The organism is Nisaea sp., from assembly GCF_017640745.1.
Lineage (GTDB): Bacteria > Pseudomonadota > Alphaproteobacteria > Thalassobaculales > Thalassobaculaceae > Nisaea.
Genome location: NZ_JAEPQA010000022.1, coordinates 1 through 82,923 on the forward strand (window position 1 = coordinate 1; position 82,923 = coordinate 82,923).

Below are 82,923 nucleotides of genomic sequence, written 5' to 3' on the forward strand. Positions count from 1 at the left end.
CCGGCATCATTTACCCGATCCAGGGTTCCTGGACCTGGGGTGGCGGCTGGCTGAGCGAGATGGGCTTCTCCGACTTCGCCGGTTCCACCATCGTGCACTCCGTCGGTGGCTGGGCGGCGCTTGCCGGTGCCATCATCATCGGCGCGCGCAAGGGCAAGTATGGCAGCGACGGTTCCGTGCACCCGATGCCGGGCTCGAACCTGCCGCTGGCGACCCTCGGCACGTTCATCCTGTGGCTCGGCTGGTTCGGCTTCAATGGCGGCTCGCAGCTCGCCATGGGCTCCGCCGCCGACGTTCGTGACATCGCGACCATCTACGTGAACACGAACATGGCTGCTGCCGCCGGCGTCGTCGCCGCGGTGATCCTGACGCAGATCATCTACAAGAAGCTGGACCTCACCATGGCGCTGAACGGTGCCCTCGGCGGTCTCGTTTCCATCACCGCCGAGCCGCTTGCCCCGAGCATCGGTATCGCGGTGCTGAACGGTGCCGTTGGCGGCATCCTGGTGGTCGTCTGCGTGCCGCTGCTCGACAAGCTGAAGATCGACGACGTCGTCGGTGCGATCCCGGTTCACCTCGTCTGCGGCATCTGGGGCACCATCGCGGTGGTCCTGTCCAACGGCGATGCGAGCTTCGCGACCCAGATCATCGGCATTGTCGCCATCGGCGCCTTTGTCCTGGTCACCAGCGGCATCGTCTGGATGGTTCTCAAGCTCACGATCGGTCTCCGCGCCAGTGAGGAAGAGGAAGCCCTCGGTCTCGACCGTGCGGAATGCGGCCTCGAAGCCTACCCCGAGTTCGGCGGAGGCTCGCAGCGGGTCTGATTTCCCGAGAGTACCTGAACTATGCGGGCCCGGATGGCGACATCCGGGCCCGTTTTCTATTTAAAACAATATTTTATTTGAAATTCATATGAACTAACCCGAAGACTGCATTATGTGAGGCTTTGCATTAAAGTTGCCCCATAACTATCGGGCTTATATTATAGATTCCCGATAGAATGTAGATGGCCTGGGGGAGGAACCCGGCCGAACAGGGCAGCAATCGATGATTAACCCGGCGCTTCAACCGCTTAGCGACTATACCTTCGCGCGCCTGAACAGAATGCTGGAGGGCATCGAGCCCGCCGCCGGCAAGCGGCCGATCATGCTCTCCGTCGGTGAGCCGCAAATCCAGCCGCCCGCTTTCGTGAACGAGATCATCGCGGCCAGCGGCCATCTCTGGAACAAGTATCCGCCACCGAAGGGCGATCTTGCCTTCCGTGAGGCGGTCACAGCCTGGCTTGGCCGGCGCTATGGCCTGCCCACCGGCCTGCTCGATCCGGAGCGCCATGTCACCTCGATCTCGGGCACGCGTGAGGCGCTTTACCAGCTCGGTTTCCTCGCGGTGCCGGAGCGCAAGAACGGGCAGCAGCCGGTCATTCTGATGCCGAACCCGCTCTATCACTCCTATCGCGGCGCGGCGATGCTCGGCCGGGCCGAGCCGGTCTACATGAACGCGACCGAGGAGAACGGCTTTCTGCCGCATCTGGAGAATGTCGCCCCGGAGATCCTGGAGCGGACCGCGCTCTGCTTCCTCTGCACGCCGAGCAATCCGCAGGGCCGGGTGGCGACGCTGGATTACCTGAAGCGGGCGATCGAGCTCGCGCGAAAGTACGATTTCATGCTCGCCGTCGACGAATGCTACGCCGAGATCTATCGCGGCGATCCGCCGCCGGGCGGGCTCGAGGCCGCGGCGGCACTCGGCGACAGCCTGGAGAACATCGTCGTTCTGCATTCGCTCTCGAAGCGCTCCAGCGCGCCGGGGATGCGTTCGGGTTTCCTCGCGGGAGATCCGGAACTGGTGAAGCGCTACGGCGAATACATCATGTTCGGCAGCGCCTCGACGCCGCTGCCGATCCTGCATGCGGCGACGGCGCTCTGGAAGGACGAGGCCCATGTCGAGGCCAACCGCGCGCATTATGCCGAGAACTGGCGCATCGCCAGCCGTGTTCTGGGCAACAAGAAAGGCTATCACGAGGCGGAAGCCGGCTTCTTCGTCTGCATGCCGTCCGACGATGCCGAGGGCCTGACCAAGACCCTCTGGCGCGAAGAGGCGGTGAAGATCGTGCCGGTCGGTCTCATGGCCCGCGAGGATACGGCCGGGGTCAATCCGGGCGATCCCTTCGTCCGCATCGCCCTCGTCTACGACACGGAAACCACGGAGGAAGGTCTGCGTCGCATCGCGCCCTATTTCTGAGGTGGCGTCGCGACCTGCGGGGAAAGAGCATATGAGCGCATCGACCAAGAGTGCCGGAAACGACATGTCGGGCGGAGGCTTCCTGCCCGAGAGCGCGCGTCTCTATCTGAGGCGCCGGGCGGCCGAGTTTTCCGGCCTTGCCCTGCTCGTCCTTGCCGGTCTCGGGGCCGCACTGCTGCTGAGCTATGCGCCGGACGACCCGTCCTTCAATGCCGCCGGTTCCGGGGATGTACAGAACCTGCTCGGCCCGATCGGAGCGATCGTTGCCGACGTCATGTTGCAGACCGTCGGTCTGGTCAGCGCCGTTCCGGTGCTTCTGTTCGCGGTCTGGGGCTGGCGCCTGATGACCCATCGGCCGGTGGAGCGGGTCGCGCTCCGTATCGCGCTGCTGCCCTTCGCCCTGATCGCCGGTTGCCTCGCGCTGGCGGTTTTGCCGGTGCCGGAAGGCTGGCCGCTCAGGGCCGGTCTCGGCGGCGCGGTCGGCACTCTGGTGCTGACCAAGATCTCCGCCCTCGGCTTGCTGGCGGCGCTGGACGCGCTCTGGATCGGTGCTGCCGCCGGCCTCCTTGCCGTCTCCCTCCTGCTCTGGACCTTCGGCGCCTCCTGGCGCGAGTGGCTGGCGCTGGCCCGCGGGGCGGGCCGCGGCGTCGGCACCGCGGCCGCGCTGGGCGCCAAGGGCGGTGCGCTTGGCGGACGGGCGCTCGGCAGCGGCCTCGAAGCCACGGCCAACCTTGCCCGCAAGGGTTTCGATTCCGTCGGCCGCCGGGAGCCTTCTCTCAGCGGGAAACGCGAGGAAGAGAAGCCGCGCCTGAGTTCCACGCCGCGCAAGGCTCCCGAAGTGGAATCTTCCGCCCCGGTCCTGAAGGCGATGCCGGAAGAGGCTGCCGCGCCGCGCAAGGCGGCGCCGGCGAAGAAACCGGCCAAGGCCAGTGTCGCGCAGGCCAGCCTCGATCTGCCCAACGCCGGCGATTACGAACTCCCCGCGATGGATCTCCTCGCCGAGGCGCAGGAAGGCGCCGCCGGCCCCGAGCCGGAAGCGCTGCAGGAGAACGCCCGGATGCTGGAATCCGTGCTCGGTGATTTCGGCGTGAAGGGCGAGATCGGCAAGATCCGCCACGGTCCGGTGGTGACGCTCTACGAACTGGAGCCGGCGCCTGGCACAAAATCCTCCCGTGTGATCGGCCTCTCCGACGACATCGCCCGCTCGATGAGCGCGGTCTCCGTCCGTGTCGCCGTGGTCCCGGGCCGCAACGTGATCGGCATCGAGCTGCCGAACGCGCGGCGCGACACGGTCTATCTGCGCGAGATCCTCGAATCGGACATTTACGAGCGCTCAGGCGCCAAGCTCGGCATCGCGCTCGGCAAGGATATCGGTGGCACCCCGGTGGTGACCGATCTCGCCCGCATGCCCCACCTGCTGATCGCCGGCACCACCGGCTCGGGCAAGTCGGTGGCGGTCAACACCATGATCCTCTCGCTGCTCTACCGGCATTCGCCGGAAAGCTGCCGAATGATCATGATCGACCCGAAAATGCTCGAACTCTCGATCTATGACGGCATTCCGCACCTGCTTTCCCCGGTCGTGACCGACCCGAAGAAGGCGGTGGTGGCGCTGAAATGGACCGTGCGCGAGATGGAAAGCCGCTACCGCGCCATGTCCAAACTCGGCGTGCGCAATATCGACGGCTACAACGCTCGCCTTGCCGAGGCTCGGAAGAAGGGCGAGGTGCTGAAGCGCCGCGTCCAGACCGGTTTCGACAGCGAAACGGGCAAGCCGGTCTTCGAGGAAGAACCGCTCGACCTGACGCCGCTGCCCTATATCGTCGTGGTGATCGACGAGGTCGCCGACCTCATGCTGGTCGCCGGCAAGGACATCGAGGGCGCGGTGCAGCGCCTCGCCCAGATGGCCCGCGCCGCCGGCATCCATGTCATCATGGCGACCCAGCGCCCGTCCGTCGACGTCATCACCGGCACCATCAAGGCCAACTTCCCGACCCGGATCAGCTTCCAGGTCACCTCCAAGATCGACAGCCGCACCATTCTCGGCGAGCAGGGCGCGGAACAGCTGCTCGGCCAGGGCGACATGCTCTACATGGCCGGCGGCGGCCGCATCACCCGCGTGCACGGCCCGTTCGTTTCCGACGAGGAGGTCGAGGACGTGGTCCGCCATCTCCGCGCCCAGGGCGAGCCGGAATACAATGACAGCGTCACCGAGGACGACGGCGAGGGCGGCGACGGCGGTTTCGGCGATCTCTCGGGCCTGACCGGCGGCAACACGGACAGCGGCGACGCGCTCTACGACCAGGCGGTCGCCATCGTCGCCCGCGAGGGCAAGGCCTCGACCAGTTTCATCCAGCGGCACCTGAAGATCGGCTACAACCGCGCCGCGACGCTGATCGAGCGCATGGAAAGCGAAGGTGTGATCAGCCAGGCCAACCATGTCGGCAAGCGCGAGGTCCTGGTGCGGAACCCGCACGAGGACGAGTGAGGGGTTTCTTCGATCGTCGTCCAGTTATGATCGTCATCCCGGCCGCAGAGCCGGGACCTTCGAGGTCGAAGGGCTGAGAGCAAGCTGCCCGAGGTCCCGGATCAGGTCCGGGATGACGGTTCGGGATGGATGGCGACCTATGGGAATGCTTTGCCCCAGAAATGCCGCTTGCAACGGCGCATCCCGCCTGCCATTTGAAACCCCATGAAAAAGCTCCTCGCCCTCGCCGCTCTGGCGCTCTGCCTCCTCCTCCCGCAGCCGTCCGACGCGGCGCCGCTCAGCGCCGAGGACAAGCAGGTACTGGCGCGGATCGAGTCCTATTTCAACGGGTTGACCACGCTGCAGGCCCGCTTTCTGCAGGTCTCGAACCAGGGCGCGACGGCGCAGGGCATTCTCTCGCTGAAGCGGCCCGGCCTGATGCGGTTCGAATATGACGAGCCCTCGCCGGTGCTGCTGGTCTCGGACGGGACCTGGCTGATCTTTCAGGACAACGAGCTGCAGCAGACCACCCACGTGCCGCTCGGCAGCACACCGCTCGCGGTGCTGGTCGAGGACCCGGTGGACCTGACCGAAAACCTTGAAGTGCTCGAAGTGGCCCGGAATCCGGGTGTCATCCGTCTCCTGATGCGGATGCGCGACGATCCGGAAGCCGGTTTCATCCAAATGGTGTTCTCGGACTCTCCGCTGGAACTCCGGCAATGGACCATCACCGATGCCCAGGGCGTCGAGGTGAAGGTCGCCCTGCTGGAAACCCGCAAGGGCATGGAGCTGCAAGACTCGCTCTTCAAGCCCAGGGACTTCGCGACCGGGAAGTTCAACGAGAAATAGGCTAACGCCGTCCGCGGAACGGCAGGGCGATCAGCGGCAGTGTTTCCTCGTCGTGCCGTTTTTCCACCCCGATCTTCATCTCCGGCGTGCGCGCTGTCCGGCTGCGGGAACGGAACACAAGATCCCACCAGCTGAAGATCGTCGCGTAGTTCGAATCCGTGTCCCGGCGGATCGCGTGGTGATGGATCCAGTGGATCGACGGGGTGACGATCACGCGGGAGAGCGCGCTTTCGAGACGCGGTGGCAGCTTCAGGTTCGAATGGTGGAAGATCGCCGAGAAGAGAACCAGCACTTCAAACAGGATCACCGAGGTGAAGGGAATCCCGAGCAGGATGATCACCGCCGCCCGGGCCCCGGCACTCAGCAGCACCTCGCCGAAATGAAAGCGCACGGCGGAGGTGACGTCGAGGAACTCGTCGAGATGATGGACCTCGTGGAAGCGCCAGAGGAACGGGATCTCGTGGTTCAGCCGGTGCCACCAGTAGATCAGCATGTCCAGTAGCAGAATATCGACGAGCAGCCCCGGCCAGCCGGCGAGCCAGTCCGGCCGCCAGCCGAGCGCGTGGGACGAGGCCCAGAGCGAGACGGGCACCACGATCAGCGGTGAGAGGGCGCCGTTCAGCAGCCAGAGTACGGCGTTGCGCAGCACCCGGGTCCAGCCGCCCTGGCGCGGCACCGCCGGCGCCAGGCGTTCGGCGGCGAAGAGCAGGGCGATCCATGCAAGGATCAGCAGACCCTTATGCTGGAGTAGCTGTTGCGTGGAGAGGTCCATCTGAGGGAATATGGCAGCGGTTTCGCAGGCCTGCCAGCGGCACGCTGTCACGGCCCCGAGAGCGAGATGTCAGCCCCTGAGCCGAGGAGCCTTCCATGCTGTCCGTTCCGTCGCTGCCCCTGATCGGTGTCACCGCCTGTCATCAGCAAGGGCAGGATCACTCGGTGCAGCGGGTTTCCGAGAAATACGTCACCTGCGTTCCGGAGGCGGCCGGCGGTCTTCCGCTCATGATTCCGGCGCTGGAAGCGGGGCAGCTCGATCTCGACAGCCTGGTCGCCCATCTCGATGGATTGCTCCTTACCGGCAGCCCCTCCAATGTCGAGCCGCATCACTTCAACGGCCCGGCGAGCGTCGAGGGCACCGAACACGATCCGCGCCGCGACGGCGTCACCCTGCCGCTGATCCGCAAGGCGATCGAGGCCGGCGTTCCGGTGCTCGGCATCTGCCGCGGCATCCAGGAGATGAACGTCGCGCTCGGCGGCACGCTGCATCAGCGCATCTTCGATTTCGACGACAAGTTCGATCACCGCATGCGCCGTGACGTCGATTTCGACATGAAATACCGGCCCGCGCACGAGATCCGCATGACACCGGGCGGCGTGCTCGCCCGCATCGCCGGCAGCGAGACGGCGCTGGTCAACTCGCTCCACGCCCAAGGCATCGACAAGCCGGGCAAGAATGTCGTGGTCGAGGCGGTGGCGCCGGACGGGATCGTCGAGGCGATCAGCGTCTCGGGCAGCAAGGCCTTCGTCCTCGGCGTGCAGTGGCATCCGGAATGGCCGCGGCCGATCGCCGGGATCAACCGGAAGATCTTCGAGGCCTTCGGCGAGGCTTGCCGCGCCCATCTGCGTGCCCGCCTCGGTCTGGCCGACGCCGCCGAATAGCGTTTTTCCTTTTCCTCCGACCGAGAGAGTTTTCGATCCATGCGGATTGCCACCTGGAACATCAATTCCGTGCGCCTGCGCCTGCCGACCGTTCTCAGTTTCCTGCAGGACCATGCACCGGACGTGCTCTGTCTCCAGGAGACAAAGACGGAGGACCAGCATTTCCCGGCCGAGGCGCTGGCGGAGGCCGGCTATGCGCACCAGGCGATCCGCGGCCAGAAGAGCTATAACGGCGTCGCCGTGGTCTCCCGGCTGCCGTTCGAGGAGAGCGACAGCCGCGACTGGTGTGGCAAGAATGACTGCCGCCATCAGGCGGTCCGCCTCGACGGCGGGATGGAACTGCATAATTTCTACGTGCCCGCCGGCGGCGATGAGCCGGATCCGGCGGTGAACGACAAATTCGCCCACAAACTCGCCTTCCTCGACGAAATGGTCGAGTGGTTCGGCTCCGCGCGCAGCGGGAAGGATCCCATGGTGCTGGTTGGCGACCTCAATATCGCGCCGCTCGAGCACGATGTCTGGTCGCACAAGCAGCTCCTGAAGGTCGTCAGCCACACCCCGGTCGAGGTCGAGGCCCTGGCCAAGGTGCAGGGCGGGCTCGGCTGGGTCGATGCGGTACGCCATTTCGTTCCCGAAACGGAAAAACTCTATTCCTGGTGGAGCTACCGCTCGCGCGACTGGGAAGCGGCCGACAAGGGCCGCCGTCTGGACCATGTCTGGGTGACCGAGCCGCTGAAGCCCCGGCTGAAATCGGCTGCGGTCGTGAAAGCCATGCGCGGCGGCGAGAAGCCGTCTGACCACGCGCCGGTGATCGTCGATCTGGGTTGAGGTCCTTCGCTAATCGTCATCCCGGCCGAAGAGCCGGGACCTTGTCGAACGAATAGCGTCAACCGGCCGCCTGAGGTCCCGGATCAAGTCCGGGATGACGCTCCTTTTCTTGGAGAATTAGCCGCAAGTCGGCGCGTCGGGAAGCGCGGCCAGTGCGGTTGTCCCCGGCTCGAAAAGGCTCGCGGCCTCGGCCGGACGCACCGCGTTATCGCCGAACATCGCACCGACCAGCCATTCCACATCCCCTTCGGCGGAGCGCGGCGCGCGTACCCGCTCGGGATGGATCTCCTTCCAGGCTTCCCCGTCCGGGGCCGCAACGCGGAAATCAAACACGAAGCTCGGTGTCACGCCCATGCGGAGGTCGGCGATCCTGAGGCCTTCTTCGTCCTTCAGGGTCCGATAATAGCCCTTGGAGAAGGCCGCGACCGTCGCAGCGGGCAGCAGAGTATCGAGGCACGGACCGCCCGGCTCGAGGCGCGGATGTGCGTGGATTCGTGCGCTGTCCGCGTCGCCGAAGACCGACTGGTAGATGTTGTAATAGACCGGCCCGTCCACCGCGATTGTGCGCCAGAGCAGGGTGTTGAACGGCATCGGGGTCGCCAGAACCCGCTCCGCTGAAAGACCCGCCGCCGCCATCGCCGCTCGCGCTTTGCCGTCGGCGATCTGCTGCGCCACAAGAGACCAGCCGAGATAGAGCGTCGAGAGCGCCAGGGCCCCGGTCGTGACCCGTTTGAGCCGCGTGCTCCATTCCGGCACCGCCAGGGCCCAGAGCGTCGCCGCGAGCAGCGGAAGGGTATAGAGCGGATCGATGATGAAGACGGACCCGACCCCGAAGGGCGTGTCGACCAGCGGCCAGAGCAGGCGCGTGCCGTAGACCGTCATGGCATCGAGCAGGGCATGCGTCGTCAGGCAGAGGAAGACCGTCAGATAGGCTGTCACGCGCTCCTGCCTCAGGCCCCTGAAAAGCCGCATCGCGCCCTCACCGATAAGAGGCGTAAGGGCGGCATGGACCAGCAGGGAATGGCTCCAGCCCCGGTGCAGCACGAAGTCGCTGACCGGATCGCCGTGTTTGTAGAGCACGTCGAGATCGGGAAGCGTGCCGAGAACGGCACCGGCGAGCGCCGCCTTTCGCGGTCCGATCTTCGGTCCGGCGACGGCAACGGCGACGGTGGCGCCGAGGACGGCCTGGGTCAGTGAATCCAAAAGAGTTCCCCCATCGGTTCCGGATCGACCTGCATGACATGCTGCCGGACGGCGGCCGGTTCAAGCGTCAGGTGGCGGCGATCCGGTAGAGATGGATCCGTCCGGGGCTGATCCCGTCGGGAAGCGGGGCATCCTTCCAGCGCGGCAGCTCGACCGGCTGGTCGCTCACCACGACCGCGCCGTCCGCCAGGAGGGCGTCGACCAGAGGCGCGATCTCGGCCGCGAGTGCGATGCTCGTCTGTTTCTCTCCGGTGCCGATGTCGAGATGCGCCAGGAGGACGGTCGGACCAAGCTGGTCACGCGCCTGCACAAGGGTTTCGCGGAAATCGCCGAGAAAGATCCGGTCCTTCGCCGGGATGCAATCCGGATGCGCGGCAACCTGTCTGTCGAACACGTAGAACGGCCGGTCCGGCATGAGGGAGCGCAGGTGATCGAAGGTGCGGCCATTGCCGAGCCCAAGTTCTATTGCGTTTCCGGAACGGTCGCCGATGGCGGAGACGGCCCATTCCAGACTCAGCTTCTGCGCCTGGAGGCGGCGGATGGCGCTGTCGAGACGGCTCACGGTCCGGGTTTACCCGTCCTTGTCGGAAAGCGCGGCACGCAGGCGCATATTGGTCTGCTCCAGGCGCGCGGCCAGTTCGCGCATGATCTCGACCGCGATCTGAGGGAAGTCGGTGACGAGGCGGAAGAAGGCCTCCTTGGCGATCTTCAGCGTCGTCAGCGATTGCTTTGCCTGGACCGTTGCGGTCCGGGGCACGTCGCAGAGAATGGCGATCTCGCCGACGATGTCGCCCTTGCTGAGCTGTGCCACTTCAATCTTGCCGTCGTCGGTATCGATCAGGACGGAGGCCGTACCGTCGATGATGATATAGGCGGCGTCGCCGGAATCGCCCTGATTGAACAGGACCTGACCGTCCGCGTAGTTCAGCCGCTCGGAGGTGAAGGCAAGCAGCTTCAGCTTCGACGGCTCGATCTTGGCGAAGATCGGAATGTTTTTCAGCAGCTCGACTTCTTCGTTCAGGCTCATGGGTGCAATCCTCGGGTTTCGGGCGCTGTCCTATTCCTCATTCAGCAGTCCCCGGAACATCGTGCCTTCCTGGTTCAGACTATCAAACGTGCCGTCTTCGATCACGCGTCCGCCGGACATAACAAGAATCCTGTTGAACGGCTGGGCGAGACGCGCGCGGTGGGCGATGAATATGACTGTTCGGCCTTCCGCTTCGGCGCAGATCCTGGACAGGATCGGGGCCTGCAGGCCGGAATCGAGCACGGCAATTGCTTCGTTCAGGACGATCACATCCGGGCGCCGCAGCAGGATACGCGCGATCGCGACCTTCTGACGCTGCGCCGCCGTCAGCCGGGATCCAGCGATGCCGGCTTCCGCATCGAGGCCGACCTCGATCACGATGGCCCTGAGGCCTTCGGATTCGACGACCTCGGCAACCACCTTGCCGACCTGATTACCGGCATCCGCCTGACCGTAGGCGATCTTGCCGAAAAGAATATTGTCCTGCACCGAGGCGGCAAGGTTGAAGCGGTCGACCGAGAAGAACTCGAGCGCCGCCTGCCTCTCGGCGGGCAGCTCCTCCCGGAACACCTTCCGGGCTTCGAGGATACGGGCCTGCAGCTCCTCCGAGATCATTCCGAGGCGGTGGCGTGCCGGGATCAGCTTGAACGGCAATTCGAGGAAACGGGTCTTGTCCTCGGCTTCCATCCCGTCGAGGCCGACCCGGTCCGCGCGCTGCAGCAGGGTCTGGAACTCCGGCAGGTCGTCGGCGGAGATGAAGGAATACTGCGCGAAGAACTCGTGATCCGGCGGCAGGTCCTTGAACAGCTCGACCATCGTCGCCGCGACGTCGCGGCCGATATGCACGAAATCCCCGGTGAGACCGACCTTGTCGAGCACGGAGCGGACATAGGGGTCGGAGGCGAGGTGGTCGAGTGCGAAATCGTCGCCGACGGGGGTTCCGAACAGGAGGTTTTCCGCCACGCTGGCATTGGTGTTGAATTTTTCGGCGTCGAAAGGCTCGACCAGGCCGGCGAGGCCGAGTTCCTCCAGCCGCGCGCGCAGACGGACCCGCGCGCCGAGAATCCGGTTGGCGATCTCCGCTTCGCTTTCGGCCCGGAGCGAGCCGCGCAATCCGATGGCGTAAACCTCGTCCTCCAGCCCGACCACTTTCAGCAGTTCGGCGATCCGGTCCTTCAGGCCGTTCTCGTCTGCGCCGATGGACTGGTAGTCGATCCAGTTGGCGGAAATCGGATCCAGGGAATTGCCGGAGGCCTCCGCGTCGGCGCGCTGCTCCGGGGAATCCGGAAAGACGCTCGGGTCCGGTTCACCGAAGGGGAGGTGACGCGCTCCCATCAGAATATTGTCGCGGATCGTGCTGGAGAACACGAAAGCGCCGGGCCCGACATATCCGATGCGCCTTCCGGTGACGGATTCCGGCAACGGGGCGATATCCACGCCGTTGATTGTCACGCTGCCCGAGGTCGGCAGCACAAGCCGGGCGATGACTGTCGCCAGCAGATCCTTGCCGCCGCCGCCGGGGCCGGCGATCGCGACATGCTCGCCTTGCGCGATCTCGAAGGAAACGCCCTCGAGCAGGACCTCGCCTTCATCGTCGGTCAGGCCGACATTTCTGAGCGCCACGGGTCCGTTGAAAGAAACCGGCGTTTCCGGCTCGTCCAGCTGCTGTGCCTCGGTCAGGCTTCCGGCGGGATCGAACTGTTCGACCACCTGATCGTACTTGATCCGGGAATCTTCCTTGCGCTGGTAGTAGGTCAGCAGCTCCTTCCAGGGTGCCGAGAGATCCTTGTAGGCCGCGAGGATGGCGACCAGTGCACCGAAGGTGAGGTCGCCCTTGATCACCAGGACGCCGCCGATCGAATAGAAGAAGAACGGTGTCAGCTGGGCGATGAAATTGTTGAGGAACTTGATGAAGAACTTGCGGCGGTAGATCTCGAACCGGATCGTGTAGATCTCGCCCAGCATGGTGGTGAAATTCGCCAGCGCGAAGCGGGAGGAATCGTTCGCGTGGATTTCCTGGACGCCGGAAATGCTCTCCCCGATCCGGTCCGAAAGCTTGCGGACGGTCCTGACCCGTTCCTTGCCGAGCTCGTTCACCCGCTTCTGCAGCCTTGGAATGAGATAGGCCTGCACCGGATAGAGGGCGATCGCGGCGGTTCCGAGGATCGGATCCTGCACGAACATGAAGATGAGGATGGTCAGCAGGGTCCCGCCCTGGAACGCGGGCAGCGAGAACGCATCTCCGATGAAACCGCCGAGCGGCTCCACCTCCGAGGTGATCATCGGGATCACCTCGCCCTGGCTGACACGGCGGAAATGCGGCAGCGGGAAGCGCAGCACACGGGCATAGAGATCGTAGCGCAGCCGCCGCAGCATCCGTTCGCCGAGCTGGCCGCGATAAACGTTGATGTAGTATTTGAACCCGCCATTGATGCAGACGAGCGCGAGGAAAATGCCGCTCAGCAGCATCAGATAGGGGATCTGGTCGATCTGATAGCCGAAGATGTCCTGCGGAAGGTTCTTGCCGGCGATTGCCTGGTTGATGATGGTTTTCGGCAGGTCGAGCGAATAGTAAAGGAACGGAAAGGACAGGCCGGTCAGCACGAGGAGAAAGATCTGTTCTTTCTTGCTGTGCCGGAAAATGAACCGGAAAATCGTGGGTTCCATGCGGAGGGTCAGCCCGTACCGAGTGGCGAGGTTGGCAAAAACCGTTTTCTGACAGAACAGTAACCGAAGGATACCGCAAGGTAAATGTGCCGCGGGCCAAACTGGTTTTGCCGCACCGTGCGCTGTGGCATAGTGCACTCCTAAGGGGATATGGTGGGGGTCGAACCTGCGGGTTCAGCAGGGCTTTCCATTCAATTCAAGGCCGATAACAACGTGGACGGGCGTATGACGTACGCTAGCAACAAGCGCGGCCAGAAGCGTGTCCTGATGTACAGTCACGACACGATGGGGCTCGGCCACTTGCGCCGTTGCCGGGCGATCGCGCATTCGCTCGTCGAGCAGCAGTCGGATCTGACGGTCCTGATCCTGTCCGGCTCGCCGATCATCGGAAGCTTCGATTTCCGCACGCGGGTGGATTTCGTTCGGATCCCTGGCGTGATCAAGCTGCGTAACGGCGACTACACCTCGCTCAACCTGCATCTCGACATCGAGGAGACGCTCAACCTCCGCTCCTCGATCATCAAGCACACGGCGGATGCCTTCGACCCTGACCTGTTCATCGTCGACAAGGAGCCCTGGGGCCTGCGCGGCGAGGTGCGTCCGACGCTGGAGATGCTGAAGGACCGCGGCACGCCGCTCGTGCTCGGCCTGCGCGACGTCATGGACGAGCCGGAAAAGCTGTTGCCCGAATGGGAGCGCAAGAACGCGGTCGAGGCCCTTCGCGACGTCTATGACGAGATCTGGGTCTACGGCCTGCAGTCGGTCTGCGATCCCTATTCCGGCATGCCGATGCCGCAGTCGGTCCATGCCAAGACGCACTATACGGGGTACCTGAAGCGCAAGGTCCCAAGCCACACCCACCCGATCTCGACGACCGATCTCGAGGATCCGTTCATTCTGGTAACGGCCGGTGGCGGCGGCGACGGCGACGGGCTCATGGACTGGGTCCTGAAGGCCTACGAGTCCGACAATCATCTGCCTTACAGGGCCCTGCTGGTGCTCGGCCCGTTCATGCCGGCGGAGCTGCAGAACGATTTCATGGAGCGCGCTGCCGAACTCGACCGCGTCGAGGCGATCACCTTCGACGCGCGGATCGAGAGCATGATGGCCCGCGCCGCCGGGATCGTGGCGATGGGCGGCTACAATACCTTCTGCGAGATCCTTTCCTTCGACAAACGCGGCCTTATCGTGCCCCGGACCGAGCCGAGGCTGGAGCAGTTTATCCGTGCGTCGCGGGCCGAGGAACTGGGCATGACGGCGATGCTGGTCGACGACGGCAGCCGCGAGCCCGAGGTCATGGCGGATGCGCTCCGCCGTCTGCCGAGCCAGCCGCGTCCCTCGGAAATCATGGCGGCGTCCCTGCTGGACGGCCTTGACGAAGTAAACCGTCTCACCCATCGATGGCTCTACGAGCGTCCCGGGTCCAACATCTCGGTGCTCCGCCGCGAGGCGTGAGCACGGCGGTCCCGCCGCGGCGTCCGGACCGAGAGCATGCGAGACGGTATGACAGAGCCAGCTTCCAGCGTTCCGACGGCAATCGTGCTGAAAGGCTATCCGCGTCTGTCGGAAACCTTCATCGCACAGGAAATCCTCGAACTTCAGCGGCGCGGGCTGGATTACACGATCGTTTCCCTGCGCCACCCGACCGACAAGGCCACGCATCCCGTGCACGGGCAGATCGCCTCCGCGGTCAACTACCTGCCGGAATATCTTTACCAGGCGCCGCTCCGGGTTCTCAAAGCCTGGTGGAAGGTCCGGCGGATGCCCGGTTACAAGGCGGTCTTCCGCCTCTGGCTGAAGGATCTCCGGCGCGATCCCACACCCAACCGGGGGCGCCGTTTCGGTCAGGCAATGGTCTTGGCGGCAGAGCTCGATCCGCACTACCGGCACATCTACGCGCATTTCCTCCACACGCCTTCCTCGGTCGCGCGCTACGCCGCGCTGATGACCGGGCGCAGCTGGTCGGCCTCCGCGCACGCTAAGGACATCTGGCTCAGCCCGGAATGGGAGAAACGGGAGAAGCTTCAGGATGCCGCCTGGGCGGTGACCTGCACGCGCTACGGCCACCAGCATCTCGACGCCCTCGTGCCGGGCCGGACCCGGCTGGTCTATCACGGTCTCGATCTTTCGAGTTTTGCGCCGGTCGGCCCGAAGCCGCCCGGCGGAGACGGATCGGCGGCGCCGGTGCAACTGCTCTCCGTTGGCCGCGCGGTGCCGAAAAAGGGCTTCGACCGGCTGCTGGACGCGCTCGCGCGCCTGCCGGAGGGACTGTCCTGGCACTGGACCCATATCGGCGGCGGCAAGGAGCTGAAGGCGCTGAGGGACCAGGCCGCGCGTCTCGGGATCGCCGGACGTGTCACCTGGCGCGGTGCGGCGGCGCAGAGCGCGGTGATCGAGGCCTATCGCGCATCCGATCTCTTCATCCTGCCGAGCCGGGTGGCCGAGGACGGCGACCGGGACGGCCTGCCGAATGTACTCATGGAAGCGCAGAGCCAGCGCCTCTGCTGTCTCGCGACCGCCGTTGCGGCCATTCCCGAACTGATCGAGAGCGGTGTGACCGGCGAGCTTGTTCCGCCGGACGATTGCGCGGCACTGACGGCGGCGCTTGAGGGGCTGATCGGGGACCCCGAACGGAGGGCACGGCTCGCGGCTGCCGGGGAAGAGCGTGTGCGGAGCCGGTTCGACCATCATTCCGCAATCTCCGTTCTCGCCGGGCTGCTCGGCCTCGATGCGGCAAAATCCGAACCCGGGACGGACGCTGCAGCGTGAGAATTGCTTTCTACGCCCCCTTGAAGGCCCCTGACGCGCCGACTCCTTCCGGCGACCGGCGCATGGCGCGCCTGCTGATGGCCGCGCTCCGGGCGGGCGGGCACGAGGTGTTCCTCGCCTCGCGCCTGCGCAGCCGCGACGGCGAGGGCGATCCCGCCCGTCAGGGACGCATCGCATCTTGTGGAGCGCGTTACGCCGAACGCTTCGTCGCTTGTTGTGAAAGCGGAAGGATCGCGGCGCCGGATCTCTGGTTCACCTATCACCTCTATTACAAGGCGCCGGACCATATCGGTCCCCGCGTGGCGGAACGGCTCGGCATTCCCTATGTCGCCGCCGAGGCCTCGAACGCGCCGAAACGGGCCGAGGGCCCCTGGGCGGCGTCCCACCGGCGGGTGGTCGACGCGCTTGGCCGCGCGGATCTCGTCGTCGGATTCAACAGCCGGGACAAGGCCTGTCTCCTGCCGGTCCTGAAGCCCGGGAGCACTTATCTCGACCTGAAGCCCTTCGTCGACGGGCTGCCCTATCCGGAGCGGCGGGCCGCGTCCGTGCTTCGCTCCGAACTCGGGGTCGGGAACGGGATCCCCGTGCTTCTGGCGGTGGGCATGATGCGTCCCGGGGTGAAAATCGCCTCCTACAGGCTCCTTGCCGAGGCTTTGTCCGCGCTTCCCCCGGCGCGTCGCTGGACACTCGCGATCGCGGGAGACGGTCCGGCTCGAGCCGAGGTCGAGCAGGCATTCAAAGCGCATGGCGACCGCGTGCGGTTCCTTGGCGCGGTCGGGCCCGAGCGGCTGATGGAGCTCTATCTCGGCGCAGACATTCTGGCATGGCCGGCGATCAACGAAGCCTACGGAATGGCCCTGCTGGAGGCGCAGGCAGCTGGGCTGCCTGTGGTTGCGGGCGATACCGGCGGCGTTCCGGACATCGTGGCGGACGGTGAGACGGGCCTGCTTTCCCCCGAAGGCGACGTGGCAGGGTTCGCCGCCAATCTCGACCGCCTGCTTGAAGACCCGGGGCTGGTCCGATGCATGGGAGAGGCGGCCCGAACCAAGGCAAACCGGCTCCATAGTCTCGAAGCCGCCGCGGTCCGCCTGGATGCGGCGCTCGGCGACCTTCTGCGGCCCGAAAGGATGCGGCCGTGAGGATCGGGTTCCTGCGCCATGGCCCGACGGCATGGAACGCGGAAAAGCGTCTCCAGGGCCATACCGACATCCCGCTCTCCGAAGCAGGTCGAGTGATGGCCGCGGGATATAGCCTTCCGGAAGCGTTTCGCGGTGTTCCCGCCTTCGTCTCGCCGCTCGAGAGGGCGCGCGAAACGGCTGAACTCGCGGGGATTGAGAACGCGACCGTGGATCCTCTGCTCATAGAGATGAACTGGGGGGACTGGGAAGGTGAACGGCTTCCCGACCTGCGCAAACGTTACGGAAAAGAAATGGAAACGAACGAGGCACGTGGCCTCGACTTCCGCCCCGCCGGTGGAGAGAGCCCGCGCGAGGTTCAGGCCCGGCTGCAAACCGTCTTCGCACGGCTGAACGACCTGAGGCCACGGCCGGAGCGTTGCCTTCTGGTGACCCATAAGGGGGTGATCCGAGCGGCGCTCGCACTGGCTTTCTGCTGGGACATGACCGGAAAACCGCCGGTCCGGCTTGACTGGTCGGCGCTCCATGTGGTCCGTCTCGACGCCGATGGGACGCTTGAGCCCGATGCCATGAATGTGAGCCTGCTTCCATGACGGATCCCCGGTCGAATTCGCTCTTCCTCTATGTCCAGAACCTGCTCGGGATCGGGCATCTGCGCCGCGCGGCGGCGGTCGCCCAGGCTGCCGCGGCGGCGGGTTTCGAAGTGCATTTCGTCTCCGGCGGCATGCCGGTGCCGCATCTCGATATCGGCGCGGCGAAGCTGCATCAGCTGCCGCCGGTCAGGGCGGCGGACACGCTCTTCAAGGTGCTCGAGGACGAGAACGGGCGGCAGATCGACGACGCCTGGAAGGCGGAGCGCCGCGACCGGCTGCTCGCACTGTTCGAGGAGATCCGCCCGTCGATCCTCTTCACCGAGCTGTTTCCCTTCGGCCGCCGGCAGATGCGCTTCGAATTGCTGCCGCTTCTGGACCTTGCGAAGGAGGCGTCCTGGAAACCGAAGATCGTCTCCTCGATGCGGGACATCCTGGTCACCAAGCCCCGGCCCGACAGGAACCGGGAAATCGTCGAGACCGTCGACCGGTACTACGATCTGGTTCTCGTGCATGGCGACGAGGGCGTCATCAGCCTGGCCGACACCTTTCCGATGTATGACGAGCTGACGCCGCCTGTGCGCTATACCGGCTATGTGCTGAACCCGATCGATACCGGCAACGGGAAGGGCGACGGCGAGGGCGAGATCGTGGTTTCCGCTGGCGGCGGTGCCGTCGGCGGCAGCTTTATGGCCGAACTGGCGCGCCTCCGCCCGGACCTGCCGTTCGCCGACCGCACCTGGCGCTTCGTCACCGGCCCGCACATGCCGGAGGAGGCCGCGCGGGAGATCGAAAGCCATGCCGGCCCGGGCGTCATCGTGGAACGGAGCCGCCCGGATCTCGCCGCGCTCATTGCGCGTGCGTATCTTTCGATTTCCCAGGCCGGCTACAACACGCTCGCCGAGATCCTGACCGCCGGGACCGCCTCCGTCGTGATTCCGTTCGAGGGCGGTGTCGAGACCGAGCAGCGTGTCCGTGCCGATCTCCTCGCCCGGCGCGGCCGCCTTGCGGTCGTTCCGGAGGAGGCGTTGTCCCTCGACACGCTATGCACCGCCATGCATACGGCCGTAGCGGCTCGGGACAACAGCATTGCGGGCGTCGACCTCGACGGCGCGGCCGGAACCGCCCGGATGCTGACCGAACTGCTGGAGCAGGCATGAGCGAAAGCGCCGCATCGCCGGACGAGCTCAGGCGGGCGCTCGACGCTTCGGCGCAGGCCGGCCGGCCTTTGGATTTCTGGTGGCGGGATGACGATCTGCAGCGGCCGGATGCGGAGCTTGAGCCGTTGCTCGCTCTCGCCGGGTCGACCGGCTGGGTTCCGGGCCTCGCGGTCGTGCCGGACGGTATGGATACGGAGGGGCTCAAGGCACGGCTGGCGGGGACCGACGCCGAACTGCTCGTCCACGGTTTTGCCCACCGGAACCACGCGGGTGCCGGAGAGAAGAAATGCGAGTTCCCGGGGACCCGGCCGATGGACGGCATGTGCCGGGACGCCGCCGAAGGCTTTCGCCGCCTGAATGCCGCTTTCGGGCGCGCCTGTCTGCCCTGTTTCGTTCCGCCATGGAATCGAATTGCACCTGAGCTGATCGCCGAGCTGACGGCCTGCGGTTTCACGTCCCTCTCGACTTTCGGTCCGCGCCGCGCGGCGGAGCCAGCCCCGGGGTTGAAATGTGTGAACACGCATATTGACGTCATCGACTGGCGTGGTACCCGTCGCTTTGTCGGCATCGGGGCGGCGCGGGCGGCGATCATACGCCATCTCGCGGCGGTCCGGGCTGGCGCGGCGCAGGCGGAGGAGCCGTGCGGACTCCTGACCCATCATCTGATAATGGTGGAGCAGGACTGGCGCGAACTCGGTACTCTTGCGGCGGAACTGGATGCCCATGAAGCGGTTCGCCTCTGTGCGCCAAGCGACTGTTTTTGCTCATGAAGGATGATGGATGAGCCTGCACGCCTATCAGAAAAACTCTCTTATCGCGGACTATCTGCGCGGCGGGATCGGCTTCGCGGTCACCGCCTTTCCGGTTGTGTTCGCTCCGATGATGGGCACCTTTCAGATCATCTTCGCGCTGATCTCCCTGGTTTTCGCCGGGTTCCTGCTGAAGACATGGCTGCGCGCCCAGACCCGGGTCGAAGTCGCCGACGAGGGCATCAGGACGCTTGGACCCTTCGGAAAGTCGATCGCCTGGCCGGACCTGACGGCGATGGAGCTGCGCTATTACTCGACCCAGAAAGACAAGGCGAAGGGCTGGATGCATCTGGTCCTAAAGGGCGGCGACGGCGCGAAAATTACCATCGAATCGACACTTGACGGTTTCGATACGGTGCTTGAGCATGCCGCTGCGGCCGCTGGTCGGAACGGCGTCGCTCTCAACCAGACGACAACGGAAAACCTAGCAGCCGCAGGGGTATCGATGGGGCTTGCCGCGGGGGATCGCTAGGATGCCGGCGGCGACGGGGAGATGAGGGCATGGTCGACCAGCTGACACCGCTTCTGCGGGTCAGGGATCTGCAGGTCGCGTTCGACCTGCCGGGCGGCGAGTTGCTTGCCGTCAACAAGGTTTCCTTCCAGGTTCGCGCCGGCTCGACGGTCGCCCTCGTCGGCGAGTCCGGCTCCGGCAAGAGCGTCGTCAGTCAGGCCATCATGGGTCTGTTGCCCTCCATCGCGGAGATCCGCGGCGGGTCCATCCTGTTCGCCGACGACCGGGCCAAGGGTACGATCACCGATATCGCGAGGCTGAAGCGCAACAGCCGCGAGATGCGCCAGATCCGCGGTGGCCGGATCTCGCTGATCTTCCAGGAGCCGATGACCTCGCTCTCGCCGCTGCACACGGTGGGTAACCAGATCCGCGAGGCGCTGGAGCTGCATCGAAGCGTCTCCGGGCGCGAGGCGAACGAGCTGACCGAGGAAATGCTGCGTATGGTCGGCTTCCCGGATCCGGCGCGCGCCATGCGGACCTATCCTTTCGAGCTTTCCGGCGGTCTCCGTCAGCGCGCGATGATCTCCATGGCGCTGATCTGCCGTCCTTCGCTGCTGATCGCCGACGAGCCGACGACCGCCCTCGACGTCACGATCCAGGCGCAGATCCTGAAGCTGATCAAGGACCTGCAGGCCGAACTCGGCATGGCCGTCCTGATGATCACCCACGATCTCGGGGTCGTCGCCAACATGGCCGACGACGTGGTCGTGATGTACCGCGGCCGGATCATGGAAAGCGGCACCCGTGACGAGCTCTACCGCAATCCGCAGCATCCCTACCTGAAGGCGCTGATGGCGGCAGTGCCGCGCTTCAACATGGAGCCGGGCGAGCGGCTGGTGCCGATCCGCGAGATCAAGAGCGAGACCGGCCATCTGCTGGCGCCGACCTGCGAGGAGAAGAAGGCGCCCCAGCACAAGCCGATCCTCAAGGTCGATAACCTTTCGAAATGTTTTACCATTCGGAAGGGGGCCTGGCTCTCGAGCGAGGAATCGAAGGTCTATGCGCTCGACGATGTCAGCTTTGAAGTGAAGCCCGGCGAGTGTCTCGGCCTCGTCGGCGAGTCCGGCTGCGGCAAGACCACGCTCAGCAAGACCATCATGCGGGCGCTGTCCCCCGATCAGGGCTCCGTCACCTATTGCGATCAGGACGGCGAGATCGACGTGCTCGGGCTTTCCGGCGACGCGCTGACCGGTTTCCGCCAGAAGCTGCAGTTCGTCTTCCAGGATCCGTTCAGCTCTCTCAACCCCCGCATGACCGTGTTCGATATCGTCAGCGAGCCGCTGGTGATCCACGGGATCGGCGACGATGCCTACCGGCGCGAGATGGTGTCCGAACTGATGAAGCTGGTCGGTCTCGACGCGCGGCATCTCAACCGCTATCCGCACAGCTTCTCCGGCGGCCAGCGCCAGCGTATCGGCATCGCCCGCGCGCTTGCCCTGAAGCCGCGCATGCTGATCTGCGACGAGCCGGTTTCGGCGCTCGACGTCTCGATCCAGGCACAGGTGCTGAACCTGCTGAAGGATCTGCAGGAACAGCTGAACCTGACCTATCTCTTCATTTCGCATAACCTTGCGGTGGTGGATTACATCGCCGACCGGATCGCGGTGATGTGCGCCGGACGGCTGGTCGAGCTGGCGCCGCGCGAGGAGCTGTTCCGCAACCCGGTGCATCCCTACACCAAGGCGCTCTTGCGCGCGGTTCCGGATCCGAGCCTCGACAACCCGCTTGATTTCGAAGCCGTAATGGATCAGCGCTGCTCGGTTCCTTCCGAATGGCCGGCGCCCTTCACAGTGAGCGAGCAGACCCATCCGCGCCTGATCGATCTCGGTGGCGGGCATTTCGTGCGCGCCGACGAATCCGCTCTGACCTTGAGGTTGGCATCGTGAAGCTGCGCGCCCTCCTTTCTGCAATCGTGTTTGCGGCCGTCGCGGCGACAGCCTCCGCCGGGGAAGTTCCATATCTTGCCAAGGATGTCGCGAGCGGCGTGCTTCCGCCGGTGACGGAGCGTCTGCCGCAGCCGCCCCTGACCGTCGATTTCGCGGCGCGCGGGCAGACGCTCGGCAAATATGGCGGCACGATGCGGATGCTGATGGCGCGCAGCAAGGACACGCGGCAGATGACGGTCTACGGCTATGCCCGTCTGGTGAGCCACCGTCCCGGAGATTTCGAACTCTTCGCCGACATCCTCGAGAGCTTCGAGGTCGAGGACGAGAGGGTCTTCACCTTCACGCTGCGCCGGAACCATCGCTGGTCCGACGGCCATCCCTTCACGACAGAGGATTTCCGCTACTTCTGGGAAGACGTCGCGAACAACGAGGAGCTTTCGCCGGCCGGTCCGCCCAACCTGATGCTGGTGGATGGCGAGGCGCCGCTCTTCCAGGTGCTCGACGAGCGCACGGTGCGCTACAGCTGGTCGAAACCGAACCCGGATTTCCTGCCGTCGCTCGCCAAGGCGAGTCCGCTCTACCTCTACCGCCCGGCGCATTATCTGAAGCCGTTCCATGCCGCCTACGCGCCGGCGGAGGAGCTGGCGAAGCGGGTCGAGGAGGCGCACCAGCGCAACTGGGCGGCGCTGCACAACAAGATGGACAACCTCTATCGGATGGATAATCCGGACCTGCCGGTGCTGCAGCCCTGGAAGGTCACGGGCAGCGCGACCTCGACCCGGTTCCGGTTCGAGCGCAATCCGTACTTCCACCGGGTCGATCCCGAGGGCCGTCAGCTGCCCTATATCGACGAGGTCATTTTCGACGTGGCGAGCCCTGGCCTGATCCCGGCCAAGGTCGGCTCCGGCGATGCGGATCTTCAGGCGCGCTATCTTTCCTTCGACGATTACACCTTCCTGAAGCAGGCCGAGGACCGGTTCCCGTTCGAGACCCGGCTCTGGCGGACCGCCAAGGGCTCTCAGGTGGCGCTTTATCCCAACCTCAATGCGGCCGACCCTGTCTGGCGCGAGCTGTTCCGCGACGTGCGCTTCCGCCGCGCGCTCTCGCTGGCGATCAACCGGCACGAGATCAACCAGGTGATCTATTACGGGCTCGCCTATGAGGGGAATGACACGGTTCTTCCCGCCTCGCCGCTCTACGAGAAGGACTATCAGACCCGCTGGGCCCGGTTCGACCTGAAGCAGGCGAACCGGCTGCTCGACGAAATCGGCCTCCCGCGCGACGAGGACGGGATCCGGCACCTGCCGGACGGCCGGCCGCTGGAACTGATCGTCGAGACCGCCGGCGAGAGCACCAAGCAGACCGATATCCTGTCGCTGATCCACGATTCCTGGCTCGATGCGGGGATCAAGCTCTTCACCCGCCCGTCCCAGCGCAACGTCTTCCGCAACCGGGTGTTCGCCGGCGAGACGCTGGTCTCCGTCTGGTCCGGGGTCGAGAACGGGCTCGCCACCGCGGACACAAGTCCCGCCGACTTCGTGCCCTACTCCCAGCAGCAGCTGCAATGGCCGAAATGGGGCCAGTATATCGAAACCGGCGGACAGTCCGGCGAGGAGATCGAGCTCGAGCCGGCGCAGCGCCTCCGGGAACTTTATTACCGCTGGCGCGACGCCAGTACGAAGGCGGCGAAGCGCGCGGCCTGGAAGGAGATTCTGGAGATCAATGCGGACCAGGTCTTCAGCATCGGCCTCGTCTCCGGCGTTCTGCAGCCTGTCGTGGTGCATTCCAACCTGCAGAACGTGCCGAAGGAAGCGATCTACAACTGGGATCCGGGAGCGCATTTCGGCGTCTATCTGCCCGATACCTTCTGGTTCGGCGAAACGCCGGCCAAGAACGCAAGCGCGGACTAGGGGAGAGAAGACGTGCTGACCTACCTGATCCGCCGCATCCTGATCATGATCCCGACGCTGATCGCCATCAGCATCATCACCTTCGTCATCATCCAGCTCCCGCCCGGCGATTATCTGACCACGATGATCAACGAGATGCAGAGCCAGGGCGAGAATGTCGACCAGTCGAAGATCGAGGCGCTCCGGGCGCAGTACGGTCTCGACCGGCCGATGTACGAGCAGTATTTCCTCTGGGCGACCGGGCTGCTCCGGGGCGACTACGGCTATTCCTTCGAGTACCAGCTTCCGGTGGCGGACGTGGTCGGGGACCGGGTGTTCCTGACCTTCGTGCTCAATTTCGCGACCATCCTTTTCATCTGGGCGGTCGCCTTCCCGATCGGCATCTATTCCGCCTGCAACCAGTACAGCCTCACCGATTACGGCCTGACCTTCGTCGGTTTCATCGGTCTGGCGACGCCAAACTTCCTGCTCGCGCTGATCCTGCTCTATCTCGCCAATATCTGGTTCGGCACCTCGATCGGCGGGCTGATGGATCCGCAATATCTCGACCAGCCCTGGAGCATGGCCAAGGCGCTGTCGGTGCTTGAGCATCTCTGGGTCCCGGTCGTCGTCATCGGCACCTCGGGCACCGCGGCGATGATCCGGCGGCTGCGTGCCAACCTGCTGGACGAGCTGCAGAAACAGTATGTGATCACCGCCCGCGCCAAGGGCCTGCCGCCGTTCCGCGCGCTGATGAAATATCCGCTCCGGATGTCGCTGAACCCCTTCATTGCCGATATCGGCAACATGCTGCCGCAGGTCATCTCCGGCTCCGCCGTGGTCTCCATGGTGCTGTCGCTGCCGACCACCGGGCCGATGCTGATCGGCGCACTGCAGAGCCAGGACATGTATCTCGCGGGCTCCTTCCTGATGTTCCTCGCGCTGCTCACGGTGATCGGGATGTTCGTCTCCGACCTGCTGCTTGCGCTGCTCGATCCGCGGATCCGGCTCGGCGGGGGGGCCAATCGATGAGCATCTCCTCGAGCGAAGGCCCGCGCACCGACCATTACGTCAACCGGGAGCCGTTCAACCCCGATACGGACACGGTCCTGACGCCGGAGCAGGAACGCTACTACATGGCGTCCCAGTGGCAGATGATGTGGTGGAAGCTGAAGCGCCACCGCGTCGCGGTCATTTCGGGTCTCTTCCTGGTCCTGCTCTATCTCTCGACCATCATCAGCGAGATGATCGCGCCCTATGGGCTGGCCACGCGGCACACGGATTCGATCTACGCGCCGCCGCAGCGGGTCCACCTGTTCCACGAGGGCAGCTTCGTCGGTCCGTTCGTCTACGGGCTCGACTACAGCCTGAACATGCGCAACCTGAAGCGCGAATACACGCCGAACCCGGAAAAGGTCCAGAAACTCCGCTTCTTCTGCAGCGGCGATCCCTACAAGTTCTGGGGCATGGCGGAGATGGACTTCCATCTTGTCTGTCCGGCGGAAGGTGGCACCTTCTTCCTGCTCGGCACCGACCGGCTCGGGCGCGACATGTTCTCGCGCATCATCTACGGCACCCGGATCTCGCTCACCGTCGGCCTGATCGGCATCGCCGTCAGCTTCGTGCTCGGCATCGTCATCGGCGGCATGGCTGGATATTACGGCGGCTGGGTCGACAGCCTGACCCAGCGCGTCATCGAGGTGATCCGCTCGTTCCCGGAACTGCCGCTCTGGATGGCGCTCTCGGCGGCCCTGCCGGTCACCTGGAGCCCGATCCTGATCTATTTCGGCATCACGATCATCCTCGGCCTCCTAGACTGGACCGGCCTTGCGCGGGCGGTGCGCTCGAAGCTCCTGGCCCTGCGGGAGGAGGATTTCGCGGTCGCCGCCCAGCTGATGGGCGCGAAGCCGAAACGGATCATCGGCCGTCACCTGCTGCCGAGCTTCATGAGCCACCTGATCGCTTCGGCGACGCTCTCGATCCCGTCGATGATCCTCGGCGAGACGGCGCTGAGCTTCCTCGGGCTCGGGCTGCGTCCTCCGATCACCTCCTGGGGCGTGCTGCTGACCGAGGCGCAGAACATCAATGCGGTCGAACTCTACCCCTGGATCATGGCGCCTGTGGTGCCGGTGATCCTGGTCGTGCTTGCCTTCAATTTCTTCGGTGACGGGCTGCGCGACGCAGCGGATCCCTACAAGTAAGTACCGGCCGGAACGAGTGTGCTTGAAACGCCGGGCCGTCTGTGTTTGAAAGCGCCGGAAATCCGCGGGGAGCAAGAAACATGTCAGCCTATCGCACTCTCGATACCCTCGATGCCAACGGCCGCACGGTTCTGCTGCGCGTGGATCTGAACGTTCCGATGAAGGACGGCAAGGTGACGGACGCGACGCGCATCGAACGCGCCGCCCCGACCATTCTCGCGCTGAGCAAGAAGGGTGCGAAGGTCGTCGTGCTGTCGCATTTCGGCCGGCCCAAGGGCGAGCGGGTCGCGGACATGTCGCTCGCGCCGATCGCGCAGCCGCTTTCGGACGCGCTGGGCGGCGTGCCGGTCGGCTTTGCCGAGGACTGCATCGGTGCCCCCGCGGAAAAGGCGGTCACGGCGATGAATGCCGGCGATGTGCTGATCCTCGAGAACCTCCGCTTCCACAAGGGCGAGGAAAAGAACGACGCGGCCTTCACCAAGGCGCTGGCGAAGCTCGGCGACATCTATGTGAACGACGCCTTCGCGACGGCGCACCGCGCCCATGCCTCGACCGAGGGGCTCGCCCACCATCTGCCGGCCTTTGCCGGGTTGCTGATGCAGGCGGAGCTGGAAGCGCTCGGCAACGCACTCGAATCTCCGGAGCGTCCCGTCGTCGCGGTGGTCGGCGGTGCCAAGGTCTCCACCAAACTGGAGCTGCTCGGCAACCTGCTGCCCAAGGTCGACTATCTGATCATCGGTGGCGGCATGGCCAATACCTTCCTCTTTGCGCAGGGGCACGAGGTCGGCAAGTCACTGGCCGAGCGCGATCTCGCCGATACCGCGCGGGCAATCATTGCGAAAGCGGAACAGGAAGGCTGCACGATCTGCCTGCAGACGGACTGTGTTGTCGCCGCTGAATTCGCAGCCGGCGCGCCGTCCGAAGTCGTGCCCGTATCCGCCGTTCCCGGCGACAAGATGATCCTCGATGCAGGCCCGGAAAGCGTGGCGGCCTTCGCCGAGGTGCTGCGCGACAGCGAGACGCTGGTCTGGAACGGCCCGCTCGGTGCTTTCGAGATCCCGCCGTTCGACGCGGGCACCGTCGCGCTCGCCAAGACGGCGGCCGAACTGACCGATCAGGGGGCGCTGCTCAGCGTCGCCGGCGGTGGCGATACCGTTGCCGCGCTCGTCCATGCGGGTGTCGCCGGGCGCTTCAGCTACGTGTCGACGGCAGGCGGCGCCTTCCTCGAATGGCTTGAGGGCAAGACGCTTCCCGGGGTCGCCGCGCTGATGACGGACAAGTAGTCCCGGTCAGCGAATCGCCGGAAACCAAGGGTTTGTTGACATTTTACCTGCTCCACTCCATATTTGGGTGTGCTGGAGAAGGTAAATGATACCCGCTGTACCTGTCACAGTTCCGCTGAATGCGACGCTCCCGACACTGGTTGTCCCCCGGCCGGTGGAGCAGGAGCGTGACCGGAACAATGCGCTGACGGCAGCGGCGGTCGCCAGTTCCGACGAAAACAGTGAAATTCAGGGCGATAACGAGCGTGCGACCGCACTGCGCAATTCCGCCCGCAGGGAGACACGGCGCGAACGCGGCGATGCCATAGACATCCTCGTGTGAGTTCGGAAACGGTCCAGGAATTCGAGCGCGGCCTGCAACAGGGCCGCGCTTTCTTTTGCCCGCGGCTCTGCTAGGGTTTTCGCGCGAGGTCTGGAACGGGGAGCGTGATGACCGGAGAGCAAGGCAAGCCAAAGGGACCGGTGACGAAACTGGTGCCGGAGGGCGACGAGCGTGAGCGCCTGGTCTGCACCGATTGCGGCTTCATCAACTATATCAATCCGAAAATCGTGGTCGGCGCGGTGGTGACCTGGGAGGACAGGTTCCTGCTCTGCAAGCGCGCGATTCCGCCGCGCCTCGGCTACTGGACGCTTCCGGCCGGTTTCATGGAGGAGGGCGAGTCGACCCAGGACGGCGCCGCCCGTGAGGCCTGGGAGGAAGCGCGGGCCCGGATCGAGATCGGCCCGCTGCTCGGCGTCTACAATATTCCCCGGATCAGCCAGGTGCAGATGATCTACCGCGCCCGCCTGCTCTCGGAGGAGATCGCGCCGGGGCCGGAAAGCCAGGATGTCGGGCTCTTCACCTGGGACGAGATCCCGTGGGACGAGATCGCCTTCCCGAGCGTCCACTGGGCCTTCGCGCATTACCGGGAGACGCTGGGGCAGGACGAGTTCGCCCCCCGTTCCGAAATGCCGATGGGGGTGTGAGCGTTCTATATGTCGTTATCCCGGACTTGATCCGGGACCTCGTCGAACCCCAGGGCTCAGAAAGGTCCCGGCTCGGTGGCCGGAATGACGGCAAGAGAAGGAGTTAATCCAGCCCCATCAGATCGCGGGCGAAACGATCGGCCTCGAAGGGCTGCAGATCGTCCGCGCTCTCGCCGACGCCGACGGCATGGACCGGCAGGCCGAGCCGGTCCGCCAGCGCCACCACGACGCCGCCCCGGGTGCTGCCGTCGAGCTTGGTAATCACGAGGCCGCTGACCTCGACCATTTCCTTGAAAGCCTTCACCTGGCTATGCGCGTTCTGGCCGACGGTGCCGTCGAGCACCAGCACGCAATCGTGTGGCGCCGTCTCGTCCTGCTTGCGGATGACGCGGATCACCTTGGCGAGCTCGTCCATCAGCTCGGCCCGGTTCTGCAGCCGGCCGGCGGTGTCGATCAGCAGCACGTCGGTGCCCGCGGCCTTGGCTTCACCGATGGCGTCGAAGGCCAGCGCCGCCGCGTCCGATCCTTGCGGTTTCGCAATGACCCGCGTGCCGGTGCGCTCGCCCCAGACTTGGAGCTGCTCGATGGCGGCGGCACGGAAAGTATCGCCGGCGGCCATCATCACCGAGAGGCCGCGATCCCGGAACTGCTTGGCGAGCTTGCCGATGGTGGTGGTCTTGCCGCTGCCGTTGACCCCGACCATCAGCACGATGTGCGGCTTGCGGCCTGTGGCGACGTCGAGCGGCCTCGCGACCGGGCGCAGGATCTCGGCGATATCCTCGGCGAAGGCGGTGCGGACCTCCTCGTCCGTCACGTCCTTGCCGAACTTCTCCTTCGAGAGGTTCGCGATCAGCCGGGCCGAGGTCTCGACCCCGAGATCGGCCGTGATCAGCACCTCTTCCAGCTCTTCCAGACTCTCGTCGTCGAGCCGCTTCTTGGTGAAGACGCCGGAGATCCCGCCGACGATCTTGCCGGAGGATTTGGCAAGCCCGTCTTTCAGGCGCCGGAACCAGCCCCGGCGCTCTTGCGTTTCCGCTTGTTCTTCGCTCATGCGGCGGATTTCCGTTCTATCTGGCCGATCAGGTGGGTGCCGTCGCTGCCGGTGATGCGGACAGGGACGATCTCGCCGGGAATGCCGCCTTCGAGGCGGACCGGCGCGAAATTCTCCGCGCGCCCGAGATCCGGTTTCTCGACCAGCACGGATTGCAGGCTGCCGGTGAGGCTTTCGAGGAAGCGCGCGAGGTTCGCTTCGCCGGCCGCGCGCAGCTTCGCCGCCCGTTCCTTGCGCAGCGGGCCCGGGACCTGCGGCATCTTCGCCGCCGGCGTGCCCGGACGGGCGGAATAGGGGAAGACGTGGAGATAGGAGAGACCGCATTCCTCGACCAGAGCGAGGCTGTTGGCGAACATCTCTTCGGTCTCGGTCGGGAAGCCGGCGATGATGTCGCCACCGAAGGCGATGTCGGGGCGTGCCGCCCGCATCTCGCGGCAGAACGTTATGATATCGGAACGGTTATGCCGCCGCTTCATGCGCTTCAAGATCATGTCGTCGCCCGCCTGCAGGCTGACATGAAGATGCGGCATCAGGCGTGGCTCGTCGCGGACCAGAGTGAGAAGGTCACCGTCGATCTCGACCGCGTCGATCGAGGAAAGGCGGAGGCGCGGCAGTTCCGGTACCAGCGCGAGCAGACGGCGCACCATCTGCCCGAGTTCCGGCTTGCCCGGCAGGTCTGCCCCGTAGGAGGTGATGTCGACCCCGGTCAGCACGATCTCGCGATAGCCGTTCGCCACCAGCTCGCGCACCTGGCGCACGATCTCGCCCATCGGCACCGAGCGGCTGTTGCCGCGGCCGAAGGGGATGATGCAGAAGGTGCAGCGGTGGTCGCAGCCCTGCTGGACCTGCACGAAGGCCCGGGCGCGCCCCTCGAGACCGGCGACGAGGTGCGACGCCGTCTCCTTCACGCTCATGATGTCGTTGACGAGGATCTTCGCCTCGCCCGGCGTGTCTCCGGACTGGGCCCAGGTCTCGGCCTTCAGCTTCTCCTCGTTGCCGACCACCCGGTCGACCTCTTCCATCGCGGCGTAGGCGGCGGGATCGATCTGCGCGGCGCAGCCGGTGACCACGATCTCGGCCGCCGGATTGGCGCGGCGGGCCTTGCGGATCGCCTGGCGCGCCTGGCGCTCGGCCTCCTTGGTGACGGCACAGGTATTGATGACGACGACATCCTCGCGCCCGGCGCGGGCGAGATGGTCGCGGATGACCTCGGACTCATAGGCGTTGAGGCGGCAGCCGAAAGTCTCGACCGGCCGGCCCGTGGTGCGCCCGTCCGTGTTGTCGTCAGTCTGGTTCATGGGGCGAGAAATGGCCGGAAACGGCCCCGAATGCAAGCGTTCCGGGCAGCGGGGTGCCATGCGCGCGCCGCATGGTGCGCGTACTCAGCCGAGCGCGTCGAGGTCGAGCGTGCCCTTGAAGCTGAGCGCGACCGGGCCGGTCATCAGCACATGGCCGTCCTCGCGCCACTCGATGGTGAGCACGCCGCCGTCGAGCTCCACGTCCGCCTTCCGGCCTGTCAGGCCGCGCCGCGCCGCCGCAACCAGCACCGCGCAGGCACCGGAGCCGCAGGCCTCGGTGATGCCCGCGCCGCGTTCCCAGACCCGCATGCGGATATCCTCCGGGCCGCGCACGGTGGCGAACTCGATATTGGCGCGGTCGGGGAAGAGCGGGCTGGTTTCCAGCTTCGGCCCGATCTCGGAAAGCGGGACCGCCTCCGCATCCTCGACGAAGATCACGGCGTGCGGGTTGCCCATATTGACGCAGCAGGCGGAACCGAACGGATTGCCGGGGATCTCGACATTCAGCGTGTCGACGCTCTCCGCCAGCGGGATCTCCGCCGCGTCGAGCCGGGCCGGGCCCATATCGACCCGGACCTTGCCGCCGTTCACGCGCTCGCAGACCAGCGTGCCGGCAACTGTTTCGAGATCGATACGGCGCTTGCCGAGTTCGGTCATCACCAGATCCGCGACGCAGCGCGTGCCGTTGCCGCAGGCGCGGGCCTCGCTGCCGTCCGGATTGTGGATCCGCATGAAGGCGTCCCCGCCGTTCCTCGGCATCTCGATCGTGAGGAACTGGTCGTAACCGACGCCGCGCCGCCGGTTGCCCACGGCACGGTAATCCCGCTCCGTCAGGGTCGGGCCGGCAGTGCGGCCGTCCAGCACGACGAAGTCGTTGCCGAGGCCGTTCATCTTGAGGAACGCGATCTGTCTCATGGCGGCATATATATCGGCTGTTAACGGCAATTCCAATACGGCCTTGGCGCCGTTACCGTGTCCGCCGAAAACCGATGCCATGGGAGCGGAACAATGATCACGGTCGCGCATGAGGCGCTCGAGAAACTGGTCACGGAGATGATCGGCCGGGCGGGCAGCAATCCGGAAGAGGCGCGCACGGTCGCGCGCAATCTGGTCGAGGCCAACCTGCTCGGGCATGACAGCCACGGCATCGGTCTCGTCGGGCAGTACATGCGCCACGCGCAGACCGGTACGCTGACCGTGAACGGGCATGTCAGCCACGTCTCCGACAACGGGGTCTATCTCCTGCTCGACGGCAATATGGCCTATGGCCAGGTGACCGGCGCCGAGGCGATGCATCTCGGGCTCGACCGGGCGCGCACCGCGGGCGCCGCGATCGTCGGGTTGCGCAACTCGCACCATCTCGGCCGGATCGGCGCCTGGGGCGAGATCTGCGCCAGGGAAGGCTTCATCTCGATCCATTTCGTCAACGTGGTCGGCCACCGCCCGATCGTAGCCCCCTGGGGCGGGGCCGAGGCGCGTTACTCGACCAACCCCTATTGCACGGCCATTCCGGCAACCGGCAAGAACCCGATGTTCGTGCTCGACATGGCGACCAGCCGGGTCGCGCTCGGCAAGGTCCGGGTCGCCTACAATGCCGGCAAGGAAGTGGTCGAGGGCGCGCTGATCGACCATAACGGCCAGCCGACCCGCAACGCGGCGGTGATGTACGAGGAGCCGAACGGGGCCCTGCAGGCCTTCGGCCAGCACAAGGGCTACGGCCTCGCCCTGCTCGGCGAAATCCTCGGCGCGGCGCTGCTCGGCGGTCCGGTGACCGATCCGGCGCACCAGAAGCGCGACACGATCTGCAACTCCATGCTGACGGTCATCATCGATCCGAAGGGCTTCGGCAGGGATATCCCGTTCGGCGACCTGATCGATTCCATGCTCGCCTATGTTACCAGCGCACGGCCGGCCGAGGGTATGGACAAGGTCCGCGTCGCGGGCGAGCCGGAGCGCGAGACCGCGGCCGACCGCAAGGCGAATGGCATCCCGGTGGATCCCGGGACCTGGTCGGGCCTGGTCGAGGCGGGCGTCAATGCCGGCATGGACCGGCATCGGTTCGACGGGATCGCGAGGTAGCTTACCCGCCCGCGAAAGGCTCTCCCGCGACCTCGAACGGGTCCTGGCTCATCTGTAGATGCAGCTGGTCGCCTTCATAGGGATGCGCCAGCGCTACTTCCTCGTTCAGCTCCACGCCGAGGCCCGGCGTCTTCGGCGGGATGACATAGCCCTCCTCCCAGCGCATGGGCGTCTTCAGGATATCGGCGTGGAAGCCGTCCCATTTGCGGATGCTCTCCAGCACCAGGAAGTTCGGGATGCAGGCGGCGAGCTGGACGTTGGCGGCGCCGACCACCGGGCCGCAATAGAGATGCGGCGCGACCTGGGCGTAGAAGGCCTCCGCCATGCCGGCGATCTTCTTGCCCTCGAGCAACCCGCCGACCCGGCCCATGTTCATCTGCAGGATCGAGGCGGCGCCGGTCTCCAGCACGCGGCGGAACTCCCACTTGGTGGTCAGCCGCTCGCCGGTCGCGACCGGGATCGAGGTCGCCGCCGCCACCTTCGCCATCTCCTCCGGCATGTCCGGCGGGGTGGGCTCCTCGAACCAGAGCGGGTCGTAGGGCTCAAGGCGCCGGGCGAGGCGCTTGGCGCCCGAGGCGGTGAACTGGCCGTGCGTGCCGAAGAGCAGGTCCGCCTTGCCGCCGACCGCTTCCCTTATCAGCCGGCAGAAGGCTTCCGAACGGTCGAGGATCTCCATGTCGGGCTGGTGCCCGCCGAAGGCGGTATAGGGGCCGGCCGGATCGAACTTCACTGCGGTGAAGCCTTCGGCGACGCAGGCGGCGGCAGCCTCCGCGCTCTTTTCGGGGCTGTTGTAGAAGGTGGCCGGATCGTCCTCCGGGCGTGGATAGAGATAGGTGTAGGTGCGCAGGCGCTCGTTCACCATGCCGCCGAGCAGCTCGTAGACCGGTTTTCCCGCCGCCTTGCCGATAATGTCCCAGCAGGCCATCTCCAGCCCGCTGACCACGCCCATCATCGAGGGATCCGGGCGCTGGGTGAAGCCGGAGCCGTGGGCGCGGCGCCAGAAACGCTCGACATGGTGCGGGTCGTTTCCCTGGAGATAGCGCGCGAAGACATCCTCCACCATCGCCGCGACGACCTTCGGCCCAAAGGAGGCGGCATAGACCTCGCCGACACCCTCGATGCCGCAGGCGGTGCGCAGTTTCAGAAAGAGGAAATAGCGCCCGCCGAAGCCCGGCGGCGGGTTCCCGACGATGAAGGTCTTTAGGCTTTCGAGCTTCATGGGGTGTCTCCGGGTTGCGGGTGAGCAGCCTAGCGACCACATGCAGCGTTGCTAAGGCAAAAGCGACGGTTGGACGCCGTCCCGTGTCCGGATCGGGCGAGATTTCCCCGCACGGCCCGGAACGCCGCAGGAATGCTTGACTCGCGCGCGCGGCGCCCATATGTTCCGGCCCTCTCGGCAAAAACCAGTCTGCTGAGACCTTCACGGGTTCCGTCCGTCCTCGAGTGTTCGAGCACGGGCGCGCAACTGCTTTGGGCCTTTTCGGGCTGGTGAAACCGGGTGGAATTGGAGTTTACGGACGCATGTTCGACAGTTTGCAGAACCGGCTCGGCGAGGTTTTCGATCGCCTGAAGAAACGCGGCGCGCTGAAAGAAGCCGACGTGACGGCTGCGCTGCGCGAAGTGCGCGTGGCCCTGCTCGAGGCCGATGTCGCGCTGCCGGTGGTGAAGGACTTCATCGATCGCGTGCGTGAGCGCGCGGTCGGCCAGGAAGTCATCAAGTCCGTCTCCCCCGGCCAGCAGGTGATCAAGATCGTCCACGACAATCTCGTGGAGATGCTCGGCACCGAGGCCGGCACGATCAATCTGAATGCCGTTCCGCCGGTCCCGATCCTGATGGTCGGCCTGCAGGGCGGCGGTAAAACGACGAGCACCGCCAAGCTGGCGAAGCGGCTGAAGGAAAAGGACCGCAAGAAGGTCCTGATGGCCTCGCTCGACATCTACCGTCCGGCGGCGCGCGAACAGCTGCGCGTGCTGGGCGAGCAGATCGAGGTCGCGACCCTGCCGATCGCCGAGAACGAGACGCCTGTTTCGATTGCGAAACGGGCGATGGCCGCGGGCAAGCTGCAGGGCTTCGACGTGGTCATGCTGGATACTGCCGGCCGGCTCTCCATCGACGAGTCGATGATGAACGAGGTGATCCAGGTCCGCGACGCGGTGAAGCCGGTCGAGACCATCCTCGTCGCCGATGCGATGACCGGTCAGGACGCCGTCACCACGGCGCGCAATTTCCACGAGCGGGTCGGGCTGACCGGCATCGTTCTGACCCGGATGGACGGCGATGCGCGCGGCGGCGCGGCGCTTTCCATGCGCGCGGTCACCGGGGTGCCGATCAAGGGCGTCGGTGTCGGCGAGCGGGCCGACGCGCTGGAGGATTTCCATCCCGAACGTGTCGCCGGCCGGATCCTCGGCATGGGCGACGTGGTCAGCCTGGTCGAGAAGGCTGCCGAGACCATCGAGATCGAGGAAGCCGAGCGCATCGCGAAGAAGATGCAGAAGGGCATGTTCGACCTCGAGGACATGCTCTCCCAGCTCCGGCAGGTGAAGAAGTTGGGCGGCCTCGGCGGCGTCATGTCAATGCTTCCGGGCATCGGCAAGCTGCAGAAACAGATGGCCGGCGCCAATATCGACGAGAACGTCATCAAGAAGCAGGAAGCGATCATCCTCTCCATGACCAAGGCGGAGCGGAAGAACGCGAAACTGATGAATGCCTCGCGCCGGCGCCGCATCGCGGCCGGTTCGGGCACCAGCGTTCAGGAGGTGAACAAGCTCCTGAAACAGCACCAGGACATGACCCGGGTCATGAAACAGATGGGCAAGATGGGCGGCATGAAGGGCCTCGGGGCCCTGCTCGGCGGCGGTGGCGGCGGAGGCATGCCCGGCATGCCCGGTGCCGGCCAGCTCCCGCCCGGCCTCTCTGGCAAAGGCATGCCGAAGCTTCCGGGAGGCATGCTGCCGCCCGGTTTCCCCGGCAAGAAGTAATTCGGAACCAAGTGAACAGCTAAACGCGTACCTGAAAGGAAATATCAATGGCACTTCGCATTCGTCTGTCGCGCGGCGGCGCCAAGAAGCGTCCGTTCTACCGCATCGTCGTCGCCGAGGGCACGTCCCCGCGTGACGGTCTCTTCATCGAGAAGCTCGGCACCTACAACCCGATGCTGCCGAAGGAGCATGCGGACCGGCTCGTGGTGAACGCCGAGCGGATCAAGCACTGGATCTCCGTTGGCGCGAAGCCGACCGACCGGGTCCACAAGATGCTCGCGTCCCTCGACCTGATCGGCAAGTTCGAGTATCGCGACCAGCCGAAGAAGTCCGCCCCGGGCCGCAAGCGCCAGGAGCGTGAAGAGGAAGAGGCCGCGAAGGCTGCCGAGGCCGCCGAAGCCGCTGCCGCCGAGGCTGCTGCCGCTGCCGAGGCCGCTGCTGCCGAAGCCGCCGCCCCGGCCGAGGAAGCTCCGGCCGAGGAAGAGAAGTCCGAGGGCTAAGCTCCGATGGCCGAGCCGGTCACTCTTGGCGTCATCGTCGGCGTCCATGGCGTGCGCGGCCTGCTCCGGGTGAAGAGTTTCACCGAGCAGCCGGAAGACATCGCCGCCTATGGCCCGCTGAAGGATGCCGCCGGGAAGAGCTACAAGCTCGAGGTGACCGGCCAGGCGAAAGGCGTGCTGCTGGTGCGTATCGCCGGGATCGGCGACCGGAACGCGGCGGAGGCCCTGAAGGGCACCGAGCTTCTGATCGACCGGGACCGGCTGCCCGAGACGGACGCGGACGAGTTCTACCATGCGGACCTGATCGGCCTTCGGGCGGATCTGGTCGCGGGCGAGACCCTCGGCACGGTGGTCGCGGTGCAGAATTTCGGCGCCGGGGATCTCCTGGAGATCCGCCTGCCGGACAGCCGCAAGACCGTGCTGGTCCCGTTCGACGGGGCCTCGGTTCCGGAGATCGACCTCGCGGCCGGACGGCTTCTGGTCGATCCGCCGGCGGGGTTGCTGGACGAGGCGTCGGACGAGGACCGCAAGGCCGAAGCGGACCATGGCTGACGCACCCGCACCCTGGCAGGCGACGGTGCTCAGCCTGTTCCCGGAAATGTTCCCGGGACCGCTCGGGCACTCGATCGCCGAAAAGGCCCGTCTGGCGGGGCGCTGGTCCCTGAAAACGCTGGACATCAGGGACTTTGCGAGCGATAAGCACCGCTCCGTGGACGACACCCCCTTCGGGGGCGGTTCCGGAATGGTGATGCGGCCCGATGTGGTCGACGCGGCTCTGGCCGCTGTCGAGGACGTTCCGGGCCGCAGAATTTATTTGAGCCCGCGCGGCGTCAGGTTCGACCAGACGATGGCGCGGGAGCTTGCGGACGGCCCGGGCGTGGTGCTGCTCTGCGGGCGCTACGAGGGACTGGACCAGCGGGTGATCGACGCCCGCGGCCTCGAAGAGGTCAGTCTCGGGGATTTCGTGCTTTCGGGCGGCGAGATCCCGGCCCTGGCGCTGCTGGATGCCTGCATCCGTCTGCTGCCGGGCGTGCTCGGTACGGCGGCGACGCTGGACGAGGAGAGTTTCGAGGAGGGGCTGCTGGAGTATCCCCTCTACACGCAGCCTCGGGAGTGGAACGGACTGTCCGTGCCCGAGGTGCTGCTGTCCGGCCACCACGCGAAGATCGCGAAATGGCGGCGGGAACAGTCGGAAGAGATCACGCGCGAGCGGCGCCCGGACCTCTGGGAACGCTATCGCGGGTCGGACAAGTGAGCGGAGCGGACGGCGCGTCTGTCCAGTCTCGGCTTTTTGGAATGCGGCATGCCGCTCCTCTGCGGCCCGGTGGTCGGGCAGGTCATGAGCTGCATGTGTTTCGAGCGCCGGTATTCACCGGTCCCCTGTTGGACCGGTCGCCACCGGCAAGACCTGGAGAAGAAGAATGAACATCGTACAACAGCTCGAAAAAGAGCAGCTTGATAAGCTCGTTGCCGAACGTCCGGTTCCGGATTTCGGCCCGGGCGACACCGTGAAGGTCAACGTCCGCGTCGTCGAAGGCACCCGCGAGCGTGTGCAGGCCTATGAAGGCGTCTGCATCGCGCGCAAGAACGACGGCCTGAACTCCTCATTCACCGTCCGCAAGATCTCCTACGGCGAAGGCGTCGAGCGCGTGTTTCCGCTCTACTCCCCGCGCCTCGACAGCATCGAGGTGACCCGCCGCGGTAAGGTCCGCCGGGCGAAGCTCTACTACCTGCGTGGCCGTCGCGGCAAAGCGGCGCGTATCGCCGAGAAGGTGACCAACCGCAGCAAGGCGAGCGTCGCCGTTCCGGAAACCGGTTCGGCCGAAGCGTAAGCTTCAGGACATGGAATTTTTGAGCGGGAGCGCCTTGGCGCTCCCGTTTTCTTTCGGGCCTATCCGAGCAGCGTGCCGGCGCCGATCACCGAGAGCAGCAGATAGGCGATGCGCCGGAAGGTTCGCTCGCTGGCGAGATGGAACAGCTTCCCGCCGCCCCAGATCCCGGCCATGTAGAACGGCGCCATGAGGGCGCCGAGCAGCATCCGCTCCGGCGTCAGCACGCCGAACCAGACATAGCTCGCAACCACGAAGACGAAGCCGATCTGGAAGAAGGCGGTGATGTTGGCGCGCACGGCCGTCGGCGCATAGGGCCCTGAAAGAAGGTAGAAGATGATCGGCGGTCCGCCGAGCCCGGTGGAGCCGTTGAGGAAGCCCGCGACGCCGCCGACGGCGATGTCGAGGCCGAGGCGGCGGGGAACGGTGTGCCGGTATCCGCTGGCGAGCAGCGCCACGAGCAGGAGCACGATCGCCGAGATCGCCTGGCGCAGCAGGTCCTGGTCGATCGAGACCAGGATCCAGGTCCCGAGCGGCAGCGCGGCGATCCCGCCGAGCGCCATCGGTGCCGCCTGTTTCCAGTCCGCCTCCCGGCGCGACATGCGCAGCAGCTGGAGCTGCGCCGGCATTTCCATGGTGGTGAGGGTGGCGAGCGCGACCTGCGGCCCGAACAGCAGGCTGAGCAGCGGAATGGAGATCATCGCCGCGCCGAAGCCGGAGAAGCCGCGCACCAGTCCCGCGAGACCGACCGTTCCGGCGGACAAAGCGAGGTTCCACAGGCCAAATCCTTCCAATGCGGAAGCAATCGCGTTCAGATCCATTCGGGTTTGGCCTTTATCGGTTCGTAAATTTCGGAAAACCCCGGTTTCCCCGCAAGATTCAGCTTTTTTCCGCAGGATCGACTCGTTATGCTCCGGGCCCGTCTCGGGACGAGAGATATGTTGCGCCTCAAGAAGAAGAGCGGTTGGCCCAATCGTGGCCGATCGGAACCGGCGCTCAAGATGAGAGGAAGCATAGCAGCGATGTCAAAGCCGCGTACGCTGTTCGATAAGATCTGGCAGGATCATCTGGTCGACGTTCAGGACGACGGAACCTGTCTCATTTATATCGACCGTCACCTGGTGCATGAAGTCACCAGCCCGCAGGCCTTCGAGGGACTCCGGAATGCCGGCCGCAAGGTGCGCCGCCCGGATTTCACCCTCGCGGTCGCCGATCACAACGTCCCGACGAAGGATCTCGACAAGGGCATTCTCGACGAGGATTCGCGGATCCAGGTCGCCACGCTTGAAAAGAACGTCGCCGACTTCGGCGTGCCGTATTTCGACATGAAGGACCAGCGGCGCGGCATCGTGCACATCATCGGTCCGGAACAGGGCTTCACCCTGCCGGGCACGACGATCGTCTGCGGCGACAGCCACACCTCGACCCACGGCGCCTTCGGCGCGCTGGCCTTTGGCATCGGCACCTCCGAGGTCGAGCATGTGCTCGCGACCCAGACGCTGGTGCAGAAGCCGGCGAAGAACATGCGCATCACGGTCAAGGGCAAGCTGCCCAAGGGCGTGAATTCCAAGGACATCGTGCTCGCCATCATCGGCAAGATCGGCACCGCAGGCGGCACCGGCCACGTGATCGAATTCGCCGGCGAGGCGGTCCGCGGTCTCTCCATGGAAGCGCGGATGACGATCTGCAACATGTCGATCGAGGCGGGCGCCCGCGCCGGTCTGATCGCGCCGGACGAGACCACGTTCGAGTATCTGAAGGGCCGCCCGTTCGCCCCGAAGGCCGGCGCCTGGGAACAGGCGGTCGCCTACTGGAAGACGCTGCCGTCCGACGAGGGCGCGGTCTACGATACCGAGGTCGAGCTGGATGCGGCCGAGATCGTCCCGCAGGTCACCTGGGGCACCAACCCGGAAGAGGTGATCCCGATCACCGCGAACATTCCGGATCCGGAACAGATTGCCGACCCGGTGCGCAAGGCGAAGATCGCCCGCTCGCTCGAATATATGGGTCTCACCGCCGGTACGCCGATCAACGAGGTGAAGATCGACAAGATCTTCATCGGTTCCTGCACCAACGGCCGCCTCGAGGATCTCCGGATCGCCGCGGGCGTGCTGAAGGGCCGCAAGATCGCCGACAATGTGAACGCGATCATCGTCCCGGGCTCCGGTCTGGTGAAGGAAAAGGCGGAGGAAGAGGGTCTGGACAAGATCTTCCTCGAGGCGGGCTGCGAATGGCGCGAGCCGGGCTGCTCGATGTGCGTGGCGATGAACGCCGACCGGCTGGAGCCGGGCGAGCGCTGCGCCTCGACCTCCAACCGCAACTTCGAAGGCCGTCAGGGCCGTGGCGGACGCACCCATCTGGTGAGCCCGGCGATGGCGGCGGCGGCGGCGGTGGCCGGTCACCTGACCGACGTCCGCGACCTGCTGAACTAAGGGAGGAGAGAGACAATCGAAATGCGGAGTAGCCGGACACTCGCAAGCTCCCGGTTCTTCTAGAAAGTCTGCGTGTAGCTATCTTAGGAGGTGAGATGCCGGGCTTTGAGCCGTCACCGTGGCCACGACTTTGTCTCCCTCTCTGCTTTGCCCCACAATCGTACGCATCGCGCTTGGGTCAGCAGGAGATTGAGTCTTCCCCGAGAATGGCCTCCAGCCGTCCGCCTTGGCTCCGGTGAAGTGGTCCTGGAAATTCGGACAGGTTACTAAGGTGTAACCCGCAGCTATGAGAGGGATACGAGATGGCGAAGCGCTGATCATTTACGGATCAATTCAAGGCCAAGGTCGCATCATCTGACGTCACTGCCAAGACGGCTCCTCTCAGCCGGTCGTGAGCAGCAAGCCACAGCCGCGAAGGGATCGAGCGAAGAAGAACTCCAGGTCACGGCACACTCGGCAACAACCTTGTTAGACTTTAATATCACGTTCACCCGAGATACTATCTTCGATCGCAGCCTGAAGTTCCAACCGGCCGACGGGCTTCTGTATCAGCCTGTCATGTGGCGCTATCTTCCGGGTGATCTCATCACCGCCGGGATAACCGGACATAAAGAGGGCTTTGGCATCTGGGTCGATCTCGCGGATCAATTGGACCGTTTCGGGACCGCTCAACGGACCGGCGAGCGACACATCGCAGAGCAGCAGATCGTAAGGAACGTGGTTGCGGACCATGGAGAGGGCCTCGCTGCCGTCTTTCGCACCGACCGGTTGCATGCCGAGGCTTTTCAGAACCTCGCACACGATTTCCCGCACGGCATCCTCGTCTTCCAGAACGAGGACCTTGAGGCTCCTCATGGCGGGTTTCTTGATTGCCCCCGATTGGAGACATGGATTGATTGCCGATTTGGTCTTCGATACCGCCAAAAACAGCTGCACCGAGGTTCCCATGCCTGGGTCGCTGTGGATTACTGCGCTGCCGCCGGATTGTTTCAGGAAACCATAGACCATCGAAAGCCCGAGACCTGACCCTCGTCCGTTGGGCTTTGTCGTGAAGAAAGGTTCGAAGACGCGGGAAAGGATCGCGGAATCCATGCCACATCCAACATCCTTGACCCCGATAACGATATAGCCGCCAGGATTCAGATCTAAAGACCGTGATGCCGCAAATTTCTGGTCAATCACCATCAGCTGGGTAGTGATGGTCAGAACACCTCCATCTGACATCGCGTCCCGCCCATTGATGGCCAGATTGATGATGGCGTTTTCAAGCTGGCTTTTGTCGACGAGAACCGGTGTCGGGCCGGTGCAAAGCTCCTGCTTGATCTTGACGCCGCTACCGAGCGTGCGCTGAAGGAGCGGGCACAGTTCCTCGACAAGGTTATTGATATCTATCTCTTCAGGTTTCAGCGGCGCCCGGCGACCAAATGCAAGGAGCTGAGATGTCAGGTCTGCTCCCCTGGCAGTGGCCTTGACGGCTGTCGACAGGAGACTCTTGTTTACCGGGTCCGCGATGGTTTCTTCCATGAGCTCCAGATTGCCGAGGATAATCGCGAGAATGTTGTTGAAATCATGGGCGATCCCTGCAGTCAGCTGGCCGATCGCCTCCATCTTCCGGGATTGGTGTAGAGCCTCTTCGGTGCCACGGATCTCGGTGATGTCGGAGGTGATGCCGAGCATGCGCGTCGGCTTTCCGGAAGCCCCGAATTCCATGCTGCCCTGTGAGAGGATCCAGCGATAGCTGCCATCCCGGTGCCTGAGCCGATACTCGGCCCGGTAAGGCGGGAACGGATGCGTAACGGAGCGCTGGAAGGCGGCACTCACCGCCGCGAAGTCGTCCGGATGGACCTGCTCCCGCCAAGCCAGACGGGAGGTGGGGAACTCCGTGCCTTCGTAGCCGATCTGTTTCCGCCAGATATCGGAATAGATGGTGGTGTTGCTGTCCGGATCATATTCCCAGAGGCCGAGATTCGAAGATTCGACGGCCAGCCGGAGGCGCTGGTGGTTCTTGTCCCGCTCGCGCTCCGCTGCATTGCGTGCGAGACGGTCGTTGATCCCGGAGATGATCAGCCCGACGGTCTGGGTGAAATTGCCGAGCCGCTCGGCAAGCTCCGCGTTGTAGCCTCCGGCCCGATTGCCGAGGCCGAACATGCCGATCATCTTCCCGCCCACACGGATCGGCAGCCCGAGGAAGGCATTCAGCGGCGGGTGGCCCTCGGGCAGGCCGCCGGATCTGGGGTGCGCGGCCGGAGCGTTGGAAATCAGGGTCTCGCCCGTCGCGATGACATGTCCGAAAAGCGTGTCCAGATTCCGGTAGACGATCGGGTCAGTGATGATCTCTCCGGGCGTGTAAGATGTTCCGCTGGCCCAGCTGAGGTCGGAGATTGCATTGCAGCGCAGGTAGGGCTTACAGTCCTCGTCACGGTAGAGATCGCCGACGAAGCCGAACTCGCTTTCGGTGAGCGCGAGCACCGCGCGTAGGATCCGCTCATATAGGACTTTCGACTCCTCGCCGGCCATGTAGGCGGTCGAGATATCGCGAATGGCCGAGAGCTGCGCTTCCGTGTCCCGTTTCCGGCGCTCTTGGGCGCGCAGCGCGGTCACATCCTCCACGGTCCTGACGAACCCGCCTTCCGGCAATGGGAAGCTCTTGACGCGCAGCACGGTGCCGTTCGGCCGGGTGCGCTCATACTCGGTCAGGGTGCCGCGATCGAGCTGGGCCATGAGGCTCGACTCGTCGCCGACGATGTTGTCCTCGACATAGTCTCCCCGACTCTTGTTGAAGGCAAGGAAGTCGAAGTGGCTTGATCCCAGGGGAAAGCGCTCCTTTGGAAGCTCCAGCATCTCGTAGAAGCGGTCGTTTGTGGCGGTGACCCTGAAATTCCGGTCCAGCACGAAAATCGCGTCCGGAAAGTTCTCGAATGCGCCCTTGAGGATGGCAAGCTGTTCGCTCGCCTCGGCTCTGGCCTGCTCGGTCTGCTGCTTGTCCCGGCGCAGATCATAGAATTCCTGGAGAAGCCATCCCAACAGGCCGGTCGAGATAGTGTTGAAACCGAACATGATGGGGCCGATCTGCAACGTGATCGCGCTGCCGAGCATGGCCCAGAAGAGGAGCAGGGTCGCCCCGTTGACCGCGACGCCCAACAGAAGGTAACCGAGAAACGACCGGCCCTTGTTCTTCTTCGATATCAAATAGTAGAAAAGCGTTCCGCCGCCGATCGCGAACCAGATTGCGATCGTGCCGGTGACCGCTCCGCCGCCGCCGATATAGAGCCGGGTTGCCGATCCCATGAGGCCGGCCGCGATGCCGCCTGCGGGGCCGCCAAAGACGGGGGCGAGCGCGAGAATGGCAGAGCGCGCGTCAAAGATGATCCCGTTCCCGAGATGGAAGGGCACGAGCATCACCAGGCACGCCGTTGCACCGAACAGAATGCCCGAAAAGACACCCTTGAACCTTCCGAGTTTGTCGGAATTGGTCTCCACGACGGCCTGGAGTATGACCAGGATCACCAAGACCGAAAGGTCGCCGAGGAGGGAGTCGACCATGGGCATCATTCTAGATGTCTCCGTTCCAAGTATAGCCTTGGAAAATATGAGAGAAGGACGGCGTACTGCCGGTTCGCCGGCGCACAGTCGGCGCGCTTATCGCTGCGTCCGGGGCCGGTCGTCCTGCTCGATTACTTTCATCAGGTCGTCCTTTCGGAAAGGCTTCCAGAGGATGCGGTCGAAACTCGAGGCCTGCCAGTTCCTGACCGACCGTCCGCGGATCGAGCCGGTGACGGCGATGATCTTCATGTCCGGATGAGACCGGCGGGCATATTCGGCGAGCTGGAACCCGTCGATCTCGCCGCTCATCTGAATGTCGGTGATCAGGAGGTCGTAGGATTTGCTGTCGGGGCCAAGTTCACTCATTGCCTGCCGCGCATCGCTCAGAACCGTTGTCTGATAGCCGGCCTTCGAGAGCACGCTCCCGGCGAAATTGCCGATGTCGGTTTCGTCGTCGACGATCAGGGCGCGCGCACCGGTCGCCAGAGGCAAGGAATCCCGCTTTTGCATTTCCCTGGGCTGAGGCCGGGGATTTGCTCTCGGTAGGAACAGTGCGATGGTCGTTCCCTTCATCACGGTCGACTCCACCGCGACGTAGCCTTGAGAACGGGTGACGAAGCCGAAGACGTTGGAAAGTCCGAGACCTGCTGCCTTCCTGTTCTGCTTTGTCGTGAAGAAAGGCTCGAAGATGCTTTCCCGTATATGGTCCGGAATGCCTGTTCCTCGGTCGTGAATGCTGATCTGGACATAGTCTCCAGCCGGAATCATCGCCTGTTCGGCCGAAATCGGAGTTTTCACCGTGGTGTTCTCCGCTTCGAGGAGAATCCGGCCGCCGGCCGGCATGGCTTCGATCGCGTTGTTGGCGAGCGAGACCAGGGCGCTCTCGAACTCCTCCCTGTTGACCTTGCAGGGCCAAAGGTTGTCCGGGAGTTCGATCGTCAGTTCGACCCGGGTCGCGTTGTTGCGCGGCAGCTGGGCGTCGAGATGGTCGACGATTTCGCTGACCTGGACGAAATCCTCGGAGGCGGACACCGGGCGGGAAAAGGACAGCAGCCGTTGCGTCAGGCTGGCGGCCCGGCTCGCCGTTCGCTCGATCACTTCCAGGGACTCGCGTGCCGGACGCGAGGTGAATTCCTCGGAGAGCAGGTCGAGATGGCCCATCATGATGCCGAGCAGGTTGTTGTATTCATGGGCGAGGCCGGTAGTGAGCTGGCCGAGGGAGTCCATCTTCTGCCGCTGCCGGAGCAGGCGCTCGGCGTTCACGCGCTCCGTGATGTCACGGAATATCCCGACATAGCGCCGGCTGGAGCCGGCGCCCAGCGGAGCGACGTTCACTTCGACCGGGAAAACCTCGCCGGATCGGCGCAATCCCTTGAGCGTGCGGTTGTGGTTGACGATCCGCGGCGTTTCGATCGACGAGCCGTGGACCATTCTGTCATGGTATTGCCTGTGTTCGGGGGGAAGCAGGATCGAGAAATTTTCCCCGATCAGATCCTCAGGCGCGAAGCCGAAGACCTCGCAGCCAGCGCGGTTGACGGCAAGGATACGGCTGTCGGTATCAAGTATGATCACGCCTTCCGTGGTGATCTCGAAAATGGCCCTGTAGTCCTCGTCCGCTAAGATCGGATCGTGCGGCCATGGCGCGAGCGCGGAAGATTTTGTCGTGTCATGCGGATGTGCAGTCATCTGATCATCCCGCTGCCAGACTGGCCAGGGGAGGTTCGTTCGTAGCCTCCTGGTGATTGCCGCTCGGCGCGGACCAGTCCTCCCACCAGTCGAGAATATTCGCTCCGTCCATGGGTTTCGCGATCCAGTATCCTTGGGCCGTATCGCAGCCAAGGTCGGCAAGTGCCTGCCAGGTTGCCTCGTCTTCGACCCCCTCTGCGACCGCGGTCATGCCGATCTCGTGCGCAAGCTTGATTGATGCGCTGACGACGGAGCGCAAATTGGAATCGAGCGCCATAGAGCCGACGAACGCCCGGTCGACCTTGAGTTCGGTGAAGGGCGCCTCGACAAGCTGGAGCATGGAGGAGTAACCGGTCCCGAAATCGTCGATCGAGAGGACGAACCCCTTGATCCGCAGCCGGGTCAGGATGTCGAGGGACGTGCGAAGATCATGCGCGACACTGGTTTCCGTAATCTCGATCGTGATTTGATGTGCGCGGAGGCCATACTCCGCGACCTGGCGCTCAAGTTTTTCCGGGAGTTCAAGATCCTGCAGCGTTCTTGCCGATACGTTTACGGACATCTCCGGGAAATGGCCGAGATCGGCCCAACGCCGGCATTGGGAGAGCGCTTCGTCGAAGACATACTCGGTGATCCTGTCTATCAGGCCGAATTCCTCGGCGAGGGGAATGAAATAGTCCGGCGAGATCGGCCCGTGGAGGGAATGTTGCCAGCGCAGCAGGGCCTCCACGCCGCACCAGGAACGGTCGTGGAGCCTGACCTGGGGTTGGAAAACAAGCCGGAATTCCTTCTCGGCAATCGCCTGTTCCAAGGCCGCGACATCAAGACTGCCGCGGGTCTTATGCGCGTATCTGGGTGTCGCCACGGCGTGGTTCGTCAGCGCTTCCTGAAGCTCCGATTTACGGAACGGCTTGCCGAGAGCGGCGATGACGTTGAGTCCGCTTTCGGCGGCCAGTTTTTCCGCCGAGGTCAGGATGGAGCGGTCCACGCCGCTCATCAGGATCAATTTGGCGCGCGACTTGTTCTCGGCAAGAAAGCGGATGATCTCGATACCGTCCATTTCCGGCATGAAGAGATCGAGCACGATGATGTCGACGCCGGAGGTATATTCCCGCGCGAAATCGCTTGCTGTTTCGGCCGCGGCAGCATCGAAACCGATACGCCGGGCGACGTTGGCGACAAAATCCGCCATTTCCCGTTCGTCATCGACGACGAGGAGCCGCTTTTTCTGAGTGGACATGATCTTCCTGAGTTTCAGTATCGGCCGCGCGCCCGCTTGCTCAGCGGACCCGCGGTTTGGCAATCTGGTCAAACGACTCTGTTGACCTCTTCGATGAACTCGCGCACCTCGTCGCTGAGATTGTTCGCCTGAACCGAGAGCTCGGTCGCCGCTCCAAGGACCTGGGTGGCCGCGCTGCCGGTTTCCGAAGCCCCCTGGGAGACGGCCTCGATATTCTCCGAGACTTCCGTGGTGCCGGCCGAGGCCTGTTCGACATTCATTGCGATTTCCCGGGTCGCCGTGCCCTGTTCCTCGACCGCGGCGGCGACGGCGGAGGAGATCTCGTTGATCTTCTGCACGGTGACGCCGACTTGGCGGATCTTCTCGACCGCGCCGAAGGTGGTGCTCTGGATTCCCTCGATCTTGCCGGCGATCTCGTCCGTCGCCTTCGTGGTCTGGCTGGCCAGGGTCTTGACCTCGTTGGCGACGACCGCGAACCCCTTGCCGGCTTCCCCGGCACGGGCGGCCTCGATGGTAGCATTGAGCGCGAGCAGGTTGGTCTGCGACGCGATGTCGTTGATCAGCTTGACCACGTCGCCGATCTCTTCGGTCGCACGTTTCAACTCGGAAATCTGCTCGTTGGCCGCGTCGGAGTCGGACGTAGCGGCCGAGGCGATCTCCGCCTGCTGGGCAACGAGACTGCTGATCTCCTGGATCGAGGCGGAGAGTTGCTCTGCGGCAGAAGCGACCGTCTGCACGTTGGTGGAGGCTTCCTGGGACGCGGCGGCGACGCTGGCGGCACGCTGCGTCGTCGCCGACGCGGTTCCGGTCATCGCCTGGGCCGCTGCCTCGAGTTCGGTCGCGGCCGCTGCCACGGCGTCGACCACATTCTTCATCTTCCGGTCGAACTCGCCGGCAACCGCCTTGAAGTTGGCGACGCGTTCCTCGATGGAGGCGGAGGCGTCGTTGATGGTGCCGCTCGCCTGGGCAAAGCTCCCCACCATGCCTTTCATTTGGATGCGGCGGAAGTATTTGTTCTTGCTGACATATTCAAGAGATGCCTTCGATTCCCGTACATAGGCGTCCGAGCGGTCGATCATCTCGTTGATCGCGTTCAGAAGCTCCGCATGCTCGGAGCGTTTGTTGATGCCGATGATACGGGCGGAGAAATCGCCGTGTGCAACGGCTTTGCAAACCTTGAGCGCCTTGCTCAAATCGTCCGAACTCGTGCGGATGAAACCGAAAAGCATTTTTCTACTCAACTTCCGTCAGGCTGCGGTCTTGAAATGGCTGTCACGACCATTGGTCAGGGCAGCGATGAATTGGTCATAGTCGACACCCTGCTGCTCAAGCAGCCCTGTCAACATCAGGTAGCCGGCTTGGAGGCCCGCCTTGCGGTCATGATGCCGCTCCTCCTCCGCGAGGATTTTCGCGTAGAGCGGCTTGATGGTTCCGTCGATGATCTGACGGTCCGGAACACGGCGGTTCGAGTGATAGCCGTCGATTTTGCCGTCGGCGTCGAAACTCGGCGTCACATGCGCCAGGACCCAGTAATGATCGCCGTTCTTGGTGCGGTTTACGACATAGGCGAAGATCTCATGGCCACTCTGGATGGTGTCCCAGAGAAGCTTGAAGACCGAACGCGGCATGTGCGGATGACGAATCATGGCGTGCGGTTGACCGAGGACTTCTTCCTCGGTGTAGTCTGCGATTTCGAGGAACACCCGGTTGGCATAGGTGATCCGGCCCTTCAGGTCGGTCTTGCTGACGATGATATCGTCCTCGTCGAAAAATCGCTCTTTTCCGGTGATTTGATTCGATTTGTTCATAGTTACTTTACCCTATTGCGTCACGAATGTGTCGGAGCCTGCGGGCCCCCGGAAGCAAGAGACCGGGGCGCTACTCGGATCGATCAACGAGGGTGACTATGATGGATACAAGTCACCCGGGTATGATCGAAGGGTGAAGAAATGTGTTGAATTGTAACCGGATGTAACTTTTTGATCGTGCGTCTGGAAATGGCCATTCTGAAGTATTGGGCCGTGACAGGTTTGCCGAGTCAGAGTTTTTGGAAGCAAATAGGTGAATTTGCCTGAGACAAGACAGATTCTCGTTGTCGATGACGATCCCGACATGCGGACAACCTTGCGTGCGATCTTCGAGAGAGAATCCTACCGCGTGGTTGATGTAGCCACCGGGACGGAGATGCATGAAGAGCTTTCACGTGGGCGGACCGACCTCGTGGTCCTGGACCTGATGCTGGATTACGAGAATGGGCTTTCGCTCGCGAAGGAAATCCGTGAGGTATCCGATATCCCGATCATGATCGTGACGGGCAAGGACGACGTGATCGAGAAGATCGTAGGGCTGGAGATTGGCGCGGACGACTACGTGACCAAGCCGTTCCACCCACGCGAGCTGACGGCTCGGGTCCGCAGCCTTCTGCGTCGTTGCGTTAAGGAGGAGGAGGACCTCGCGAACGATTCTGCGAGCGCCGGCAGCAGCATCGCGAAGTTTGACGGCTGGTCCTTCAACCTTGATAGCGGCGAACTCCTTAGTAACTCCGGTGAAAGCGTCGTACTGACCTCGCTGGAAGCGAAGTTCCTCGAGATCTTTGTGAAGAATTCCGGCCAGAACCTGACCCGCGATAGGATCATGACCCTGGTGTCTGACCGTGACTGGAACCCGTTTGACCGGAGCATCGACGTCACGATCGCGAAACTCCGAAAGAAGCTCGGCGACGACGTTAAGAACCCACACTACATCCGGACGCAGCGGGGTATTGGCTACCGCTTCATCGCCCGGACAATTTGGAATTGAGGTAGGGAGAAGCAAATACCTCATTTAATGGAAAAAGTTTTTTTCGATCCTGCTTTTCGACCCGCCATCGAATTCTGTCCTTGGACAAGGTGAATTCGATCCTCGTTCTTGAACCATTCGCCGGGAAGGCGCTTGGATAACTGTTCGCCATCTTTGGTGGGGATACCGTCGTAACGCTCGGAGACGGCCATTCACCGCCTCTTCGCCGCTTGACGCCGACAAGACTCGGTAGCCTAGGTCTCTAAGATGAGCACAAGCAAGGTCGACGAGGTCCGCCTCATCATCCACGACGAGTACGGTCTCCGATCCGCGGGGGGAGTTCTTCTACGCCTGAAATCGGCATCATGCCAGAGCTGGCTCCGGTAGCTCGTGGAAGGTAGATATTGAACGTCACGCCGCGGTCTTCTTCCGAATTGATACTCATCAGGCCGCCAGAGCGCTGGACAAAGCCGTAGACCATCGTCAGTCCAAGTCCGGTGCCTCCGGTCTTAGATTTCGTGGTGAAGAACGGCTCGAGGATCCGGTCCTGCAGGTCCTTGGGAATCCCGGTCCCGGTGTCCGTGACGGATAGCAGAACGAAATCTCCGGTCCTCGCCTGCGGGTGCAGCCTGACATACTCTTCGTCAAGGACCCTATTGCTCGTCTCGAACAACAGGACTCCGCCTCTCGGCATCGCATCGAAGGCATTAAGTGCCAGATTGATCATGGAATCCTGCATATCGCCGCGATTGACAGTAACCGGCCATAGATCGTCGGCAAGATTTTGGCGGATGTCATAGGTCGCCGTCAGCGCTCGGGGCAACAGCTGCATCACATCACGGACAATGTCATTGACCGACAGATCCTCGACGCTGGTCTGGCCCCGGCGCGCAAAGGAAAGCAGCTTCCGTGTCAGATCAGCACCGCGATCGATCGCCCGATTTGCAATATCGACATGCTTCAGAGCCGCCTGGTCGTCAAAGTAGAATTTCTGGAGCAGATCGAAGTTTCCCTTGATGATAGCGAGCAGGTTGTTGAAATCGTGGGCAATGCTCCCCGCCAGCTGACCGATCGCTTCCATCTTCTGCACACGGCGCAATTGACTCTCGAATTCGGCGCGTTCCGAGAGGGTTCGGTTTATGTTGCCGATCAGCTCACCAAACTCGTCATCGGCGTGGTTTGGCGGAACCCTGAGTGGCTTCGGGATCCCGCTGGTGTCCGAAAGCGCGGCGAAATTGCGGCTAAGCCTGATGAGCGGCGTACCGATGAACCAGTTGAATGCAAACAGCGAGGCGAGCGCCAGGATGATATTTCGGGCCACTTCGAAAGTGAGGATATTGATGGCACGGAACAGAATTTCTTCGCCGAGCAGCTGCCGGTCGATGGTCAGGGTTAGAATGCCGACATTCTGGTCGAGAAACCTGGATTTCAGCGCAACCGTGAAAGAATCCATATCTGAGTAAATGTACCGGTAGATAGGGTGGACCTCCGTTACCCCGTTCTGGCGCAAGGTTTCCGCGAGAACGTCTCCCCGGTCATCCAGAATCGTGACGGACAATATCGAAGGGAACGCCATCGCGCCGGAGAGAATCTCTGTGGCGGACTGCTCGCTCATTTCGTACGCAGCCTGGGAAGCCAGCGGCGTAAGCGCCTCGATCAGCATGTTGATCGAGGTGGATTGCTGCTCTTTCTGGTGAATGACGTCGAGCACGATCTGGAAAAGACCAAAGATCAGGCCGATCCCTATGGACAGGGACAGGATAATTTTGGTCAACTTTGCGCTAATATACGAAGTTTTCTTACTCAACTGACTGGGTCCTCGATCTAGCGCTGGGCCAACGGCAGCCCGTATCGGTCAGCTATCGCCCGGAATTCGGATGTCGAGCGCAGCGTTCTGATGGCCGCGTCAGCCTGGTTTAGGAAGAGACGGGTTCCAAGACCCGGATGACAGACGAACCTGATGTCGCTTGCTCTCATTATATAGGGAGAAACGACTATGGCATCCGGATCAAAAGCCAGCGCCGCGATCGTGGCATAGATATCGAGCTCCCAGGCGGTGATCGCGTCGAGGCGGCCGCGATATAGCATCTCGACTTTCGTCGTCTGCGACGACAGCGGCACGATGACGGCTGAAACCGACTCGAGTTCCGGGATAATGCTGGACCCGTTGAGTATACCGACGGTTCGACCGTTCAGATCCTCTAGGCCCTCGGTGCCTACCTTGCCCTTTAGCGTATAAACCCGTTGCGTGCTCGTCAGGACATTCAGGCTTTGAAGAAGTCCTTCAGACCTCACCCCAAATTTATGCAGTAACGGCAGATCGAGCGCCCAAATGCAGTCGGCACGGCCCTCATCGAAATCTCTAAGCGCACGTCTCAGTGGATCGATTTGGAAAGCGAAATTAGTACCCGAGAGTTTGAGGATGGTCTCCGCCAAGTCTTAATAAAACTCATAACCTGAAGGTCGCAGATTCAAATCCTGCCCCCGCAACCAGCATTATCAAGGCCTTAGCGCAAAACTCGCTAAGGCCTTTTCCATGTCCGGAAGCAGGGTGGAAGACCTTCAGCTAGATCCAACGCTGTGCCGGCGAGCCAGATGGATCGCCGCCAGGTAGCCGAAGACGAGCGCCGGGCCGAGGGTGATACCGGGGCCGGGATAGCAGCCGGCCATGACCGAGTTCAGGTCGTTGCCGCAGGCATAGAGGCCCGGAACCGGGCGGCCGTCCATGTCCAGGGGATCCGTGATTTTTCGGCAATGTCCAGCCGATCAAACAACACCTTCATCTTTCAGAATCCGCAGTTCGGCGACGGAAAGCCCCATTTCGCTGCAGAATACATCCTCGTTGTGCTGTCCTTTTCGCGCCCCCGCATGACGAATGCTTCCGGGCGTCGCCGACATGTAAGGGAAGGCGTTGGTCATACGGACCGTACCGAGATCTTCATCCTCGACCTCGACGATATCGCCGCGTGCCTGATAGTGCGGGTCTTCGAAGATCTGGTCGATGGTGTAGGCCGGCCCGATGGCGGCCTCGACCCTTTCGAACTCGTTCAGCACCGTATCGAGGTCGTGCCCGGCGATCCAGGACGCGACAATTCCATCCACTTCGTCGATATGCTCGACACGGCCTTGCGGCGTCTGGAAGCGCGGGTCTTCGGCGATCTCCGGCCCGCCGCATAGCGTCAGCACCCGTTTGACGATATTGGGGGCGTTGGTGGAAACCGCGACCCAGTGGCCGTCCCTGGTCTGGTAGGTATTGCGCGGCGCGTTGTTCTTGGAGCGATTTCCGTAACGTCGCTGCACGACACCAAGTTGGTCGAACTGTAGCGGCTGGGGGCCCATGACCTGGAACAGCGGCTCGTAGATCGAGAGGTCAATGTATTGCCCCTCTCCGGTCTGATGCGCGTCGCGGTGATAGAGCGCGAACATCGCGGCGAAGGTGCCGTATGCGGCTGCGATCCCATCGGCGAGACCGAAGTTCGGCAACGTGGGCGGGCCGTCCGGCGTCCCGGTGAGCGCGGCAAAACCGGAAAATGCTTCGGCGATGGTGCCGAAGCCCGGCCGGTTCTTGTAGGGACCGGTCTGCCCGTAGCCAGTCACCCGTACCATGACGAGGCGTGGATTGATTGCCTTCAGATCCTCCCAGCCGAGCCCCCATTTCTCCATCGTGCCGGTGCGGAAGTTCTCGATAAGGACGTCCGTTGTCTCGATCATCTTCCTGAACAGGATCTGGCCCTTCTCGGACCCGAGGTTGAGGGTCACGCAGCGCTTGTTACGGTTCGCCATCTTGAACCAGAGGCCGACCCCCGCCTTTTGATGTCCCGTCGCGCGCAGCACGTCGCCGCGCGGGTGCTCGACCTTGATCACGTCGGCGCCGAAGTCTCCCATGATCATACCGATGGTCGGCCCGGCAATGACCGTCGCGGCATCGATGACGCGCAGGCCCTGAAGCGGGCCGGCTCCCTGGCCGTCGGTCATTCCGCGGCGCCTCGCGCCAAATCTGGTTCCGGAACCGCGAAGTCGTCGGGGCGCAGGAAGATCGTGGTGCGCCGGGCGAAGCGCGGCTTTGTGGCGTCGAACTGCTCGCGGCGGTGCCAGACGCGGGCATTGTCCCACATCACCACATCGCCGTTGCGCCAGTTGTGGCTGTAAATGAGTTCGTCCTGCTGCAACATGAACTGATAGACGGTGTCGATCAGTTCCTTGCTCTCTTGCTCGCTTACGCCCTCAATGCGGAGCGTCTTGTTCGGATCGAGGTAGAATGACTTCTGGCCCGTCGCCGGGTTCTCGAGGACGATGTCGTGCGTCGCCGGCGGCGTCTTCTCGTTGATCTTCTTCATGGCCTCAGGGTCCTTGCCGAGATCGCGCTGGGTTGTCGATTCCGCCTTGAGGCCGTATTTCGCCGTCGCGCGACGGCCTTCCAGCTGCTTGCGGAGGTTGTCCGGCATGCGCTCCAGTCCGAGACTGGTGTTGCAGAACGATGTCTGGCCTTCACCCTCGGGCATCTCGACGGCGTAGAACACGGAACCGCTGGCCGGGCGCTGGCGGTAGATCTGGTCATGGTGCCAATAGATCTCCTGCGTGCCGAGACCGCCGAGCGGCGTACCGTCTGGGCGCCTCAGCGCCGTGATGTAGATAATCTCCGGATGCTGCGGTGAAATCATGTCGTCGCGCACCAGGATGTCCAACTCGCCGAAGCGCTTGGAGTACTCGACCTGCTGGCGCTCGCTGAAGCTCTGTCGCCGGAACAGCAGCACCGGGTCCTGTTGCCAGAGCTTGTAGATTTCATCGAACGTCGCATCGTCGAGATCGGAAAGGTCGACGTCGAGCACTTCCTGGCCGAAGGTGTCCGTGAGAGGGCGTGTCTTGAGCGGCATAGGCGTTTCCTTGTTATCGCTGGAGATGAGAGGCATGAATGGTCGCGTGGGGGCGCTGAAGGAGCGTCACGCCGTCTTGGCCCTGATCGCTTCATACCGGCGGATCAGTTTCTGAGCGCGAAGCGCCACCGGCACGTCGATCATCATGCCGTCGACCTTGATGGCGCCGACGGCGCTTTTTGTCGCCTCGTCGTAAGCGGCGACGATGGCGCGTGCTTTCTCGACGTCCACTTCGGTCGGGGTGAATTCCTCGTTGAGGATCGGCACGCCGGAGGGATGGATGACGGACGCTGCCTCGAACCCGAATTTGCGCGAGCGGCGCACAGTGGCGCGGAAGGCCCGGGTATCCGAATAATCGGCGACGGTGCCCATGAAGCCCATCGCCATGATGCCCGCAGCCTTGGCGGCAAAGACCAGGGTCTGCTTTGGCAGCGCCAGTGTTTCCGTATCGGGGACCATGCCGACGTCGAGGGCGAAATCCTCACCGCCCAGATTGACGCCGACATTGCGGCGGCTGGCACGGGCAATGTCCTGCGCCAGGAAATAGGCAGCGGCGCTTTCGATCATCGGGATCAGCCGGACTGAGCCCTCGGGGCGCCCCGCCTCGCGCTCGACCTCGCCGACCAGTTCGTCGACGAGTTTCAGGTGCTGCGGGCTATCGACCTTGGTCACGAACAGTGCCTTGGCACCGGCGCGCACCGCAGCCTCGACGTCCTTCACCATATGCCGGAGGGGGCGGTTGATGCGGACCGTCGCATCGGCGCCCGATTGGGTCACCGAGGTCACGGCATCGGCAAGCATGTCGCGTGCGGTCTGACGCTGGTCCTCGGGGACGCTGTCTTCCAGATCCAGGATCAGCGCGTCGGCCCCGCGCGTATGCGCTCTGGAGATGAATTTCTCGTTGTTGGCCGGCACGTACAGAAGTGAGCGCCAAACGATGTCGGTATGGATGGTCATCCGTGCTTCCTCAATTCGGCGGGTCGGCCCGGATCGAGCGCTTGTACCCCGGCCGCGCCGTATTCTGGAAATGACATTTCCCGAATGCTCCCGCAGCCCACGGAGCAACATTAGCGAGATTATTATTGAGAAAAAATGCAGATGATTATATCGATTGATCAATAATGATGATTAATCTTTCGCCCGCCGACCTCGACGCCTTTATCTCCGTGGCAGAAACGGGAAGTTTCCGTCAGAGCGCGGAACAATTGCGGGTATCTCAACCCACCGTCTCGTCACGCATCCGCCACCTTGAAGATATTCTGATGGTGAAGCTTTTTCACCGCACCACCCGGCGCGTCGTCATCACCGAAGCCGGAGAACGGCTGCGCGCCCGTGTCGAGCGAATGGTGCTGGAGACCCGGGCGTTGCTCACCGAGTTCCGCGAGGAAGCGCAATTGCAACGCGGCCGTCTGACCGTCGGCGCGTCGCCGTCGGTCGCGTCGAGCTACCTTCCTGCCGTCATCGGCGACTACCGCCGCCGCTGGCCCGATATCGAGATCGCCCTGATCGATGACTTCTATGGCCAGGCCCTGGACCGCTTGCAGAACGGTCAGGTCGACCTTGTTGTCGCACCTCTCGCCTCCGGCGCCGAGGCGTATATCTGCGAGCCGCTTCTGGACGACGTGTTCAAACTGGCGGTCCCGGACCATCACCGGCTCGCCTCACGTGACGAGGTAGCGCTGGCCGACTTCGCTGACGAGCCGCAGATCACCATGCCCCCGGAATCGGCGGCCTGGGCGACGCTGCGTTCGGCCTTCGCCAAGGCGGGCCAGGACCTGACGCCCGCCTACATGACGCGCTTTTCGCTGACCCTGGTGTCCATGGTCCGCGAAGGATTGGGCGTCGGTCTGGTTTCGGGGCTGCTGTCGCGCACATTGGACATGCGGGGCGTCACCTTGCTGCCGGTCGCGGACGCCGATCTGACGCGGCATATCGGTATCGTGCGGGCCCGGGATCGGGCTCCTAACCCTGCTTCTGATGCCTTCCGAGAGCTGCTGTTCAAGCACGCCAAGACGCTTCAATAGTCCTCAGATTAGAGACCGGGAGGCGCGAAGCGGTTCCGCCAGGCTACTTCGATCAGCCTGCACGGTTGTGGCGATCGTTATCCGACGTTTTCTCGGAGACCGGCGGTTCCTGCGCGGACTCCGCGATTGATCCCCCTGGCACGGTTGGTGGGACATCGCGGACTCGCTCGCGGTACCAGACATAGAGTCCGGCGCCAACCAGCACGGCCGCGCCTGCGAGCGTTGCGGCATCCGGCACCGAGTTGAAGACAAGCAGCCCGATGAGGGTCGCCCAGACCATCGTACTGTAGGAGAACGGCGCCAGCATGGAGGCCCTAGCCTGCATGAAGGCACGGATCGTCAGGTACTGCCCTGTCGCATGGCAGGCGCCGATTGCGGCAAGCAGACCGGCTTGAGCGGGAGGTGGCGTCTCCCAATCGGCAACGCCAAGGGGGAAGATAACGACAAAGCCGCTCACAGTTGACCAGATGAGGATGGTGAGCGGACTCTCCCGACCGCGCATGGCCCGCGTGATGATCAGGCCGACCGCCCAGCACAAGCTGGAGACCAGCGGGATCAACATTGCCGCCTGGAACTCCCCGGTCCCGGGCCGCAGGATAATCAGCACGCCGCCGAACCCGACGACGACCGCCACCCATCGCCGGAGACCGACTTTCTCACCAAGGAATGGGATGGACAGGGCGGTGACGTAGAGCGGCGACACGAAACCGATGGCTGTGGCGGTCTCCAGCGGCAGGGAACGCATGGCGTAGACGAACAGCGTGGCGGACGCGATCAGCATCATACCCCTGAGGATATGGAGGACTGGGCGCGTCGTGCGGTAGGGGCGGGCGCCCCAGTGCCTGACCAATGCCGGAACCAGAAGCGCCATGACCATGGCATAGCGGAGCAGGATGATCCGCTCCGGTGGCATGCCTTGCTGCGCCAGGATTTTCGCCATGCCATCCATGACAGTGAACACGAACATCGCCCCAAGCAGCATGGCGATGGCCAGAGATGGCCGATCCGGGCTGTCATCGGTCGTCGTCGGGTTCGAAGAGTTCGCGCCGGCGGTAGTCATGACGGGAATCCCTCGCAGGGTCGGCCCCGACGCGAGATCGGTTCTTGAGGCCGGCAAATCTAGCGCAGATCCGCAGCAGACGTAATCCCTGTATGTGGCCCCATTCACCGCTGTCGAATCCCGGTGGATTTTTCAATCCAGAGCTTGGAAATACGGACTTCGTAAATGTAAAAAACCCGGTTCGTTCTGCCGGTCACGCCACTTCTACGCAATAACCCGGACCGGCGCGCCTTCCAGCCAGGCGAGGACGGCTTCGAGGCTCTGCCGGTAGCGCAGGGCGAAATTGTCGGTCGTCCGGCCGCCGATATGCGCGGTCGCGAGCACATTGTCGAGACGGCGGTAGACATGGTCCGCCGGCAAGGGCTCGGTATCGAACACGTCGAAACCGGCGCCTGCGATTTTTCCGGAGGCGAGGGCCTCGATCATGGCCGCCTCATCGACGATCTCGCCACGTGCCGTGTTGACGAGGAAGGCTGTCGGCTTCATCAGCGACAGCTCGCGCGCTCCGACCGCTCCCACGGAGCGTTCTCCGAGCCGGAGGTGGACCGAGAGCACGTCAGAACGGGAAAACAACTCGTCCTTGCCCGCCGCCAGCGTGACGCCGATCTCCTCGCACCGGGTGCGGGTGAGATTCTCGCTCCACGCGATGACCTCCATGTCGAGGGCGAGACCGACCCTGGCAACGCCGGCGCCGAGTTCTCCCAGACCGAGAATGCCCAGCGTCTTCCCGGTCAGGCCCATCGGCAAGCCGGCCCCCCAGCCTCCGCTCCGGATGGTGTGCGCTTCCTGGTAAAGGTTCTTGTGGAGCCCGAGGATCAGGGCCCAGGTCGTTTCCACGGTCGCGTTCGTGAAGCCAAGCTCCGTGCCGCTTACTGTGACGCCATGTGCTTTAAGGGCCTGGAGATCGAGCGCCTTGTTGTTGAGGCCGTGGGTCACCAGCAGCTTCAGGTTGGGCAGTTGCGCGACAATATCCGCGGAGAACCTTGTTTCCTCGCGGGCCGTGAGGACGATCTCGAAAGGCAGCAACCGCCGGACGGTTTCCTCGGGATCGCCGAGCCTGTCGGTGAAGACCGTTGCCTCGATCTCGTCGGGCAGTTGGCTCCAGTCCGCGGCCGTCTGCGAAATCGCCTGATAGTCGTTGATGATTGCGAGCCGCATCATTGCCTCATGAAATCAACATTGTGTAACCGGTCCCGGTCAGCTCCGGCCGATCTCCACGACATTCTTCAGGTCCCGGCCTTCCAGAAAGCGCGTGAGATTCTCGGAGAACAGTTCCGCGAAACGGAGTCCGGCCGGGCCGCCTGTGCCGGCGACATGCGGCGAGAGGATGAGGTTGGGCAGCTGCCAGAGCGCATCGCCCGCCGGCAGAGGTTCCTCCCCGAACACGTCGAGACAGGCGCCGGCGATGGACCTGGAACGCAATGCGTCAACCAGCGCGCCATGATCGACGGTCGATCCGCGCCCGACATTCAGGAGAATCGCGCCCGGCTTCATTGCCGCCAGCCGGTCCGCGCCGATCAGGCTGTCGGTGCCGGGTGTCGCCGGCAATGCGCAGGCGACGAAATCGGCCTCGGGCAGCCATCTGTCCAAGCCTGCAATCGAGGCGACGATATCGGCCGCACCGTCCCCCTCGCCGGAGCTGTTGAGCGCCACGACATGCATGTCGAAGGCCTTTGCCTTGCGGGCGATCTCCTTGCCGATCGATCCGTATCCGAGAACCAGCAGGGTCTGGCCCTCCAGGGAGGAGATTTCGGAGCGGAGGTCGTCGCGGGCCCAATGCGCTGCGCTCCGGTAGCGTTCCATCTGCGGCAGGGCGTGAACGAATCCGAGCATGAGCGCCATGGCGTGTTCTGCGACGGTCCGGCCTTTCAGGCCCGCGGCATTGGTGAGGGTAATGCCTGCCGGGACGCCGCCTTTCTCGAACTTGTCGGTGCCGATGGACGAGGACTGGATCCAGCGCAGCTTAGGGGCCTTCGCGTTCACCGCGGCGGCAACCTCGCCGGCATAGTAGGGGCCGGCGACGACGAAGGCGTCGGCATCGGCAAGTTCCTTCACCGCGTCCGCCGTGGAGCTTGCCGTCACGAACTGCACGCCCTCGAACCGGGGCGCGAGAGCGGTCAGCGCCGGACCTTCCCATTGCAGGTAATGTACGAGCTTCATCTCCGGGTCCTCGCGGTCATAGATTTTCCTGCATAAGCCTGATGAAATTGGCTTTCCCCTCGAAGCCGAGACCGGGGGTCTCCGGCAGGCCGACGAGCCCGTTCTCGACCTTGAGGCCGTCGGTGAAGCCGCCCATCGGCTGATGGGTATAGGGATAGTTTTCGGTTCCGCCGAGGCCAAGGCCTGCTGTGATGTGGAGGGACAGTAGGTGCCCGCCATGCGGATAGAGGCTGCTGCGTGACCAGCCGAACTCTTCCATCACGGCGATGGTCCGGATGTATTCGCAGATGCCGTAGCTCAAGGCGCAATCGAATTGCAGCAGGTCGCGGTCGGGACGCAGGCCGCCATAGCGCAGCAGGTTCTTTGCGTCCCAGGTCGAAAGGAGGCACTCGCCGGTCGCCAGCGACCCGTCATAGGTCTCCGCGATTTCCGCCTGAAGATGATAGTCGAGAGGATATCCCGGCTCCTCGAACCAGCGGAGGCCGTATTCCTGGAGTGCCTTGCCGCATTCGAGCGCCTGCTCGAGGCTGTAATTGCCGTTGGCGTCGACCGCGAGCTGGCCGGCAGGCAGGACCTCGAGCACCGCCTCGATGCGTTTGCGGTCCTCGGCGAGCGGCGCGCCGGCGATCTTCATCTTGATCGTCGTGAAGCCGTCGTCCAGATAGCGGCGGATCTCGTCCTGCAGTTCGGCGTGTGTCTTGCCGTAATAGCCGCCGCCGACATAGACGGGAATCCGCTCCGGCACGGTGCCGTTGCCGTAGCGCGTCGCGAGGAAATGGCAGAGCGGCTCGTCGGCGATCTTCGCCGCCGCGTCCCAGATCGCCATGTCGAGGGTGGCGACGGCGATGGCCCGGTCGCCGTGCCCGCCGGGTTTCTCGTTCCGCATCATGCAATCCCAGGCCTTGAACGGATCCAGATTGTCGCCTGCATCGTTCAGCAGGCTCTCCGGATCCGCTGCGAGCAGACGGGGGATCAGCCGCTCCCGGCAGATCGCATTCTGGCTGTAGCGGCCAGTCCCGCTGAAGCCGTAGCCGACGACCGGTTTGCCGTTCCGTATGACGTCCGTCACTACCGCGACGAAGCCGGTCGTCATGCCGCTGAAATCCATGATCGCGTTCGAGCGCTTCTCGCCCGTGCCGGCGGAAAACTCCCGGATCTCGACGATGCGCACGCTTACTTGCCCTTGAAGACCGGCGACCGCTTGGTGAGGAAGGCATCCATGCCCTCGCGGAAATCCTCGCTCATGTAGCACATCAGCATCATGTCCTTGCCGCCGCCCGGCGGGAGCTCGGTGCGCAGGCGCCGCAGCGTCACTTTCGCCGCCAGCAGCGTGAGCGGGGCGTAGGTCGCGACCTCGCGGGCGATTTCCTCGGCGCGCGGCAGGACGTCTTCTGGAGCGTCGACCACTTCGCTGATGAAGCCGTATTCAAGCGCCTTCGGGGCCTCGATCATCTTGGCGAGAAAGATCAGTTCCTTGGCCCGCGCGCTGCCGATCAGGTCGGCGAGGCGGGCGAAGTTCATCATCGAGAGGCAATTGCCGAGGGTGCGGGCGATGGGGAAGCCGAACTTCGAGGAGCGCGCGGCGATCCGAAGGTCGCAGCAGGCGGCGATGCCTGCGCCGCCGCCGGCGCAGGCGCCGCGGATCGCGGCGATCGTCGGGACCTTGCAGCGTTCGAGCGCGCCGAGCACGCGGTCGATCCGGGCCTCGTAGCCGAGGGCGTCCTCTTCCTTGTCGAAGACGCGGAACTGCGACATGTCGGTGCCCGCCGCGAAGGCCTTGTCGCCGGCGCCGGTCAGGACGAGGGCGCGGATGTCGCGCTTCTCGCTGACCTCGACGCAGATCTGGGCCATGCGCTCGTACATCTCGAACGTCATGGAATTGCGCTTTTCCGGGCGGTTGAAGGTCAGGAAGCCGATGCCGTCCCGGACTTCGTAGAGAATATCGTCGCCGGCGCCTGCCGCGAGATCGGCGTCGATGATGGTTTCGGGCGTGTCTGACATAAGCGAAACTCCGCTATCGTTCGGTTGTTGTCTGATGTTCGGCGGGGCAGGCGTATCTAGACCACGCCACCGGTCCTGAGCTCGGCGATCTCTTCGGAACTGTAGCCGAATTCCCGCAGGATCTCGTCCGAATGTTCGCCGCGCTCCGGCGGCGCCAGCTTCATGGAGCTGGGTGTCGCGCTGAGGGTAACGGGCTGCCCCACGAGCGTGATGTCGCCGAGCGATTTCGATGTCACGGATTGCGCCAGTCCGAGATGTTTGACCTGCGGGTCGGCGAAAACCTTGTCGATGCTGTTGATTGGGCCGGATGGCACGCCGTCTTCGTTGAACTTCGCGATCCAGGTGTCGCTGGTTTCCCTGCGCAGCGCCGCGTTGATCTCTTCGCCGAGCGCGTCGCGGTTCTGCGAGCGGAGCGCCGACGTCTTGTAGTCCGGGTGTTCGATCAACCGTTCCTCGCCTATCGAACGGCAGAACCGTTCCCAGATCACTTGTCCGGTAACGGCGATGTTGATGTGGCCGTCCTTCGTCTCGTAGACGCCGGTCGGGATCGAGGTCGGGTGGTTGTTCCCCGCCTGCTTCGGAACCTCGCCATCCATGAGCCAACGGGTGGCCTGAAAATCGAGCATGCCGATCTGCGCCTGGAGGAGCGAGGTCTGAACCCACTGTCCTTTCCCGGTTTCCTCGCGCGCCAGGAGGGCGACCATGATGCCGAGCGCGCAATAGAGGCCGGCCGAAAGATCGGCGATCGGAATGCCGACCCGCATGGGACCCTGGCCGGGCGTGCCGGTGATGGACATCAGGCCGCCCATGCCCTGCGCGATCTGGTCGAATCCCGGCCGTTTCTCGTAGGGGCCGTCCTGACCGAAGCCCGAAATCGAGCCGTAGACCAGCCCCGGATTGATCGCCTTCAGACTTTCGTAATCGATCCCGAGCCGGGTCTTCACGTCCGGCCGGAAATTCTCGACCAGAACATCCGCCTTTTCGACGAGGCGCTTCAGGACGGCGATTCCCTCCGGGGATTTCAGGTTCAGCGTCAGGGCCCGCTTGTTGCGGTGCAGGTTCTGGAAGTCGGAGCCGTTCCTGGGGCCGCCGGGACCTTCGGCCGCGTCGAGCGCTTCCGGCATCTCGATCTTGATGACGTTCGCCCCCCAGTCGGCAAGCTGCCGGACGCAGGTCGGTCCGGACCTGACGCGGGTCAGGTCGATAACGGTAAAGCGCGACAGCGCGGCCGAGGCGGGCTGAAAGGGCATGGGGCTTCCTCCGAGTTTTTCGCGAGGCTCGCTCAGAGATCAAATACTGTCAACAATCTCCAATCGGCAAAAAACATATTAATGTTGACAATCGATCCGGTTGCCGACTGAAATCGGCCTCATGAGCGAAGACGTGCAAGACGCGATAGCCCTCAGACGCGCTGAATCCCTGACCGCCATCGTCCAGCGGGAGCTGGAGCGCATGATCGTCAGCGGCGAGCTGCGTGCCGGGCAGAGGCTTAACGAACTGGCGCTGGCGCAGCGCTTCGGTGTCAGCCGCGGTCCTGTCCGGGAGGCGATGCGCGCGCTAGAGCACGCTCAGCTGGTCTCCACGAGGATCAACCAGGGTTTCTTCGTTCGCGAAGTATCGGAAGCGGAAACGTCAGAGATTTATGATGTGCGCGCCGTCGTCTACGGCTTCATCTGCAAGAGGCTCGCCGAGATCATCGAGCCCGACGAGATCGCGGTTCTCGAGGATAGTGTTGAGCGCATGGATGCCGCGATCAAGACGAAAGACCCGGCGGAATACTATCGCCTGAATCTGAAATTCCATGACGACAGCATAGAATTCGCACGCCACGGCCGCGCGCAACAAACCTACCGGTCTCTGATCAACGAGACCCACCTGACCCGTCAGCGTTCTCTCGTCACGCCGGAACACATGCAGGAGTCCAACAACGAACACAGAGCGTTGATCGTGGCTTTTCGGGCTCGTGACGAGGCCGAGGCCCGGCGCCTCGGCGAGCAGCATGCCCTGGCCGGGCGCCGGCGCTGGCAGGCCGTCAATGGCGAAGAGGATATGCCCTCGGAAAGGTGATGAAACATTTCTTCCGCTGCCGGGAAACCGGTCCGGCGGCTGAACAACAATAAAGAATGCCTCAAGGCACGGGAACAAAGGGAAATGGCGTCAGGCCCGGATGGGCATGGGGCCGACAAGAAACGCTAGAGGAGGAACTTCGGATGAGACTTGGAACATCACTTCGGCAGGCGGTCCGTGGCGCGGCGCTGGCCTGCGCCGTTTCGGTTGCAGCACTGACTGCGGCTCCCGCCATGGCGGAATATCCGAGCGCGAGCGAGCGCCTTGACTGGACGATCGCGTTCGGTCCCGGCGGCGGCAACGACATCATGGCGCGCACCATCATTTCCATCCTGGAGAAGTACAAGCTCTATCCGGGGGAAATCGTTGCGCAGAACCGTTCCGGCGGGAGCGGCGCGGTCGGCTGGGGCCATCTCTTCAACCAGAAAGGCAACCCTTACGGCATCTCGACGACCTCGGGCAGCTTCCTGACGACGCCGCTGAAAGCCAATACGCCGTGGGGCCCGTCCTCGTTCACCCCCGTCGCGCTGCTCGCCGCTGACGACCTCATCCTCGTCGTCAACAAGGACTCTCCGATCAAGACCTTCGAGGACTGGGTCGAAAGCTCGAAGAAGACGGCGCCGGCGCTCGGCGGCATGGGAGCCGTCAACGTCGATTTCATCGTCCCGACGCTGCTCGCCGAAAAGGCGGGCTACGAGTTCGAGTATGTCGCCTTCAACAAACAGGGAGAACTGACGACCGCTCTCCTCTCCGGCGCGCTCGACGCCATGGTCGTGAATACCGGCGAAGTCTCCGGCCTGATCGAAGCGGGTGACATCCGTCCGATCGCGTTCACCGGTTCCCAGACGCCCGACTGGCTGAAGGGCGTCCCGACCCTGGCCGAGAAGGGCTACGATTTCGGCATTTCCGCACCGCGCGGGGTCGTTCTGCCGCCGGACGTACCGAAAGAGGCGCAGGACTGGTGGATCAAGACCATGAAGGAAGTGATCAACAAGCCGGAATGGCAGGAATACATCAAGAAGCATGACCTGACGCCGACCGTGCTTTGGGGCGACGAATTCACCAAGTTCCTGGAAACCAACCAGGAGACCTTTGGTCGCGTGCTGAAAGCCAAAGGCGTCATCCAATAAGGCGCATGACGCTCAGCAGATCCACCGGGCCCTGATCCGGTGGATCTGCCTGCATGCCTTCTCAAGTCAATCGGATCCGGAAAGCCAAGCAGGTACCGGGCCGGTTTTTTGCTGAATTTCCGTCAGTGCGGGCAGACCCTTCATGAGAACCGTATTTGCCGTAGCGCTGCTGCTGCTCGCCGTTTTCTACACGGCGATGGCTTTTGCAGATTTCAACTTCCTGAGCCCGCGCGGTCGTATCGCGCCCGGCTTCTTTCCGCAGATCATCGGCTCCTTGCTGGTCTTCTTCACCCTGTCGACTGTGATCATCGAGTTTCGCAGGCGGCAAACGGAGCCTGGGATTCTGCCGGACTGGGGCGTGACGCTGAGTGTCAACGCGCTGGTCGGCGTTTTCATCGTCGCGAGCCATTTTCTCGGAGCGCTGCCCGGCATGATCATCTTCATGCTGCTGACGCTGTCGCTCCTCAATCGCGGCAAGCACATGGTCAACCTGCTGCTCGGGGTGGCGCTTCCCGTCCTCATGTTCGTGTCGTTCCGGTTCTGGCTCAACGCCGCGATGCCGCCGGGAATGATCGGACTTCCGTACTGAGCCTGCATTTCGCCGACCGTTAGCCAACAAAGCCGCAAAGAAAGAGACGCCAGGTAGCCACGATGGAACTCTTCGACCACCTCTTGCTCGGCCTCTCCGTCGCGATCACGCCGATCAACATCGTTTATCTTCTCGCTGGCGCCATGATCGGGATGATCGTCGGGATCATTCCGGGCTTCGGGCCCGCGGCTGGATTGTCGATCCTGTTGCCGCTGACCTTCGGCATGGATCCGATCGGCGCGATCATGATGCTCGCCGCCATCTATTACGGCGCGATGTACGGCGGCACGATCACATCCATTCTCCTGAATACGCCGGGCGAGTCCGCGGTCGTCGCCTCGACCTTCGATGGCTATCCGCTGGCCCAGCAGGGGCGCGCGGGACCGGCGCTTGTCATGCAGGCGGTGGCGTCGTTCTTCGGCGGCACCGTCGGGGTCATCCTGATCACCGTTCTGGCCGCGGTTTTCGCCCTGGTGACCCGGAGCTTCGGGCCGCCGGAATTCTTCATGCTGGTGATGATGGGCATGGTCACGCTGGTCGTCCTGATCGGCGACAACTGGCGGTACGGAGCGGTTTCGGCGCTCATCGGCTTCGCGCTCGGCACCGTCGGCGTCGATCTGGAGACGGGCCTGCAGCGCTTCACCTTCGGTTCGGCGGAGCTGATCGGCGGCATCGAGTTCATCCCGATCGCCATCGGCCTGTTTGGTCTCGGAGAGCTCTATTACGCCTTCTACCAGGGCCTGCACCGAGCGGGCTCCGGCGGCATCATCCAGTATCAGAACGAGAAGGAGTTCTGGCCCAACGCCCAGGACTGGATCGTCTCCAAGTTGGCGCTTGTCCGCGGCTCGATCCTCGGTTTCTGCGTCGGCCTGATGCCGGGCGCGGGTGCCACCGTTGCGTCGTTGATGGCCTATTCCATCGAAAAGTCCTCCTCCAAGACGCCCGAGCGCTTCGGCAAGGGCGCGATGGAGGGGCTGGTGGCGCCCGAAGCGGCCAACAATGCCGCGTCGGCCGGTGCGATGGTGCCGCTGTTGACGCTCGGTATCCCGGGGTCGGCCTCGACCGCCGTGCTGCTGGCGGCCTTCGTGCTGTGGGGCGTGAAGCCGGGGCCGCTGCTGATGGAGCAGAACCCGGAGCTTGCCTGGGGGCTCGTTGCCAGCATGTATCTGGGGAACATGGCCCTGCTCGCGATCAATATCTTCGCAATCCCCGTCTTCGTCATGATGCTGAAGGTGCCCTACCGGCTCCTTGCGCCAGCGGTCATCCTAGTCTGCACGATGGGCACGTTCAGCGTGCACGGCAGCATCATCGAGGTCTGGCTGATGTTCGCGGCGGGCATCGTCGGTTTCTTCATGAAGCTCTATGGCTATTCGCCCGCGGCGACCGTTCTGGCACTTGTACTCGGTCCGCTTGCCGAGGAGACCTTGCGCCAGACCCTGATCATCTCGCGCGGCTCGCCGCTCATCTTCGTCGAGCGCGGCACGTCGCTGATCATCCTGCTCATCACGCTCGGCGTGGTGGCATTCGGGATCTACATGAGCCACAGCAGGAAGGCGGAGAAGATGAAAGCGAATGCCGTCGACACGAGTTCCGAATAGGCTCCGTTGCTGATCTCGAAATCAACGGCCTATGAATGCCGGCGTGAGCTGCTCCTGTCGTTTGGATAACGGGCATTGGCAGCTGCTCCGGCGGACGGGGCGGCGCGGCCCTGACCGGGCCATCTGCTTTTGACGCGTGCGGGCTGAAAACTTCTATGCTCTGGCTTTCCGGAGTCCCGTTGGCTAAGAACGCGGGGCAAGAGCGCTAACTCGACCGGAACGACCGACAGATGACAACACCACCTGTATTGATTGCCGGGGGCGGCATCGGCGGACTGTGTGCGGCGCTGACTCTCCACCAGATCGGTGTGTCATTCATCGTGTTCGAGGCCGTTGAGGAGTTGCGGCCGCTCGGTGTCGGGATCAACCTGCAGCCGAACGCGGTGCGCGAGCTCTATGACATGGAGATCGGGGCGGACGATCTCGATACAGTCGGCGTACCGGCGCGGGAATGGGCGCTGGTCGGGCTCAATGGCAATGACATCTACGCGGAACCGCGCGGAGAGTACGCCGGCTACAAGTGGCCGCAATACGCGGCCCATCGGGGGCTGTTTCACATGCTCCTGCTCGATAAGCTGCGGCAACGGTCGGGCGAAGAGACGATCCGGCTCGGTCATCGTGTCACCGGATACGAGAACAATGCCGACGGGACAGTGAGTGCGCTGATCGAGCGTGCCGACCGGACGACGGACCGCGTGACCGGATCGCTCCTGATCGGCGCCGACGGCATCCACTCGGCCATCCGGGCTCAGATGCATCCGGACCAGCCGCCGATCAACTGGGGCGGCGCCATCATGTGGCGCGGCACGACCCTTGCGAAACCGATCCGGACCGGGTCGTCTTTCGTCGGGCTCGGCACGCATCGTCAGCGGATGGTGATCTACCCGATTTCCCATCCGGATCCGGCCAGCGGCCTCGCGACGATCAACTGGATCGCCGAGGTAACCGTCGACAATTCCCGGGGATGGCAAGACAGCGGCTGGTTCAAACCGGTCGGGATCGACGCATTCATCCATCACTTCGAAGGCTGGACCTACGACTGGCTGGATGTGCCCGCGCTGCTGCGCGGCGCGGATATCGCCTACGAAAACCCGATGATCGACCGGGACCCTATCCCCACCTGGGTCGACGGCAATGTGGTGCTGATGGGAGATGCGGCCCATCCGATGTATCCGACGGGCTCGAACGGGGCGAGCCAGGCCATTGTGGATGCGCGTGTCCTCGGGGCCGCGATGATCAAGCACGGTGTCACCGGGGCTGCCTTGCGCGCCTTCGATCGCCAGCTTTGCGAGCCGGTCTCCCAGGTCGTCCTGCGCAACCGCGGCGCCGGTCCTTTCGGGTTGCTGAACATGGTCGACGAACGGTGCGGCGGCACGTTCGACGATATCGACGACGTCATCCCGCAGGCGGAACGGGCCGCTTTCATGGCCGGTTATCAGTCTGCTGCTGGCTTCGCCATCGAAAAGCTGAACGGCGCGCCATCCACCATCGAGCCGGGGGCCAGAGCTCAGGTCTGACGGCCTGGCCGCCGGTTGCGAGACACCGCCCCCCTGATCGACGTTGACGCCGGTGCGGCACACGGCGTCTTCTTAGAGAAAACAAGATCAGGACCGCACGGGGGGAAAGCGCATGTCTTGGCCGATCCAGCATTTTCATTACGTTCCGGGCTCTTCCAGCATCATCGAGATGATGCCGGGCGCGCTGAAGGCGATGACCCAGTGCGCCGGGGTAAAGCCTGGCGAGAACGTCGTCATCGCCTGCGACACCAACAAGCTGCGCCTCGCCGAGGTACTCGCAGCGGCGGCCTATGCGGTTGGCGGCATTCCGACGATCACCATGTTTCCGCCGACCGGCGCGCACGGCGCCCAGGTGCCGGATCCGGTGGTCGGCGCCTGCGCCCGCGCCGACGTCTTCTTCCTGCCGACGAGCTGGTCGATGACCCATACGGACGCGCGGATCGCCGCCTCCGAGAACGGTGCGCGCGGCGCGACCATGTGCGAGGTGACCGAGGATTGTCTCTGTGCGGGCGGCATCCTCGGTGATTTCGAAGCCGCGGATGCGCTGGCGCGGAAGATCGGTGCGGTGCTGGAGAAGAGTGATACGATCCGCATGACCTCACCCGGTGGAACGGACCTGACCGGCAAGGTGACGAAACGGCCGATCCAGTACGAGACAGGCCTGTTCCGCAATCCGGGCGAGTTCGGGGCGCTGCCGAACAGCGAGCTGAACATCTCTCCGATCGAGGGAACGACCGAGGGGGTCATCGTCGGCAATGTCAGGCTGATGGGCTTCGGCATTCTGCGCGAGGAGCCGATCACCATCGAGGTGAAGGGCGGGGAAGTGACCAAGGCCTGGGGCGGGGCGGCGGCTGACTATCTCAACGCGACGCTCGCGTCCTTCAACGACCGTTCGGCTTACAATCTTGCCGAGTTCGCGGTCGGCCTCAATCCGAAGGCGCGGTCCTATGCCACCAATCTCGAGGATCTCGGCAAGCTCGGGTTCGGTCATCACGGGATCGGCAGCAATTACGCGATCGGCGGCAATGTGAAGGCGCCCTGCCATATCGACGTGATCTATACCGATGCGACGCTGGAACTCGACGGCAGGACCGTGCTCGAGCGGGGCGCTCTCCGGGTGTGACCGGGACAGGCCCATTGGCCGCTCGCCGAAACCGATTTCTGCACTTATGATTGTACCCGGCTCTTAGGTTTTGTCGGGACCGCCGGGGATGTTCGAGATTTTGGTGGAGCGCGAATTGCCTCGGCCGCGTGGCGAGGATGACCCCATGGCCCGGCTGTGGAGCTTCTGGGATCGCGAGCGGGACGGTGCGCGGGTCCTTCCGCGCGCCAGGTTCGATGCCTTTGCCTTTCCCGAACTGCTCGGCAGGATAAACCTCGTCACGATCGAGCCGGGGCGGCCGACGCGTTTCTGTTTCCGGGTTTTCGGTTCAGGGATGGACGATCCGCTTCAGGGCGACATGACGGCTCGGTCCGTCGCGGACATCAGGGAACCCGCCTATGCCGACCTGGTGCAACGCCACTATCTGCAGGCGTTTCGGCTCTGCCGGCCGTGCTTCGCGGAAATCAAATCGGACATTGGCGAGGGGAGCCTGTTTCACTATTGCCGGCTGATCCTGCCGCTTTCGACGAAGCAGGACATATGCGACATGCTTCTCGTCACCTCGGTCAGGTATGCCGACGACAGGAATTGGGCGCCCCAAGACGGGATCTCGCTGTCTCTTCAGAAGGCGCACCGCTATGACGGGACCGTTCCGGAACGGGTTCACAAGTTCTGAGCAGCATGCGCGCAGGATGGATGGGCATCGCGGTCGCGCGGTGGATTTGCTAGAATGATGGAATACCTTTAAAAGCTGCCGCTCCGCGCCATCACGACGAGGCATTGACCGTGACTGCCGTTCGCCCCCGCGAAGACGCGAGGGAAATCTTCAAGTACCGGAAATACTGGGCCCAGCGCTTCGGTACCGCGCCATTCCTGCCGATGAGCCGGGAAGAGATGGACCGGCTCGGCTGGGACAGCTGCGACGTCATTCTGGTCACCGGCGACGCCTATGTCGACCATCCGAGCTTCGGCATGGCGGTGATCGGCCGCACGCTGGAGGCGCAGGGCTTCCGCGTCGGGATCATCGCCCAGCCGGACTGGACAAGTGCCGACGCGTTCCGGGAACTCGGCCGGCCGAACCTCTATTTCGGCGTGACCTCCGGCAACATGGACAGCCTCGTCAACAATTACACTGCCGACAAGCGCCCGCGCCGGGACGACGACTACACGCCGGGCGCCGAGGCCGGCAAGCGTCCGGACCGTGCGGTGCTGGTCTATACCCAGCGCTGCCGCGAGGCCTATTCGGACGTGCCGATCGTCCTTGGCGGGATCGAGGCCTCGCTGCGCCGGATCGCGCATTTCGATCACTGGAGCAACAAGGTCCGCCGCTCCATCCTGCTTGACAGCAAGGCGGACGTGCTGCTTTACGGCAATGCCGAGCGCGCGGTGATCGAGGTGACCCACCGCATCGCCCGCGGCGAGAACCCGCGCGACCTGTTCGACGTGCGGGGCCTCGCGCTGGTCCGCAACGAGAAGGCGCCGGACTACCGCGAGGTTGACATGAGCTCGATCGACGACGCGCCGGAACGTGCGGCGCGCGACGACGACCATCAGGTCATCCGCCTGCCGTCCTACGAGACCGTGCGCGACGACCGCGAGGTCTATGCCCAGGCCTCCCGCATCCTCCATCTGGAGAGCAATCCCGGCAACGCGCGGCCGCTGGTGCAGCGCCACGGCGACCGCGACGTCTGGATCACCCCGCCGCCGATCCCGCTTTCGACCAAGGAGATGGACTGGGTCTTCGACCAGCCCTATGCCCGGGCGCCGCACCCGGTCTACGGCGACGCCCGGATCCCGGCCTGGGAGATGATCCGCTTCTCGGTCAACATCATGCGCGGCTGCTTCGGCGGCTGCACCTTCTGCTCGATCACCGAGCATGAGGGCCGCATCATCCAGAGCCGCAGCCAGGAGTCGATCCTGCGCGAGATCGAGGACATGCGCGACAAGGTGCCGGGCTTCACCGGCCAGGTCTCCGACCTCGGCGGGCCGACGGCGAACATGTACCGCATGGCCTGCAAGGATCCGGAAATCGAGCGCACCTGCCGGCGCCTCTCCTGCGTCTATCCGACGATCTGCAAGAACCTCAATACCGACCACAAGCCGCTGATCGATCTCTATCGGGCGGCGCGGGCGACGGAGGGCGTGAAGAAGATCTCGATCAGCTCGGGCCTGCGCTTCGATCTCGCTGTCGAGAGCCCGGAATATGTCGAGGAACTGGTGACCCACCATGTCGGCGGCTACCTGAAGATAGCGCCGGAACATACCGAGACCGGCCCGCTTGACATGATGATGAAGCCGGGCATCGGCTCCTACGACCGCTTCAAGGAGATGTTCGACGCGGCGGCGAAAAAGGCCGGGAAGAAGTATTTCCTTATTCCCTATTTCATCGCCGCCCATCCCGGCTGCACGGACGAGGACATGATGAACCTCGCCCTCTGGCTGAAGAAGAACGGCTACCGGGCCGACCAGGTGCAGACCTTCACGCCGACCCCGATGGCGATGGCGACCGCGATGTACTATTCCGGCCGCAATCCGCTGCGCCCGGTGCGCCGGACCGGTTCCGAGCGGGTCGAGACGGCGAAGGAAATGAAGCAGCGCCGCCTGCACAAGGCGTTCCTGCGCTATCACGATCCGGAGAACTGGCCGCTCCTGCGCGAGGCGCTGAAGGAGATGGGCCGCGAGGACCTGATCGGCAACGGCAAGCAGCACCTGATTCCGCGCTGGCAGCCTGTGGGTACCGGCAAGGCCGGCGGCGAGGGAAGGCGGCGGCGCGCCGACGGAGCGGGCAAGCCGGCCCCGAAAGGCACCAAGGCCGGCTGGAAGCTGCCGCACCGTCCCGTCGAGATGGACGAGGGATCCGGCACCCGGCCCCGCTCCGGCAAGCGCTCGAAGCCGAGGCGGCAGTCACGCGCGCAAGGCTGACCGGCGCGGTCTTCGGGTAGCTGCCGGGTTCCTCAGGAACCCGGCTTGCCCCATCCTCCGCCCGACGGCGTCTGCATGACGAAGAGATCGCCCGCATGGACCTCGTTGCGGTCGTTGCCCGCATGTTCGACGCGGGTGCCGTCCGCGCGTTCGATCCAGTCCCTGCCGACCTGTCCCGGCTCCGCTCCCGGCCCGGCGAAGGGCGGAACGCGGCGGTGGGAGCCGAGCGTGGTCACCGTCATGTCCTCGAGGAAGCGGAGCTTGCGGGTACAGCCGTCGCCGCCCGTCCAGCGTCCCTTGCCGCCGGAGCCGCGCCGGATCGACCATTCCTCGAGCCTGACCGGGAAGCGGTGCTCCAGCACCTCGGGGTCGGTGCCGCGGGTGTTGGTCATGTGGGTCTGCACCGCCGAGCAGCCGTCGAAGCCGGGGCCTGCGCCCGTGCCGCCGCAGATCGTCTCGTAGTTCTGGATCTTCTCGTTGCCCCAGACGAAGTTGTTCATCGTCGCCTGCGAGCCCGCCATGGCGCCGAGCGCGCCCATCAGGGCGTTGCAGGAGAGCTGGCTGACCTCCGTGTTGCCGGCGATCACGGCCGAGGGGTACTGGGCGTTCACCATCGAGCCTTCCGGCGCGATGATCTTCAGTGGCTTGAAGCAGCCTTCGTTGAGCGGGATCGGCGCGCCGACCAGGGTGCGGAAGACGTAGAGCACCACCGCGTGGCAGACGGCGAGGGGAGCATTGTAGTTGAAGCTGTTCCGCGCCGTGCCGGTGAAGTCGATCTCCGCCGAGCGGGTCTTGTGGTTGACGCGGACGGCGACGCGGATGAACTCGCCATTGTCGAGCTCGTAGTCGAAGGAACCGTCCTTCAGGGCGTCGATCACCCGCCGGACGCACTCCTCGGCATTGTCCTGCACGTGCTGCATGTAGGCGTGCACGGTCTCGAGACCGAACTGCCGGATCATCTTGGCGACCTCGCGGGCGCCGGTCTCGTTCGCCGCGACCTGGGCCGCGAGATCGGCCATGTTCTCGTTCACGTTGCGGCAGGGATAACGCCCGGAGGACAGAAGCGCCCGCGTCTCGGCCTCGCGGAAGACGCCGCCATCGACCATCTTGAAATTGTCGATGAGGACGCCTTCCTCCTCGATATGGCGGCTGTCCGGCGGGGCGGAACCCGGCGTCTTGCCACCGATATCGGCGTGGTGCCCGCGCGAGGCGACATAGAAGATCGGCTTGCCCGCCTCGAAGACTGGGGTGATGACGGTGACATCCGGCAGGTGCGTGCCGCCGTTGAAGGGGGCGTTCAGGACATAGACGTCGCCTTCCTTCATGTCCGGATTGAGCCGGATCACGGTGCGGATCGATTCCGACATCGAGCCGAGATGCACCGGCACGTGCGGCGCGTTCGCCACCAGCCCGCCGTCGGGCGCGAAAAGCGCGCAGGAGAAGTCCAGCCGCTCCTTGATGTTCACCGAATAGGCCGTGTTGGCGAGGGTCGCGCCCATCTGCTCGGCGATCGACATGAAGAGGTTGTTGAAGACCTCCAGCATCACCGGGTCGGCCGAGGAGCCGACGGCCTCCCTCCGCTTCATCGGATAGGCGCGGGAGAGGATCAGATGGCCCCATTCGTTGAGCGATGCGCGCCAGCCGGGCTCGATCACGTTGGTGCCGGTCGGCTCCTTGATGATCGCCGGACCCTCGACCATCTGGCCGGGCTGCATGTTCTCGCGGTCGTAGAGCGGGGTGGCGTCGCCGCCGAAATGGCTGGCGACATTATCCACCGGAACAGGTTTGGCGCTGCCCGGCTCCATCTTTGTATCGGCGATTTCCGCCGCGCCGCCGACGGCCTCGACGGCAAGCGCCTCGAACACCAGTTCACGTTCGCCGGCGGTGAAACCGAACCGGGCGCGGTGCGCCTCGTCGAAGCCTTTGCGTAAAGCGTCTTCGTCGCCGAACGGCACTTCCAGAGCCTGATGTGAGCCGCGGTAGCGGAGGTGCGCCCGCTTTTCGACCCGGATCGCATCGGGCGCGACGCCCTGCGATTTGACCTCGGCGACCGCTTCGGCCGCCGCTTCTTCGAGTACCTTCCCCGCTTCGGCGACGGACGCGATCGGCGCATCGAACTGGCGTTCACGGAGCGCGCGGATCTCGGCGAGGCCCATGCCGTAGGCGGAGAGCACGCCGGCGAAGGGATGCACGAAGACGGTCTCCATGCCGAGCGCGTCGGCCACGGCGCAGGCATGCTGGCCACCGGCGCCGCCGAAGCATTGCAGGGTGTATTTCGTGACGTCGTAGCCGCGCTGCACGCTGATCTTCTTGATCGCGTTGGCCATGTTCTCGACCGCGATGCGCAGGAAGCCCTCGGCGAGATCCTCGGGTGTGCGTTCCGCTTCGCCGGTCTCGGCCGCGATCTGCTTCGCCATCTCCGCGAATTTCTCCCGCACCACGGCGGCGTCGAGCGGCTGGTCGGCGTTCGGGCCGAAGACGGCCGGGAAATGGTGCGGCTGCAGCTTGCCGAGCATGACGTTGCAGTCGGTCACGGTCAGCGGACCGCCGCGGCGATAGCAGGCCGGTCCCGGATCGGCGCCGGCGCTGTCCGGTCCGACCTGGAAGCGGCCGTCGCGGAAATGCAGGATCGAGCCGCCGCCGGCCGCGACCGTATGGATGTTCATCATCGGCGCGCGCATGCGCACGCCCGCGACCTCGGTCTCGAAGGAGCGCTCGTAGGCACCCGCATAGTGGCAGACGTCGGTCGAGGTGCCGCCCATGTCGAAACCGATCAGACGGTCGTAGCCTGCAAGCTCGCCGGTCTTCACCATGCCGACGACGCCCCCGGCCGGGCCGGACAGGATCGCGTCCTTGCCGTTGAAGAGGGCGGCGTCGGTCAGCCCGCCGTTCGACTGCATGAACATCAGCCGGCCCTCGCCGCCGAGCGCGTCGGAGACCTGGTTCACGTAACGCCGGAGGATCGGGGAAAGATAGGCGTCCACCACGGTGGTGTCGCCGCGCGGGACCAGCTTCATCAGCGGCGAGATCTGGTGCGAGACGCTGATCTGTCCGAAGCCTTCCTCGGCCGCTATCGCCGCGACGCGGGCCTCGTGCACCGGGTTGAGGTAGCTGTGCATGAAGGCGATGGCGACGCTGTCGATCCCGTCAGCCTTCGCCCGCCGGAGGGCTGCGCGCGTGGCTTCCTCGTCGAGTTCGGTCAGGACCTCGCCTTCCGCGTCGAGGCGCTCCGTGACTTCGGTGACGCGTTCATAGAGCAGCTCAGGCAGCTTGATATGAAGGTCGAAGAGCTGCGGCCGGGTCTGATGCCCGAGGCGGAGCAGATCGCCGAAGCCTTTCGTGATCAGCAGCAGCGTGCGGTCGCCCTTGCGCTCCAGCAGCGCGTTGGTCGCGACCGTCGTGCCCATCTTCACGGCGTCGATCGTGTTGGCGGGCACCGGATCGTCCTTGCCGAGGCCGAGCAGCTCGCGGATGCCCTGCACCGCGGCGTCGCGGTAGCGCTCCGGATTCTCCGAGAGGAGCTTGTGGGTCAGCAAAGTCCCGTCCGGTTTTTGCGCCACGATGTCGGTGAAGGTTCCGCCGCGGTCGACCCAGAATTGCCACATGACAAAGTTTCTCCGTTGGCGCCAAAGGCGCATCAGTAGTCAGCCCACAAAGATAGTTCAGATGATCAGTAGAACAGGCTTGGCAGCCATAATGCGAGATCGGGGAAGATGAGCAGAAGTGCGATCATCGCGAACATAGTGATGACGAATGGTGCAGCTCCGACCATCACGTCGCTGAGCTCGCCCTTCTCACGCACGCCTTGCACGACATAGAGATTGATCCCGATCGGCGGCGTGATCAGCGCGGTCTCCAGCAGCACCATGAGCAGGATCCCAAACCACACCGGATCGAAGCCGAGCGAGATCACGATCGGCGTGACCAGCGGCGCCACGGTCAGCAGCATGGAGAGCGTCTCCATGAAGCAGCCGACGACGATCAGCACGGCGATCAGCATCAGCATGGTCTGCATCGGCGAGAGACCGAGCCCGGTGACGAAATCCGCCAGCGCCTGGGTGAGGCCGATGACCGAGAGCACGAAATTGAGGAACACGGCGGCGAGGATGATCAGCATGATCATCGAGGTCGTGCGCATGGTGCCTTCGACCGCGGCGCGGATCATTTCGAGAGAGAGCGAGCGGTTCGCCGCCGCGAGCACGAGGGCGGCGATCACGCCGAGGGCGGCGGCCTCGGTCGGTGTCGCGACGCCGGCATAGATCGAGCCGACGACGACGAGGAAGATCCCGATCGGCGGCAGCAGCGACGGCAGGGCGGCGATCCGGTCGCTCCAGCTCGCGTTCACGCTTTCCCCGCCCCAGGACGGCTTTGCGATGCAGAGAATGACAACCGTGATCATGAAGAGCGCGGCGAGCAGGAAGCCCGGCAGGAAGCCCGCGAGATAGAGTTCCGGCACCGAGGTGTCGGTGAGCAGGCCGAACAGGATCAGGTTGATCGAGGGCGGGATCAGGATGCCGAGCGTGCCGCCGGCGGCGATGGTGCCGAGGAAGATCCGCTCGTTGTAACCGCGCTTCTCGATCTCGGGGATCGCGACGGTGCCGATGGTGGCGGCGGTCGCGACCGAGGAGCCGGAGGTCGCGGCGAAGAGGGCGCAGGAGCCGGTATTGGCGTGCATCAGCCCGCCCGGCAGCCAGCCGAGCCAGGTCACGATGCCTTCGTACATTTTCGCGGCGATGCCGGAGCGGAGCAGGATCTCGCCCAACAGGATGAACATCGGAATGGCGACCAGCAGGAAGTCGGTTCCGGTCTGCCAGACCATGTCGCCGAGCGCGCGGTGCAGCGGCATCGGGCTCTCGAGATACTGCATGGTGAGGCCGAGCCAGCCGAGCACGGCGGCGACCGGAACGGCGAGGGCGATGAGACCCAGAAGGATCAGGAGCGTCTTCGTAAGCATCAGGCGATCTCGTCGTGAATCTGTTCTTCGAGGGTCTTCACGCCGATACGGCGCTCGCCCTCGGCGGCATTGCCGGTCAGCGTGGCGAAGAGGGAACCGACGAAGAGCAGGACGCCGCAGAGGACGAAGAACATCCAGCCGGCGAGCCACGGGATCTGCGGGATCGCGAGCGGTGTGCGCATCGGTGTGATCGAGCGCGAGCCGTGCTCCAGCGTGTCGGCGACGAGGCCCCATGCCATCCAGGTGACGATCCCGGCGAAACCGACCAGCAGGGCGAGGCCGAAGAAGTTCAGGAAGATCCGGAGCGGGCGCGGCAGGATCAGGAAGAGCGCGTCGACCCGGATATGGGCCCGCTCGAAGAGCGCGAAGGCGAGGCCGAGCGAGGTGGCGACGCCGAAGGCATAGCCGGAGATCTCGTCGGCCCCCGCGATCGACATGTTGAACAGTTTCCGGACGAACACCTCGATGGTGACGAGAACGGCGGATCCGAGGATCAGCGCGCCGCCGAGCCATACGAGCCAGCGGGACAGCCGGTGTCCGGCGTCAATCAGGCGAAGCATGGATTTCTCCCTCGAGGAGGTGACCGGGACAGGTATCGAAGAACAGGCCGGCGCCGGAGACCATCCGGCGCCGGTCCGGTCAGGTTACTTCGCCTTGGCGGTCAGGCCGAGGATCTTGCCGACGCTGTCGTTCCAGCCGGCCGCGCACTCGGCGCCGCAACGCTCGGCCCAGCGGGCGAGGACGACCTCGTTCGCGATCTTGTCGCGCAGGGCGAGGTCCTCGGCGGAGGGCGTCACCAGCTTCATCGCGCCCGGCTCGCCGATGTCGCACTTGCCGCCGGTGATGCAGCTGATCGCGACTTCGTCCTCGGTCGCGGTCTCGGTCCACATCTGGTCGTTCAGGATCGCCAGTTCCTTCTGCAACATGGCCTGCTTCTCGGCGCCCATGGCGTTCCACTTGTCCATGTTCATGGCGCCGAAGGCGAGGCCCCAGCCCACGCGGAGCGTGTAGGCATGGGTCGCGACCTGGTGCCACTTCGCCTTGTAGGCGGACATGGTGCCGGTGATGCCGCAATCCACGACGCCTTTCTCGAGCGCCGGAATCACTTCCGCGAACGGAACGGTGACGGAGGTGCCGCCGACGCCCTCGACGAAATCGCCGAGCGTGGTCGCGTAGACGCGGATCTTCTTGCCTGCCAGATCCTTGATGCCGTTGACCTCGCCGTTGCACCAGAGCGTCTGGCTCGGGAACGGATAAAGCATCAGCAGCTTGGCGTTGTAGATCTCGGCGAAGGCCTTCTCGAGGGTCGGGAAATAGGCCTTGGAGACCGTGCGCTGGGTCTCGATGTCCTGGGTGACGGAGGAGAGATCGGCGCCCTCGAAGACGGCATTCTCGGCCGCGACGTAGCCCGGCAGGCCGAAGGCGAAATCGAACACGCCGTTCTTCACCAGGCGCATGATCTCGAAGCCCTTCAGGCCGAGTTCGGTCTGCGGCTTGATCTCGCCGACGATGGCACCGCCGGAAGCCTTGGCGATGCGTTCGTTCCAGAACGGGCCCTCGTGCTTCTGGTAGTTCGTCAGGCTGCCCCATGTGCCGACCGCCTTGATGACGGTCGGACCGTCCGCGAGCGCGGGGCCAGTGACCGCGAGGCCGCCGGCGACGGCGAGCGCTGCGGCAAGAGTGGAAAATCGCTTCATTTTTAGTCTCCCTGTTTGTCTGTTGTTCAGGCGATGAAACTGTCCGTTGAGTCTTCTATGTCCGTGATCAGCATCCGTCCCGGCGTATGGGTGATGCAGATCGGCGGGCGCGCTTCTGCGAGCGCGTTTTGGGGGGTGACGCCGCAGGCCCAGAACATGGGCACGCCGCCGGTCGAGACCGGAGGGTCGCCCCAGTCGGGGGAATGGACGTCGGCAATTCCGATCTCGGCAGGGTCTCCCACATGGACCGGCGCGCCGTGCGCCCATGGGAACCGGCTGGTGATCTCGCGCGCCTCATCGACCTGATGCTCCGGGATGTAGCGCAGCGAGACGACCATACCGCCGCCGAACGGGCCGGAGGGGATCGTGTCGATATTGGTCCGGTACATCGGCACGGTGGTGTCGGCCTCGATATGCGCGACCGGGATGCCGGCGGCGACGAGCGCGTTCTCGAAGGTGAAGGAACAGCCGATGGCGAAGGCGACGAGGTCGTCGCGCCAGACCCCGTTCAGGTCGGACACCGTCTCTGCCAGCTTGCCGTCCCGATAGATGTTGTAGGACGGGGTGTCTGTGCGGACGTCGATCTCGCCGAGGGCCGGCCATAGCGGATTGCCGGTTTCCGTCATTCCGACGAGCGGACAAGGTTGCGGGTTCTGGCGGCAGAAGGTCTCGAAATCGCCCGCGTAGTCCGACGGCAGGATCGCGAGATTGACCTGCAGCTTGCCGGCGGCGAGCCCGGCGGTATGGCCGCGATAGGCGCCGCTCCTGATGGCGGCGCGGACTGCTTTCACATCCATCCGCGCAAGCGCTTCGAAGGACGTTTGCGCCGTTTCCTTGTGTTCGAGCATCGCTGCCTCCCGTTCGGGTAAAACCTTAGGCAGCGAAAACGATCACGTTCAAATTAGTAATTTTGCAGAAAATCGATCAATTATTTTTATCATAGGCGACAGCCGTCCGTTGCGCGATTTCCGCCGCCCGGGCGCTGACCATCGCGTCGGGCGAGGCGAGAAACGAGGCGGTGAAGCCGAGGGGGGCGGGCGTCCAGCCTGGATCGAAACGCTCGACCTGACCCGAGGCGAGATAGTCCGCCGCGAGGGAGAGTGGCAACGCACCGATCCCGAGACCGGCGGCGACGAGGCGGAAGCAGGCCGAGAGCGAAGATGAGGGAAAGATCACAGCGCTGGAGCCGTAGCGCTCCATCAGTTCCTCTTTCAGCAGTCGGAAAGGGCGTGTGTCGCGGGCGAAGGTGATGACCGGTGCGCCTTTCGCCGGATCGCTGACCGCGAGGTCGGGCGCGCGAAGCCAGGTCATCTCGAAAGCCGGCAGGGCGATGTTCTCGACCCGGTAGTCCGAGACCGGCCCCATGAGCAGCGCGAGGTCGACGGCGTTCCCCAGCAATCGTTCGCGCAGGTTGCGGGAGATGTCGACGTCGATCTCGACGGTGATACGGGGAAACTCCGTTCTGAGCGCGGCAATGAAGTCGGGCAGCCAGGACTGGACGATTGTCTCGGAGACGCCGATCCGGAACAGGGTCTCGACCTGTTCCGGTTGCCCGACATTGCGCTGGATCAGGCTGTTCAGTTTCAGATACTGCTCGGCATAGCCGATCAGCGCCATCCCGCTCTTGGTCGGTTGCATCGAGGCGGAGCGGTCGAAAAGCTCCACGCCGAGCGCGGTTTCCAGGGTCTTGATCCGTGCCGTGATCGCTGGCTGCGTCAGATGCAGTTCCTCGGCGGCCTTGCGCACATTGCCGGTTCTGGTAACCGCGAGGAATGCCCGTATCTGGTCCAGCGTGAAATGCACCGACTATTCCGTTCGCTTGAAAAAGGTATCCCAAGCTACTGCGACGGGATTGCGTGTGACAGCCCTATCGCGCGGGTCGCAAGACGTCCTGGCGGGACGGCGCCGATACGTTGGACTATCTGGCCTCCGGCGAGGCCCGTCGCGTCACCGGAGAATCGGGCCGTCCGCGGTGCTACTGTCAGGGTTCTGGACATCAGGTCTGTTAACGGCACTTTGCGTAGATGCTCCACCTTATGATTGCCAAAGCCTCTCCAAACCCCTTGTTGTCTCATGACAAATAATACCGAGGGTGCCTTATGGGTTAAGAATGGAAGCTTTGCGATCTGTCATCGATCTTGCATTGAATATCGCGTTTTGAGACAAGCTACGCGCGATATTATCCGGTCTCGCGACTTCGAAGAGGACCTGTTCTTGGCTCATGTTCAGCGGTTTTTCTCTCTGGCCGCAAAGGTATGCGGGGCGATTGACTATACGGAAATCGAAGCCGTGGCCCGGTGCCTGAAAGAGGTGCGCGATGTGGGCGGGCGTCTCTTCATTCTCGGTGTCGGCGGCAGCGCAGGAAATGCGAGCCACGCGGTCAACGACTTCCGCAAGCTTTGCGGGATCGAAGCTTATGCGCCGACCGACAATGTCTCGGAACTGACCGCACGCACCAATGACGAAGGATGGGAGACCGTCTTCCGCGAATGGCTGAAGACCAGCCGTGCCCGGAGCGAGGATGCGCTGCTCGTATTCTCCGTTGGCGGCGGAGACGCCGAGCACGGGGTTTCCATGAATCTTGTGCATGCCATCGACCTCGCACGTGAGCGCGGGATGAAGATCTGTTCGGTCGTCGGACGGGATCAGGGCCATGCTGCCAGGCACAGCACCCACGCCGTGGTGGTGCCGCAGGTGGATGCGGCTCTGGTCACACCGATATCGGAAGCGTTCCAGGCCGTTGTCTGGCATGCACTTGTTAGTCACCCGGAGCTACAAATTGCGGCAACCAAATGGTGACCAGATAGTTGCGCGGCAGGCAGGCAGAGCGATGATTTCGAAAAATGGATTGAGTATCGCGATCTATGCCGACGGCGCCGATCTGGAAACCATCGCGGTGCGCGCCGCCGATCCGCAGATCAGCGGGTTCACGACGAACCCGACGCTGATGAGGAAGAGCGGGATTGAGGATTACGATCGATTTGCCGAGGATGCGCTCGCGATTGTCGGGAACCGCTCGATCAGCTTCGAGGTCTTTGCCGACGATTTTCCGACCATGGAGAAGCAGGCGCGGAAAATCGCGTCATGGGGAACGAATGTTGCGGTGAAAATCCCGGTCACGAACACCAGAGGAGAGTCCGCCGCGCCGCTGATCAGGGCCCTTTCGGCGGACGGCATCACGGTGAATGTGACCGCGATCATGACAACACAGCAGGTCGCCGGGGTCGCAGAGGCGCTGTCCGCCGATACGCCGGCAATCGTTTCCGTCTTCGCAGGTCGTATTGCCGATACCGGGCGGGACCCGGTCCCCTACATGGTCGAGAGCAAACGCCTGCTGGCTGGAAAACCGAAGGCGGAACTGCTTTGGGCGAGCCCGCGCGAGCTGCTGAACATTTTCCAAGCCGACGCATGCGGCTGCGATATCATCACCGTTACGGACGACCTGTTGAAGAAGCTGCAATGGATCGGCCGGGACCTCGACGTATTGTCTCTCGAGACCGTCAAAATGTTCCATGATGATGCGGTCTCGGCGGGGTTCAGCATAGAAATCAACTGAGCTTCCCTGCGCCGAAGAGAAGTGGGGGATTTGGAGGAAGTGTTTTGTCACGACGTTTCAACAAGGTCCTGATCACGGGTGGGGCGGGGTATGTTGGCAGCCTTCTGATCCCGCAGCTTCTG

The 82,923-nt window shown here is 63.9% G+C and carries 72 protein-coding genes and 1 pseudogene; 39 read left to right on the forward strand and 34 right to left on the reverse strand.

Annotation, left to right across the window (positions count from 1 at the left end; translation table 11 throughout):
• The 4 genes and pseudogenes from JJ959_RS15290 to JJ959_RS15305 form a co-directional block, all read left to right on the forward strand.
• Positions 1-824, forward strand: a pseudogene (locus tag JJ959_RS15290) (ammonium transporter); the annotation flags it as partial.
• 223 nt (positions 825-1,047) lie between these two features.
• Positions 1,048-2,238, forward strand: a complete 1,191-nt coding sequence (locus JJ959_RS15295; protein ID WP_292885248.1) for an aminotransferase class I/II-fold pyridoxal phosphate-dependent enzyme — start codon at positions 1,048-1,050, stop codon at positions 2,236-2,238.
• Between the two features lie 31 nt (positions 2,239-2,269).
• Complete coding sequence (locus JJ959_RS15300; protein WP_292885250.1) at positions 2,270-4,726, forward strand: DNA translocase FtsK; 2,457 nt, start codon at positions 2,270-2,272, stop codon at positions 4,724-4,726.
• A gap of 204 nt (positions 4,727-4,930) precedes the next feature.
• Positions 4,931-5,554 (forward strand): outer membrane lipoprotein carrier protein LolA, encoded by a 624-nt coding sequence (locus tag JJ959_RS15305; RefSeq protein ID WP_292885253.1) that lies wholly within the window; start codon positions 4,931-4,933, stop codon positions 5,552-5,554.
• A gap of 1 nt (position 5,555) precedes the next feature.
• On the opposite strand, the gene JJ959_RS15310 is transcribed toward JJ959_RS15305, so the two are convergent.
• The gene (locus JJ959_RS15310; RefSeq protein WP_292885256.1) at positions 5,556-6,326 is read right to left on the reverse strand and encodes a sterol desaturase family protein; all 771 of its coding nucleotides are present in this window, start codon (positions 6,324-6,326) and stop codon (positions 5,556-5,558) included.
• A 95-nt stretch (positions 6,327-6,421) separates the two neighbouring features.
• On the opposite strand from JJ959_RS15310, the gene JJ959_RS15315 reads away from it, so the two are divergent.
• Both JJ959_RS15315 and xth read left to right on the forward strand, forming a co-directional pair.
• Positions 6,422-7,210, forward strand: coding sequence for a gamma-glutamyl-gamma-aminobutyrate hydrolase family protein (locus JJ959_RS15315; RefSeq protein WP_292885258.1), 789 nt, complete (start codon positions 6,422-6,424; stop codon positions 7,208-7,210).
• Positions 7,211-7,249: 39 nt separating this feature from the next.
• Entirely contained in the window at positions 7,250-8,038 is a 789-nt protein-coding gene (gene xth, locus JJ959_RS15320) for an exodeoxyribonuclease III (RefSeq protein WP_292885261.1), read from the forward strand.
• A 117-nt stretch (positions 8,039-8,155) separates the two neighbouring features.
• Here xth and JJ959_RS15325 read toward each other — a convergent pair whose 3' ends face one another.
• The 4 genes from JJ959_RS15325 to JJ959_RS15340 all read right to left on the reverse strand — a co-directional run bounded on the left by JJ959_RS15325 (position 8,156) and on the right by JJ959_RS15340 (position 12,935).
• The gene (locus JJ959_RS15325) at positions 8,156-9,241 is read right to left on the reverse strand and encodes a metal-dependent hydrolase (protein WP_292885263.1); all 1,086 of its coding nucleotides are present in this window, start codon (positions 9,239-9,241) and stop codon (positions 8,156-8,158) included.
• Between the two features lie 67 nt (positions 9,242-9,308).
• Positions 9,309-9,803: a class I SAM-dependent methyltransferase gene (locus JJ959_RS15330; RefSeq protein ID WP_292885266.1), complete on the reverse strand. Its 495-nt coding sequence runs from the start codon at positions 9,801-9,803 to the stop codon at positions 9,309-9,311.
• Between the two features lie 9 nt (positions 9,804-9,812).
• The gene (locus JJ959_RS15335; protein WP_292885268.1) at positions 9,813-10,268 is read right to left on the reverse strand and encodes a cyclic nucleotide-binding domain-containing protein; all 456 of its coding nucleotides are present in this window, start codon (positions 10,266-10,268) and stop codon (positions 9,813-9,815) included.
• A gap of 30 nt (positions 10,269-10,298) precedes the next feature.
• Positions 10,299-12,935, reverse strand: a complete 2,637-nt coding sequence (locus tag JJ959_RS15340) for an ABC transporter transmembrane domain-containing protein (RefSeq protein ID WP_292885271.1) — start codon at positions 12,933-12,935, stop codon at positions 10,299-10,301.
• A gap of 225 nt (positions 12,936-13,160) precedes the next feature.
• Here JJ959_RS15340 and JJ959_RS15345 point away from each other — a divergent pair, with 225 nt between their 5' ends.
• The 14 genes from JJ959_RS15345 (at position 13,161) to JJ959_RS15410 (ending at position 28,135) form a co-directional block, all read left to right on the forward strand.
• A complete protein-coding gene (locus tag JJ959_RS15345) occupies positions 13,161-14,390 on the forward strand; it encodes a glycosyltransferase (RefSeq protein ID WP_292885274.1) in 1,230 nt (409 codons plus the stop codon).
• A 48-nt stretch (positions 14,391-14,438) separates the two neighbouring features.
• A complete protein-coding gene (locus JJ959_RS15350; protein WP_292885277.1) occupies positions 14,439-15,704 on the forward strand; it encodes a glycosyltransferase family 4 protein in 1,266 nt (421 codons plus the stop codon).
• Entirely contained in the window at positions 15,701-16,843 is a 1,143-nt protein-coding gene (locus JJ959_RS15355) for a glycosyltransferase family 4 protein (protein ID WP_292885279.1), read from the forward strand. Before JJ959_RS15350 ends, JJ959_RS15355 begins: the two co-directional genes overlap by 4 nt.
• Positions 16,840-17,433: a histidine phosphatase family protein gene (locus JJ959_RS15360; protein ID WP_292885282.1), complete on the forward strand. Its 594-nt coding sequence runs from the start codon at positions 16,840-16,842 to the stop codon at positions 17,431-17,433. The genes JJ959_RS15355 and JJ959_RS15360 overlap by 4 nt, the downstream gene beginning before the upstream one ends.
• Positions 17,430-18,590 (forward strand): glycosyltransferase, encoded by a 1,161-nt coding sequence (locus tag JJ959_RS15365; protein ID WP_292885284.1) that lies wholly within the window; start codon positions 17,430-17,432, stop codon positions 18,588-18,590. Before JJ959_RS15360 ends, JJ959_RS15365 begins: the two co-directional genes overlap by 4 nt.
• Positions 18,587-19,360 (forward strand): polysaccharide deacetylase family protein, encoded by a 774-nt coding sequence (locus tag JJ959_RS15370; RefSeq protein WP_292885287.1) that lies wholly within the window; start codon positions 18,587-18,589, stop codon positions 19,358-19,360. Before JJ959_RS15365 ends, JJ959_RS15370 begins: the two co-directional genes overlap by 4 nt.
• A gap of 10 nt (positions 19,361-19,370) precedes the next feature.
• On the forward strand, positions 19,371-19,871 hold the full coding sequence (locus tag JJ959_RS15375) for a hypothetical protein (RefSeq protein ID WP_292885289.1): 501 nt from the start codon (positions 19,371-19,373) through the stop codon (positions 19,869-19,871).
• 29 nt (positions 19,872-19,900) lie between these two features.
• On the forward strand, positions 19,901-21,796 hold the full coding sequence (locus JJ959_RS15380) for an ABC transporter ATP-binding protein (RefSeq protein ID WP_292885291.1): 1,896 nt from the start codon (positions 19,901-19,903) through the stop codon (positions 21,794-21,796).
• Complete coding sequence (locus tag JJ959_RS15385) at positions 21,793-23,706, forward strand: ABC transporter substrate-binding protein (protein ID WP_292885293.1); 1,914 nt, start codon at positions 21,793-21,795, stop codon at positions 23,704-23,706. Before JJ959_RS15380 ends, JJ959_RS15385 begins: the two co-directional genes overlap by 4 nt.
• 12 nt (positions 23,707-23,718) lie before the next feature.
• The gene (locus JJ959_RS15390) at positions 23,719-24,717 is read left to right on the forward strand and encodes an ABC transporter permease (protein WP_292885296.1); all 999 of its coding nucleotides are present in this window, start codon (positions 23,719-23,721) and stop codon (positions 24,715-24,717) included.
• Positions 24,714-25,886 carry an ABC transporter permease gene (locus tag JJ959_RS15395; protein ID WP_292885299.1) on the forward strand — a complete coding sequence of 391 codons (1,173 nt, stop codon included), beginning with the start codon at positions 24,714-24,716 and terminating at the stop codon, positions 25,884-25,886. Before JJ959_RS15390 ends, JJ959_RS15395 begins: the two co-directional genes overlap by 4 nt.
• Positions 25,887-25,966: 80 nt before the next feature.
• A complete protein-coding gene (locus JJ959_RS15400; protein WP_292885302.1) occupies positions 25,967-27,169 on the forward strand; it encodes a phosphoglycerate kinase in 1,203 nt (400 codons plus the stop codon).
• A gap of 85 nt (positions 27,170-27,254) precedes the next feature.
• Positions 27,255-27,491, forward strand: coding sequence for a hypothetical protein (locus JJ959_RS15405; protein WP_292885305.1), 237 nt, complete (start codon positions 27,255-27,257; stop codon positions 27,489-27,491).
• 107 nt (positions 27,492-27,598) lie between these two features.
• On the forward strand, positions 27,599-28,135 hold the full coding sequence (locus JJ959_RS15410; RefSeq protein WP_292885308.1) for an NUDIX hydrolase: 537 nt from the start codon (positions 27,599-27,601) through the stop codon (positions 28,133-28,135).
• Positions 28,136-28,238: 103 nt separating this feature from the next.
• Here the strand turns inward: JJ959_RS15410 and ftsY are convergent, their stop codons facing one another.
• The 3 genes from ftsY to dapF all read right to left on the reverse strand — a co-directional run bounded on the left by ftsY (position 28,239) and on the right by dapF (position 31,399).
• Entirely contained in the window at positions 28,239-29,186 is a 948-nt protein-coding gene (gene ftsY / locus JJ959_RS15415; protein WP_292885311.1) for a signal recognition particle-docking protein FtsY, read from the reverse strand.
• Entirely contained in the window at positions 29,183-30,484 is a 1,302-nt protein-coding gene (gene mtaB / locus JJ959_RS15420) for a tRNA (N(6)-L-threonylcarbamoyladenosine(37)-C(2))-methylthiotransferase MtaB (RefSeq protein WP_292885314.1), read from the reverse strand. Before mtaB ends, ftsY begins: the two co-directional genes overlap by 4 nt.
• An 84-nt stretch (positions 30,485-30,568) precedes the next feature.
• Positions 30,569-31,399: a diaminopimelate epimerase gene (gene dapF, locus JJ959_RS15425; protein WP_292885317.1), complete on the reverse strand. Its 831-nt coding sequence runs from the start codon at positions 31,397-31,399 to the stop codon at positions 30,569-30,571.
• Positions 31,400-31,492: 93 nt separating this feature from the next.
• Between dapF and JJ959_RS15430 the strand changes: the two genes are divergently transcribed.
• Positions 31,493-32,563, forward strand: coding sequence for a malate/lactate/ureidoglycolate dehydrogenase (locus JJ959_RS15430; RefSeq protein WP_292885320.1), 1,071 nt, complete (start codon positions 31,493-31,495; stop codon positions 32,561-32,563).
• 1 nt (position 32,564) lies between these two features.
• Here JJ959_RS15430 and JJ959_RS15435 read toward each other — a convergent pair whose 3' ends face one another.
• Positions 32,565-33,782, reverse strand: a complete 1,218-nt coding sequence (locus tag JJ959_RS15435; protein ID WP_292885323.1) for a mandelate racemase/muconate lactonizing enzyme family protein — start codon at positions 33,780-33,782, stop codon at positions 32,565-32,567.
• Positions 33,783-34,084: 302 nt separating this feature from the next.
• Between JJ959_RS15435 and ffh the strand changes: the two genes are divergently transcribed.
• The 5 genes from ffh to rplS all read left to right on the forward strand — a co-directional run bounded on the left by ffh (position 34,085) and on the right by rplS (position 37,874).
• A complete protein-coding gene (ffh, locus tag JJ959_RS15440; RefSeq protein ID WP_292885326.1) occupies positions 34,085-35,542 on the forward strand; it encodes a signal recognition particle protein in 1,458 nt (485 codons plus the stop codon).
• Between the two features lie 47 nt (positions 35,543-35,589).
• The gene (gene rpsP / locus JJ959_RS15445) at positions 35,590-36,042 is read left to right on the forward strand and encodes a 30S ribosomal protein S16 (RefSeq protein ID WP_292885329.1); all 453 of its coding nucleotides are present in this window, start codon (positions 35,590-35,592) and stop codon (positions 36,040-36,042) included.
• A 6-nt stretch (positions 36,043-36,048) separates the two neighbouring features.
• Positions 36,049-36,594, forward strand: a complete 546-nt coding sequence (gene rimM, locus JJ959_RS15450) for a ribosome maturation factor RimM (protein ID WP_292885331.1) — start codon at positions 36,049-36,051, stop codon at positions 36,592-36,594.
• A complete protein-coding gene (gene trmD / locus JJ959_RS15455) occupies positions 36,587-37,297 on the forward strand; it encodes a tRNA (guanosine(37)-N1)-methyltransferase TrmD (protein WP_292885334.1) in 711 nt (236 codons plus the stop codon). Before rimM ends, trmD begins: the two co-directional genes overlap by 8 nt.
• A gap of 166 nt (positions 37,298-37,463) precedes the next feature.
• Positions 37,464-37,874, forward strand: a complete 411-nt coding sequence (gene rplS / locus JJ959_RS15460; protein ID WP_292885336.1) for a 50S ribosomal protein L19 — start codon at positions 37,464-37,466, stop codon at positions 37,872-37,874.
• Positions 37,875-37,933: 59 nt separating this feature from the next.
• Here rplS and JJ959_RS15465 read toward each other — a convergent pair whose 3' ends face one another.
• Complete coding sequence (locus JJ959_RS15465) at positions 37,934-38,635, reverse strand: sulfite exporter TauE/SafE family protein (protein WP_292885339.1); 702 nt, start codon at positions 38,633-38,635, stop codon at positions 37,934-37,936.
• 258 nt (positions 38,636-38,893) lie between these two features.
• Here JJ959_RS15465 and leuC point away from each other — a divergent pair, with 258 nt between their 5' ends.
• Entirely contained in the window at positions 38,894-40,303 is a 1,410-nt protein-coding gene (gene leuC / locus JJ959_RS15470; protein WP_292885342.1) for a 3-isopropylmalate dehydratase large subunit, read from the forward strand.
• 468 nt (positions 40,304-40,771) lie between these two features.
• On the opposite strand, the gene JJ959_RS15475 is transcribed toward leuC, so the two are convergent.
• From JJ959_RS15475 to JJ959_RS15495, 5 genes are all read right to left on the reverse strand, one after another.
• Entirely contained in the window at positions 40,772-43,846 is a 3,075-nt protein-coding gene (locus tag JJ959_RS15475; RefSeq protein WP_292885345.1) for a PAS-domain containing protein, read from the reverse strand.
• 96 nt (positions 43,847-43,942) lie between these two features.
• On the reverse strand, positions 43,943-45,532 hold the full coding sequence (locus JJ959_RS15480) for a PAS domain S-box protein (protein WP_292885348.1): 1,590 nt from the start codon (positions 45,530-45,532) through the stop codon (positions 43,943-43,945).
• A gap of 4 nt (positions 45,533-45,536) precedes the next feature.
• Positions 45,537-46,772, reverse strand: a complete 1,236-nt coding sequence (locus JJ959_RS15485) for an EAL domain-containing response regulator (protein ID WP_292885351.1) — start codon at positions 46,770-46,772, stop codon at positions 45,537-45,539.
• Between the two features lie 68 nt (positions 46,773-46,840).
• Positions 46,841-48,001: a methyl-accepting chemotaxis protein gene (locus tag JJ959_RS15490; RefSeq protein ID WP_292885354.1), complete on the reverse strand. Its 1,161-nt coding sequence runs from the start codon at positions 47,999-48,001 to the stop codon at positions 46,841-46,843.
• Positions 48,002-48,019: 18 nt separating this feature from the next.
• On the reverse strand, positions 48,020-48,580 hold the full coding sequence (locus JJ959_RS15495) for a PAS domain-containing protein (RefSeq protein ID WP_292885356.1): 561 nt from the start codon (positions 48,578-48,580) through the stop codon (positions 48,020-48,022).
• A gap of 253 nt (positions 48,581-48,833) precedes the next feature.
• Here JJ959_RS15495 and JJ959_RS15500 point away from each other — a divergent pair, with 253 nt between their 5' ends.
• Positions 48,834-49,571, forward strand: a complete 738-nt coding sequence (locus JJ959_RS15500) for a response regulator transcription factor (protein ID WP_292885359.1) — start codon at positions 48,834-48,836, stop codon at positions 49,569-49,571.
• A gap of 20 nt (positions 49,572-49,591) precedes the next feature.
• Here JJ959_RS15500 and JJ959_RS15505 read toward each other — a convergent pair whose 3' ends face one another.
• The 7 genes from JJ959_RS15505 to JJ959_RS15535 form a co-directional block, all read right to left on the reverse strand.
• Positions 49,592-49,762, reverse strand: coding sequence for a hypothetical protein (locus JJ959_RS15505; protein ID WP_292885361.1), 171 nt, complete (start codon positions 49,760-49,762; stop codon positions 49,592-49,594).
• Between the two features lie 89 nt (positions 49,763-49,851).
• Positions 49,852-51,357 (reverse strand): ATP-binding protein, encoded by a 1,506-nt coding sequence (locus JJ959_RS15510; protein ID WP_292885364.1) that lies wholly within the window; start codon positions 51,355-51,357, stop codon positions 49,852-49,854.
• A gap of 17 nt (positions 51,358-51,374) precedes the next feature.
• Positions 51,375-51,986: a transporter substrate-binding domain-containing protein gene (locus JJ959_RS15515; protein WP_292885367.1), complete on the reverse strand. Its 612-nt coding sequence runs from the start codon at positions 51,984-51,986 to the stop codon at positions 51,375-51,377.
• 126 nt (positions 51,987-52,112) lie between these two features.
• Positions 52,113-52,277 (reverse strand): FAD-binding protein, encoded by a 165-nt coding sequence (locus JJ959_RS15520; protein ID WP_292885370.1) that lies wholly within the window; start codon positions 52,275-52,277, stop codon positions 52,113-52,115.
• Positions 52,278-52,316: 39 nt separating this feature from the next.
• Positions 52,317-53,525 carry a CoA transferase gene (locus tag JJ959_RS15525; RefSeq protein WP_292885373.1) on the reverse strand — a complete coding sequence of 403 codons (1,209 nt, stop codon included), beginning with the start codon at positions 53,523-53,525 and terminating at the stop codon, positions 52,317-52,319.
• A complete protein-coding gene (locus tag JJ959_RS15530) occupies positions 53,522-54,424 on the reverse strand; it encodes a TauD/TfdA family dioxygenase (protein ID WP_292885375.1) in 903 nt (300 codons plus the stop codon). Before JJ959_RS15530 ends, JJ959_RS15525 begins: the two co-directional genes overlap by 4 nt.
• Before the next feature lie 66 nt (positions 54,425-54,490).
• Positions 54,491-55,381, reverse strand: coding sequence for a CoA ester lyase (locus tag JJ959_RS15535; protein WP_292885378.1), 891 nt, complete (start codon positions 55,379-55,381; stop codon positions 54,491-54,493).
• A gap of 164 nt (positions 55,382-55,545) precedes the next feature.
• On the opposite strand from JJ959_RS15535, the gene JJ959_RS15540 reads away from it, so the two are divergent.
• Positions 55,546-56,448, forward strand: coding sequence for a LysR family transcriptional regulator (locus JJ959_RS15540; RefSeq protein ID WP_292885381.1), 903 nt, complete (start codon positions 55,546-55,548; stop codon positions 56,446-56,448).
• Positions 56,449-56,500: 52 nt separating this feature from the next.
• Here JJ959_RS15540 and JJ959_RS15545 read toward each other — a convergent pair whose 3' ends face one another.
• From JJ959_RS15545 to JJ959_RS15570, 6 genes are all read right to left on the reverse strand, one after another.
• The gene (locus JJ959_RS15545) at positions 56,501-57,508 is read right to left on the reverse strand and encodes a DMT family transporter (RefSeq protein WP_366817068.1); all 1,008 of its coding nucleotides are present in this window, start codon (positions 57,506-57,508) and stop codon (positions 56,501-56,503) included.
• A 204-nt stretch (positions 57,509-57,712) separates the two neighbouring features.
• Positions 57,713-58,666, reverse strand: coding sequence for a D-2-hydroxyacid dehydrogenase family protein (locus tag JJ959_RS15550; protein ID WP_292885384.1), 954 nt, complete (start codon positions 58,664-58,666; stop codon positions 57,713-57,715).
• A gap of 39 nt (positions 58,667-58,705) precedes the next feature.
• Positions 58,706-59,668 carry a D-2-hydroxyacid dehydrogenase gene (locus JJ959_RS15555; protein WP_292885387.1) on the reverse strand — a complete coding sequence of 321 codons (963 nt, stop codon included), beginning with the start codon at positions 59,666-59,668 and terminating at the stop codon, positions 58,706-58,708.
• Positions 59,669-59,684: 16 nt separating this feature from the next.
• Entirely contained in the window at positions 59,685-60,761 is a 1,077-nt protein-coding gene (locus JJ959_RS15560) for an enolase C-terminal domain-like protein (RefSeq protein WP_292885434.1), read from the reverse strand.
• An 80-nt stretch (positions 60,762-60,841) separates the two neighbouring features.
• Entirely contained in the window at positions 60,842-61,669 is an 828-nt protein-coding gene (locus JJ959_RS15565; RefSeq protein ID WP_292885390.1) for an enoyl-CoA hydratase, read from the reverse strand.
• Between the two features lie 56 nt (positions 61,670-61,725).
• Positions 61,726-62,919, reverse strand: a complete 1,194-nt coding sequence (locus tag JJ959_RS15570; RefSeq protein WP_292885393.1) for a CaiB/BaiF CoA-transferase family protein — start codon at positions 62,917-62,919, stop codon at positions 61,726-61,728.
• A gap of 121 nt (positions 62,920-63,040) precedes the next feature.
• Between JJ959_RS15570 and JJ959_RS15575 the strand changes: the two genes are divergently transcribed.
• The 8 genes from JJ959_RS15575 to JJ959_RS15610 all read left to right on the forward strand — a co-directional run bounded on the left by JJ959_RS15575 (position 63,041) and on the right by JJ959_RS15610 (position 72,594).
• Positions 63,041-63,736: an FCD domain-containing protein gene (locus JJ959_RS15575; RefSeq protein ID WP_292885396.1), complete on the forward strand. Its 696-nt coding sequence runs from the start codon at positions 63,041-63,043 to the stop codon at positions 63,734-63,736.
• Between the two features lie 143 nt (positions 63,737-63,879).
• Entirely contained in the window at positions 63,880-64,866 is a 987-nt protein-coding gene (locus JJ959_RS15580; protein WP_292885399.1) for a tripartite tricarboxylate transporter substrate-binding protein, read from the forward strand.
• 142 nt (positions 64,867-65,008) lie between these two features.
• Positions 65,009-65,455: a tripartite tricarboxylate transporter TctB family protein gene (locus tag JJ959_RS15585; protein WP_292885402.1), complete on the forward strand. Its 447-nt coding sequence runs from the start codon at positions 65,009-65,011 to the stop codon at positions 65,453-65,455.
• Positions 65,456-65,517: 62 nt separating this feature from the next.
• Positions 65,518-67,053 carry a tripartite tricarboxylate transporter permease gene (locus tag JJ959_RS15590; protein WP_292885404.1) on the forward strand — a complete coding sequence of 512 codons (1,536 nt, stop codon included), beginning with the start codon at positions 65,518-65,520 and terminating at the stop codon, positions 67,051-67,053.
• Positions 67,054-67,283: 230 nt separating this feature from the next.
• On the forward strand, positions 67,284-68,570 hold the full coding sequence (locus tag JJ959_RS15595) for a flavin-dependent oxidoreductase (protein WP_292885407.1): 1,287 nt from the start codon (positions 67,284-67,286) through the stop codon (positions 68,568-68,570).
• A 112-nt stretch (positions 68,571-68,682) separates the two neighbouring features.
• Complete coding sequence (locus JJ959_RS15600; protein WP_292885410.1) at positions 68,683-69,693, forward strand: hypothetical protein; 1,011 nt, start codon at positions 68,683-68,685, stop codon at positions 69,691-69,693.
• A 145-nt stretch (positions 69,694-69,838) separates the two neighbouring features.
• Positions 69,839-70,348 (forward strand): PAS domain-containing protein, encoded by a 510-nt coding sequence (locus tag JJ959_RS15605; protein ID WP_292885413.1) that lies wholly within the window; start codon positions 69,839-69,841, stop codon positions 70,346-70,348.
• A 203-nt stretch (positions 70,349-70,551) separates the two neighbouring features.
• The gene (locus JJ959_RS15610) at positions 70,552-72,594 is read left to right on the forward strand and encodes a YgiQ family radical SAM protein (protein WP_292885435.1); all 2,043 of its coding nucleotides are present in this window, start codon (positions 70,552-70,554) and stop codon (positions 72,592-72,594) included.
• 32 nt (positions 72,595-72,626) lie between these two features.
• On the opposite strand, the gene JJ959_RS15615 is transcribed toward JJ959_RS15610, so the two are convergent.
• The 6 genes from JJ959_RS15615 to JJ959_RS15640 form a co-directional block, all read right to left on the reverse strand.
• Positions 72,627-76,199, reverse strand: a complete 3,573-nt coding sequence (locus JJ959_RS15615) for a hydantoinase B/oxoprolinase family protein (protein ID WP_292885415.1) — start codon at positions 76,197-76,199, stop codon at positions 72,627-72,629.
• Positions 76,200-76,264: 65 nt separating this feature from the next.
• Entirely contained in the window at positions 76,265-77,548 is a 1,284-nt protein-coding gene (locus JJ959_RS15620) for a TRAP transporter large permease (protein ID WP_292885418.1), read from the reverse strand.
• A complete protein-coding gene (locus tag JJ959_RS15625) occupies positions 77,548-78,108 on the reverse strand; it encodes a TRAP transporter small permease (protein ID WP_292885420.1) in 561 nt (186 codons plus the stop codon). The genes JJ959_RS15620 and JJ959_RS15625 overlap by 1 nt, the downstream gene beginning before the upstream one ends.
• A gap of 84 nt (positions 78,109-78,192) precedes the next feature.
• Positions 78,193-79,245, reverse strand: a complete 1,053-nt coding sequence (locus JJ959_RS15630) for a TRAP transporter substrate-binding protein (RefSeq protein WP_292885422.1) — start codon at positions 79,243-79,245, stop codon at positions 78,193-78,195.
• 26 nt (positions 79,246-79,271) lie between these two features.
• Positions 79,272-80,093: a putative hydro-lyase gene (locus JJ959_RS15635; RefSeq protein WP_292885424.1), complete on the reverse strand. Its 822-nt coding sequence runs from the start codon at positions 80,091-80,093 to the stop codon at positions 79,272-79,274.
• Positions 80,094-80,169: 76 nt separating this feature from the next.
• Positions 80,170-81,048: a LysR family transcriptional regulator gene (locus JJ959_RS15640; protein WP_292885426.1), complete on the reverse strand. Its 879-nt coding sequence runs from the start codon at positions 81,046-81,048 to the stop codon at positions 80,170-80,172.
• A 411-nt stretch (positions 81,049-81,459) separates the two neighbouring features.
• Between JJ959_RS15640 and JJ959_RS15645 the strand changes: the two genes are divergently transcribed.
• Together JJ959_RS15645 and JJ959_RS15650 are read left to right on the forward strand one after the other, a co-directional pair.
• The gene (locus tag JJ959_RS15645) at positions 81,460-82,044 is read left to right on the forward strand and encodes an SIS domain-containing protein (protein WP_292885436.1); all 585 of its coding nucleotides are present in this window, start codon (positions 81,460-81,462) and stop codon (positions 82,042-82,044) included.
• 49 nt (positions 82,045-82,093) lie between these two features.
• Positions 82,094-82,801, forward strand: coding sequence for a transaldolase (locus JJ959_RS15650; RefSeq protein WP_292885429.1), 708 nt, complete (start codon positions 82,094-82,096; stop codon positions 82,799-82,801).
• Positions 82,802-82,923 lie beyond the last annotated feature (122 nt).

Coding starts and splice junctions, on each gene's coding strand:
- JJ959_RS15545 (WP_366817068.1), bottom strand. CDS start 57,508: ATGACTACCGCCGGCGCGAACTCTTCGAACCCGACGACGACCGATGAC.
- JJ959_RS15600 (WP_292885410.1), top strand. CDS start 68,683: ATGTCTTGGCCGATCCAGCATTTTCATTACGTTCCGGGCTCTTCCAGC.
- rpsP (WP_292885329.1), top strand. CDS start 35,590: ATGGCACTTCGCATTCGTCTGTCGCGCGGCGGCGCCAAGAAGCGTCCG.
- JJ959_RS15635 (WP_292885424.1), bottom strand. CDS start 80,093: ATGCTCGAACACAAGGAAACGGCGCAAACGTCCTTCGAAGCGCTTGCG.
- JJ959_RS15555 (WP_292885387.1), bottom strand. CDS start 59,668: ATGAAGCTCGTACATTACCTGCAATGGGAAGGTCCGGCGCTGACCGCT.
- JJ959_RS15615 (WP_292885415.1), bottom strand. CDS start 76,199: ATGTGGCAATTCTGGGTCGACCGCGGCGGAACCTTCACCGACATCGTG.
- JJ959_RS15365 (WP_292885284.1), top strand. CDS start 17,430: ATGACGGATCCCCGGTCGAATTCGCTCTTCCTCTATGTCCAGAACCTG.
- JJ959_RS15485 (WP_292885351.1), bottom strand. CDS start 46,772: ATGTCCACTCAGAAAAAGCGGCTCCTCGTCGTCGATGACGAACGGGAA.
- JJ959_RS15395 (WP_292885299.1), top strand. CDS start 24,714: ATGAGCATCTCCTCGAGCGAAGGCCCGCGCACCGACCATTACGTCAAC.
- JJ959_RS15490 (WP_292885354.1), bottom strand. CDS start 48,001: ATGCTTTTCGGTTTCATCCGCACGAGTTCGGACGATTTGAGCAAGGCG.
- JJ959_RS15525 (WP_292885373.1), bottom strand. CDS start 53,525: ATGACCGACGGCCAGGGAGCCGGCCCGCTTCAGGGCCTGCGCGTCATC.
- JJ959_RS15375 (WP_292885289.1), top strand. CDS start 19,371: ATGAGCCTGCACGCCTATCAGAAAAACTCTCTTATCGCGGACTATCTG.
- JJ959_RS15435 (WP_292885323.1), bottom strand. CDS start 33,782: ATGAAGCTCGAAAGCCTAAAGACCTTCATCGTCGGGAACCCGCCGCCG.
- JJ959_RS15400 (WP_292885302.1), top strand. CDS start 25,967: ATGTCAGCCTATCGCACTCTCGATACCCTCGATGCCAACGGCCGCACG.
- JJ959_RS15315 (WP_292885258.1), top strand. CDS start 6,422: ATGCTGTCCGTTCCGTCGCTGCCCCTGATCGGTGTCACCGCCTGTCAT.
- JJ959_RS15430 (WP_292885320.1), top strand. CDS start 31,493: ATGATCACGGTCGCGCATGAGGCGCTCGAGAAACTGGTCACGGAGATG.
- leuC (WP_292885342.1), top strand. CDS start 38,894: ATGTCAAAGCCGCGTACGCTGTTCGATAAGATCTGGCAGGATCATCTG.
- JJ959_RS15350 (WP_292885277.1), top strand. CDS start 14,439: ATGACAGAGCCAGCTTCCAGCGTTCCGACGGCAATCGTGCTGAAAGGC.
- JJ959_RS15480 (WP_292885348.1), bottom strand. CDS start 45,532: ATGACTGCACATCCGCATGACACGACAAAATCTTCCGCGCTCGCGCCA.
- JJ959_RS15580 (WP_292885399.1), top strand. CDS start 63,880: ATGAGACTTGGAACATCACTTCGGCAGGCGGTCCGTGGCGCGGCGCTG.
- JJ959_RS15405 (WP_292885305.1), top strand. CDS start 27,255: ATGATACCCGCTGTACCTGTCACAGTTCCGCTGAATGCGACGCTCCCG.
- xth (WP_292885261.1), top strand. CDS start 7,250: ATGCGGATTGCCACCTGGAACATCAATTCCGTGCGCCTGCGCCTGCCG.
- JJ959_RS15570 (WP_292885393.1), bottom strand. CDS start 62,919: ATGCCCTTTCAGCCCGCCTCGGCCGCGCTGTCGCGCTTTACCGTTATC.
- JJ959_RS15300 (WP_292885250.1), top strand. CDS start 2,270: ATGAGCGCATCGACCAAGAGTGCCGGAAACGACATGTCGGGCGGAGGC.
- JJ959_RS15530 (WP_292885375.1), bottom strand. CDS start 54,424: ATGCCGCTCAAGACACGCCCTCTCACGGACACCTTCGGCCAGGAAGTG.
- dapF (WP_292885317.1), bottom strand. CDS start 31,399: ATGAGACAGATCGCGTTCCTCAAGATGAACGGCCTCGGCAACGACTTC.
- JJ959_RS15410 (WP_292885308.1), top strand. CDS start 27,599: ATGACCGGAGAGCAAGGCAAGCCAAAGGGACCGGTGACGAAACTGGTG.
- JJ959_RS15560 (WP_292885434.1), bottom strand. CDS start 60,761: ATGACGACCGGCTTCGTCGCGGTAGTGACGGACGTCATACGGAACGGC.
- JJ959_RS15495 (WP_292885356.1), bottom strand. CDS start 48,580: ATGAACAAATCGAATCAAATCACCGGAAAAGAGCGATTTTTCGACGAG.
- JJ959_RS15575 (WP_292885396.1), top strand. CDS start 63,041: ATGAGCGAAGACGTGCAAGACGCGATAGCCCTCAGACGCGCTGAATCC.
- JJ959_RS15370 (WP_292885287.1), top strand. CDS start 18,587: ATGAGCGAAAGCGCCGCATCGCCGGACGAGCTCAGGCGGGCGCTCGAC.
- JJ959_RS15590 (WP_292885404.1), top strand. CDS start 65,518: ATGGAACTCTTCGACCACCTCTTGCTCGGCCTCTCCGTCGCGATCACG.
- JJ959_RS15625 (WP_292885420.1), bottom strand. CDS start 78,108: ATGCTTCGCCTGATTGACGCCGGACACCGGCTGTCCCGCTGGCTCGTA.
- rimM (WP_292885331.1), top strand. CDS start 36,049: ATGGCCGAGCCGGTCACTCTTGGCGTCATCGTCGGCGTCCATGGCGTG.
- JJ959_RS15550 (WP_292885384.1), bottom strand. CDS start 58,666: ATGCGGCTCGCAATCATCAACGACTATCAGGCGATTTCGCAGACGGCC.
- JJ959_RS15595 (WP_292885407.1), top strand. CDS start 67,284: ATGACAACACCACCTGTATTGATTGCCGGGGGCGGCATCGGCGGACTG.
- JJ959_RS15585 (WP_292885402.1), top strand. CDS start 65,009: ATGAGAACCGTATTTGCCGTAGCGCTGCTGCTGCTCGCCGTTTTCTAC.
- JJ959_RS15630 (WP_292885422.1), bottom strand. CDS start 79,245: ATGAAGCGATTTTCCACTCTTGCCGCAGCGCTCGCCGTCGCCGGCGGC.
- rplS (WP_292885336.1), top strand. CDS start 37,464: ATGAACATCGTACAACAGCTCGAAAAAGAGCAGCTTGATAAGCTCGTT.
- JJ959_RS15310 (WP_292885256.1), bottom strand. CDS start 6,326: ATGGACCTCTCCACGCAACAGCTACTCCAGCATAAGGGTCTGCTGATC.
- ftsY (WP_292885311.1), bottom strand. CDS start 29,186: ATGAGCGAAGAACAAGCGGAAACGCAAGAGCGCCGGGGCTGGTTCCGG.
- JJ959_RS15335 (WP_292885268.1), bottom strand. CDS start 10,268: ATGAGCCTGAACGAAGAAGTCGAGCTGCTGAAAAACATTCCGATCTTC.
- JJ959_RS15520 (WP_292885370.1), bottom strand. CDS start 52,277: ATGGACGGCCGCCCGGTTCCGGGCCTCTATGCCTGCGGCAACGACCTG.
- JJ959_RS15380 (WP_292885291.1), top strand. CDS start 19,901: ATGGTCGACCAGCTGACACCGCTTCTGCGGGTCAGGGATCTGCAGGTC.
- JJ959_RS15345 (WP_292885274.1), top strand. CDS start 13,161: ATGACGTACGCTAGCAACAAGCGCGGCCAGAAGCGTGTCCTGATGTAC.
- trmD (WP_292885334.1), top strand. CDS start 36,587: ATGGCTGACGCACCCGCACCCTGGCAGGCGACGGTGCTCAGCCTGTTC.
- JJ959_RS15535 (WP_292885378.1), bottom strand. CDS start 55,381: ATGACCATCCATACCGACATCGTTTGGCGCTCACTTCTGTACGTGCCG.
- mtaB (WP_292885314.1), bottom strand. CDS start 30,484: ATGAACCAGACTGACGACAACACGGACGGGCGCACCACGGGCCGGCCG.
- JJ959_RS15305 (WP_292885253.1), top strand. CDS start 4,931: ATGAAAAAGCTCCTCGCCCTCGCCGCTCTGGCGCTCTGCCTCCTCCTC.
- JJ959_RS15475 (WP_292885345.1), bottom strand. CDS start 43,846: ATGGTCGACTCCCTCCTCGGCGACCTTTCGGTCTTGGTGATCCTGGTC.
- JJ959_RS15295 (WP_292885248.1), top strand. CDS start 1,048: ATGATTAACCCGGCGCTTCAACCGCTTAGCGACTATACCTTCGCGCGC.
- JJ959_RS15620 (WP_292885418.1), bottom strand. CDS start 77,548: ATGCTTACGAAGACGCTCCTGATCCTTCTGGGTCTCATCGCCCTCGCC.
- JJ959_RS15505 (WP_292885361.1), bottom strand. CDS start 49,762: ATGGCCGTCTCCGAGCGTTACGACGGTATCCCCACCAAAGATGGCGAA.
- JJ959_RS15610 (WP_292885435.1), top strand. CDS start 70,552: ATGAGCCGGGAAGAGATGGACCGGCTCGGCTGGGACAGCTGCGACGTC.
- JJ959_RS15605 (WP_292885413.1), top strand. CDS start 69,839: ATGGCCCGGCTGTGGAGCTTCTGGGATCGCGAGCGGGACGGTGCGCGG.
- JJ959_RS15540 (WP_292885381.1), top strand. CDS start 55,546: ATGATGATTAATCTTTCGCCCGCCGACCTCGACGCCTTTATCTCCGTG.
- JJ959_RS15340 (WP_292885271.1), bottom strand. CDS start 12,935: ATGGAACCCACGATTTTCCGGTTCATTTTCCGGCACAGCAAGAAAGAA.
- JJ959_RS15565 (WP_292885390.1), bottom strand. CDS start 61,669: ATGTCAGACACGCCCGAAACCATCATCGACGCCGATCTCGCGGCAGGC.
- ffh (WP_292885326.1), top strand. CDS start 34,085: ATGTTCGACAGTTTGCAGAACCGGCTCGGCGAGGTTTTCGATCGCCTG.